The 115,343-nt window shown below is 48.3% G+C and carries 99 protein-coding genes and 1 riboswitch (2 of these 100 running past the window's edge); of the genes, 46 read left to right on the top strand and 53 right to left on the bottom strand.

Annotated elements, in window-relative coordinates:
• Together HR45_RS01395 and pntB are read left to right on the top strand one after the other, a co-directional pair.
• Positions 1-207, top strand: the 3' end of a protein-coding gene (locus HR45_RS01395) for a Re/Si-specific NAD(P)(+) transhydrogenase subunit alpha (RefSeq protein WP_037438953.1). It extends 1,320 nt beyond the left edge of the window; 207 of the gene's 1,527 nt are visible here — the last part of the coding sequence; its start codon lies off the left edge, out of view; it ends in the stop codon at positions 205-207.
• 11 nt (positions 208-218) lie between these two features.
• Entirely contained in the window at positions 219-1,703 is a 1,485-nt protein-coding gene (gene pntB / locus HR45_RS01390; RefSeq protein WP_037438951.1) for a Re/Si-specific NAD(P)(+) transhydrogenase subunit beta, read from the top strand.
• Between the two features lie 65 nt (positions 1,704-1,768).
• On the opposite strand, the gene HR45_RS01385 is transcribed toward pntB, so the two are convergent.
• The 5 genes from HR45_RS01385 to hldE all read right to left on the bottom strand — a co-directional run bounded on the left by HR45_RS01385 (position 1,769) and on the right by hldE (position 5,870).
• The gene (locus tag HR45_RS01385) at positions 1,769-2,359 is read right to left on the bottom strand and encodes a CBS domain-containing protein (RefSeq protein WP_037438949.1); all 591 of its coding nucleotides are present in this window, start codon (positions 2,357-2,359) and stop codon (positions 1,769-1,771) included.
• 55 nt (positions 2,360-2,414) lie between these two features.
• Complete coding sequence (locus HR45_RS01380; protein WP_037438947.1) at positions 2,415-2,762, bottom strand: hypothetical protein; 348 nt, start codon at positions 2,760-2,762, stop codon at positions 2,415-2,417.
• A 243-nt stretch (positions 2,763-3,005) separates the two neighbouring features.
• The gene (locus HR45_RS01375) at positions 3,006-3,479 is read right to left on the bottom strand and encodes a TetR family transcriptional regulator (protein ID WP_037438945.1); all 474 of its coding nucleotides are present in this window, start codon (positions 3,477-3,479) and stop codon (positions 3,006-3,008) included.
• 112 nt (positions 3,480-3,591) lie between these two features.
• Positions 3,592-4,440, bottom strand: a complete 849-nt coding sequence (locus HR45_RS01370) for a hypothetical protein (protein WP_037438943.1) — start codon at positions 4,438-4,440, stop codon at positions 3,592-3,594.
• Positions 4,440-5,870, bottom strand: a complete 1,431-nt coding sequence (gene hldE, locus HR45_RS01365) for a bifunctional D-glycero-beta-D-manno-heptose-7-phosphate kinase/D-glycero-beta-D-manno-heptose 1-phosphate adenylyltransferase HldE (RefSeq protein WP_037438941.1) — start codon at positions 5,868-5,870, stop codon at positions 4,440-4,442. Before hldE ends, HR45_RS01370 begins: the two co-directional genes overlap by 1 nt.
• A 104-nt stretch (positions 5,871-5,974) precedes the next feature.
• Here hldE and lpxL point away from each other — a divergent pair, with 104 nt between their 5' ends.
• Positions 5,975-6,901 carry an LpxL/LpxP family Kdo(2)-lipid IV(A) lauroyl/palmitoleoyl acyltransferase gene (gene lpxL, locus HR45_RS01360; RefSeq protein WP_037438939.1) on the top strand — a complete coding sequence of 309 codons (927 nt, stop codon included), beginning with the start codon at positions 5,975-5,977 and terminating at the stop codon, positions 6,899-6,901.
• Here the strand turns inward: lpxL and HR45_RS01355 are convergent, their stop codons facing one another.
• A complete protein-coding gene (locus HR45_RS01355; RefSeq protein ID WP_037438938.1) occupies positions 6,902-8,632 on the bottom strand; it encodes a potassium/proton antiporter in 1,731 nt (576 codons plus the stop codon). It lies immediately after the preceding gene.
• 475 nt (positions 8,633-9,107) lie between these two features.
• On the opposite strand from HR45_RS01355, the gene HR45_RS01350 reads away from it, so the two are divergent.
• Positions 9,108-9,992: a L,D-transpeptidase family protein gene (locus HR45_RS01350; protein WP_430742013.1), complete on the top strand. Its 885-nt coding sequence runs from the start codon at positions 9,108-9,110 to the stop codon at positions 9,990-9,992.
• 63 nt (positions 9,993-10,055) lie between these two features.
• On the opposite strand, the gene HR45_RS01345 is transcribed toward HR45_RS01350, so the two are convergent.
• Together HR45_RS01345 and glnE are read right to left on the bottom strand one after the other, a co-directional pair.
• On the bottom strand, positions 10,056-10,862 hold the full coding sequence (locus tag HR45_RS01345) for an N-acetyl-ornithine deacetylase (RefSeq protein ID WP_037438934.1): 807 nt from the start codon (positions 10,860-10,862) through the stop codon (positions 10,056-10,058).
• Positions 10,863-10,950: 88 nt separating this feature from the next.
• On the bottom strand, positions 10,951-13,803 hold the full coding sequence (glnE, locus tag HR45_RS01340; RefSeq protein ID WP_037438932.1) for a bifunctional [glutamate--ammonia ligase]-adenylyl-L-tyrosine phosphorylase/[glutamate--ammonia-ligase] adenylyltransferase: 2,853 nt from the start codon (positions 13,801-13,803) through the stop codon (positions 10,951-10,953).
• Positions 13,804-14,031: 228 nt separating this feature from the next.
• On the opposite strand from glnE, the gene HR45_RS01335 reads away from it, so the two are divergent.
• The 8 genes from HR45_RS01335 (at position 14,032) to HR45_RS01300 (ending at position 20,720) form a co-directional block, all read left to right on the top strand.
• A complete protein-coding gene (locus HR45_RS01335; protein WP_037438930.1) occupies positions 14,032-14,982 on the top strand; it encodes a hypothetical protein in 951 nt (316 codons plus the stop codon).
• 24 nt (positions 14,983-15,006) lie between these two features.
• Entirely contained in the window at positions 15,007-15,906 is a 900-nt protein-coding gene (locus HR45_RS01330) for a DUF350 domain-containing protein (protein WP_037438928.1), read from the top strand.
• A gap of 4 nt (positions 15,907-15,910) precedes the next feature.
• Positions 15,911-17,629 (top strand): polyamine aminopropyltransferase, encoded by a 1,719-nt coding sequence (locus HR45_RS01325; RefSeq protein WP_037438926.1) that lies wholly within the window; start codon positions 15,911-15,913, stop codon positions 17,627-17,629.
• 78 nt (positions 17,630-17,707) lie between these two features.
• Positions 17,708-18,121, top strand: coding sequence for a YjfI family protein (locus HR45_RS01320; protein ID WP_037438925.1), 414 nt, complete (start codon positions 17,708-17,710; stop codon positions 18,119-18,121).
• Between the two features lie 11 nt (positions 18,122-18,132).
• Positions 18,133-18,825 (top strand): PspA/IM30 family protein, encoded by a 693-nt coding sequence (locus HR45_RS01315; RefSeq protein WP_037438924.1) that lies wholly within the window; start codon positions 18,133-18,135, stop codon positions 18,823-18,825.
• Positions 18,826-18,827: 2 nt separating this feature from the next.
• Positions 18,828-19,481 carry a hypothetical protein gene (locus HR45_RS01310; protein WP_037438922.1) on the top strand — a complete coding sequence of 218 codons (654 nt, stop codon included), beginning with the start codon at positions 18,828-18,830 and terminating at the stop codon, positions 19,479-19,481.
• Positions 19,482-19,487: 6 nt separating this feature from the next.
• On the top strand, positions 19,488-19,817 hold the full coding sequence (locus HR45_RS01305; RefSeq protein WP_037438920.1) for a hypothetical protein: 330 nt from the start codon (positions 19,488-19,490) through the stop codon (positions 19,815-19,817).
• A gap of 69 nt (positions 19,818-19,886) precedes the next feature.
• Positions 19,887-20,720 (top strand): ion transporter, encoded by an 834-nt coding sequence (locus tag HR45_RS01300; RefSeq protein ID WP_037438918.1) that lies wholly within the window; start codon positions 19,887-19,889, stop codon positions 20,718-20,720.
• A 45-nt stretch (positions 20,721-20,765) separates the two neighbouring features.
• Here the strand turns inward: HR45_RS01300 and HR45_RS01295 are convergent, their stop codons facing one another.
• A complete protein-coding gene (locus HR45_RS01295; protein ID WP_037439387.1) occupies positions 20,766-21,734 on the bottom strand; it encodes a CYTH domain-containing protein in 969 nt (322 codons plus the stop codon).
• 229 nt (positions 21,735-21,963) lie between these two features.
• Between HR45_RS01295 and HR45_RS01290 the strand changes: the two genes are divergently transcribed.
• From HR45_RS01290 to putA, 4 genes are all read left to right on the top strand, one after another.
• A complete protein-coding gene (locus HR45_RS01290; protein WP_037438916.1) occupies positions 21,964-22,644 on the top strand; it encodes a TIGR00153 family protein in 681 nt (226 codons plus the stop codon).
• Between the two features lie 27 nt (positions 22,645-22,671).
• Positions 22,672-23,940: an inorganic phosphate transporter gene (locus tag HR45_RS01285; protein WP_037438914.1), complete on the top strand. Its 1,269-nt coding sequence runs from the start codon at positions 22,672-22,674 to the stop codon at positions 23,938-23,940.
• A 128-nt stretch (positions 23,941-24,068) separates the two neighbouring features.
• Positions 24,069-24,647 (top strand): TIGR04211 family SH3 domain-containing protein, encoded by a 579-nt coding sequence (locus HR45_RS01280; RefSeq protein WP_037438912.1) that lies wholly within the window; start codon positions 24,069-24,071, stop codon positions 24,645-24,647.
• 251 nt (positions 24,648-24,898) lie between these two features.
• A complete protein-coding gene (gene putA / locus HR45_RS01275) occupies positions 24,899-28,072 on the top strand; it encodes a bifunctional proline dehydrogenase/L-glutamate gamma-semialdehyde dehydrogenase PutA (RefSeq protein ID WP_037438910.1) in 3,174 nt (1,057 codons plus the stop codon).
• 65 nt (positions 28,073-28,137) lie between these two features.
• On the opposite strand, the gene HR45_RS01270 is transcribed toward putA, so the two are convergent.
• Positions 28,138-29,364: a dicarboxylate/amino acid:cation symporter gene (locus tag HR45_RS01270; protein WP_037438908.1), complete on the bottom strand. Its 1,227-nt coding sequence runs from the start codon at positions 29,362-29,364 to the stop codon at positions 28,138-28,140.
• Positions 29,365-29,589: 225 nt separating this feature from the next.
• On the opposite strand from HR45_RS01270, the gene HR45_RS01265 reads away from it, so the two are divergent.
• A complete protein-coding gene (locus tag HR45_RS01265) occupies positions 29,590-29,769 on the top strand; it encodes a helix-turn-helix domain-containing protein (RefSeq protein WP_037438906.1) in 180 nt (59 codons plus the stop codon).
• A 67-nt stretch (positions 29,770-29,836) separates the two neighbouring features.
• On the opposite strand, the gene cydC is transcribed toward HR45_RS01265, so the two are convergent.
• The 3 genes from cydC to HR45_RS19690 form a co-directional block, all read right to left on the bottom strand.
• On the bottom strand, positions 29,837-31,555 hold the full coding sequence (gene cydC / locus HR45_RS01260; RefSeq protein ID WP_037438904.1) for a heme ABC transporter ATP-binding protein/permease CydC: 1,719 nt from the start codon (positions 31,553-31,555) through the stop codon (positions 29,837-29,839).
• On the bottom strand, positions 31,552-33,360 hold the full coding sequence (gene cydD / locus HR45_RS01255) for a heme ABC transporter permease/ATP-binding protein CydD (protein WP_037438902.1): 1,809 nt from the start codon (positions 33,358-33,360) through the stop codon (positions 31,552-31,554). Before cydD ends, cydC begins: the two co-directional genes overlap by 4 nt.
• A 188-nt stretch (positions 33,361-33,548) precedes the next feature.
• Positions 33,549-33,674 carry a hypothetical protein gene (locus HR45_RS19690; RefSeq protein WP_277619562.1) on the bottom strand — a complete coding sequence of 42 codons (126 nt, stop codon included), beginning with the start codon at positions 33,672-33,674 and terminating at the stop codon, positions 33,549-33,551.
• On the opposite strand from HR45_RS19690, the gene HR45_RS01250 reads away from it, so the two are divergent.
• Entirely contained in the window at positions 33,673-35,133 is a 1,461-nt protein-coding gene (locus HR45_RS01250) for a DEAD/DEAH box helicase (protein ID WP_037438900.1), read from the top strand. The genes HR45_RS19690 and HR45_RS01250 overlap by 2 nt on opposite strands.
• Positions 35,134-35,201: 68 nt before the next feature.
• Here HR45_RS01250 and HR45_RS01245 read toward each other — a convergent pair whose 3' ends face one another.
• Complete coding sequence (locus tag HR45_RS01245) at positions 35,202-36,248, bottom strand: DUF3626 domain-containing protein (RefSeq protein WP_037438898.1); 1,047 nt, start codon at positions 36,246-36,248, stop codon at positions 35,202-35,204.
• Positions 36,249-36,648: 400 nt separating this feature from the next.
• The gene (locus HR45_RS01240) at positions 36,649-36,831 is read right to left on the bottom strand and encodes a hypothetical protein (RefSeq protein WP_037438896.1); all 183 of its coding nucleotides are present in this window, start codon (positions 36,829-36,831) and stop codon (positions 36,649-36,651) included.
• Here HR45_RS01240 and HR45_RS01235 point away from each other — a divergent pair.
• Positions 36,830-37,111, top strand: coding sequence for a hypothetical protein (locus HR45_RS01235; protein ID WP_037438893.1), 282 nt, complete (start codon positions 36,830-36,832; stop codon positions 37,109-37,111). The two genes, HR45_RS01240 and HR45_RS01235, sit on opposite strands and share 2 nt — an antisense overlap.
• Positions 37,112-37,210: 99 nt before the next feature.
• On the opposite strand, the gene ggt is transcribed toward HR45_RS01235, so the two are convergent.
• The gene (gene ggt / locus HR45_RS01230; protein WP_037438891.1) at positions 37,211-38,995 is read right to left on the bottom strand and encodes a gamma-glutamyltransferase; all 1,785 of its coding nucleotides are present in this window, start codon (positions 38,993-38,995) and stop codon (positions 37,211-37,213) included.
• A 326-nt stretch (positions 38,996-39,321) separates the two neighbouring features.
• Between ggt and HR45_RS01225 the strand changes: the two genes are divergently transcribed.
• Positions 39,322-40,080, top strand: a complete 759-nt coding sequence (locus HR45_RS01225; protein ID WP_037438890.1) for an EAL domain-containing protein — start codon at positions 39,322-39,324, stop codon at positions 40,078-40,080.
• 131 nt (positions 40,081-40,211) lie between these two features.
• Positions 40,212-42,140: a hypothetical protein gene (locus HR45_RS01220; protein WP_037438889.1), complete on the top strand. Its 1,929-nt coding sequence runs from the start codon at positions 40,212-40,214 to the stop codon at positions 42,138-42,140.
• A gap of 78 nt (positions 42,141-42,218) precedes the next feature.
• Here HR45_RS01220 and HR45_RS01215 read toward each other — a convergent pair whose 3' ends face one another.
• The 3 genes from HR45_RS01215 to HR45_RS01205 all read right to left on the bottom strand — a co-directional run bounded on the left by HR45_RS01215 (position 42,219) and on the right by HR45_RS01205 (position 45,492).
• Entirely contained in the window at positions 42,219-42,701 is a 483-nt protein-coding gene (locus HR45_RS01215) for a glutathione peroxidase (protein ID WP_037438888.1), read from the bottom strand.
• A gap of 206 nt (positions 42,702-42,907) precedes the next feature.
• The gene (locus HR45_RS01210; RefSeq protein WP_037438886.1) at positions 42,908-43,612 is read right to left on the bottom strand and encodes a DUF3581 domain-containing protein; all 705 of its coding nucleotides are present in this window, start codon (positions 43,610-43,612) and stop codon (positions 42,908-42,910) included.
• A 95-nt stretch (positions 43,613-43,707) separates the two neighbouring features.
• Entirely contained in the window at positions 43,708-45,492 is a 1,785-nt protein-coding gene (locus tag HR45_RS01205) for an ABC transporter transmembrane domain-containing protein (RefSeq protein ID WP_430742012.1), read from the bottom strand.
• 129 nt (positions 45,493-45,621) lie between these two features.
• On the opposite strand from HR45_RS01205, the gene HR45_RS01200 reads away from it, so the two are divergent.
• Positions 45,622-45,951 (top strand): DUF2956 domain-containing protein, encoded by a 330-nt coding sequence (locus HR45_RS01200; protein ID WP_037438882.1) that lies wholly within the window; start codon positions 45,622-45,624, stop codon positions 45,949-45,951.
• Here HR45_RS01200 and HR45_RS01195 read toward each other — a convergent pair.
• From HR45_RS01195 to HR45_RS01155, 9 genes are all read right to left on the bottom strand, one after another.
• Entirely contained in the window at positions 45,940-46,260 is a 321-nt protein-coding gene (locus HR45_RS01195; RefSeq protein WP_037438880.1) for a winged helix-turn-helix domain-containing protein, read from the bottom strand. The genes HR45_RS01200 and HR45_RS01195 overlap by 12 nt on opposite strands.
• A gap of 213 nt (positions 46,261-46,473) precedes the next feature.
• Complete coding sequence (locus HR45_RS01190; protein WP_037438878.1) at positions 46,474-46,905, bottom strand: universal stress protein; 432 nt, start codon at positions 46,903-46,905, stop codon at positions 46,474-46,476.
• 86 nt (positions 46,906-46,991) lie between these two features.
• Positions 46,992-47,384, bottom strand: coding sequence for a SpoIIAA family protein (locus tag HR45_RS01185; protein ID WP_037438876.1), 393 nt, complete (start codon positions 47,382-47,384; stop codon positions 46,992-46,994).
• Positions 47,385-47,559: 175 nt separating this feature from the next.
• Positions 47,560-48,120 (bottom strand): hypothetical protein, encoded by a 561-nt coding sequence (locus HR45_RS01180; RefSeq protein WP_037438874.1) that lies wholly within the window; start codon positions 48,118-48,120, stop codon positions 47,560-47,562.
• Between the two features lie 19 nt (positions 48,121-48,139).
• Positions 48,140-49,453 (bottom strand): transglycosylase SLT domain-containing protein, encoded by a 1,314-nt coding sequence (locus tag HR45_RS01175; protein ID WP_162180638.1) that lies wholly within the window; start codon positions 49,451-49,453, stop codon positions 48,140-48,142.
• A gap of 8 nt (positions 49,454-49,461) precedes the next feature.
• Positions 49,462-50,244, bottom strand: coding sequence for an ETEC_3214 domain-containing protein (locus HR45_RS01170; protein ID WP_241461032.1), 783 nt, complete (start codon positions 50,242-50,244; stop codon positions 49,462-49,464).
• Between the two features lie 5 nt (positions 50,245-50,249).
• A complete protein-coding gene (locus HR45_RS01165; RefSeq protein ID WP_156103982.1) occupies positions 50,250-50,975 on the bottom strand; it encodes a hypothetical protein in 726 nt (241 codons plus the stop codon).
• Between the two features lie 108 nt (positions 50,976-51,083).
• A complete protein-coding gene (locus HR45_RS01160) occupies positions 51,084-52,145 on the bottom strand; it encodes a CsgG/HfaB family protein (RefSeq protein WP_037438867.1) in 1,062 nt (353 codons plus the stop codon).
• 172 nt (positions 52,146-52,317) lie between these two features.
• A complete protein-coding gene (locus tag HR45_RS01155) occupies positions 52,318-53,169 on the bottom strand; it encodes a cobalamin-binding protein (protein ID WP_037438865.1) in 852 nt (283 codons plus the stop codon).
• A 254-nt stretch (positions 53,170-53,423) separates the two neighbouring features.
• On the opposite strand from HR45_RS01155, the gene HR45_RS01150 reads away from it, so the two are divergent.
• The 5 genes from HR45_RS01150 (at position 53,424) to HR45_RS01130 (ending at position 60,051) form a co-directional block, all read left to right on the top strand.
• Positions 53,424-54,806, top strand: a complete 1,383-nt coding sequence (locus HR45_RS01150; protein ID WP_156103981.1) for a glycerophosphodiester phosphodiesterase — start codon at positions 53,424-53,426, stop codon at positions 54,804-54,806.
• A 12-nt stretch (positions 54,807-54,818) separates the two neighbouring features.
• The gene (locus HR45_RS01145) at positions 54,819-57,143 is read left to right on the top strand and encodes a carboxypeptidase-like regulatory domain-containing protein (RefSeq protein WP_037438861.1); all 2,325 of its coding nucleotides are present in this window, start codon (positions 54,819-54,821) and stop codon (positions 57,141-57,143) included.
• An 8-nt stretch (positions 57,144-57,151) separates the two neighbouring features.
• Positions 57,152-58,825 carry a hypothetical protein gene (locus HR45_RS01140; protein WP_037438859.1) on the top strand — a complete coding sequence of 558 codons (1,674 nt, stop codon included), beginning with the start codon at positions 57,152-57,154 and terminating at the stop codon, positions 58,823-58,825.
• Positions 58,826-59,042: 217 nt separating this feature from the next.
• Complete coding sequence (locus HR45_RS01135) at positions 59,043-59,258, top strand: hypothetical protein (RefSeq protein ID WP_037438857.1); 216 nt, start codon at positions 59,043-59,045, stop codon at positions 59,256-59,258.
• Between the two features lie 226 nt (positions 59,259-59,484).
• Positions 59,485-60,051 carry a hypothetical protein gene (locus HR45_RS01130; protein ID WP_037438854.1) on the top strand — a complete coding sequence of 189 codons (567 nt, stop codon included), beginning with the start codon at positions 59,485-59,487 and terminating at the stop codon, positions 60,049-60,051.
• An 83-nt stretch (positions 60,052-60,134) separates the two neighbouring features.
• Here the strand turns inward: HR45_RS01130 and HR45_RS01125 are convergent, their stop codons facing one another.
• The 4 genes from HR45_RS01125 to HR45_RS01110 form a co-directional block, all read right to left on the bottom strand.
• Positions 60,135-61,763 carry a methyl-accepting chemotaxis protein gene (locus HR45_RS01125; protein WP_037438852.1) on the bottom strand — a complete coding sequence of 543 codons (1,629 nt, stop codon included), beginning with the start codon at positions 61,761-61,763 and terminating at the stop codon, positions 60,135-60,137.
• A 153-nt stretch (positions 61,764-61,916) separates the two neighbouring features.
• Positions 61,917-63,809, bottom strand: a complete 1,893-nt coding sequence (locus HR45_RS01120; RefSeq protein WP_241461031.1) for a methyl-accepting chemotaxis protein — start codon at positions 63,807-63,809, stop codon at positions 61,917-61,919.
• Between the two features lie 251 nt (positions 63,810-64,060).
• Positions 64,061-65,077, bottom strand: coding sequence for an AraC family transcriptional regulator ligand-binding domain-containing protein (locus HR45_RS01115; protein ID WP_037438848.1), 1,017 nt, complete (start codon positions 65,075-65,077; stop codon positions 64,061-64,063).
• Positions 65,078-65,989: a GGDEF domain-containing protein gene (locus HR45_RS01110; protein WP_037438846.1), complete on the bottom strand. Its 912-nt coding sequence runs from the start codon at positions 65,987-65,989 to the stop codon at positions 65,078-65,080.
• Positions 65,990-66,336: 347 nt separating this feature from the next.
• On the opposite strand from HR45_RS01110, the gene HR45_RS01105 reads away from it, so the two are divergent.
• Complete coding sequence (locus HR45_RS01105) at positions 66,337-69,105, top strand: TonB-dependent receptor (RefSeq protein ID WP_037438844.1); 2,769 nt, start codon at positions 66,337-66,339, stop codon at positions 69,103-69,105.
• A 2-nt stretch (positions 69,106-69,107) separates the two neighbouring features.
• Entirely contained in the window at positions 69,108-71,021 is a 1,914-nt protein-coding gene (locus HR45_RS01100; RefSeq protein ID WP_052074403.1) for a phytase, read from the top strand.
• A gap of 37 nt (positions 71,022-71,058) precedes the next feature.
• Here the strand turns inward: HR45_RS01100 and HR45_RS01095 are convergent, their stop codons facing one another.
• The 8 genes from HR45_RS01095 to HR45_RS01060 all read right to left on the bottom strand — a co-directional run bounded on the left by HR45_RS01095 (position 71,059) and on the right by HR45_RS01060 (position 80,005).
• Positions 71,059-72,396: a sensor histidine kinase gene (locus HR45_RS01095; RefSeq protein ID WP_037438842.1), complete on the bottom strand. Its 1,338-nt coding sequence runs from the start codon at positions 72,394-72,396 to the stop codon at positions 71,059-71,061.
• Positions 72,393-73,730 (bottom strand): sigma-54-dependent transcriptional regulator, encoded by a 1,338-nt coding sequence (locus HR45_RS01090; protein ID WP_037438840.1) that lies wholly within the window; start codon positions 73,728-73,730, stop codon positions 72,393-72,395. The genes HR45_RS01095 and HR45_RS01090 overlap by 4 nt, the downstream gene beginning before the upstream one ends.
• Before the next feature lie 19 nt (positions 73,731-73,749).
• Positions 73,750-74,955 carry an ABC transporter permease gene (locus HR45_RS01085; RefSeq protein ID WP_037438838.1) on the bottom strand — a complete coding sequence of 402 codons (1,206 nt, stop codon included), beginning with the start codon at positions 74,953-74,955 and terminating at the stop codon, positions 73,750-73,752.
• A 9-nt stretch (positions 74,956-74,964) separates the two neighbouring features.
• Positions 74,965-76,311: an ABC transporter permease gene (locus tag HR45_RS01080; RefSeq protein WP_037438836.1), complete on the bottom strand. Its 1,347-nt coding sequence runs from the start codon at positions 76,309-76,311 to the stop codon at positions 74,965-74,967.
• A gap of 10 nt (positions 76,312-76,321) precedes the next feature.
• Positions 76,322-77,005 (bottom strand): ABC transporter ATP-binding protein, encoded by a 684-nt coding sequence (locus tag HR45_RS01075; RefSeq protein WP_037438834.1) that lies wholly within the window; start codon positions 77,003-77,005, stop codon positions 76,322-76,324.
• Positions 77,006-77,110: 105 nt separating this feature from the next.
• Complete coding sequence (locus HR45_RS01070; protein ID WP_206537872.1) at positions 77,111-78,391, bottom strand: efflux RND transporter periplasmic adaptor subunit; 1,281 nt, start codon at positions 78,389-78,391, stop codon at positions 77,111-77,113.
• Positions 78,392-78,552: 161 nt separating this feature from the next.
• Complete coding sequence (locus tag HR45_RS01065) at positions 78,553-79,395, bottom strand: EamA family transporter (RefSeq protein ID WP_037438832.1); 843 nt, start codon at positions 79,393-79,395, stop codon at positions 78,553-78,555.
• A gap of 121 nt (positions 79,396-79,516) precedes the next feature.
• Positions 79,517-80,005 (bottom strand): HPP family protein, encoded by a 489-nt coding sequence (locus HR45_RS01060; protein ID WP_052074430.1) that lies wholly within the window; start codon positions 80,003-80,005, stop codon positions 79,517-79,519.
• Positions 80,006-80,153: 148 nt separating this feature from the next.
• Here HR45_RS01060 and HR45_RS01055 point away from each other — a divergent pair, with 148 nt between their 5' ends.
• Complete coding sequence (locus HR45_RS01055; protein WP_037438830.1) at positions 80,154-80,705, top strand: TetR/AcrR family transcriptional regulator; 552 nt, start codon at positions 80,154-80,156, stop codon at positions 80,703-80,705.
• A 169-nt stretch (positions 80,706-80,874) separates the two neighbouring features.
• A complete protein-coding gene (locus HR45_RS01050; protein ID WP_037438827.1) occupies positions 80,875-81,165 on the top strand; it encodes a hypothetical protein in 291 nt (96 codons plus the stop codon).
• A 62-nt stretch (positions 81,166-81,227) separates the two neighbouring features.
• Here the strand turns inward: HR45_RS01050 and HR45_RS19685 are convergent, their stop codons facing one another.
• The 3 genes from HR45_RS19685 to HR45_RS01040 form a co-directional block, all read right to left on the bottom strand.
• Positions 81,228-81,353 (bottom strand): hypothetical protein, encoded by a 126-nt coding sequence (locus tag HR45_RS19685; RefSeq protein WP_277619559.1) that lies wholly within the window; start codon positions 81,351-81,353, stop codon positions 81,228-81,230.
• A gap of 15 nt (positions 81,354-81,368) precedes the next feature.
• Positions 81,369-81,566: a hypothetical protein gene (locus HR45_RS01045; RefSeq protein ID WP_037438824.1), complete on the bottom strand. Its 198-nt coding sequence runs from the start codon at positions 81,564-81,566 to the stop codon at positions 81,369-81,371.
• 139 nt (positions 81,567-81,705) lie between these two features.
• Complete coding sequence (locus HR45_RS01040) at positions 81,706-83,817, bottom strand: winged helix-turn-helix domain-containing protein (RefSeq protein WP_037438822.1); 2,112 nt, start codon at positions 83,815-83,817, stop codon at positions 81,706-81,708.
• 158 nt (positions 83,818-83,975) lie between these two features.
• On the opposite strand from HR45_RS01040, the gene rluA reads away from it, so the two are divergent.
• Both rluA and asnC read left to right on the top strand, forming a co-directional pair.
• A complete protein-coding gene (gene rluA / locus HR45_RS01035) occupies positions 83,976-84,653 on the top strand; it encodes a bifunctional tRNA pseudouridine(32) synthase/23S rRNA pseudouridine(746) synthase RluA (RefSeq protein ID WP_037438820.1) in 678 nt (225 codons plus the stop codon).
• Between the two features lie 112 nt (positions 84,654-84,765).
• On the top strand, positions 84,766-85,227 hold the full coding sequence (gene asnC / locus HR45_RS01030) for a transcriptional regulator AsnC (protein WP_037438818.1): 462 nt from the start codon (positions 84,766-84,768) through the stop codon (positions 85,225-85,227).
• Between the two features lie 73 nt (positions 85,228-85,300).
• Here the strand turns inward: asnC and lysC are convergent, their stop codons facing one another.
• Both lysC and HR45_RS01020 read right to left on the bottom strand, forming a co-directional pair.
• Entirely contained in the window at positions 85,301-86,653 is a 1,353-nt protein-coding gene (lysC, locus tag HR45_RS01025; RefSeq protein WP_037438816.1) for a lysine-sensitive aspartokinase 3, read from the bottom strand.
• A gap of 131 nt (positions 86,654-86,784) precedes the next feature.
• A riboswitch (Lysine riboswitch) is annotated at positions 86,785-86,959 on the bottom strand.
• 103 nt (positions 86,960-87,062) lie between these two features.
• Complete coding sequence (locus HR45_RS01020; RefSeq protein ID WP_037438813.1) at positions 87,063-87,494, bottom strand: DUF3293 domain-containing protein; 432 nt, start codon at positions 87,492-87,494, stop codon at positions 87,063-87,065.
• Positions 87,495-88,029: 535 nt separating this feature from the next.
• Here HR45_RS01020 and arcA point away from each other — a divergent pair.
• Positions 88,030-88,746: a two-component system response regulator ArcA gene (gene arcA, locus HR45_RS01015; protein ID WP_037438811.1), complete on the top strand. Its 717-nt coding sequence runs from the start codon at positions 88,030-88,032 to the stop codon at positions 88,744-88,746.
• A gap of 192 nt (positions 88,747-88,938) precedes the next feature.
• On the opposite strand, the gene fusA is transcribed toward arcA, so the two are convergent.
• On the bottom strand, positions 88,939-91,026 hold the full coding sequence (gene fusA, locus HR45_RS01010; RefSeq protein WP_037438810.1) for an elongation factor G: 2,088 nt from the start codon (positions 91,024-91,026) through the stop codon (positions 88,939-88,941).
• Between the two features lie 432 nt (positions 91,027-91,458).
• Positions 91,459-96,018: an ATP-binding protein gene (locus tag HR45_RS01005; RefSeq protein WP_037438808.1), complete on the bottom strand. Its 4,560-nt coding sequence runs from the start codon at positions 96,016-96,018 to the stop codon at positions 91,459-91,461.
• Positions 96,019-96,143: 125 nt separating this feature from the next.
• Here HR45_RS01005 and HR45_RS01000 point away from each other — a divergent pair, with 125 nt between their 5' ends.
• From HR45_RS01000 to HR45_RS00955, 10 genes are all read left to right on the top strand, one after another.
• The gene (locus HR45_RS01000; RefSeq protein WP_037438806.1) at positions 96,144-97,055 is read left to right on the top strand and encodes a LysR family transcriptional regulator; all 912 of its coding nucleotides are present in this window, start codon (positions 96,144-96,146) and stop codon (positions 97,053-97,055) included.
• Between the two features lie 129 nt (positions 97,056-97,184).
• Complete coding sequence (locus HR45_RS00995; protein ID WP_037438805.1) at positions 97,185-98,333, top strand: pyroglutamyl-peptidase I; 1,149 nt, start codon at positions 97,185-97,187, stop codon at positions 98,331-98,333.
• A gap of 50 nt (positions 98,334-98,383) precedes the next feature.
• Positions 98,384-98,938: a SprT family zinc-dependent metalloprotease gene (locus tag HR45_RS00990; protein WP_081933347.1), complete on the top strand. Its 555-nt coding sequence runs from the start codon at positions 98,384-98,386 to the stop codon at positions 98,936-98,938.
• Positions 98,939-99,110: 172 nt separating this feature from the next.
• The gene (gene rsmE, locus HR45_RS00985; RefSeq protein WP_037438802.1) at positions 99,111-99,842 is read left to right on the top strand and encodes a 16S rRNA (uracil(1498)-N(3))-methyltransferase; all 732 of its coding nucleotides are present in this window, start codon (positions 99,111-99,113) and stop codon (positions 99,840-99,842) included.
• Positions 99,843-99,867: 25 nt separating this feature from the next.
• Positions 99,868-100,827, top strand: a complete 960-nt coding sequence (gene gshB, locus HR45_RS00980; protein WP_037438800.1) for a glutathione synthase — start codon at positions 99,868-99,870, stop codon at positions 100,825-100,827.
• Positions 100,828-100,830: 3 nt separating this feature from the next.
• A complete protein-coding gene (locus HR45_RS00975; protein ID WP_081933346.1) occupies positions 100,831-102,150 on the top strand; it encodes an alkaline phosphatase in 1,320 nt (439 codons plus the stop codon).
• Between the two features lie 81 nt (positions 102,151-102,231).
• Positions 102,232-103,257, top strand: a complete 1,026-nt coding sequence (locus HR45_RS00970) for a methyltransferase (RefSeq protein ID WP_037438797.1) — start codon at positions 102,232-102,234, stop codon at positions 103,255-103,257.
• 146 nt (positions 103,258-103,403) lie between these two features.
• Positions 103,404-105,074 (top strand): flagellar assembly protein A, encoded by a 1,671-nt coding sequence (locus HR45_RS00965; protein ID WP_037438795.1) that lies wholly within the window; start codon positions 103,404-103,406, stop codon positions 105,072-105,074.
• Positions 105,052-105,393, top strand: coding sequence for a DUF4144 family protein (locus HR45_RS00960; protein WP_162180637.1), 342 nt, complete (start codon positions 105,052-105,054; stop codon positions 105,391-105,393). Before HR45_RS00965 ends, HR45_RS00960 begins: the two co-directional genes overlap by 23 nt.
• A gap of 61 nt (positions 105,394-105,454) precedes the next feature.
• The gene (locus HR45_RS00955; protein ID WP_037438792.1) at positions 105,455-106,543 is read left to right on the top strand and encodes a site-2 protease family protein; all 1,089 of its coding nucleotides are present in this window, start codon (positions 105,455-105,457) and stop codon (positions 106,541-106,543) included.
• A 51-nt stretch (positions 106,544-106,594) separates the two neighbouring features.
• Here the strand turns inward: HR45_RS00955 and HR45_RS00950 are convergent, their stop codons facing one another.
• The 5 genes from HR45_RS00950 to HR45_RS00930 all read right to left on the bottom strand — a co-directional run bounded on the left by HR45_RS00950 (position 106,595) and on the right by HR45_RS00930 (position 111,276).
• Positions 106,595-107,440, bottom strand: a complete 846-nt coding sequence (locus HR45_RS00950; protein WP_037438791.1) for a pirin family protein — start codon at positions 107,438-107,440, stop codon at positions 106,595-106,597.
• Positions 107,441-107,543: 103 nt separating this feature from the next.
• A complete protein-coding gene (locus tag HR45_RS00945; protein ID WP_052074402.1) occupies positions 107,544-108,533 on the bottom strand; it encodes an SMP-30/gluconolactonase/LRE family protein in 990 nt (329 codons plus the stop codon).
• Positions 108,534-108,861: 328 nt separating this feature from the next.
• Entirely contained in the window at positions 108,862-109,554 is a 693-nt protein-coding gene (locus HR45_RS00940; RefSeq protein WP_241461042.1) for a sulfite exporter TauE/SafE family protein, read from the bottom strand.
• A gap of 174 nt (positions 109,555-109,728) precedes the next feature.
• Complete coding sequence (locus HR45_RS00935; protein ID WP_037438789.1) at positions 109,729-110,508, bottom strand: SDR family NAD(P)-dependent oxidoreductase; 780 nt, start codon at positions 110,506-110,508, stop codon at positions 109,729-109,731.
• A gap of 48 nt (positions 110,509-110,556) precedes the next feature.
• Positions 110,557-111,276: a FadR/GntR family transcriptional regulator gene (locus tag HR45_RS00930; RefSeq protein WP_037438787.1), complete on the bottom strand. Its 720-nt coding sequence runs from the start codon at positions 111,274-111,276 to the stop codon at positions 110,557-110,559.
• 339 nt (positions 111,277-111,615) lie between these two features.
• On the opposite strand from HR45_RS00930, the gene HR45_RS00925 reads away from it, so the two are divergent.
• Both HR45_RS00925 and HR45_RS00920 read left to right on the top strand, forming a co-directional pair.
• On the top strand, positions 111,616-113,265 hold the full coding sequence (locus HR45_RS00925) for a sodium:solute symporter (protein WP_037438785.1): 1,650 nt from the start codon (positions 111,616-111,618) through the stop codon (positions 113,263-113,265).
• Positions 113,266-113,535: 270 nt separating this feature from the next.
• On the top strand, positions 113,536-114,552 hold the full coding sequence (locus HR45_RS00920; RefSeq protein WP_037438782.1) for an arabinan endo-1,5-alpha-L-arabinosidase: 1,017 nt from the start codon (positions 113,536-113,538) through the stop codon (positions 114,550-114,552).
• A gap of 59 nt (positions 114,553-114,611) precedes the next feature.
• Here HR45_RS00920 and HR45_RS00915 read toward each other — a convergent pair whose 3' ends face one another.
• Positions 114,612-115,343, bottom strand: partial view of a glycoside hydrolase family 127 protein gene (locus HR45_RS00915; RefSeq protein ID WP_052074401.1) — the 3' end only. The gene runs 1,671 nt beyond the window's last position; 732 of the gene's 2,403 nt are visible here — the last part of the coding sequence; its start codon lies off the right edge, out of view — the gene reads right to left on this strand; it ends in the stop codon at positions 114,612-114,614.

Genomic DNA, 115,343 nt, shown 5'->3' with positions numbered 1-115,343 from the left:
AACGTATCGCATTCATTGCATACGCCATTGATGTCAGTGACTAACGCAATTTCCGGCATCATTGTAGTCGGTGCACTGTTACAGATTGGTCAAGGCTCAACATTGGTGACCGCGCTTGCCTTTGTGGCGGTATTGATTGCCAGCATCAACATCTTCGGTGGCTTCACCGTAACTCAGCGTATGCTGAAGATGTTCCGTAAAGGTTAAGGGGGTTTATCGTGTCTCATGGACTGGTTACAGCGGCCTATATTATTTCGGCGCTGTGTTTTATTTTGAGTCTGGCTGGCTTATCTAAGCAAGAAACCGCCAAGCAAGGTAACTACTTAGGTGTTACCGGTATGGCGATTGCGTTGATTGCCACCATTTTAAACCCTGAAACGAGTGGCGTAACTTGGATCATTTTGGCCATGGTGATTGGCGGCGCAATCGGCGTACGTTTAGCACTGAGAGTTGAAATGACCCAAATGCCTGAACTGGTTGCAATTCTGCACAGTTTCGTGGGTCTGGCAGCCGTATTAGTCGGCTTTAACAGCCTGATCGATCTGCATCCAGAAGCCGCAACCAACGTTGTCGTTACTGCTGGCGCCGATCTGGAAACCACGCTTGAAGCGGTGAAGGAAGCCTATTCAGAAGCAGCTGCAGCAGCATCACAACATGCGCTGACAGGGGCAATGCTGAACATCCACTTGGTTGAAATCTTCCTCGGTATCTTCATCGGTGCGGTGACCTTTACTGGCTCTATTGTGGCGTTCGGTAAGTTGCGCGGCGTGATTTCATCAAAACCTTTGATGCTGCCACAACGCCATAAACTGAACCTGTTGGCAGTTGTTGTGTCCTTCATTCTGCTGCTGTACTTCGTGAACACTGCCGGTAGCACCATTGCTGTCATCGTGATGACGCTGATTGCCCTGGCCTTTGGCTGGCATTTGGTAGCATCGATTGGCGGTGCTGATATGCCAGTCGTCGTGTCAATGCTGAACTCCTACTCTGGTTGGGCGGCAGCGGCAGCGGGCTTTATGCTGTCAAACGATCTGCTGATTGTGACTGGTGCGCTGGTGGGCTCATCAGGTGCGATTCTGTCGTACATCATGTGTAAGGCGATGAACCGTTCATTTATCTCTGTGATTGCAGGTGGCTTCGGTACTGATGGTGCCGTATCAACTGGCGATGAAGAGATGGGCGAATATCGCGAAACTACCGCGGAAGAAGTGGCTGACATGCTGAAGAACTCCAGCTCCGTCATCATTACGCCGGGATACGGTATGGCAGTGGCGCAAGCACAATATCCAGTGGCAGAAATCACCTCGAAACTGCGTGCAGCGGGTGTCGAAGTACGCTTTGGGATTCACCCTGTTGCGGGGCGTCTGCCAGGTCATATGAACGTACTGCTGGCTGAAGCCAAAGTTCCATACGACATCGTATTGGAAATGGACGAAATCAATGATGACTTCGAGTCAACCGATACAGTTCTGGTGATTGGTGCCAACGATACCGTAAACCCAGCGGCTTCTGAAGATCCAGGTAGCCCAATTGCAGGTATGCCAGTGTTGGAAGTGTGGAAAGCAAGCAACGTGATTGCCTTCAAACGCTCAATGAACACTGGTTACGCGGGCGTACAGAACCCACTGTTCTTTAAAGAAAATACCCAAATGCTGTTTGGTGATGCGAAAGATTCAGTGACTGCAATTCTTAATGCGCTGTAAGCTGCATTAATTGAAAAGCATAAAAAAGCCGGTGCATGCACCGGCTTTTGTTTTGCTTATCGCGCTTAGCCATTAAGCACTTGCTTTTCCAAGTTATGGCTCTGGCGAATTTGCTGCAGGATATTGAGCACGTTCACTTTTTCCTGCTCGCTTGGGCGTTGTTGCATACGTTGCAGAATATCTTCCGCCGCTAGCAAGCCACAAACGTTACCACGTCGATTGATCACTAACAGAAAGTCGCGTTGCACACTGCGGAAACTGGCCAACACATCCGCCACACTGGCGTTATCTAACTCTTCTTGCGAGACCGCTAACATCTCATAGCGCGGCAACATCATATCAGAGACAGTCCAAGTTGATGGGCCATGCGCCTTATCAACATATTTTGCCAAACTGTCAGCCGACAACCAGCTACGCCCAACAATCCCCAGAAACTCATGACGATCATTTATCACGTAGTTAATCTGGCTATTTTCCGCATCCATAATGTTGAATGCCTCTGGCGCCGGCATAGTCGCAGGTAACGCCATACGGATTTGATGGTCGAAGGACATCATTGCTTCCAGCGCTGGAGAATCAGCGTCTAGAACACTAACGGTTGAAGATTGGGCAAGTGTCTGCGCAGCATTAAGGCAGAAAGTATTTAAGGTTTTCATGAAGCACCTCATAAAACAATTTTAGTTTTGTTTATTTATTGTCACTTAACTCAAGTTAAACCAGTTGAGTAACAGGCGGTGCACGGCTCGGCGCCATAAAGTAGCGCAAGGTTTTGTTGTGAGACAATACCGATTGTAGCGGCATTATCTCTTTCAGCAGGGCATAACGCGCCTGCAGTTTGGCTCGCTTTCGGGGCTCCAGCGGCTCGAATGACTCTGATAAAGTTTCCGGTACCACCACCGCGGCGGCCAGGATGTGGGCCTGACCAACACGACCTTCATCAGAGCTGAGAAATGTAGTCTGTGAGCTGAGACGCAGCATCGATGAGCTGGCAGTAGACAGCACTGCTATCAGCGCGATGCTGCATATCAGTAATGCTGTAGATTTCTGCCAAAATCTCATAACGTGACAAACCTCACAAAAAAATCGATAAGTTGACACTAGCACGAAGGTGCGGTAGGGAGCAACTAATTTAGTTGCTTTTATCAACGTTTTTTTGCACTGAGATAATCGAGAAAAACGTACCCTTTGTCGTTAGCACTGTTCCAGAGTGATCGAATTCCATGGGATAACAATCGGTTATCATCTCACGCTGATCGAGATGGTCACCTTTTAAAACACGCCATATCAACCGCAATGTGGAATTTATGCGGCTAAGTTATTTTCAGCCAACAGCGCAAGCGCGCTTTGGCCTAATAGCTGGCTGACCAGTGCACTCCCTTCTGCTCCCAACGCTTGGACGGCCGATTTTTTCGCCATCGCAACCGCCGAAAATTCACTAATTTCGGTCCCCGGCCGCGCACAAAAATTAAAAAACAAACGCAGAATCGCTCTCAACTTTGGGCTCGCCATGGCTTCCTGCCAGCTCAACTCCAGCGCGCTTGTGCCTGAAAAATCGAGTGCATCGACAAAGATCTGGCCAATGCGCTGGTTTAGCACCAACAGAAAATCAACCTTACGTGGGAAATGGTGAGAAATGCCGGTACGGCTGATACCCGTCGCCTCTGCCAGCGTGCTATAGGACATAGACTCGTAACCAATCGAGAGAATTTGCTGCAAGGCTGCTGTTTCGATCTGGACAATGGTTTTTTCAGTTTCTAACTTAGAACGCTTAGCCATATTGAATTTCCTGTCACTGATTCAGTACTCAACTGGCAGCAAGACTAGCAAAGCCTCGGAAGGATTTCGCGGCTGGCAAACTTTCTTTAGTTACGTATCCGAAGCGATCAAATTACTGGCGCGCCGCACTTTGTTTAGGCAGCAAGTTTTGCTCTGTCATCCATTGATTGGCGGCGCTAATCCCCATCACTCTGCGCAGCGTTGGAGCAAGCACTTGGCCCAATGTTGGGCGACGCCAGCTCATGTAATCAGGCAACGACTGTGAACGGCCCATACCGAACAAGCGTTGTAGCAAGCCGGAAAACTCTTGCAACTCATCTTCGTTATATTGTTGAGTATGTTGATAAAGATTGACCAGCCAGGGGGCAAATGGCTGGTGTTGCACTTGCTGAGCATCAAGTTGCTCAACGGCTTGATTAAGGTATAAGGCGGTCCAATGGGAAAAGTTTTTGATATCAGCAAACACCGCCATGTTACGCCGATCGAGTTGTTGTTGTGCCAACGTCAGCTCACCCGTTTCTTGCACACTGCGCCACACCATATAAGCGTCAGCCAACCATTCATGCTCCAGTGTAGATAGGGTTTGCGGCAGCAGATTTTGGCGCTGCAGGCGCTTAATTTCCAGATGCCCAAGCTCATGCCACAACGTCAGTTGTGCTTGTTGTTGCAGCGGCAATTGATAGACAGTATCGTTCCACAAAGCGCTGATACTTGAGGGTAAGCGTTTCGGCGCCCACAGAATAATGCCAGCGAAGTGATTATCATCGATTGGCATCGCCATCGCGGCACGCAGCCCCAGCGCTTGTCTTACACCTTCGCTTGATTGAGGGAAATCACGCCGTAACGTTTGCGGCACTTCCGCAAGACATTGGTAATACTGCTGTGGCGGACATACCAGCGCTTCTCGCTCACCTACCGTCAGCGAAAACAGCCCTGATGCCAGCACCACAGCACTCAGCATTAAGGTTTATCCATAATGCGTTGAATAATCGCGGTAGTAGAAATGCCATCTTCAAAGCCGAGCACTTTTACGCTGCCACCCGCCGCCATCACTTCGGCGCCACCGGCAATCTCTTCAATGCGATAATCGCCGCCTTTGACCAGTAAGTCAGGTAATAAACGGGCTATCAAACGCTGAGGAGTGTCCTCGCTAAATGGCACTACCCAATCGACCGCGGCAAGTCCTGCCAAAACCGCCATACGACGCTCAACATTGTTGACCGGGCGGCCTTCGCCTTTCAGACGTTTCACTGAATCATCATCGTTGACCGCGACAATCAGGCGGTCGCCCAAGGCGCGTGCATCTTTTAAGTAAGACACATGGCCTGCATGCAAAATATCAAAACAACCGTTGGTCATCACAATGCGTTCGCCACGTAATCGTGACTGTTCCATTGCATAAGCTAATTGCTCTTCGCTGACCACACCAAACCCACTTTCACCTTGATGCGCAGACAAGGCTTCAATCAACTCAATACGACTGACGGTAGAAGTGCCAAGCTTACCGACCACAACCCCAGCAGCCGTGTTGGCAATCGCACAGGCTTGGGCTAAGTCACTACCTGCCGCTAATGCCGTCGCTAAGGTGGAGATGACAGTGTCACCCGCGCCGGTAACGTCATACACTTCGCGGGCAACGGTTGGAATATGCAGTTCATTGCCATCGCGGGTAATTAAGGTCATGCCTTTTTCTGAACGGGTGACCAACATCGCTTCCAATTCATATTGCGCGATTAACCCTTGCGCTTTTTCGACTAAATCGGCTTCAGAAGTCACGGTGCCAACGACCGCTTCAAATTCACTCATATTCGGGGTGATCAGGGTCGCACCGCGATAGCGGCTAAAATCGCTGCCTTTAGGATCCACCAATACTTTCACGCCTGCCACACGTGCTTTTTCAATAAAGGCACGCGGATCACTAATGGCACCTTTGGCGTAATCTGACAGAATCGCCACACTGCAGTCTGCTAGTAACTCTTCGGCTTGAGCAAGCATGTCTGCGCTTTGTGCCTGAGTAAACGGCTCTTCAAAATCGAGGCGGATCAACTGTTGATTGCGGCTCAACACCCGCAGTTTGGTGATCGTAGGTTTATCATTCACTTGCAACCAAGACGGAGTGACCCCTTGTGCTTTCAAACCATTGGTCAGCGCAGTGGCTGTATCATCTTCGCCAACAATACCACTTAAGGCGACCGCGCCACCCAGCGCCGCAATATTGAGTGCGACGTTAGCCGCGCCACCGGGGCGGTCTTCAATCTGATTGATTTTCACCACTGGAACAGGCGCTTCAGGGGAAATACGCCCAGTTGGGCCCACCCAATAGCGGTCTAGCATCACATCACCAACCACTAGTACACGAGCTTTTTCAAACGCAGGCAGGGTAACTTTCATCTCGGACAATTCCGGTCAAGGCAAAATAAGGAAGGATTGTACCCAATTTTCAGCAAAATTTGCGTTAGAATAAGCGCTAATTTTTGTTGTGGGTAAAGTGAAACGTGGTCGAAAGAGCTGAATTTTCAAAACAATTGCTGCATCCAAAGCACTGGTTGCTCTGGTGTGGGGTGGGGTTTGCGCGTTTGCTCACGCTGTTGCCTCTGCGGTGGCAGATGAAGTTAGGCGCAGGCATCGGACGTTTAGCCATGCTATTTGCCAAAGGGCGAGTCCATACTGCCAGACGTAACTTAGCCTTGTGTTTTCCCGATATGGCGACGGCCGATCGCGAGCAGTTACTCAAGCGCAACTTTGCTGAAACTGGCAAAGCGATTTTCGACACTATCAACGCTTGGTGGTGGTCAAACGAGCGTATTCAAGCGCATATGACCATTAAAGGCCAAGAGTATGTGCAGCAAACATTGGATGCTGGTCAAGGCGTGATTCTTTTTGCGGTGCACTGTTTACCGCTAGAGATGGGCGCGCGCATTTTTGGCCAGTTTAATCCCGGCGTTGGCGTCTACCGGCCACACAATCATCCAGTGATGGAATACTTGCAAGTGAAGGGACGTCTGCGCTCTAACAAAGCACTTATCCCTAAGCGCGATCTGCGCCAGATGGTACGCAGCCTGCGTGCACCTAATGTGATTTGGTACACCGCGGATCAGGACTTTGGCCGCTCCAGTGCTATCTTTATTCCCTTTTTTGCCGTACCCGATGCGGCGACGATTACTGGCGGTACAACCCTAGCAAAATTGGGTAAAGCTAAGGTACTGCCGTTCTTCGTCGAACGAAATGCCGATGACAACGGCTATACCATCGAGATTGAAGCACCATTGGATAACTATCCGGGCGAGAATGAAGAGCAAGATGCAATACGTGGTAACGGCATTATTGAGCGCCTAATCTCACGCAATATGTCACAGTACATGTGGTTACACCGCCGCTTCAAAACCCGTCCGGTGAAGGGCTCAGCTTCACTCTACAAATAGCTAACCATTGTCTTGGGTTGGTAAGCGAATACCAACCCGGACAACATCGCCCTGCAACACTTCTGCGACGATCCAGCCAATGCCTTGCCACATGAATTGATCGCCAACGACTGGTGAGCTACCAAGTTGCTCTTTTACCAGCTCACCAACACTCATTAACTGGTGGTCTTCATCCAACATGAAACCGTAAACGACAGCCATGTCGGCCAACAGCACATCCATCGACATAAAGAAGTCACCAAAGAAACGGGGCGAGTCAGTCTTCTCCGGAGCTTCACTAAACATTCGACTCAGCGCATCTAAGTCGCTCTCTTTTGCCAGCACGCACAGGGTATCCCCCGCCTTTAGCTTGGTACTCCCGGATGGGTGCATGAGTTCATCGTCACGAAAAACGGCCGCAATACGAGTATCGTTGGGCATAGTGAGTTGTCGCAACGGCTCACCAATACACCATTTACTTTCACTCAGCTTGTAAACAAATATCTCCCATTCACTGGTGGGATATATCTCTACCCCCGAGCGAGAAACGGGTTCAGGTTTTGGCGGCAACTCAACTTTGGCAAGTCGCGCTGCATAGGTCAGTGTGCTGCCTTGAAACAACAATGACACCAACACCACAAAGAAGGCCAAATTGAAGTACAGTTGTGCCTGTGGCAATCCCGCCATCATTGGAAACACCGCCAGAATAATTGGTACGGCGCCACGTAACCCAACCCAAGAAATAAAGTGAATTTGCCGCGCCTGAAAACGGCGAAACGGCGCCAAACTGACCCACACAGCGGCAGGCCGTGCGATAAAAATCATGCCAAATGCAAGTACCAACCCAGGCAATGCCACGGTTTCTAGATCGCTTGGGGTGATCAGCAACCCGAGCACGAGGAACATGCCAATCTGACTCACCCACGTCATGCCATCAAGCACACTTAAAATGGAGTGTTTGCTGCGGGTCGCTCGGTTTCCTAAAAACAGACCGGTGAGATAAATCGACAGAATACCGCTGCCACCCAATGCATTAGAGATGGCATAGACAATCAGGCCACCACTCAACACCAAAATTGAATACAAACCGTCCGGCAACTGAGTACGATTGACCAAACGCCAAATCAACCACCCACCAATAAATCCGAGTAACGCACCAAAGCCAAATTGCTTCACAAAACTCAGCAGTAAATGGCTGGCGGATACTTCGTGGGATGCTGATGCCAAAATGCTGATTAGGGTGACGGTGAGAAACACCGCCATCGGGTCGTTGCTGCCCGACTCAATTTCCAGTGTTGAGCCGACCCTTTCATTAATGGCACGCCCTTTAAGCAGACTGAATACTGCGGCTGCGTCGGTGGAGCCCACAATGGCACCTACCAGTAATCCTTGCAGCCAGTTTAAGCCGAACAGATAACTGGCAAGCAAGCCTGTTAAACCTGTGGTGATCACCACGCCGACGGTAGCCAGCGACAGCGCCGGCCACAAGGCGACTCGAAAACTCGCCACGCGCGTGCGCATGCCACCATCCAGCAAAATAATTGCTAACGCCAGATTACTCACCAGATAAGCGGTGGAATAGTCATTGAACACAATGCCGCCCGGACCATCCTCTCCCGCCAACATACCAACGGCGAGAAACACCACCAAAATCGGAATACCGAGACGAGAAGAGACAGGACTGAGCAGGACACTGATTGCAGCCAGTAAAGCACCAACAAGAAAAAAGCTGTTAATCGTATATGCGTCCACAAGCCACTCCTTTCAGCCGACACCAGTTATCATAAAGTAGTGATTTATACACTACAGCACTTCTGATAAACCTCATTGTGGCAAGTTAGCACATATTATTTTTAATAGAATGATTTTAAATATTATTTTTATTGCACTAGCACAATCTTCCAACGAAATTTATACATAAGTTTGCCTTGTACCTTTTATTTTTAACACGCTTATTGAATTTAGTCGAATGATCTCCTAAAAACGGCTATTTACTGAGTAAAAGCGCCAACATCAGTAAGCTGCTGAATCTCGAATTCGGCAAATCCATAAAAACGCCACAAAAAGAGATAATTGCAGTTGGGTTTCGCGGGTGATTTCTCTAGAATAGAACCTCTTGCTCAAGGTTCAGCCAATACTCAGCCACTTGGGATTATCCTGAGTTCAATGGCAGGCATTAATCACAACCCTGAAAGGTCGTATGAAGAAGTTGATTTTCCGCTCCCTGATGTTGGGACTCGCCACATTCTCCGCCACACTGATTGCCAAAGAATATCCGTTGCCCGCAGAAGGTAGTCGCCTGATCGGCAGTAATGAATTCTATGTTGTTCCGCAGAAAAAGCTGACATTAGAAGGCATTGCCGCAGAGTTTCAACTCGGGCTGACCAATATGCTGGAAGCTAACCCGAGTGCAGATCCTTTTTTGCCTGCGCCTAAGAGTACCTTGATCGTACCGCACCAATTAATTCTGCCCGATACACCGCACGAAGGTATTGTTATCAACGTCGCGGAAATGCGTCTGTATTACTATCCAAAAGATCGTAACGTCGTTGAAGTGCTGCCGATTGGTATCGGCCAATTGGGCACAGACACCCCGGAAAATTGGGTCACCAAAATTCGCCGCAAAAAGGCGAATCCAACTTGGACACCCACCGCCAAAATGCATAAAGAGTATGCTGCCCGTGGCGAGCCGTTACCTAAAGTGTGGCCAGCCGGGCCTGATAATCCGATGGGGTTATTTGCCATGTATCTCGGCAATCTGTATGCCATTCACGGCACCAATGCCAGCTTTGGTATAGGTCTGCGAGTCAGTCACGGCTGTGTACGTCTGCGCAATGACGATATTGAATATCTGTTTAAATCTGTGCCCGTGGGTACCCGAGTACAGTTTGTTAATCAACCGGTAAAAGCCACACTTGAGCCTAATGGCATACGTTATTTAGAAGTGCATCACCCACTGTCTAAAACACAGGAAGAGTTCAATTCTAATGAACCTACAGTGTTACAGTTAACGCCTAAAGTGGTGCGTTTTATCGCCGCGCAGGATACTAACTCCTATACGCTGAAACGCGTACTTGATGATCGCAGTGGTATTCCAACCCGCATTAACTAATCACACCTTCAAATAAAAAAGCCTGCTATTGCAGGCTTTTTTATTTGTCATCGCACGCATCTGTTACTGTGCCAACGTAAAATCCACAAAGCGCTGCATGACGGCACTATTGGCCAGAATACGGCGATCAAAGTTTTGCGTTGCTGGCGTTTCACTACAAGCACCGACTTTGGCGCCACTGCGTACCAACCAAGCTTCAAACGAGCTGTCAAAATGGTTGAAGATGAAGCCATTATTCACCGGACACCCATCAATATCGGCATCCATCGCCACATCAAACGATTCGGCTAATGCGCCCAACAACTGCTGGCTAAATGCCCCCGGCTGCTGACGAGGTTCGAATGAATAAAGATAAGTATGGGTTTGCAACACATCTTCATGGCAGGTCAAAATGCCATCTTTACTGGCCGCCTGCAGCAGTTGACCATGCTCCAATAAAATTTTGCCTTCAATGGTCGGCTTGGCATCATCAACACCAGCCAGATAACCACGGTTAGGATTTTCGCCAAAGATGTTGAATCGATGTCCTTTAATAAATCCGGTCGGATTGTTCAGCGGCAATAGTGATAGGTTAACGCGTTCAAATATCTCAGGTGACACCCCAGATAAAAAGTGCAACAAGCCCCAAGGTCCGGCAGCCTCTTCACCATGAAATCCAGAGCTGATTAAAATCGAAGGAAGTCCGGCCGAGGCGTTAGGCGATTGCAATAACAGCAGTGGCTGACCTTCCACTTTACCCAATACTCGCTGCTTCAGATTAAGTCGCTGACACTCTTCGTCCAGTAACGCCATAAAACGGTCAATATCGTGACTTGCACACTCAAAAATCTCTGATTGCCAGCTGTAGCGCTGATAGGGCGAGCGACTCATGGGTAAAATCCTTTCAACTAATCTATTGCTATCTTAACAGTAGTTTTTGCCAAATCCTTGCAAATGATGCTGAGTATTATTCACTTTGCTACTTTTCTAATCCGAGAATATCGCCATAGATTTCGACCACCTGCGCCGCTTGTTGTTGCACCTCAACTAATGGCAGATGCGCCGCTTTGCCAGCCAGTGTCAGATGGTGACTTTCGTCGCGCAGATGACAATAAATCTGCGTCAAGGTTTGTGCGCACATGACCGGAATTAACTCTAAATCCGCTGCCACTTCAAAAATCCGCACATTGTCAGACCATACACAAAGTTCATGATATTGCTGCGCATAAGCCAGTACCAAAAACTGCGCGATAAATTCGATATCAGCGATGCCACCGAGGCTCTGCTTGAGGTCAAACATGTCTGGCGGCACTTTCAGCAGATGCTCGCGCATTTTGAGACGCATTTGATGCACGTCATCAGCCAGCGCCTTAGGTTCCCGAGCTTTACTCAACACTGCAGTACGAATATCAGCAAAACGTTCAGCAAGCGCTGAATCACCATGAATAAAGCGCGCACGCACTAATGCTTGGTGCTCCCATGTCCACGCTTCTTGTTCTTGATATTCAGCAAAACTGTCGATAGAACTGACCAATAATCCCGAAGCTCCGCTCGGGCGCAAACGCAGATCTACTTCGTAGAGAATGCCGGAGACAGTGCGCGTAGAAAACAGATGCTGAATCCGCTGCGCTAACTTGGCATAAAACAGCCCCACTTCGATCGGCTTGTCGCCATTGGTCATGCCAGTGGGCGCATTATGCAAAAACACCAGATCCAGATCGGAACCATAGCCAAGCTCAATACCACCGAGCTTGCCATAACCCACAACGGCAAACGACATATCCCCAACATCTATGCCTTCAGGTGTGCCATGGCGCGCCGTCAACTGTAACCACGCATAATGCACCACTTGCTCAATCAGAGCTTCGGCTAAAAAAGTGAGATGGTCACTCACCTGCATCACGGGCAGTACACCGGTCACGTCAGCCGCGGCAATTTTCAGTTGCTGCGACAGCTTAAACTGGCGCATCCCTTCCATCAGCTGCTCCATATCATCTGCGGGAATACGCAGCAGATATTGACGTAATTCGCTGGCGTAATCATCGAGCGAAGTAGTGTTGTACAGCTGTGCCGGATCTATCAGTTCATCGAGCAGCATCGGAAAGCGCGCTAACTCAGCAGCAATCCATGGACTGGCGCTACAAAGGCTAATCAACTGCTGACGAGCCCCAGGATTTTCATAAAGCAGTTCTAAGTAGGTGGTGCGCGTCAGGATTTGATCTAACACGCCACTCACCGGATTAAACGCATCGGCAGGTGCAGTACTCAGCCCAATCTCTTCCAGCAGCTTAGGCATCAGCTTATCGAGGGTTTCACGACCACGCGGGCCAATCGAGCGACGTGCGATACTGTCTTTCCAGTGAAACAAGCTCTCGGCCAACGCGTCATCTTCGATACCGTGATCTTTCAGCATCAGCTTGGCGTCGCTCAGCTGTGGCGTACACCATAATTGCACTGTCCAGCAATCGTAGGTAGCGTCGCAGTTTTCCTCACCGCCGACGGCATCGCGGAAATGACGGTGAATTTTGCTCATGGCCGCTTCAATTTCAGTCCGCAACTCGGCTTCGTTCGCGGTATTCGTGGCGTAACAGAGCCGATGCCAATCTAGGCCATCCGTCGGTAAGGTTTGCGTCTGCTTATCATCAATGGCTTGCAGTAAGTTTTCGACGCGACGCAATAAGCTATAACTCTGCCGCAACTCATCGGCAGCAAAATAATCCAGTTGATGCAGCTGATATAAAGCATCAATCGCTTCATAAATACTCTGGCGACGCAGTTCGGGTTCGCGACCGCCACGGATTAACTGAAAGCTTTGCACCACGAATTCCACTTCGCGAATACCACCGGCACCTAGCTTGATGTTATCGGTCAACTGGCGGCGGCGAACTTCCTGCGCAATCAACTGTTTCATACGGCGCAAGGAATCAATGGCTGAGAAATCGATATAGCGACGGTAGATAAAGGGACGTAACAAGTCGTGCAATTGGTCAGAATGGCTATTCCATGGCCCCAAGGCGCGCGCCTTAACCATGGCATAACGTTCCCACTCTCGCCCTTGTTCCTGATAGTAATCTTCTAACGCGCTGTAGCTAACCACCAACGGACCACTCTCGCCATATGGCCGCAAACGCATATCAACCCGGAATACAAAACCATCGGTGGTGACTTGGCCGAGCAGATTCACTAAGCGCTGCCCCATGCGGATAAAGAACTGCTGATTATCTAACGTGCGGCGGCCGCCAACGGTTTCACCATGTTCAGGAAAGGTAAAAATCAGGTCGATATCGGAGGAAAAATTAAGTTCACGGCCACCCAATTTACCCATGCCGATAATCATCATCGGCTGCGGGTTACCTTGTTTGTCGGTTGGCGTGCCGAGCGACTGACACATATCGTGATACAACCAGTCACGCGCTGCAATAATCAGAGATTCAGCTAATACCGACAGATCAAGTAGGGAGTTTTCTAACGGTGCCAGCCCGATAAAATCGCGCCAAGCGAGGCGCACCATCTGTTGGTTACGAAATTGTCGGAGTACCGCCTTGGCCTGATCTTCACTGCTGACATGCTGCATTAAATCAGCAATCTGTTGGGCGAAATGTTGACGTTCAGGTTTGTTGAAGTCGCTATTAAAAAACTCAATTATCCATTCAGGATGACGTTGTAACTGCTCAGCGACAAAGTCGCTCAAGCCCAGCACTTTATGTAAATTTTCTAACTGCTGCGACGACAGCGTTTGCCACTCAGGCCAAACTTGCTTGAGATCTGCTAAATGCTTATCTGCCGCCTGATGGAGTAGCTCAGACTGATATTCGCCCCGCTCTAACGTCATTACCGAATCGCCCCCGCTAAAATTCGTTCGACATATTATGTCAATTTATGCTATAGATTAGCTCACTCTTGGTTTGTATCATGCACCAGTTTTTATTAGTTTGGTGCTGGTAAGATAACAGCTAAATGCCTATATCAGTCGAACAGAGTACACCAACTCAACGCTCAGTCCTATGGCAGTATGCGAACAGAGTGTTTTAGGCTGATGTTTATGAAAAATGGAGATTACATGGCGAGGATTTTTATCCGGATTGTCGGAGTGCTGATGTTATTGTCACTCACAGGATGTGGTGACGACACCGCCGAACGAATTGCGCAATGGCAGCAACTCGACAATCAACGACTGAGCCGCTTAAGCCAAATGCTGGATAACGGCGAAATCCGCAATGCAATGCTACTCAAACAGTATGTGCAGATATTGAAAAGCGAGCGAAGCGAGCTTACCCCATTGCTGGAGCAACTGGAGTTAGATGCCACCAATAATGGCCCAATGTTTACGTCACTCAAGCAACGTTTAAGCGATGCCAGCAACAGCGCCAACTTTCCCGATAAATCAGCACAATTATTAGAGCTGCAAAACATTTTTGAAGCTGCTGATCCAAGCCAATACAACGACATGTTGTCAGATCCGCTCAACGTCGTGGCGGACATGTCAAACGGCAAATTGGCGCGCGTTAATGCCATTAGCCAAGAGGCATCCAAGCTTGCCAACGATTCAGAAAGCTATGGTGCCGGCAGCCAATTGGTGGGCAATCCCGCTTATGGACAATGGCGTACCGACAGCAGTGGCACATCGTTCTGGGCATGGTATGGCATGTATTCTATGTTCAATAACCTGTTTAACCGCCCTATCTATTACGATAACTGGTCGCGCCATCGTGATTACAGTTATTACAATGATGTCGGCCGCTATCGCTATTCATCCCCCGACCAACGTAAAGCACAGGACAGTGTGTACCAACGTACCAAGAAACGCTTTGATTCGCAGGGAAAGCGGTTTGACAGCCCTTATGCGAAATCGAGAACCGGCTCAAGCGCCCTCTCGCGTCAAAGCAGTAGCTCACCTAAAACCGCGTCTTCTGCCCGGAGCAGTAATACTTTCCGCTCCAATTACGCTAAGGACAGCAGTTTCAGAAATTCAAGTTCCCGCACCTCTCGTGGTATTAGCCGCGGTAAATAACTGACAAAGAATTAAGGAATAACAATGACGCTTTTTCAGGACTTCGGTATTACACAAGAATTGCTGGTTATGCTGGCTATTGACCTCGGTATCGCCGTATTGCTACTGGCGTTGATGCGCTATATGCAAGGTTGGAGCGCGAAAGTAAACAGCAGCGATGAACTTGCGGTACGCGATAACTTTGCTTTTGGTATCAGCACAGCTGGCGCGGTGGCCGCCTTGGGGATTGTGTTGACAGGCGCAATTACCGGTGCGGCAGCTCATACCTATCTACAGGAAGCCATCGGCATGGCGAGCTATGGCATCTGCGGTTTAATTTTAATTAAATTTGGCCGTTTTATTCACGATAAAGTCGCCCTTAATCATGTTGATAAAACCGCAGCGATTTTAAAAGGCAATATTCCGGTAGCGATTGTGGATGCGGCAGCAGCAATGGCCACAGCACTGGTGATCCGTGCGGTATTACTGTGGGCAGAAGACCTTACGCTCAATACCTTTATCGCTATCGTCAGCGCTTTTGTGGTGTCGCAGTTGATGTTAGTGGTGCTGACACGGGTGCTGGAAATCACCTATCGCCGCCGTAATAAAGGCCAGGATCTGCAGCAAGCATTAGAAGAAGGTAACACCGCCTTAGCCATTCGCCATGCTGGTAGCATGATCGCAATGGGCTTCACCTTTAATGCCGCGAGCCATTTTATGGTGTACGAGCCTACCGCTTACATCACCAACCTGTTCGGCTGGTTTATATTTTCGCTAGCGATGTTGCTGGTCCTTAGCATTCTACTGTGGCTGGTGAAAAAATTGGTGCTGGCGCGCATCGATCTTTCCGATGAAATTGAACGCCAGCAAAATATTGGCTTAGCGTCAGTTGAAATGGCAATCAGTATTGCCGTAGCGATCATCATGACTGGATTGATGGCCTAAGCTGATGTCCACCACTACCATGCAGGCGCAGTCGCAGCGTGGTCCCCATTGGTTTGATGATGTCCTGTTACTGGGCATCATGGGGGTGCTTGCGGCTTGCGGCCTTATTTACGAATATCTGTTATCACACTACGCTGGACGCGTGCTGGGTGCGTTAGAAGCTGCCATCTACACCATGATCGGTTTGATGATCGTGTCGATGGGCTTCGGCGCCTTCGCCGCACGCCATATCAAATCAGCCTTCACTGGCTTTGCGTTACTCGAATTAACAGTCGCCTTTATCGGCTCACTCGCTATTCTGGCGACCGCCGCGATTATCGGCTTCGGCCATGAACTGCCTAAAATCATTGCTGAAACCTTGGGGTTACCACCAGATCAACTGCCAAACGGCGGCTTTATCGGCACATTCCAGGAGTTGGCAGTTTACCTGCCATATGTGTGGGGCGTATTGCTGGGCCTAATGATCGGTATGGAAATTCCGCTGATCGCCCGGGTTCGCCAAGCGCTGTCACAAGAGCATCTGCTGCATAACGCAGGCACTATTTACGGAGCTGACTATATTGGCGCGGGTGTCGGTGCCGCAATCTGGGTAGGCTTTATGCTGATGCTGGATACGCAGTTAGCGGCGTCGATTACCGCGGCTTTTAATCTGTTGGCAGGTTTTATCTTTATTCTGCGCTTTCGTCGCCGCATAAAAGCCGCTAAATGGCTGTTGGCAGCGCACACCTTAGTGGCAGGCGTATTAATGCTGCTGGCGATTAAAGGCCCTTTCTGGGAGCAGAGTTTTAATAATCTGCTTTACCAAGATAAGGTGATTTACGCCAAAGCGACCCGTTTTCAGCAGATCAACTTTACCGAAAGACTGATGGGCAACCATCTAGCGCCAGTCTATTCGCTCTATCTCAATGGTCGTCTGCAGTTTTCTTCCATTGATGAACATATCTATCACGCCTATCTGGTACATCCAACGCTCGCCGCCAGCGCACGCCACGACAACATTCTGGTGATTGGCGGCGGCGACGGCTTAGCTTTGAAACAAATATTTAAATGGCAGCCTCAACATATAACCTTAGTCGACTTAGACGCGGAGATGATTAAGCTATTCTCCGAACCACCAACAGATATGCCAAAACGTTTACGGCAGGCGTTGTTGAAGCTAAATGGTGATGCCTTTCATGACCCGCGGGTGAATGTCATGATTGCCGACGCCTTTAATGGGGTTGATAAACTGTTAGCGCAAGGCAAAAAATATGACGCGATTATCGTGGATCTGCCCGACCCTTCGCATCCAGATCTGAATAAACTCTATTCTGATGTGTTTTATCGCAAGCTGGGGCAATTGCTGAGTGGCGATGGCGCCATGACCATACAATCGACCTCGCCGTATCACGCCACTAAAGCATTCTTGTCGGTCGGTAAAACGCTGAGTGCTGCTGGTTTTAACGTCAAACAGTATCACCATAATGTGCCAAGCTTTGGCGAGTGGGGCTGGACCATTGGCACCCTTCGCGGACAAAACGCCCAGCAACGTCTCGCGCCGCTGACACAGTTACCCATTACCGATGAATGGCTAACTGCCGGATTAGTCCACGCAGCGTTTGAGTTTCCAAACCACTTTTATAGCAAGTTAGACCAAGTAAACGTGAATACCCTAGGCTCACTGCAGCTGTACCATTACCACCAGCAGGCCTGGAAAGATAATCAGGGAATAGCCACATTTTAAATATGCGAGATAACGCTTGACATAATATGTCTCGATGTTATCTTAATCCACAGACATAATATGTCAGCGAGGAACGAAATGAATATTCACACTATTGCCAACCATCTGAACGGAATTGGCGACAGCAGCTCTACCGGCTTTCGGTTCGACTGTTACCCCATTGATGGGGACGTGGAAGTATTACAAGTGAACGTGGTTGGCCGTGAAGAGATCCCGATTTTTGTCTCTGTGACGGAAAACCAAGTGCTGTGCATCAGCTATCTGTGGGGTGAAGAGGAAGTCAATCCAGACAGCCGCACCGAAATGTTTGAAACCATGTTAGGACTGAACATTCCGATGCCACTCTCTTCATTTGCCAAGATTGACGACAAGTACGTGCTATTCGGCGCCTTGTCTCTCGATTCCAGTCTGCTGGAGATCGAACAAGAATTGTCAGTACTTTCAGATAACTGTCTGGAAGTGATCGACGAAATGGTCGACTTTTTGAAATAAGGAGCCACATCATGGGTATTTTAAATAAAATTCTGACCGCTTTTCGCGGTGGCGCCACTGAAATCGGCCAAGGAATTGTCGACGCCAATGCCACCCGTATTTTTGAACAAGAAATTCGCGATGCAGAAAAGCATCTGACCAAAGCCAAACGCGACCTAACTGACGTTATGGCGAAAGAGATGCAAGCCGCACGCGAAGTTGAGCGCCTGAAGCGTTCTATTGCCGAACATGAAGGCTATGCCACGCAGGCGCTGGAAAAAGGCAACGAATCTCTTGCCTTAGAAGTGGCGCAAAAAATTGCGGAGCTGGAACAGCAACTGGAAGAACAAACAGCAGCGAACCAAAGCTTTAGTGACCATGCTGTACGCCTGAAAGATTTGGTGAAGAAAACCGAACGTCAATTGGCTGATTATCAACGCCAACTGTCGATGGTAAAAACCACCGAAAGCGTGCAGAAAGCAACCGCTTCCATCACTGACTCATTTGCGTCAAGCAACTCTAAGCTGCTGAATGCAAAAGATTCACTGGAACGTATTAAAGCGCGCCAACAGCAGTTTGACGACCGCTTAAAAGCGGCTGAAACACTGGAAGATGAAAACAGTGATAAGTCGCTCAAAGCCAAATTGGCTGAAGCCGGTATCGGTGAGCAAAAAAACAGTGCCAATGACGTACTGGAACGTTTGAAAGCGAAGAAAGGAGCCTAAGGATGGGCTTCTTTGGCAAGCTGTTTGGCAGCGACGAGACAACGCCAGCACGGAAGCTGAATCATCCGTCACAGCTCAATGTCGGTGATATGATCTCCCTTGACGACAGCTTTGCCCTGCCTCCGCAACTGCGGGGGCAGCAGTTGCGTGTAGAAGCGGTCAATACTTATGAATTTGAACGCGAACACTCTCCTGAATGGGTGCTGAAAGGCAAACTTGGTGATACTCTGTTCATGGGACTCGATGAAGACGACGAAGTCTGGTTGAGTTTTTCGCTTAAACTGCACCGTGCAGATGTTGAAGCGCTGTTCGATATGGATGCTTTTGCCGAGATTTTTGAAGAACCCGGTAAAGCAGAATTGGCACCACTGCCAATCGAAAACGAAACCGCTCAGTTTGAACAATGGCTCGGTAAGCAGTACTACCAAACAGGTTTTGCCCAGTTCGGATATTTCCATAAAAAAGATTACCGCAATGGTAAACCTTCTCAATATATGGAAAATAATCCCGGTGAACCTTTTGAATCCTATGAGTTATTGGATAGCCAGGAATCTCACGCCATCGAGATAGAAGTGTATGAAGGCGGTGACACTGATGTCATGCTGACACTCTATCGACCATTGAGTGATATTCGCGAATACTGGCCCGGAGAGTAAATATCAATGAGTAAAGACCACCCATTACCGGAAAAATGGCTGCAAAACCAAAAAGCCGCCAAAGCCACTCAGGTCGCGTTCGACTTGGATGAAAATTTCCAGTATTCCATTCGCAAAGCAGCGTTGGACCGGGGGGTTAGCCCATCTGATCAAATCCGCATGATTTTGGGGCTTAGCGTGTCACGCCGCCCCAAACGCCCTCGCCTAACGGTTTCCTTGAGCGCTGAAGATTATGTGCAACTCGCCGAGAAATATGGCTTACCTGTTGATGCACAACTCGATATCAAAAAGCGCGTACTTGAAGATTTAGTCTGTTACGTCAACGAACAGGAATAAATTCGCCATTTACAGTCAGGGTTATTCTTTTTAACCTGTCATTATCGTGACAAAAACTGCAATAAAATCATGGCACACAAATACCGTTGGTCCATAGCAAACGAAGTTATCAGCCCGTTTGAGTTAGCAATGATGCTGCTGTCGTTCGTATCGGTCATTTTGATCATACTGATGACCTTTGTCCCCTTGGATAAGGAAACTAAACGGTTACTGTTTCTCATCGACACTGGCATCTGTGTGATCTTTCTATTGCATTTTTTTGTCGGTCTATTTCAGGCCCATGACAAAAAGCATTATCTAAAGCTGCACTGGGTTGATTTTATCGCCAGTATTCCTGCCATCGAACCATTACGGTTTGCCAGATTATTCCAAATTTTGCGGGTGATCCGCCTCATCCGCATGAGTCGTTCACTCTTTGCCATGCTGCTGAAACAACGCAGACAAGCAACGCTGGCCAGTTTAATGGTGGCGATGGTCACTATTATCGCCTTTTCATCGGTACTCATTTTACTGGTGGAAAACGGCATAGATGGCGCCAATATCAAATCTGCTGAGGATGCCATTTGGTGGTCGTTAGTCACCATTTCTACAGTCGGATATGGTGACTTTTATCCGGTCACCACCGTTGGACACGTGATTGGTGGTGTCGTCATTATCTGCGGTGTTAGCTTCTTCGGGGTTATATCCGGCTATATGGCATCTTTGTTTGTGGCGCCAGATGAAGAAGAGAACCGCGAAAGCCAGCGCAAAGAGATGCGTGAAGAGATTGATGTGGTGCTGAGTCGCATGGAGCAAAACCAGCAACAGATGATGAACGAAATAGCTAACTTAAAACTTGAATTGGCAACGGCGCAATCATCTCAGGCGCCAACAGCAACCTCTGAGTCAAAGCCAAACGAATAATAGCGAAGGCTAACGACAATTGGGCACCGCCGTTAGCCGTGTATCTTAGGCAGATTTAAGCAAAAGCAGACGCATTAATTGCAACTGCAGTTGTCCGTAACGTAAATCTTGCTGCAAATGCGCCAGTTGCAGCGTTGGCGCAATCTCCTCGTCTTGTAGCGATGCACCGATCAGCCACAGCGCTAATCCGCTAATCGACTCATCCAATGCACGTTCCCCCAATACGCGAGGCAAAGCGGCTAACAAGTCTGTCAACCACTGCCAATACTGCTGGCAGAGTTCAGCATCATCAGCAAAGCAGCTCATCGCATCCTCTAAGGTTTGCCAACTATTCAGCCATTGCCCTAACGACATACCATCCACTAGCGTAGCATCCGGCTTTTGCGGCTGTTGTTGTCCAGCCAAACGATAGCCCCGCTGCGCTTTACTCGCCTTACCTAAACGTACAGGCACAACTGTGGCAACTTGCTGCGCCAACATTAATAAGGTGGCAGCATTGCCAGAAAACAGCTCAAACTCCAGTTCACAAATCGGCTCTTGCTTGCCGTTTGCCGCCACCCAACCTTGGTCAACGGCCACTTCAACCTGAGCATTGTCGTGCTGGATTAGCCATGTGGTACGAGTAAAATCAGTACTAAAAATACACTTAAGTTGCTGCTGCAGCAGCTCGATATCCGTTGATGCGGGCCAAATATCAGCCGGAAACAAGATTAAATTTGGTTCATCAGTGCTGATATCCACATTGTATTCTGGGCGACTGTGCAAACCACCGACAACCTGACCTGCTGTTTTTATCGTCTGTTCCAAAGCCCCATTACAACCGCGCACCCGCAACCCCATATCTAACTGACGCAGCGCGAGCTCCGACGTATCAAAATAGCGGTTAACTAATACTTTCTCTTCGCCATGTTTAAGATTAGCCAGTTGATTTATCGCGTTTTTTAATGCAGAAATATGATCGGGATGCAGCAGTAATTTGAGTTCTATTTCTTGAGTTTGTTGGTTATTTGACATGCTGTAAATGGCTCACTTCGTCATCAAATCATAATAAAATTGTCATACATACACCTTTATGTCACACAATTGTCATAAAAGTGTCTTACTCTTCGCGGCCTTGATATATAACCCAAATATATCAAAACTATCGTTACCGAGTGAAAATCACAGTTTCAATAACAGAACGCATGGGTTAACATTCGCCCGCGTTTCCAATAGTGGAACTAAGCTGAGTAGGTAAACGGCTATGCCAGTAAACTCTATTTTAGGCGTGTTCGCCAAGTCGCCGATTAAACCGCTGCAAGAGCATATCGACAAAGTATACGATTGTGCTTCTTTGCTGGTACCTTTTTTTGAAGCTACCATTGCCGGAGATTGGGACAGTGCAGTCACCATTCGTAAAACCATCAGTCAGGAAGAAAAAGACGCTGATACATTGAAGCGTGAAATTCGTCTGACATTGCCCGGTGGTTTGTTTATGCCCGTTGAGCGTACCGACTTGTTGGAACTGTTAACCCAACAAGACAAGATCGCCAACAAGGCTAAAGACATCTCTGGTCGTGTTATCGGCCGTCAACTGCTTGTACCACAAGCAATTCAAACTCCTTTCATTGCTTATCTGCAACGCTGTTTAGACGCTGTTGCATTGGCAAAAGAAGCGATTAACGAACTTGACGATCTGCTTGAAGCGGGCTTCCGTGGCCGCGAAGTAGAGTTGGTTGCCAAGATGATCAGCGAGCTCGACCTCATTGAAGAAGACACTGATGATCTGCAAATCCAGATCCGCCGTCAACTTTATGCGCTGGAGCCAGGCTTGAATCCAATCGACGTAATGATCCTTTATAAGGTAATTGAATGGGTCGGAGACCTAGCAGATCTTGCGGAACGGGTTGGTTCACGTCTTGAGCTGATGTTAGCTCGCGTTTAAAAAAGAATAACATTACAAGGTTACAGTATGGTTGAGGTATTAGTAACTAACGGTCCTTGGTTGATCGGAATTGCTGCACTCTTTGGATTTCTTATGGCTTGGGGTATTGGAGCCAACGACGTAGCGAATGCGATGGGTACATCTGTAGGTGCCAACGCAGTAACCATCAAACAAGCGATTATCATCGCAATGATTTTTGAATTTGCCGGTGCATATCTTGCTGGTGGTGAAGTCACCAGTACTATTCGCAAAGGCATTATCGATTCTCAATACTTTGTTAACGCACCAGAGTTACTGGTTTACGGCATGATTGCATCATTGCTGGCAGCGGGTATCTGGTTGGTTGTAGCGTCAGCCTTGGGCTGGCCAGTGTCAACCACTCACTCTATTGTGGGCGCTATCATCGGCTTTGCGGCGGTTGGTGTCGGCAGTGATGCCGTATCTTGGGGCAAAGTGGTTGGTATTGTCGGCTCTTGGATTGTAACGCCAGCAATATCAGGCTTTATCGCGTTCTGTATCTTCCAGAGTGTTCAAAGGTTGATTTTCAACACTGAAGATCCACTGGCCAACGCGAAAAAGTATGTCCCGTTTTACATGGCAATTGCGGCATTTGTCATGTCGCTGGTGACGATCACTAAAGGTTTGAAACACGTTGGTTTAAAACTTGAAACCAGCGAAGCCTATGGTGTTGCACTGATTATCGCTGTCATCGTGGGTTTGTGTGGCAAGTTTGTCATTCAACGTCTAAAGATGAACGAAAAAAATGAACGTCAAGCTAACTACAACAACGTAGAAAAAGTGTTTGGCATTCTGATGATTGTGACCGCTTGTTGTATGGCGTTCGCCCACGGTTCTAACGACGTAGCTAACGCGATTGGTCCGTTGGCAGCAGTGGTATCAGTCGTTAGCAGCGGTGGCGAAATCGCCGGTAAATCACCTTTAGTCTGGTGGATTCTGCCAGTAGGTGCTTTCGGTATTGTCTGTGGTTTGGCTATCTTCGGTAAGCGCGTAATGCAAACCATCGGTAAGAACATTACTCACTTAACGCCAAGCCGTGGTTTTGCGGCGGAACTTGCTGCGGCGAGTACGGTAGTTATCGCTTCAGGTACCGGTTTGCCAATTTCTACTACACAAACCTTGGTAGGTGCGGTATTAGGTGTCGGTATGGCTCGCGGTATCGCCGCTATCAACATCAACGTTGTACGCAACATCGTGGTGTCTTGGGTCGTGACCCTACCGGCTGGTGCCGGTTTATCTATCCTGTTTTTCTTCACCATTAAGGGTGTGTTCAGCTAAGGCATACTTGCTGAGTAAATTCAGGACAAATCAAGCTGATAAGAGGGAAGCCATTGCGCTTCCCTCTTGCATTTTCAAGGCAAGATCCCCTAGCATGGGCTCAACATTTACAGACTGAGACTTCACCCGTGCTAAGAGGGATTTTACTCATTGGAACACTGCTGTTCGCATCAGCCACTATTGCTGAGGAACAAACGGGCTACATTTCCGACGATATCTACATTTACATCCATGGTGGTCCGGGCAATCAATACCGTATACTGGGCAGTATTGAGGCTGGGCAAAAAATTACCCTGACGGGTGAAACTGACGGTGACTACAGTAAAATCATCGATCACAAAGAACGCGAGGGTTGGGTTAAAACCGATTTTCTAACGCAACATACAACCTTCCGTTATCAATTGCCGGATCTGCAAAGTCAGTTGCAACAGGCTCAGCAACAGATGCAGTCAGCCATCAGCGCCAAAGCACAAGAAAGCTCGCAGATTGATGAATTGAAATCTCAGCTGGCTGAAGCCAAGCAAGCGCTGTCGCAAGCGACTAAAGACCGTGATGAAGCGCAGCAGCAACTCACAGCATTGCACGACGATGCGCAATACAAAATGTGGCGTGAAGGTGGCTTAATTGCCGCTATCGGCGCCTTAATTGCGGTGGTGTTAGTGTATCTGCCTCGCCCACGGGCGAAAAAGCGCGACCGTTGGTTTTAAGCGTACATATTTGCTGACAAAGGCAGTGTTTTCAAACACTGCCTTTTTTGTTTTTGTTATATAAATCAATTTGAAAAACTTGGTAACTAAACGCCGATGCGAATAGCATCTCAGTAAGTGCCCTAGATCACATTTTGTAGGTATAATCGCTGCGCGCAAGCGCCTGATGGTCAATAAAAACTATAAGCGCTATTCGCATCTGAGATGTTTAGCAGCCCTTAACTGCCTCTTGGCTTGGATGGATAAAAATTATGTTTAAAGCGAGCGAAATACTTGCTGGCTATTATGACAATGCCACTCTCGACGAACTCTTTACCGCCATCAGCGACAATTACATCGTGGATGAGGAACTGTACCTTAAAGAGTTGATTAAGCTGGTACCGGCGGATGACGCCACCATCACTAAAGTGACCCAAGGTGCCCACGACCTCGTCAGCAAAGTACGTCAATATGATAAAAAAGGCTTAATGGTCGGCATCGACGCCTTTTTGCAGCAATACAGTTTAGAAACTCAGGAAGGCATTATTTTAATGTGCCTAGCCGAAGCCTTGCTGCGTATTCCTGATGCGGCTACCGCTGATGCGCTGATTGACGACAAGCTGTCTGGCGCCAAATGGGATGAACACCTGTCTAAAAGCGATTCAGTGCTGGTGAATGCCTCCACGTGGGGCTTAATGCTCACTGGCAAAATCATTAAGTTAGATAAAAACATCGACGGTACGCCCAGCAACCTGCTGAAACGCTTAGTTAACCGTGTCGGTGAACCCGTGATCCGCCAAGCGATGTACGCGGCGATGAAAATCATGGGCAAGCAGTTTGTGCTGGGTCGCAGCGTTAAAGAAGCGCTGAAAAATAGCGAAGCCAGCCGTAAACTGGGTTATACCCATTCTTACGATATGCTTGGTGAAGCGGCATTAACCGCCAAAGACGCGCAGAAGTACTATAACGACTACGCGCACGCCATCGCTGAACTCGGCGCCAATCAGTACGATGAAAGCCTAGCGCCACGTCCCACCATCTCAATAAAACTGTCGGCGCTGCATCCTCGCTATGAAGTGGCCAACAAAGATCGGGTAATGACCGAACTCTACGACACCGTCATTCGCCTCATTGAGCACGCTCGGCGTCTCAATGTCGGCATTCAGATTGATGCTGAAGAAGTCGACCGTTTAGAGCTATCGTTAGAGTTGTTCCAAAAGCTCTACACTTCCGATGCAGCTAAAGGCTGGGGATTACTTGGACTCGTGGTGCAAGCCTATTCCAAACGCGCGCTGCCCGTCCTTGCCTGGATTAACAAACTGGCTCATACCCAAGGCGATATTATTCCGGTGCGTTTAGTTAAAGGCGCTTATTGGGACAGTGAACTCAAATGGGCACAACAAGCTGGCGAGTCCGGTTATCCGCTGTATACCCGTAAGAGCAATACCGACTTGTCCTATTTGGCATGTGCGCGCTTTTTGCTATCAGAAAAAACCGCGGGTGCCATCTATCCGCAATTTGCGACTCATAACGCCCAAACGGTGTCGGCCATTATCGATATTGCGGGTCAACGTCAGTTTGAGTTTCAACGCTTACACGGCATGGGACAGGAGCTATATGACACGCTACTGGCCGAGTCTAAATCGCTCACTGTACGCATCTATGCGCCAATTGGTGCGCACAAAGACCTGCTACCCTACTTGGTCCGTCGTCTGCTAGAAAACGGCGCTAACAGCTCGTTTGTGCATAAATTAATCGACCCTAAAACCCCTATTGAGTCGTTGATCCAGCATCCTGCTGTAGCTGCGACAAAATACGCAACCCTGGCAAATAACAAAATCGCGCTACCTGCTGATATCTACGGCAGCCAACGTAAAAACTCCAAGGGATTGAATATGAACATTATTTCAGAATCAACGCCGTTCTTTAAAGCATTGGAAACCTTCAAGACTCAACAGTGGCAAGCGGCACCGTTAGTCGATGGCAAAATTCTCGCAGGTAGTGAGCAAGCGGTCGTTAGCCCTTATGACACTACCCAGCAAGTTGGCACCGTGGTACATGCCAATGATGCCGCTATCGAACAAGCTCTCACGAGTGCCAGCGCCGCGTTTTCTGACTGGTGCCGTACGCCAGTCGAGCAGCGCGCTGCCGCTCTGCAAAAACTGGCCGATCTGCTTGAAGAACACCGCGATGAACTGATTGCCCTCTGTACTCGCGAAGCAGGTAAGAGTCTGCAAGATGGTATCGATGAAGTGCGTGAAGCGGTCGATTTCTGTCGTTACTATGCTATCAATGCCAAGAAAATGATGGCCAAGCCTGAATTGCTGCAAGGCCCAACTGGCGAGCTGAACGAGCTGTTCCTGCAAGGCCGCGGCGTATTCGTCTGTATCAGTCCATGGAACTTCCCATTGGCGATTTTCCTTGGCCAAATCACTGCAGCGTTAGCAACGGGTAATACCGTGATTGCCAAACCCGCCGAGCAAACCTGTTTGATTGGCTACCGCGCCGTGCAACTTGCGCATGAAGCCGGTATTCCTAGCAATGTACTGCAATATCTACCTGGTGCTGGCAGCGTAGGCGCCAAGCTCACCAGCGATGAGCGTATCGGCGGTGTATGCTTTACCGGTTCGACTGGAACGGCCAAAGCGATTAACCGTGCACTCGCTAACCGCGAAGGTGCCATCATTCCGTTGATCGCCGAAACCGGTGGGCAGAACGCCATGGTGGTCGACTCCACCTCGCAACCTGAGCAAGTGGTCAATGATGTTGTGGCATCGTCCTTTACCAGTGCGGGTCAACGCTGCTCTGCGCTGCGAGTGTTATACCTGCAAGAAGACATTGCCGAGCGCACACTGGATATTCTCAAAGGCGCGATGAATGAATTGACTATAGGCCATCCGGGCGAACTGAAAACGGATGTTGGCCCTGTGATTGATGCAACCGCTAAAGCGAACCTGACCGGCCATATTGAGCACATCAAGCAAGTGGGCAAACTGCTGAAGCAAGTTGAATTACCAGCCAACTGCGCCAACGGCCATTTTGTGGCACCGACCGCGGTTGAAATCAACTCGATTAAGGTGTTGGAGAAAGAACAGTTTGGGCCAATCTTGCACGTCGTACGTTATCAAGCGGAAGACTTGCCGAAGGTGATTGATGAGATCAATAGCACAGGTTATGGCCTGACCCTCGGCATCCACAGCCGTAACGAAGGGCAAGCGCTCGCAGTTGCAGATAAAGTGAATGTGGGCAACGTCTATATCAACCGTAACCAAATCGGTGCGGTAGTCGGCGTTCAGCCTTTTGGTGGTCAGGGACTGTCTGGCACAGGTCCAAAAGCCGGTGGACCTCACTACCTGCAGCGCTTTGTCACTGAGAAAACCCGCACCAATAACATTACGGCAATTGGCGGCAACGCCACCTTGTTATCACTGGGTGATGCGGAATAAGATTTCAGCCTAACTCGCCACAAAAAAGCCACCGCATGCGGTGGCTTTTCTATTAAATCAGCTGGTTACTCAACATCTTTCGGTGCGTACTTATCCATAATGATGGCACACGCGGCATCACCTGAGATATTCAGCGCCGTGCGGATCATGTCAAAGATACGATCCAACGCAAACAGCAGAGGTAATCCATCAATCGGAATACCCGCCGATAGCAGCACGGCAACCACCAAGAAAGTCGGCCCAGGTACACCGGCCTGACCAACTGCGCCGAGTGTCGACGTCAAAATAATCGCAGCATAGGCGGTCATGCTTAAATCGATGTGGTACATCTGCGCGAAGAAAATCGCCACTAAGCCATAATAAATCGCATTGCCGGTCATATTAATGGTGGCGCCCAGCGGCAGCACAAATGACGCGGTAGCATTGCTGACTTTAAACTCTTCTTCCACCGTTTGCATATTCACTGGCAGCGTGGCCATAGATGATGCAGTTGACAGTGCCATAACTTGCGGCTTTTTCATCAAGCTGATGAACTTCAGTGCCGACACCGGAGACAGCAACTGCACCAGCAATGGGTAGACAATAAAGGCAAACACTAAAATCGCCACAATGTAGACCCAGAACAGATCGAGCACCACTTTCAGACGGTCAAAGCCGTAAGTGCCCACAGCTTCAGCCATCAGACCAAATACGCCCAGCGGCGCAATGATCATCACTTTGGTGATCATCCACACCAAAGCATCTAAAACGGTTTGTAAGCCGCGTTGCAGCGCAGCAGCGCCCTCGCCTTTAACTTTGGTTAACGCAATGCCAAAGAAGATACTGAACACCAAAATCTGCAGAATATTGCCGCTAGTCAGCGATTCAAACACATTGGTTGGGATCATACCGATAATCGTCTCGACCGCACCCGGCAACTCACCTTGTTTGGCGGTGATTTGCATCAAGTCATGGGTTGCTTGGTTACTAAAATCAACCGATACACCCGGCTCAAACCAGTGTCCCATCAACAAGGCCCACACAACCGCAATGGCTGACGTTGCCAAGAAGAACACAAATGTGCCGATACCAATTTTACCCGCCGATGGAGTATTGCCGAGACTGGCCGAGCCAGACACAATCGCCACCAACACTAATGGGATCACTAACATTTTGATTAGCGAAATAAATAGGGTTCCTAGCGGTGCGAAAATTGCGGCATCTGCGCCCATCAGGCGACCGACCGCAGCACCAATCAGCATGGCAATGACGACTTGCACGCCAATGCTGCTAATCCACTTTTTCATTTTCATTATTGTTGTCTTCCAATTGTTATTCGCGGCCGTGTAGGAAGGCGACCACGAGTGCGAAGCAAAGACGTTAACACAGAAAAACGCCAGATTGGATTAAAAAGCAGTATCAAAAGATTAAAATCACATTTTCTGGTGCTGGCCGCTAAGCTATCGCGACAACGACATTAAGCAAACACACGCACGGCTGACTATACTTTCGCGGTGATTTTCCAAAGGAGCCCTGTCATGAACAATTGTATGCTGACCCTAGATGAAGTGTGTGCATTACTAGACAAGACCCCCTCCACCATAAAGCGCTATGCCCGCGAGAACCTACTCTCCAGCGTCAAAGAAAATGAGCAGCTGATGTTTCCGGCTGAAGAGGTTCACCGTTACCTCGCGTTTTCCAAAAAGCTGAATCGCTGACACTCGGTACTGAATCATCAAACAAAAAAGGACGCTGTTACGCGTCCTTTTTTATACGGCGAAATTGCTAATGTAATTTGTTGTACAGCGCGCTGTAGGCGGGTTCACTCGACAATAATTGCAAATGCGTCCCAGAAGCTTTCACCGCGCCGCCGTCCAACAGATGAATGCAATCCATCTCGGCCATACCGGTCAGACGGTGGCTGATCATCAGCATGGTTTTGCCGCTTGCATGAGCAAATAACAATTTCAGGATTTCTTGTTCCGTACGGCGATCTAAACCTTCGGTTGGCTCATCCAACAGCAAGATGGGGGCATCACGTAACAGCGCCCGCGCAACGCCGATACGGCGTTGCTCGCCGCCGGAAAGTTGTCGGCCACCTTCGCCAATCCAAGCTTTGAGCCCTTGTCCTTCGAGCAGATGCGCCAAGCCTACCTGAGTTAACACCTCAGCCAACCGCGTGTCGTCAACCTTGTCTGTCACGGCCAACTGTAAGTTATCGCGCAGGCTACCGGCCAATAACGCGACTCGCTGACTAACAACTGTCATCGCACTACGGAGCGTCGCTTCATCAAATTGCTCAACCGGTGTGCCATCGAGCAAGACTTGTCCCTGCTGCACCTGCCACTGTCGTGTAATTAACGCCAACAGCGTCGACTTACCACAGCCGGTTTTTCCCAGCAGTGCCACTTTGCTTCCAGCGACCACATTCAGATTAAGCTGGTTGAGAACAGGCTGTTCGTTGTAGCCAAAGACGATGTTTTGAAGCTCAATTGCACCTTGATGGGCAGTGGCAGAGCTCGTGATTGGGAAGGTAATATCCGCCTGTTGCGATGTCAGCTCGCTCACACGCTCAGCCGCTAACAAACAGGATGACAGATGCTGAAAAGCACCTGCCAGCGGCATCATCATCTCAAACACGGCAAGCGCACAAAACACTGGTAGCGCCATCATCGGCCCCGGCGGCACAGCACTGCCCACTCCGTCAGCGGCAAACCACAGCATAAGCAGCAATATGCCACCATGAAAGATGATCAGGGCCGCTTGGCTTAATCCGGTAACAACGGCCATCGCACTTTGACTTGCCAGCCAACGGCTTTCTACCACATCCAACTGCTGACGCTGCTTTTCAGTGGCACCAAATAAGGCTAACTCGGCTTGTCCAGCCAACCAGGCTAACAACGCAACTCGATAGCTGCTGCGACCTTCAAGCGTGGCCGTACCGGGAGTTTTACCCAATCTATAAAACAGCAAAGGCAACACTAACCAAGCCGTCAGCAACCCACCACAAAGTAATATGGCTAACTGCCAGTCAAACCAGCCAATAAAGCCAAATAGCGCTAACATCATCAGCACAAATGCCGTCAGTGGCGTCAGCAAACGCAGATACAGATGATCAAGCGTATCAATATCCGCCACCAGACGATTGAGCAAATCTGCACGCCGCATGCAGGTAAGATTACGTTCACTTAAGGGCAATAATGATGTCCATGCCCACTGGCGAAGGTCAGTGAGAATGCGGAAGGTAGCTTCATGGGTCATTAGGCGTTCGCCATAGCGGCTAGCGGTACGCGCAATCGAGAAACCTCGTACGCCACCCGCTGGCGTGAAGTAATTCATACCAACGCCACTCAAGCCTGCCACCGCTGCTGCCGAGAGAAACCATCCCGACAGCGACAACAAGCCAATGCCCGCTGCCAGCGTGAGAATCGTCAGTAGCAAGCCAATACTCATCATCAACCATTGGCGACGGAATAAACTGAGAAACGGGAGTAACACTTTCATTGGACGCCTCCTGTGACAATGTCAGCGTCGGCGATTTCATCCAATGAGACTTGCAGCGGCAACTCAGCCAACATGCGCTGGAACAGCCCTTCGGTTTGCGACAATGAAGCAACACTTCCCTGCTGCACAAGCGTGCCTTGTTCCATCACCCACACACTATCGACTCGATCGAGCTGATCCAGCCGATGGGTGATCATCAAACAGCCCCTATCTTGTAATGCATTCCACAAGGCATCCAACACCCATTGCTCATTTTGGCTGTCGAGGCTCGCGCTCGGTTCATCAAGCAGCATCAGCGGCGCCTGTTTGGCCAAGGTTCGGGCCAGCGATAGACGCTGCGCCTGACCGACCGACAGCCCAGCGCCAAACTCACCTATGGCATGCTGTAAACCATCGGCTTGCGCCTTCACAAAATCGTCAACCCGTGCTTGTTCGAGCCAATGCCATAATTCGGTGTCAGTCAGTTCACTCTGACCAAGTCGAAGGTTGTCAGCGATGCTACCGTGAAACAACTGAGGGTTCTGTCCCAGCCAGCCCAAGTGCTGTCGCCATTGGTGAATATCGAGTGAGTTGAGCTCAATACCATTCACCAGCAAGCTACCTTCATAGGGTAAAAAACCGAGCAACACGTTCAGCAAGCTGGTTTTACCGGCGCCACTTGGGCCGACCAAGGCAATCTTCTGCTGTGGCGCAATGGTGAAAGACAAAGGCCCGGCCAATGTCACCCCATCCATGCTCAGCACTTTAAGCTCGTGCGCACGAATGGTGAGTTCCCCCGCAGGCACCGCTGTATGCCCCACAGCTAACGGCTCAGGAGCATTCAACAGCTCCATTAAGGCTTCTGCTGCGCCAATCGCCTGCGCTTTGGCATGATAGTGACTGCCGAGATCGCGCAGCGGCTGATAAAACTCAGGTGCCATAATCAAAATAAACATGCCGGTAAACAGTGAGATAGGCGTGCCGTAATGGCCAAAGTTCAATTCGCCCAAATAACTAAAACCAAAGTACACCGCCAGCACGGCAATAGACACTGCACCAAAAAATTCCAGCACTGCGGAGCTTAAAAAGGCTAGACGCAGCACCGCCATGGTGCGTTCGCGAAACGCTTCTGATGCCTTGGCAATTGCCTGTTGTTCTGCCGCCGCACGATGAAATAATTTCAGAGTAGGCAGAGCTTTTAAGCGATCCATAAAGTGACCACTGAGTTGCTGCAACGCACTAAAGTTACGACGGTTGGCGTCGGCCGCGCCCATGCCGACCAAAATCATAAACAGTGGGATCAACGGCGCGGTGATCAGCAGAATAAGGCCTGCGGCCCAGTTAAGCGGAAAGGCACAGCACAAAATAATCAACGGAATGAATCCTGCGAGACTCATCTGCGGCAGGTAACGGGCATAAAAGTCCTGCAGATCTTCAATCTGCTCCAGCACGATACTGGCCCAAGCGCCAGCGGGCTTGCCATTAATAAACGCTGGTCCGAGGCGAGTAAGCTTACTTAATACCGCTTCACGTACCTGCACACGTAAACGCCGTCCCGCTTCAAAACTGACTTTTTCGCGACCGAAGGCCACCAGCGCTCGTAGCGCGATCAACAGAGCAAACAGTCCAATATGCACCACAAATGCACTACGAGGTAAATATTCAATAATCACGCCGTGAAGCACCGTCGCTAGCAGCCAAGCCTGCACCACTAACAAAGCACCGTTCAACACACCCAATAGCACTGACAATTTGAGATAAGCACCGCACGCGCCTTTTTGGTTGCGTAACCATTGCGCGAGTTGCTTTTCGAGGGATTTATCCATGAAATGAATTTAAAACAGCGAGTTAATAAATGTATGACGCCAAACACTGTGTAAGGTTCGCAGCGCTTGCCTCATCTACTTGAATTAGATAGGAGCAGTATCGCAGGCCTTAAGGCGATAATAAACTGCCAGTATCCTTTTTGTTGTACATTCGTCGGTCGCCTCACATTTATTAGTAATCGCTAATTTCAATATTTAACGCCCGATTCATCGGTGTTGCGAATAGCGAATAGCCAGCTTTTGCTGTACACTTGCCGCCCGCCCAACGGGGCATTATTAATCTTGGCTACGGCCAGCAACTGAGTATTCTGCATGAGTTTTGCCTCTCTTGGCTTATCTACCCCTATCCTGAACGCAATCACTGATATGGGTTATAGCGACCCGTCCCCCATTCAAGCACAAGCGATCCCTGCTGTATTAGAAGGTAGAGACGTGATGGCAGCCGCGCAAACAGGCACGGGAAAAACCGCCGCTTTTGGCCTTCCAATGCTACAACTACTCAACGGCGGACGCCGTCCTGCTGCTGGTCATATCCGCGCTTTGATCCTGACGCCAACCCGTGAGTTGGCAGCGCAGATTGCCGAAAATATCACCCTGTTCAGCAAAAATTTACGCCTACGCCACGCCGTTGCTTTTGGTGGCGTGTCGATCAATCCGCAGATGCTGGCGCTGCGCCGCGGCGTGGATATTCAAGTAGCCACCCCAGGCCGCTTGCTCGATCTCTATCAGCAGAACGCGATTAAGTTCGATCAACTTGAGATGCTGGTGCTGGATGAAGCCGACCGTATGCTAGATATGGGCTTTATTCATGACATTAAACGGATTTTGGCGTTACTGCCGAGCAAGCGACAAAACTTGCTGTTCAGCGCCACCTTCTCTGACGATATTCGCGCGTTGGCCAAAGGCCTCGTCAATAACCCCGTTGAAGTGTCAGTGACGCCGCCTAACAGCACCGCAGAACGTGTTAGCCAGACCCTGTATGCAGTGAATAAAGAGCAGAAAACTGCGGCACTGATTAAGTTAATTCAGACCAACCAGTGGCAACAAGTATTGGTGTTTTCACGCACCAAACATGGCGCTAACCGCCTCGCCAAGAAATTGGAATCCACTAACATTCAAGCAGCCGCAATTCACGGTAATAAAAGCCAAGGCGCGCGCACTAAAGCACTGGCCGACTTTAAATCTGGCGCAGTAAAAGTGTTAGTTGCCACCGATATCGCCGCCCGCGGGCTGGATATTGACCAACTGCCACAAGTAGTCAACTTTGAACTGCCCAATGTGGCGGAAGATTATGTACATCGCATCGGCCGTACTGGCCGTGCCGGGGCATCTGGTCATGCGGTTTCGTTAGTGAGCGATGAAGAGTTAAAGCAACTGAACGATATCGAAAACCTGCTGCGTCGCCATATTCCACGCGCCCAGCTTGAAGGTTTTGAACCAAGTACTCCATTGCCGGAAACCCGTTTGCGCGCCAATGGTCCGAAAAAACCTAAAAAGCCGAAAAAGCCCAAAGTTGTGAGTGACGAAAACAAGGGGCATGGCGCCAAACCCGCGGCTGCAGCGCACAGCATACCCACTACATCGAACAACAAAGGGCAACAACGTCGCCCTGGCCGAGCTAACGACGCCAACAAAGGGAATGCCAGCCGTGACGGCAATAAGCCTAGTGGTAAAGCTAATAACGGAAATCGTAGACCGAATAACCAGCAGGGACGTCCTTCAAGCCAAGGCCGAAACAGTAGTGGCCAACGCCGCGATAACTCGCAGCGCTAACTGACAATAAAAAAGAGGAACTGAGTTCCTCTTTTTTAATTTCCATGCAACCACACAGATCAACGGTATTAGTTGGACACACCGAAACGCACTAATACATGCCACAGCAATTTAAGCTGCTGCATCACTTCACCCTGGCCACCAAATTCGCGCCAATTCACCGGTTGTTTACTCACTGACGCTGCGGCAACCCCGATATCGGCCGCGGTAAAATACCCATCATTGGCAACACGAGCCGCCAGCGCTGGCATCTGCGCCCCTCTAAAATCATCTGGCACATCAGCTAATGCCATGCGATAGCCCTGATGCCAACAGAGCTGCAGGTTATAGCGCTGACATAACTGCTGCATTAGGGATTCAATTTCACTGCCACGATAACAAGGATCGGCGACCAAATGGGAAATATCGCGCTCTAGCCGTAGTTCGCCGTGATACTGTGCTTCAATGTAATGATCTAAATCGCCACTCATGGGCCGCGCAAAGCGTTCATTAACATTGTCTGGCAGTTGTTCACACAGATACTCAACTAACGCGGCGGGCCGCATTGGATAACGCCCCAGCGCGGTATCGCGTTCAAAGCTTTCATTAAACAGCGCGGCAAACACATCTTCAAAACAGGCCAAAGTGCCGCGCTCTTTCGGTTCCCGGCAGGAGTCGAGGTAACAAAAGGTGCATTGCTCCATTAGCTGCGGCGTAGACAACAGATAGCAGCTACCAAAACGTGCTGACGGGCCGCTTTGGTGTAAACCAATATCGAGCGAGCCATATTTGGGACGATTACGAGCCCCGATGTAGCAGTCACCAAATTGCTGGTTTTCCCAGTGATCGCGATTGCCACCCAGTTGTGGAGAAAGCTTGCCGTTGGACAGACGGGTTTCAAACTGAGTGCGATACACGCCATCGTTAAGTAACCCCATCACCACTGGCCAGCCACGGCTATCAAGCCGGTCAGGATGAAAGTGAAAGGCAATACGACCAAACTCGCCGAGATTAACAAGGCCATGATTGAGCCGTGGCGTAGCAATTGCTGACATCTGCTGCACATTACGAATTAACGCTAACGCCGCCTCCCGCCGCGCTAACGCTTGCTGCCGAATAAACTCAATAGCGCCCATAGCCGCCCTTCCATTTGCCTGATCTTCATCAAGATACTGCAAATATGTGCGTTTTGTTAGCCTGTAGCCAATGTTCTTCAGCGGTCATACAGATATTCAGCCGTTTTCCCCTAATCAGCCGCGGTAGAGTTTAAAATCAATACCCCGATGCACTGCATCACAGACAAAGGGACAAATACTAAATGGCTAAATCCCAACGCAGCCGATTGTTGCCATAGTCATGCTACGCCAAACTTTGACAATTTCCGGCGACTATTGGAGTCTACGCAAGCGGCATTTACCTGAGGGTGCCAAGAACTTCTGGCATGGGCGGATAAATGGGAAATGGCCTATCACTCAGTGTTTGACTTAGCCGCGATGGATTCAGTATTACGCTATCACAGCAGCTTATTGATTTTTTCTATGCGCTCGATGTTAAACAGTTAGGGTTAAACATAGTCAGTTTTAAAACGCTCAGTGTTATCACCTCAATCATCGCGTTGTCTTTATTTTTCATTTTGCTAGTACTGCCGGAATTTCTCTTCAGCATCTTTGGTGTTGCGGCAACGGACGCCTCATTTTTCATCGGCAGACGCTTGGCCATGTTGTTTCTTGGTTTTGCGGTACTCACCTGGACAAGTCGCAATGCTCACTACTCAGAAGCTAGACAAGCAATATGCCTGAGTATCGCATTAGCTATGCTGTGCATGGCGCTGCTCGGCATATTGGAGTATTTAAGAGGCTTTGCCGGATTTGGCATCGCGCTCGCGGTGGTGACTGAAGCCATTATCGCTTATGGCTATTTCAAGCTCTGGCGGGATGGGCAACAGACCGATAACACAATGAGCTCATACGCCAGTTCTCACGCGCAAAAAGAAAACTAAAAAACGCACCGTCAAAGCAACCGCTCTTTTCAGATGTTACTCAAAAAAGAACCCAGCCAAAGGCTGGGTTCTCAAACTGTGCTTAACCGCGCTTAAAACTTAATAACCTACGGCAGCGCCTTGTGGACGACGCGCGTCGTTAGCGCCATAAATAAAGCCTTCACGGATTTTACCGGATACTGACGCATCGCTGATGTTGGATTTTTCGTCTCCGCTCACTACGCTTGGCAAGCCAATCATAATCGCTTCCGCAGCGCCCCACTGGCCTTTTTCGACCATGTTATAGCCACGCTGCTTGAGAATTTTCAGCGTGTCTGGCGAGATTCCGCGTTTTTCGTAAATCACCACATCTGGCAACCACTGTTGGTGAATACGTGGCGCGTTGACGGCTTCTTGCAGCGTCATGCCGTAATCAATCACGTTCATTACTGTGTTCAGCGTAATGGTGATGATCAGCGAACCGCCCGGTGAACCCACGACCATAAAAGTTTTACCATCTTTGGTGATGATGGTAGGCGACATAGACGACAGCGGACGTTTGCCCGGCGCGATGGCATTGGCCTTACCTTGAACTAAACCGAACATGTTTTTGGCACCGATTTTTGACGTGAAATCATCCATCTCATCGTTCATCCAAAATCCATAGCCCGGCGCCATCACGCCCGCACCAAAGCGACCATTGATGGTGTAAGTGGTCGAAACTGCGTTACCCGCTTTATCCAGCACAGAATAGTGCGTTGTCTGCGGCTTCTCATGTGGCGGCACGCCGGCGCCGAGCTCACTTGAAGGAGTTGCCATTACAGGATCGATTTTAGCGCGGATCTGCGCTGCATATTCTTTGCTGAGCAGCTTATCCATTGGCACATTGACGAAATCAGGATCGCCAAGCAGGTTATTTCGATCCACAAATGCATGACGCATCGCTTCTGCAGTGTAGTGAATAGCATCTGCAGAACCATAGCCCATAGACTTCAGATCATAACCTTCCAGAATATTTAGGATCTGACACATAGTCGTGCCGCCTGAGCTTGGCGGTGGTGCCGAAATAAAATCATAACCACGATATGAACAACGCACTGGCGTGCGCTCCTTCGCCACATAGTTTTCAAAATCTTTGGCGGTCAGGTAACCACCGTTGGCTTTAGACGCTTTTTCAATCGCCTTAGGAATATCACCTTTATAGAAGGCATCAGGGCCGTCTTTGGCAATCATATCTAAGGTTTTCGCCAGCGCAGTTTGCGTCAGGCGATCACCCGGCTCTAGCGGGCTGCCATCTGCGTGCAAAAAGATTTTTGCAGCTTGTTTGTCACCACGCATTTTACTCAGGCTTGAGTCGATAACATCGGTATCACCGCGGGTGAGAATAAAACCTTCGCGCGCCAACTTAATCGCAGGCGCCATAATTTGCGCGCGGGTCAGTTTACCTGAACCATACTTTTGTAACGCTAACTCCATACCGCGTACCGTACCCGGTACACCAACTGCGCCCCAGCCAAGGGTGCTGGCATGCGGGATCAGGTTGCCGTCTTTGTCTTGATACATTTTAGCGCTGGCAGCTGCGGGGGCCATTTCACGAAAATCAATGAAATGATCAGAGCCATCGGCCATATGCAGGGTCATAAAACCACCACCACCTATGTTACCGCAGCAAGAGTTCACGACCGCTTGTGCGTAACCCACAGCCACAGCTGCATCGACAGCGTTGCCGCCCATTTTGAGAATTTCCACACCCGCCTCAGAAGCAAAGCGCTGTGATGACACAACCATGCCATTTTTTGCTTCAACCGCTGGCAGTGACGCCGCAAAACTTACCTGTGAAATCCATGGCGTAGCGACCGCTAACGCCAGCAATGACCCCTTAAGGAAATCTTTTTTATAATTCATTTTATGTTCCGTACAACTTAGTGAGATTCAACCCTATGGCAGTGCGTAAAAAATAGCAATATTTCCATATTGTCATCAACGCTTATGCCATTACCACTGCTAAATATTCAATCAAAACTCACAATTGATAACAATGTTTAAATTTTTACGTTTCTTGGCTGCACAATAATCAGCAAACTTCTAACGTATGCCAAGCGAGCGTTCTGCCGTTGATGTTGAGCATAACATCTGCGAAAACAACAGCTTTATGCTAAATTCTGTAGCGAGTGTTTATCGTTAACAACGCGCTATGTTAGCCACCAAAAGCTATTTTGCTTGGAGAAGCAATGGGAACAGAACCTAAGCAAGCCTGCCAATTATGCCGAGAAACAACTGAACTCGATTTTGACATCAGCATGGCGTTTCAACCGATTATCAATGCTAAAGCACTTACCGTGTTTGGCTATGAAGCATTGGTACGCGGCATAAATGGTGAAGGAGCAGGACAGGTGCTTGCCCAAGTACAGCAACATAACCTCTATCGCTTTGATCAAACCTGTCGCGTAAAAGCTATCGAATGGGCCAGTAAGCTAGGGCTCGACTCCATGCTGAGCATCAACTTTATGCCGAATGCGGTGTATCAGGCCGAACGTTGCATTCATACCACGCTGAAAGCTGCTGAGCAGTATCAATTCCCAGCGAAGCAGATCATGTTTGAGTTTACCGAAGGCGAACGCATTGATGACTCTGACCATGTCAAAGAGATTATCAATTGCTATAACAAGTTAGGGTTTCGCACTGCCATTGACGACTTTGGCGCAGGCTATTCTGGCTTAAATCTGTTGGCGGAATTTCAAACCGATATCATAAAACTGGATATGGCGCTGATTAAAAACATTAACCAAGACTCTGCCCGACAAAGCATTGTGCGCCACTGCATATTGATGTTCCAAGAATTAGGGATTTTAGCGCTCGCAGAAGGCATCGAAACCGCCGCCGAAGCTAAATGGCTGCAGGCCGCTGGGGTGGATTTAATGCAAGGTTACCTGTTTGCAAAACCCGGCTTTCAATCACTGCCTATCCCAGATGTAAGTGCGCTAAGCTAACTGCAATTTCGCAACAGAACATAGAGTTACGTTTGTATGCAACATTTGTCGTATTGTGTGATAAATCTGCTCGCTTTTTTCTCACTTTGATTTAAAAATACTCGCTACTGTATTTCAAATGGAGTTTGAAGTTGCGTTATCTTCCCTCATGTTTACTCATTGCCGTATCGCTGCTTACAGCATGTGGTGGTGGCAATGATAGCAGCACAGTCAAAGTAGAACGGCACAATATTAGTGCAGCAGAAACTCAATCCACCGTTGATACATTTTTTATTACCAATCAATTACTCAGCGTGGCTTACGGAGTAAAGCAATCGCTGTTGTTCAATGCGCAAATCAATGACAAGGTGCTTGAATGCAATAATGGCGGCTACGCCAGCTATCACTTCAGTTCGACGAGCAATCAAGTCCTTGCCGTTGGTGAAACGCTACAAATTGATTTTGCTAACTGCGACAGTGCGGCATTTTCACAACTACTGGATGGGCGGCTAATAGTGACGGTTGAGCAACGTGGCGGAACTGACCTTTCAGTCATGGTGGATGCACAGGGGGTTGAGTTTGACGATGGTGAACGTTGGCAAATGAAGGGGGATATTGGTATCAACCTCAGCGAAACCAGTAACCTCAGTTCCTCGATCACCCTGAATACCGACAGCCTTGAAGTGACACGTAATGGTTCGCCGCAGTTTCAGCTAACGAATCTCAATCTTCAACGCAGCAAAGATATGAATACGGCACGTTATCAGCTTAGCGCCCGAGGTAAGCTGGAAAATCTTGAGAATGGCTCGGTGTTGAATATCAGTACAGCGAAAACCCTCCAAGGCTACTTAGGCGAATATCCCTATGAGGGAAGACTTTTATTACAGATGGCGGATGGCACACCAGTAAAGCTATCTGCACATAATGACAAACAGTCCAACGCCTATACCTTAGATAATAGCTTTGAAAAGACGTTACAGTTATGGAGCAACACAGCCACCCAAAGCTATTGGTCATTTGATGATAAAACATCTACCGAAGGTGAAGCATACGATGAAGACAACTTTCGCTATTTAGGTGCTTACTACCAAAACCACGGTGATCATTTTTCAACGTTGGGGCAGTTAGCCTTTATCTTTTCACGCCCAGTAAAAACGATCGCCAGTTCAGAATATGATACCTTTTTCTTTCGAGACATCATGTTATTCGCCAACATTGGTGCTATACCCGCTACCGCCAGAGTGCAGGGTGCAACCGTAACGTTGACAGCTGCACAACCGTTAATTGCCGGGATAGATGTAGTGAATAACTACTTTACCGCCTACGATGACAATGATGCTTCGGTGTTGGTTGGCACTGAGCGATTACAAGTCGAAGATGTGGCACAACTAGAGTTACATGCTTCGAGTCCTTTTTATCGAGCTGGTGATCTTCCTAAATTGACTACAGAACTCCACTTTAACCAAGGGAGTGCACAACAATATCAGTGGCATGAGTTGAGTCAAACCGGGATCAGTTTTACTGCACCAAACAGTCCAGAAACGTCATTTTCGATGCAAAACAATAATGCTGAGCAAGTTACCGTTATGCTTGAAGCGACCAATGAATTTGGTCAGGTTGCCCGTAAGATGGTGTCGTTCTATCCACTGGCTACGAATGCTGTAATGGCATTTGCTGGTGAAGCGGGAGATTACATATCGCAGGGCCGCAAAGTCGTGATTGATCAAACCATGGGCCATTTCCACAGCTATGATAACTATAATCGCCAACGCGTATTCGACTATCAGGGTGAACATTCATGGTGGACGTTAACTATAGAGCCACCAATAGGCCAATTGCTTCATACAGGTAGTTATCCTGAGGTGAGAATCTCATCAACGTCAGCGCTGCCTAGCTTGAGTTTTGACGGTGAAGGCCGTGGCTGTGGAAGCAAAATCGTTGGCTATTTCAATATTCTAGAATGGGAACTGCAAGATAACGTCGTCACTAAAGCAGCGATTAATTTCAGCCAGAAGTGTGATGGCAATTATGCGCCACTTCGAGGCATCGTAAGATACAACTCAAATGTACCGTTAAACTAACGGAATATTGGTAGTCCTAAGGGGAAGCAACTACTTCCCCGTCTACTTTACACCGTACAAACAGCTAAATAACCAGTGTTATAACAGTTGCTCAATGGTCTGCTTCAGCTGCAACGGCTTAGTCGTCGGGGCATAACGCTCGATGACGTGTCCCTGTTTATCAACCAAAAATTTGGTGAAGTTCCATTTAATCCCTTGTGAACCCAACAAGCCTTTGGCTTCACGTTTCAACAGCTGATACAGCGGATGGGTATTGGCACCGTTGACATCAATCTTGGCAAACATCGGAAAGCTCACACCGTAATTCAGTTGGCAAAACTGGCTGATGTCACTGTCGCTACCCGGCTCTTGATGACCAAACTGATTACAAGGAAAGCCAAGGATTTCCAATCCCTTTGGCTGTAATGCTTTATACAAGGCTTCTAGTTCTTGATACTGCGGCGTAAAACCGCACTTGCTGGCGGTGTTGACTATCAGTAGCACCTTGCCTTGATACTGTGCTATGGATTGCTGCTTGCCCTGAATGTCGGTGACTTGCACATCATAGATTGATTGCGCCATGAGCTAACCCTTTGATGATGATTAAAAACACAGCCATTAATACGGCTGATGGAGTAGTGCAAAGTATAGGAAGATGGCGCGGACTCGCCAACCGCTAAATGGGTTGCCTAAGGTAAAGATAGACTTGCTATGCACAGCGGCAGGAGAGACGTGATAGAACAACACATGGGTGCTGGTACAGCGGGCACTGCACCAGCCAAGACAACTTAACCGATATTGGCAGCGCGCTGGCTGTATTCGGCAATCATCTCATCAATGGCTTGAGGATCGATTGGACGCAAGCCACTCATGACCAACGTCTTGCAGCCAGTACCCACTTGGGTATCGCCACTCATCAACTTGAAGGTCAGCGTCACATCACCACGCTTGCCGTCAACCTCCATTACCTTGTCGACCAGTTGCAATTCAACGTCTTCAAAATCCAGGCTGGAAAGCTCGAATCCCATGCTTTCGTATATAACCAATGGGCGCGCCGGGTTGATCATCAATTGATGCTCTTGCATCAAAGGCACAATGGCATGGGTAAAGTTAAGTCCTGAAAAGGCAACATAACTGCGAATAAAAGAGGTGATCTGTTTATCACAATAACGTTTCTCACCACCACGCGTCGCCTGCAGATAGGCTTTGCCCTGCTCATCTTCAACGCGGATCAGCTCATCACTGGCTTCACGGAAATGCAATGGCACGCCATCTGCGACCATACCTTCGAAACGAAATTGCATATGTTGGCTGAGGCCGTATTCGTTCAGTACCAGAGAAAACAGCAGGTCGCCGGGAACACAAAAACGCTTTGCATCTTCGTCATGAATAGGATTAACGTCACCAGCGACATTTTTGGCAAAATCGCTCGCTTGTTTGCGGGTGATAGTAATATTGTTATTTTGTTTATTAAAATAATCAGTTAGAAACATTTATCGCTCAACTTCTACAGCAGTTTCAGTAAAATTTTTTAAACCAGTCGCACAGTCTATACGCAAATTGGCAAATAACTCACCCGATGACTTGGTTAAGCGTCGTCTTCCGGCGGGATTGATTGTTCGTTCAGCAGCTGCAAAGAGGCAAATTTGCGATATAACTCGCTACTTTCGAGCAATGCCGCATGACTGCCGCTGGCCACCAGCCGACCTTTATCGAGCACGAGAATACGATCAGCATTCAGCACCGTTGCTAAGCGGTGTGCAATCACCAACGTAGTGCGCCCCACCATTAATCGGTCAAGCGCCTGTTTGACTTTGATTTCGCTTACCGCATCGAGTGCACTGGTCGCTTCATCAAGCAGCAACACCGGGCGATCCGCTAAAATGGCCCGTGCAATTGAAATGCGTTGCTTTTGACCACCGGATAACCGCACACCGCGCTCGCCCAAATAGGTTTGATAACCATCACTAAGCTCTCCAATAAACTCATCAGCATATGCGGCTTCACATGCGGCAATCACCTCGGCTTCACTGGCGTCAGGTCGGCCATAACGAACGTTATCCAACACTGAACCAGCAAAAATCACCGACTCTTGCGGTACCAACGCAAACTGAGCGCGCAGCTCAGCCAGAGACAGTTGACTGATATCAACATTATCCAACCTAATCATCCCGGCAGTGGGTAGGTAGAAGCGTTGCAACAATTGAAATAAGGTACTCTTACCTGCACCGCTGGGGCCAACCAAGGCCACCCGTTCGCCAGCCTTGATACTGATATTGAGCTGCTGTAGGACGGGTTCCCCCGCATGATAAGCAAAGTCGAGCTCCTCAAGTTGCAGGTTACCCGCAACCTTAGCAGGAAGATGTTGCGCGATCTCGGGATCACAAATATTGACGGGGGTTAACGCCAGTTCCATCAAACGCTCAGTGGCGCCTACCGCGCGCTGAATATCGCCAATCACTTCACTGATGGTGGCCGCAGCACCTGCCACCATCACGGCATAGAACATAAAAGCTGATAACTGCCCTGCCGATACGCGCCCCGCCATTACGTCATGCGCGCCTACCCAGGTTACGCCGATTATCGCCGCGATACTCAGCAACATCACACCGGATATCAGTAACGCCCGATACTTGATGCGATCACTGGCGGCTGCAAGGACCTCGGAAAGCAGACCGTCAAATTGTCGCCGGTCTTCAGCTTCGTGACCATAAGCTTGCACGGTATGGATTTCATGCAAGGTCTCATCCACATAAGCGCCCAATGCACCCACTTTATCTTGACTGGTACGCGCGAGTTTTCGCACTTTGCGGCCCAAGATTCCGACAGGCACCAACACCAAAGGTACAGCCAACAGCACTAACAAGGTCAGTTTCCAACTGGTAATTGCCATCATCAGCAAACCACCAAGAATAGTGACGGCCGAACGCAATGCCATTGATAAGCTAGACCCGACAACAGTTTGGAGTAAGGTCGAATCAGCAGTAAAACGCGAGATCACCTCGCCAGTACGCAGCTTGGCAAAGAAATCGCGACTTTGCGCCAGTAGCTGCTTGTAAACTAACTGGCGAATATCATTACTGACTTTTTCGCCTAACCAGGTCATTAGATAGAAGCGACAAAATACCGCAGTGGCGCTGATTGCCGTGAGGGCTAAGATCAACAGAATGATTTGATTTAAGCGCTCGGCGTTGTCGGCAAGAAAACCTTCGTCGACAATCATCCGCACGCCCTGCCCCAGCGATAACCAAGCAAGAGAACCAATCAACAAAAACACTAATGCGCCCCAAACGCGCCAACGATAAGGTCGTAAAAAGCTCAAAATCCATGGAAGTACTTTGAGAGAAGCAGAGGTATCAGTCGTCAAAATCACAGTCTCGATAACAGCGCGAATGTTTGATTGTGCGGTGATTAGGTAATGAAATCCAGCCGCATTAACCTATTCGCTGAGAAAACTGGCACAATAGCCGTAAGCTGATTTAACCCTAAGACTCTGCCCAATATGTCCAACAAAAGCGCTATTTCACCAGAAACACAGCAAGCCGCTATGGCCGTAGCAAAAGCGACCCAGAAACCAGGCCAAACAAAAGAACAAACCAAACTGATTGCCCAAGGCATTGAAAAAGGCATTGCTGAGTACAAAAAGCAGCAAAAAGCGAAAGCACGCGAGCGCAATAAGCAACAGAAGAAACGTGCTGCCGCCAGCAATGTGGTCGATGATGTGAACGATGAGATGACGCCTACTGATAATTCGAGCAATGTTGGCCGCTGGTTGCCATGGGGATTATTGCTACTAAGTTGGCTAGGATTTGCTTTGTATTTATGGCGTTAATTGCGGGGTTGGAATTTGCAATAACTGTTCGATTTGCTGCAAATGGGTACCGACCCAAGCACTATTAATCGGCCCCCAAGTCTGAATATGGTAGTAACCGCTGTTATTACGCACACCATCTTGGATAAACGAAATCTCTATTCCAATATCGCTGCACGCCGCTAACGCATCTTGCACCGTACGTCGCGGCATACAGGTATGTTTTTGCAACGACAATAGATTATGCTGACCATCATCAATCAGGTGTGCTAAGTACAGCTTGCGTAAAAATGCGATTTGTTGCTTAGTTACTTGCTCTAATTGCCACATAGTCGCCAGCCGCTCCTGTTATTCTTAATATCCGCACAACTGATTAAGTTATCGTCGATACAAAGTACTTGAGTTTGTGTACGCTGACAATGTAAATCGCTCTAAACAAAGAATTAGCTCACAGCTACCCTATGTCACTGATTACAGTAACATTCAGACAAAGCAAGGCGTGAGAAGCGAGCTTATCTCCCCACGCGGTTTGCCGTCGCGATTCTATTTAACTACTAGCACTGGGCATGTCGCACGGTTGGCAATCTCTTCCGATACATTGGTATTCAGGAAATGAGAAATGCCAGAGCGGCCATGGCTCGCGAGCACAATCATGCCAATATCGGCAGTTTCAGCTTCATTGACGATCACTTCCACCGGATCCCCACGACGGATCACAGTTTCTACTCGCAGATCGGTATTGAGCTGTGCCAGTAAACGGTGCATGCTTTCAGCCGCGGCCTTTTCCATGCTCTGCGCTAATTCTTCAGGTGTCACAATCAGTAACTGATAACTTGCATCTGCAATGGGTTGATCCACCACGTGTAAAATACGCAAACCTACCTTGTAGAAGTTTGCCATTTCCACCGCATAGGACAACGCATGAGAAGCAGTATCAGAAAAGTCTGTGGGCCACAGAATGTCTTTAGAACGCATATTGACCTCCTAATCGAACCATAGTGAGTTCGCGAGTATCAAGCGGCACAGAGTGCGTTTTCCTCCTGAAAGCGTATCTGCAATTGCTACGATTCATCTTGTCGCAGCCAAGCAACAGCTTCTTGCCGTTGATAAAAATATTTTAGCTCAGTTGGCGTAAACCAGTCGGCTACCTTAGTCATCCATTCGTGCCAATCACGGTTGCCAACAATCGCGATTTTACGAAATTCACGGCCATGTTTGATGCCTAGTTGCAGATCATCCCACATCGCGCGTGCTTCCCAGCCATTAAACTCGGTAATATCGACTAAGCAATACACCTGTGGCTGCACTACGCTATCCAGCGCAGCTTCCAATACCGGCACCATCACCTCATAATCCTGATGGCTTAACGTGCCAACTGCTTTAATTAACACGAAAAAATCATCACTACCGCTCTGCTCAATGCCGATGGAAATACCATGCCGTACAGTATCCATCATCGCCCCCTCGCATCACTGCCGAATGACTTATAGGTGTAAGTCTAGTGACTAATCGACCAACTTCCGTGATCTACATCACTAAAACCCAGTAACCTGAGATGAGGGGTAAGCAAAATAAAAAACGCCCTGATAAAAAATATCGAGGGCGTTCAGAGCACTATTTTGAGCGAATTTATTTCAGTTGAGCTTCCAGCTCTTCCACTGTTTTTTGTTCTTGGAACTGCTTAAACAACATAGTTTCAGATTGTGGGTTCAGCGGTAGCTTTGCCTCTGCAATCAATTTATCAAAAATCATTTTGCTGTTCTTTAACACGACAAAAGCACAAAGTTGTTTCTGATTGTCAATGCGAGCAAATGCCACTGCCTGCGGAATAGCACCAATCAGGCTTTGTTGTGCAACTTGCTTACTCACCTGAGTAAAACTGGAGCTACTGCTAACATCGAGATTTTGCTGCTGTTGTTGGTTGATAGTTTTGTCCATCACCTTCGCGCGCGTTTCAATCTGCAATGCCAAATCAGCCTTAGCGTTTGCAATTGCGGCAGCGCGAGCAGCAGCCATATTCCCGCCCCAGGCAACGCAACTTGAAGAAGCTAAACCATCTTCTTGTACAGGCGACAACACCCAGCTTGGCACTGCATCATTTTTCTCTAGCGGCGTTGATTGTGGTTCTGTGGTGCTTTGACAACCGGCCAGAATTGAGATGGCGCCAACTAAAACAGCTAATTTCTTCATTTGCTAAATATCCTTTTTGTTAAAGATCCCATGCGTTAATGGTCGTTGCATAACGGTTGTCTAATAACGTGACTTTTTTCAGATAATGTTTGGTTTCGTCGTACGGCAATTTTTGTTGCAGTGTTTGATAAACCTGCTCTGGCGTTAATTGATTGATCTCTTTCACCGCCTTCTTCAAGCTACGTTCACCATGGGGATTAAACGCCCGAGCGACATTTCCAGCGCCAGTGTTATAAGCGGCAATCACGCAGTATTTGCGACTCAGCAGATCACTCACATCATCAAAATAGTCGTACCACAATATCGATAAGTAGCCTGCGCCATATTCAATATTGACATCTGGTTGATACAGCTGCGTAGCCGTAGGAGCTTGTTGCTTTTGATAGATCTTTTGCGCGACATCTAAGCCCGCCGAACGCGGCACAATCTGCATCAAACCAAACGCTGGAATATGTGAAGTAGCAGCGGGATTAAACGAAGACTCCGTTTGGGTAATCGCCAATAGGAGCGACATAGGCAACTGGTAATGGCTAACCTGCTGTTGATAGTCTTCTAAAAAGGGTTTGGCCTTCTTATAGGTATAGTCCTTCGGCAACATCAATTGATGTGTTTGGATCTGCTTATAAGTCGGTTGGTGGGCACTCACCTCTATGACTTGCTGTTGAGCTTGCTGCTCTCGTTTGTCAGTTTCAGCGCGCAGCTGAGCAATTTCCTGTTGCTGCTTCGCCGCGGGCTCGCCGTTATCAATTGCCATAACGGCCTGCTGATATTGGCTTTCTATCTGTTGCTTGATCTGCGCAGACGCTAAAGGTGGCTGTGCTGTCAGTTGTACATTAACTGCTGTTTCAACAGCGGCGGTTGTCGATTGGGCTTTCTTGTCTAAATTCGCTTGCTCACTGTCCTCGCTATTAATGGCTGGCTCACTGCTTATCTGTTCTTTGTCTAAGGCTATTGATATTTCATCAGCCGTATTACTATCGAGCGTAACAGCCGCAATAATCTCAGTCTCATTAAGAGGTTTATCAGTGAGATGCTCAACCAGCATGGTCTGTGCAACATCATCTATGCGAATACGAGTTTGCAGATCTTTGGTGTAAATCACTCGTTCATCGACTGAACTTTGCAGTGGCTGAGACCAGAACTGCAGCAACTGCTGCCTAAAGTCATCATACTGTGCCAAATACTCTTGGCGAAACTTTTGATACTCCAGCCGTTGCTGGTCAGCGAACTGTTGTGATTGTTGGAGATACTGCTGTTTAAAGCTGGCAAAATCATCGCCAGCAACAGCCACTTGGGCGACTAAGAAGCCACAGATAAGAGCATGAATGCGCATCTTCATCCTTAAAAATAAGCATTAAATTCGTATTTAGTGAGTAAAGAGTCAGCGATAAATTTACTATCCAGCTCCGATACCGAATAGAAACTCATAGGCTGTTGCTGCAACTTACTTGCTAAGGCCTTTTGCGCAGCAGTATCGCCTTGCATCTCCGCTTGTTCTAACTGCTCTAGCGGTTTCTGCGCATCTGTCGCAACGTTACCGTATTCGGTAAAGCCAACCAGTAGATGCAGATTCATCCCTTGCAGCCCTAAACTGTCTTCAACCATGAAGTAACGTAGGTTGCGACTGTCGTACCAATAGTGATTACTATCGCTGACCGCCTGTGCCAGGCTATTTTTATGAAGCAACTGCTTTGTAAAAGGTACCGCCGGTGTAAACCCATCTAATAATGGATTATTGAAGGGTAAGCTGTGCACAGTTACCGCAACCACACGCTCCTTATCAACAATCAGCGCTAACAGATATTTCTGCTGCTTGTAATAGCGGTACTCATAACGATTATCAAGCGCAGAGGTTTTCACCACCTGCGGGATCCCTAATCGCTGTTCGACAAACGGTAAGTAGTTGCCTACATCGATGTCGGCCACCACTTTGTCTTCGATCTGATTGGTAAAGTGCGCAACAAAGCCTTCATAAGCTTCAACCGCCAGTGCCTTGGTATCGGCCCAGTTACCAAGCCCCATTAGCATCACTGCAATAAACACAACTGTGTTACGTAGTTTCGCCAAACGAGGCCATTTACTCGAAGAGCCCATCAAATTTTGCCCTAAAGGTAATTGAGACACAGACGTTATTTCACCTCTTGCTGCTTAAGAGTCTCGAGATCGTTCATTAACGAGTCGACAGTATCCGACAGTGCTCTCTGAAATAGTTGTTGCTTAGAGGTCGGCGAAAAACTAATCCCTTTACCGTCATATTGCTTCTTCCACAGCACTTGGTTAGCTGACACTACGGAGATCTGCAGTTCGGTAAGTACTTGGTTAGCGCGAGCGACCGTTTGCTGGTTCTTAGCGTTCAGTTTGATACTGCACTGGTGACCTGCAAGAGCTAACTGATATCCGTGTTGAACCAGACCAGCTTCAAGATGTTGCTGAAGTACCCGCTGACCTTGTCCACTTGCTGACACACAAATGGATTGGTTAATCAGCTTTCGCTGTTGTTTAGCCTGCTGCTCACGTTCGGCGGCAACAATATCTTGCTGAGATACTCGAATCGCCGCGTAAACCACGCAGTTTTCTGCGTCCGCCCAACGGTCATAAACAGTGGCATTTTTAAGCAATTGTTGGCTAAACAACGAGGACTGCGAACGGAATTGGCTATTACTCACACCGTCGTGATCGCTTAGAACAGAAGTTTCTTGGCTCGTCACTTGTGAAGATAAAATTTTGCCTAAAGCAATACGTGCTTGTTCATCAGCACGTTTTTCATCTAAAGATTTAAGCCCAGAACACTGGGTCGAACCAACAGTGCGAATAACGCCAGCCTCAATTGCATCACCACTGACCCAATCAGGCATTGTGCGAACAGAATAATAATCAGCGCAACTGCAAGCCCAAAGGCTTGCAGGAAACAACAGCGCAGTCAGCGCTATTAAACGCGCTGCAATGCTCATTAAATTCACGGTTTAAATACGTCCAACACCACTAAGTTGAGACAAAGTTTCGGCATCTGTTTGACGGCTTTTTAGACGCTCTTCACCGAGAATAATATATTTCAACTCATCAACATCGTCAGTTAATGTTTCTGCGTTATGGTAGAATGCATTCGCTTTTTCAATATCGCCAGCATATTCGGCGCAAACGCCATTATTAAATGCTAATGCTACAGACTTATTAAATTCACTCTGAGCCTTAGCAAACATCATGCAGGCATTATCGACGCGTTTATTTTCAGCTAATTCAATCCCCATATCGAAGTATTTATCAGCTTTTTCTGGCATATCAGAATCATCAGATTCAAATAACTCAACATCAACGGTATAAGTATAAGGAGCAACGTCAGCTTTAAAGTCTTCAGCAATAATTGCGTAGGCTCTGCCTCTTAATTCGCTGTCAGACAATAATGCATCACCTTCACCGTTACAGGCATCGGTATCTACAGAACGGGTATAATTCTTAGAAAACAGGATTCGGCCAGTTTCTACAGACACAGCTTTAGGCTCAAATACGGCAACAGCGGTGTGTTTGGTACATTGAACTGTGGCATCGTAGGTATTTTTACATTTCTTATCAGAGCACTTAGATACTGTTTTGCTGTAGTGAGTCGAATTGATATTCGCTCCTAAAGTGCCTGACACGATTGTATCTGCGCCAGTAAACTTACCCAATTTAACTCGCGTAGCATTGTCTGCTAATAAGCTTTCAGTAAATTTTTGCTCTTTAATTGCTTTTTCTAAAGTTGAGCGATCGACCAAGGTAAAATAAGGAGCAGAATTAACTGTAATGCCGGACAAATTACTTTCAAGGAAGGAAACCGCGCCATCATTACGTTGTTCCATTACTGCAATTCGACGAATTTTTTCAGCACCAGAAATATTGGCAGGTTTTACATATGAGACAGGAACTGTAGGAGACGTAAATGCATTTTTCATATCCTCCAGACTGTTTTGTAAAGTTTTAGCAATATTACAACCGCTCAAAAAAACAACAGCACATGAAAGCGTTAAAAAGGTAAATTCCTTTCTCATTAGCAACATCCTTGAATGTAAAATACTCAGTAGAGTTCGGTTTTTACATCTAGATTTACAGGACGGCAATATTTTTTACTAAAAGTTCATAAATTTTGAGCTATTTTGTGATCAATATAAATAAAGAAATTAACAAATATTAATTTAGTGATTAATGAATTAATATTTGTAATTATTTCCGTACTTTATCTAATGCATCACACATCTGTTGCATTCCTAATAATGCGCGGGGAGTTTGTCGCTGCAAAATATCGGCATCTATTGAGAATATGTGTTGCTGATTTACTGCCGGAATTTCCGGCCAACGCTGCCAGTCAATCGTTTGTGGATTACCCGTTTCTTTAGAGCTGATGATCACTTGTGGCTGAGTGAGTAACACCTTCTCTAAGCTGACTTGCGGATAAGGTGACGACGCATCGTAAAACACATTTTCGCCTTGGCAGACATCAATAATTTGTTGCACCCAACTACCTTTGGCAACAGTCATCATGGGATTTGACCACAGCTGATAGAAAAGTTTGACCTTGGGCTTGTGGGCATTTTGCTCGATTAACTGGTTAAGCCGTTGCCGGTATTGCGCCGCTTGCTGCTGTGCCTGTGGCAAATGATCAGTCAGTTTTCCGAGCGCTTCCATTTCGTCTGCAACTTGTACCAAAGTATCGGGGTGACTCATGTAGAGCTTAAATCCCAACGACTTAATTCTCGCCAGCATTTCTGGGCTATTACCGCCTTGCCACGCCACCACTAAATCGGGCTGCAACTGCATGAGTCTGTCCAACTGAATACCTTGAAAGCCACCAATACGAGGTATGGCCTTTGCAGCCTGCGGATAATCAGCAAATTCAGTCGCTGCCACAATTTCATCGCCGGCACCAATAGCATAAAGCAGTTCAACAGCATGAGGGGCTAGAGCCACGATACGCATAGGTTTCGCAGCCGTTGCTTGCGCCGCACAGAGATGGCTCACAACCAGCAAGCATCCTCCGATAGCGACACTTTGCACTCGATAATTCAGCCTAATCATTCCCAATCCACAGTGACAACGCTCTATTAAGGCGCAGGTTAACGGTAAAGCGCTAACATTACCAGTCGCATATATAGCTATCAAACCGCACAGAATTGCGGCAAAAACTCACAATTAGCAAATAAAAGTACAGATAATGTTTCAAAAAGGTTGATTGTCATAAAGCATCAAAATAACATTGAATTTAATCAATAAGATAACTACACAAAACAGTATCCCACGTGCAATTAAATTTACATAAAAGTGCTGTAACCTTGATAGTTTCAGCCGGATTATTGCTATCTGGCTGCCAATCGACGTCAAAACCGACAGAAGATTTAAAACCAGATCCTGAACAAACAGCACTGCAGCAGGCCTTTGCTGCACGCGGGTTCCATCGTACACCACTCGGTAATATCAACTATATGGGGGACAACGCCTGTGGTGGCATGCAATTGCAAGCGCATCGCGGCTCAATCCGTTATAACGAGAACTCCATTAATGCCGTGATTGATGCACTCGATAATCAATTTCGTGTGGTTGAGATTGACGTACGCCTGACCAACGATGATGTCTGGGTAATTCACCACGATAAAGCCACCGGCCGCGCCGATGGCACAGTGGATAACCAACGTCGAAAAATTGCCAACATCAATTACAAAAAGCAATGGGGCTATCTGCGTGAGCGCAATCTTGATACAGGCCAATTAACCAACACCGTACCGCCAAGTTTTTTGGCACTGGCGAAAGCTTTCCGTCTTAGCGCCAGACACGGGCAACAGTTGAACATTGAGATCAAAGGGCGTGCAGGTAAGAACGCCATAGAAATGTTGGACTACCTCGCGTTCAAAACGCTTGGTGAAGGACAATACTTTTATTCCAGCCTCGAACTCGACACGCTGAGCAAAATGCGGAATATCAACGATACCGTGCCGCTGTATTTCATTCAGCGCCCAGCGTTGGCTTCATTGCAGCAATTATCTCACGATATGCAACGTGGCGCAGGCAATGATCCGCTGTATGAACGCAATAAGTCATTGATTGAGGATTTTGAAGATTTCGGCACGCGCCATTATCGCGAGCGCCGCTACGACAACCCCAAGGGATTTGCACAACTCAAACGCAAACTGCAACGTAACTTCGGTTTAGTGGTGGATATTCGCCAGTACGCCAAGGAATCGGCGCGTTTAACCCGTTTAGCCCGCGCCAATGGTGTGCCATTAGCAAGCTATACGGTTAATGGACAGTCATTTCACGCCAACTTGTTGAGCAAGCTACCTCAGTCGCAGCGCCCCGATTACGCCATCATCGACGACACTCAGTATGGTTTCTGCCGCCGTTATAACTTACCACCAATGCAAGCCTATCAGGGCAGTAGCGAACTGACGAAGCAGATGGCGCAATTGCCACAGGACCTTGATTTGCAAAGGCTATCACTGTTAACGACGTATTTTCCACAACACCTCTACCCTACGATTGATGGCAGCTTGAAATCATTTGGCAGCCAGCAAGCAGGCCCGGTCGATATTCCCGGACAAAATACCTACATTCCGGTGTTTCTCGATACCCATGCAGGACCTAAACAGCAGCAAACTGAGGTTGATTTAACCCCTGCTGATGCCATTCAAATTGAGATCCGCCAAAAACAACAAGACTAATCCCATACGCTGATGAAGATAAAACCCCGTTACTGGCGCATTTTATTTGTGCTGATGAGCGCTGTTTACCTGCTACCGGAAGCCATTTTTAATGCGCAACTGGTATCGCTGATTGGTTTAGGTACTCCGAAACCAGAACAGCTAGAACACTTAGAGATTTATGGCCGCACGATTTCTGGCATTGGCGTCAGTTTGTTACTGGCCGATTTACTGCCTGCACGCTGCTTTCGCACAGCAATGCGCGGTGTGCTCAGCTTAGTGCTGCTGACATTAGTGGTATGGCCCAGCGTATTCTTTGGCCAAAAGTATCTGGTGGAAAAACTGTTGGTGCGGCCTTCTTCCGCAGAACAGCGCCAATTTGCCACGCTCAGTGCTGCCTTGCGCGATGCACTCGCGGCCAACGCAGTGGAAATTTCCGGGCTCAATTACGACCCGCAGGAACTGCACTCTTCTGAAAATCTCACCTTTCTGGCGCTGTTTGGCGGCATGGCATACGGCGATCACAATCTCGCCAGCAATCTCGACCAGTATAAAGAACGCATTATCGCTAACTTTGTGCAAAAGCGTGCCTATGCGCAGTTTGAACAAAGCTACCAAGATTACGGTCAGCTCTATCAGGAGCTATCACGCAGCTATCAGCAATATGCCGAGGGTTCAAACCGCTACAACCAAACGCTGGCGGATATTCCCAAGCGCGAACAGGGCTATTGGCAGCAGGTAGAGCAGCAAATTAACAGTGGTTGGCAACAATACCAACAAGCGCAAAAGGCACAAATTGCCAAAGCAGAAGCTAGAGCGCAGAAATATGGACCGAAGATTTATGACTACTTTGAAGCCAAGGGCAAATGCCAAAAGCGCTACGATAAATATTCTGAACGCGAACGCCGAGCAGAATGCATCACCCGCTTAGATGCGCGCTATAAAACCGAAGTGAGTAAAGCCGGGCTCGGTTATATTGAGCCAGATTACTGGTTGATAGTGGAAGACATCAGCACGACTGAAAACGTTACCAACAGCGCCATCATGGGGGTGCTTACCGGTGGTATTTATACCGCCATGCAAGCCTTAAGCGCAGCAACGGGCGGCGATGGCGGCTTCAAAGATAAACGCTATAAATACACTGACGATCCCGATTTTTATCGTGAAAAATTTTTAGCGCTGCCCAAGTTTCAAGCCTTGTTTGAACAACAAACTGGCTATCCCTACGGCATTAGCCAATTTAGCGATTTTCGTATCCATGACCATACCCAAGTCTTACTGCGCCAACATTTTAACAAGCAGGGTTTGACCTTAGCCGAAAACTGGCAAATAGCAGACCGTCAGAGCTTTTACACAGCGGTTGCCAGCAAGGTGAAACAGGAAGCTGACCAACGTTGGCGTAATGAGATGGCCAAACGCGGACTGTCGCTGCCAATCAACTTAACCTGGCAGCAGTTCCAGTTACACCCGTCGGTACAACGCAAGATTGCCGCGCGCATGGGCGATCTCTACGTCGACAATATTCACGCCGATTGGAACCAAGCCAACTTTAAACAGTATGTGCTGGAGCCCAATATTCAAAAGCGCACCACGCAATATCTGGCGATGTTGAAAGAAGCTGAGCAAGAATTTGCCGATGGCGGCAAGTACGCCGAACATGGCAAGCAAGCGTTGCGCTCGGTCATCATTCCGCCGATTTCAATGTCGCTCAGCCTGTTTTTGATCTGTATGACGCTGCTAAAACTACCGCTGAAAACCGCCGAGCTGTTTATCAAGCCCAGCGATAATGCCAGCGAACGTACTAAAGTGAAGCGTATCACCATGACATCGCTTAAGTTTTTGCCGCTGTTACTACTCATCAGCTTGCCACCGCTGCTGGTACATAATCGCTACACAGCACGAAGCGACAGCCCAGTAAACTACTTCCTTGGCAAGGTGACTGAGTCCAGCAATCCGCTATTTTCCTATGCTCTGCGCTGGACGCTACATGTGCAGCCGCTGCTACACCCGTTGGGATTGACCTTTGAACAGTACAGCCACATCTACCAGCATTTTTCCCCGTTAGCGCATGCGCTCGCCAAGCTGGACATCACCCAGCAATTACTCGACAGCAGTGATGTGCGCCGCAAAGCCGAGCAACTCATCAAGCAGCAAACCACGCTGCAAGTGAACTGTGATGCCAACGATGCAGTAATTCGCATCATGAATATTGGCCCACGTTTCCAACAGGGCATGACACTGAAACCAGGCAATTACGATATTCAGGTGACCGCTCCCGGTTATCAAACTTACCGCAGCTGGCACACCTTAGATGCTGGTGCACAACAACTTTCAATTGAATTAACTCCCTTGGGCTGAGGAATAACATGCAACACTGCAACCAACCCATTTTTAGTAATGATAAGTTTTGCGGCCATTGTGGCGACAGCGTCGCAAATGACAGTCTTAAAGTGAAAGGCATTGAGCAGGTATCACCGGAGGTGATGCAACAACTGCGCAGCGTCTATCCGAATGCACGAGTGGTCAGTGGCAAAGTCGTTTCCACCTACTATTACAAACGTAAGTTTGTAAATAATAACAATAACTTGATCTATGGATACTGGTGGATTGAGCTGCAAGATGAAAACGGTAATATCGAGGCGACCTCGATTGAGGCCGAGGATGAGTTTTTTAATTCAATTCAAAAAGGTGATGTGCTCACCGTGCTCTACCCAACGAGCTTTACCTTGGCTTATCGCATCGCCGACAGTGATGCACGCAAGGTGGTCAAACACAACAATACGGCCCCTTGCGTAATCAACCATTTGCCGACGCAGCAGCGCTCAATCCGCGGGCGGGAGTTAGATCCTCCGGCACGTAAAACCGCATCAATATGGTTTTGGCTGTGGGTTACCATCAGCTCTGTGGCGTATTTTTGGTTGAATCTAGGCCCTGTTGAATATGCCATTGGCGCGGGGGCAATCGCGGCGCTTATTTGCTATCTGATCGAACGTAAACGCAATCAGACCAAGTACGAGGCCGGCCAACATCGCTTTACTGTGCTCAAACAAAGTATGCAACAGCTGCTCAGTATCAGCCGCGAAGATTTGGGTTATCACCTACAACAGCGGCCAAATCAAGCCAGCGATGTTATCTGTTTTAGCTGTAACAGCCGCATTCCGCAGGCGGTTAATTATTGCGTAAGCTGTGGTGTAGATCAGCAAGCGCAGCGCGACAACCTAAGTAGCATCGTTGAACAAGAGACCGAGTTGATGCGTGAATATGGTCTCAAATATAAAGAAGCTTACATCCACAAAAACGTGATGAGTGCCGATCAACATGGCACTGTCGCCATCCGCTGTTTTATGGCCAAAGTGCTCAGCAAAGAGGTCGAATCTGACGTTTCAGATGTGTCGATCACCACCACCTCGACCACCACCACCGATCATTATTACGGCAGTCGTTATAGCCACAGCACCTCAAGCACGAGTACCCGCACCGACCGAAATCGCGATACCGGTATCAGCGGTGAAGTAGAAATGCTGAGTGAAGATGGCAGCAGAATTACCTGGCAATTTAGCGAAGAAGTGTTGGGCGACCTTGATGTCGGCGATTGGGTCTACTTTAGCTACAGTGACGTCAACATTGGCGACACAAAACAATACAACCGTGAATGTGGCATCAATATCACCAAGAACCGTGAATACTCTCCACGTACTTTTGCTGGTTTCGGCGGATTTACTGGCCAAGGATTATGGTGGGTACTGGCGATCTTTTTCGCCGCTTGGACCTACAGCGATTTTCGCGCGCCGCTGTTCCCATTGCTGGATCTGACCTATAACAGTGTGACCGCCCATTTATACCAGCAACGCTGGTTTGTGAAATGCTTACCACTGTTGATATTTGGCGTATTCAACCTCTATTTGATGCTGCACAGTTATATCTACAGCCGCCGCAATCACCAACGCCAGCAGCAAGTCTTAGCCGCGATGCACGACAAAGTTGCGGCGGTGCGCACTAACCTGAAAGCGATCCAAGCCAAAATCAATGCCTGGGGTTAGTCCATCGTCGAGTAAGTGCGCTAAGCGTACTTACTCGAGGTTCGCGTAAAAACAGTAGCGATAAGTACAACTTTTCGGTCAGAATAGCGAATAGCAAAAAATCATTTATTAACAATACTATGATTTTTAAAGAATAATTTATTGGCACTACACTTGCTAGATTGAGTAACAACGATACATTGTCTTCAGTTTTGTTATTTATCAGGGAGAGAGTCTCATGGGTCCGTTTGAAGTGGCAGTTGTCGCCATTGTTTGTGGTATTGTTTATAAGATTGCCAACACCTATCTGGAACACAAGGGTGCATTGGTCGCCGAAGAAGAGATCAATCAACTGCGTCAAGAGCTGAGCGATATGAAGCAGCGTCTGGTGACCTTGGAGCGAATTGTGACGGACGAAGGTTACGACTTAAAAAGCAAGTTCGAGAACTTATAGCCAGCCTTTGTGGCGTCTGTTTGCAATAGCATTCAGTTGTCTGCGCAGACGCCTTAATCACCTTTCTGTCAGCTTTCCTTCAGCTAGCGTGGGTAATATCAATTACATACTGTTAGCATTCAAGCATCTGGCACCAGCATTGACTATGCTAGTTAACACCATGTGCAGCTCGTTTGTTTGGCATTGCGACTGTCGCCACAAACGCACGACGCTTAAGGATAGCCCTATGAACAAATCCATATTTTCTATTGCCTGTACAACTGCCGTATTGTTGTTCGGTAACACGATCATCAATGCCGCCCAAGCGGCGCCGCAAGAGCAACATCAAAACAAAGGTCATGCGGACAAAGGGAAGGCAAACGAACATAAATCCTATGGCGATCAGCAGCAACGCCAGGAATACGATAATCGCGGCAAAGGCAACGACAAAGATAAGCATAAATTCAAGGATAAAGATAAAGGGAACGGCAAACAGCCGATGGCGCTGGAACGTGCCAATCCCCACTCTAATGCTGCCTACGCCCTCAGCACTCACAATAAACATGTGATGCAAAAACACTATCATCGCATTCTCGGCAAGGTCGATCGCCACCGTCGTCCTAAGTTCAACCAAGGTGAAGTGATTCCAGACAGATATCGCCCTTATATCACGCCTGCTCCGCAAACGTTGGTGCATCGCTTAACTGACCTGCCCCGAGGCTGCGATGTGGGCTACTACCAGGGTTATACCGTTGTTTATGACCCAAAGACCTTCGTGATAGTGTCCTTGGTTGACCTGCTGCTGAATAACTAAACTGGCATCAAAAGGGGAACTCAATGAGTTCCCCTTTTTTAACGCGCTAATTCACGTTTCGAGCATGCAAAATAGGCTAATGCTTACAGCTCAAATTTGGCCAAACGGTCTTTTAATCCATGTGCCAACTTACTGATTTCACCACAGGCAATCGCCGTTTGTGATGCGCCCTCAGCCATCTCGTTAGAAGCAGCATTAATCTGTTCCACGCTGCGATTCAGATCTTCAGAAACGGCATTTTGTTCACTACAGGCGGTGGCAATTTGGGTACTCATATTGGCAATATCATTGACCGATTGTTCAATTTCACCAATCTGCGTTGAGGCATGCTGTGCTTGATCAACACAGGCCACAATGCCGTCGCGACACTGTTCACTGGAGCGCCCCATCAGTTTCGATTTTTGCTGCAGTTGCTCAACAATATCGACGATCTGTTTGGTGGATTCCTGAGTACGCTGTGCCAATGACCGTACCTCATCGGCAACCACCGCAAAACCACGCCCCTGCTCGCCAGCGCGCGCTGCTTCAATCGCGGCATTCAGCGCCAGCAAGTTAGTTTGCTCAGCGATGCCGCCAATAACATCCACGACCATATTGATATCATTAGAGCTGTTTTCTAACTCAGTCGCCAGTCGTCCCGATTCATCAATAGTGGCCGAAACATTGGAAATAACATCAATCATTTGGTTCAAGGTACGGCTGCCTTGCTGTGCCATCCCCGAAGACCCGTTAGCCGCATCGGCCGCTTGCTCGGTATTTTGAGCCACTTCCGCAACCGCGGCTTGCATCTCAGTCATAGCTGACGCCACCGAGCTTAATTCCAACTGTTGGCTTTGCATTCCGGCAGCGGTTTGCGAGGAGATAGCACTCACCTCCTCCACCGCAGAGGTCAGTTGAATGGTCGCATCATTCACCTCTGTGACTAAGTCGTTGAGATTAGTCTGCATGCGACCAATCTGCCTTAATAAGCTGCCGAGTTCATCTTGGCTTAGGCTGTTATCGTCCAGCACATTATTGAGCTTACCGTTGGCGATGGCGGATGCCAGTGTCAGCGCATGTTGCACGGGTTGGCGAATAGAGTGAATCAACCCCATTGAGGCAACAATGATGACCACCACCACCAATAGTCCCCCAACACCAGCAACCCAAGAGGTAGTCGTTAGTCGTTGTTTTACGGTTTGCTCAATGTCGGTGATTGCGACTTCATTGACTTTCACCGCATCATTTAGACTCTCAATCGCCGACACATATTGCCCAAAGCTGTTTAACACCACCTCGTTGGCACGCTGCAAGTTTCCATCGGCAAGATATTGATTATATTGCGCTGTTGCGGTGCGGTAACTCTGCCAGTCTTGTTTAAAATTGGCTAATGCCTGCTGCTCGGCAGCCGAGAGCGACAAGGCTTCATAGTCTTGGATTTTCGCGGTTAATAATCCTCGCTTTTGCTCTAAGTCCGTTAACCATTCTCCCAGTCGCGAATCCTTTGCATTGGGGATGAGTGAAAACTCATCTTTACGAATATCAGTTAAGATCACTTGAATCGTTTTCAGTGTGCTGATCGATGGTAAACTCTCAGTACTGATAGTTTCTACGTTTGCTTCAAGCTTGGAGAGACTGACACTCATCACCACGCTGATAGCAACGAAGATAATAAAAACAAGCGCGAAACTGCCCCAGATTTTTTTCCCAACACTCAAATTACGAAGCACCATATTTATTCACCCAATGCATGTCGATATTTCTAAGCATAGGTGGAATTAGGCGCGTTAGCAGAATAAAAAAAGGAAGCTTAACTGCTTCCTTTTTATGAAGTTAATTAGTGACAACGATTATTTAACTCAGGTCATCGTAGTCCCGGTCGGCGGTCACAGCGAAAAGCGACCAATCAACCCTTTTAGTTGCCCACCAAGCCCAGCCAAGTTCTCTGAAGAATGGGCAATATCATTCGAGGCAGCAGCCGACTCTTCGGCAATATCCCGTACGCGGATCACGCTGCGGTTGATCTCTTCTGCTACGGCTGACTGCTCTTCTGACGCTGCAGCAATTTGATGGTTCATATCCTGAATTGTTGACACCGCTTGGGTGATCTCTTTTAGCATGCCGCCAGCACTACGCGACATCGCCACAGCATCACCACATTGCGTCATACTCTGCTGCATACGACTCATTGACTCCTGACTACCGCTCTGTAAGTTGGTAATCAGTTTTTCAATTTCTACGGCAGAGCTTTGAGTGCGACTGGCAAGACTGCGCACCTCATCCGCCACAACCGCAAAGCCGCGGCCAGCTTCACCTGCGCGCGCCGCTTCAATTGCGGCATTAAGCGCCAATAGATTGGTTTGTTCCGATACCGACTTAATCACGTCCAATACTGCATCAATTTGCTCGGTATCTGTGCGCAATTTTTCCATCGCCATCGACGTTTGATCTAAGCCGTTGGCCAACAATTCGATTTGACGAATCGCCTTGTTCACCATCTCGTCGCCCGCCGTGGTTTTCTCATCGGCTATTTGCGCCGCATGTGAGGCTTGCTCGGCGTTGTCGGCCACCTCCTGCACAGATGCCGTCATCTGATTCACCGCCGTCGCCACCTGATCGGTCTGGCTGCGCTGCTCCTGCATACCAACACTGTTTTGCTCGGTAGCCGCAGAGAGCTGTCCAGCAGCACCTGTTACTTGCTCGACTGACGATTCAATCTGCCCTAACACCTGCTTAAGGGTGCGATTCATCTCACCTATTGCGCGCAGTAAATCCCCCAGCTCATCGGAGCGTTTCGAGTCGACTTGCTGCGATAGATCGCCTTGGGCAATTGCTTGTGCAACAGTAACCGTCAGTTGCAATGGCACAGTGATCTTACGGCCGATAAATAGCGCCGCAAATACACCGATAACACAGGCCATCAAAATAATGCCAATCATCAATTGCTGTTTAGCATTCTTGCTGCTTTGTCGTTCCTGCTGCATATGAGACACCAGTGTACGAATGTGTTGCATCAACTGCTGCGCAGCATCGCCTAGCTGCGCGGATGCATCGTTCAGACGCTGATTCACCACCACCAGCGCTTCGAGCTCGTCATCATAACGATTCAGCACATCCATGGCGGCTGCAGTGTCAAATCCCGTAAGTTGAGAGACTTCGCCACGCAATTGGCTGATAGCATTTTTGGCGGTATTGAGATTGGCACTTGAATCATCGTAAACATAACCACGAATGTAATAACGCAGCATGGTCATCTGTTGACTGACCGCCATAGATTGCTGCATCAACTGGTGATTTTGCGTTTGCTGCGCTTGTTCATTGACGCGATCGACCAGCTCCGCATAGGTATCCACCAAGCGCTTACCTATTTTCGGACCGTTTGCCATTAACGCACGTTTTTGCTGATACTGTTGTGAAAACAACATAATAGCCTGCTCGTAACTGTCCAGCAGTTGGATCGCTTCGGCAATTTGTTGCTGATCGGCCGCGTTAGTAAACTCTTTACCTTGCAGCGCTAGCTCAGACTTGGCATCGGTACTGATCTGCTTCAGTTGATTCACCAGCTTTTCATCACCGCTTGCCATAAACTCAATGCGATAGAGCTTGGCCTGCAGCAAGCTTTTATCCAGCCCGGCAATGGCGTTAAGACGTTCACTACTATGATTGAGTGACACATTAGTTTGGTAACCCACAAATGCCACCAGCAGCATTAATAGCAATACGATGCCAAAGCCTGTATGTAATTTGTACGTTACCGAAATATCATCGAACCTGTTCATCAACCACTTCATCAATACGTCTCCACAGCACTTGATACGGCGCGACTATATCAGCTTATACGTAACAAAATTTTGAGTTGGTTAACCAATCCTCACAAAAGTATCATACATATGATTAATTGAGTTTTTTCAACATTAGCAACAACTTAAAAGACAGCTATTCGTCCAAAGATACATCACTGCTAAAAGGCAGGTTTGGTGAACATACTTGCGGACGCCATCAGTCAGCAGCATATACGGCAAGCAATAGCTCAGCGAAAACTACTGGGCACAACCCCCGTCCAGCGTTTAAATGCACGCCGAAAATTATGCATATCGCTGATATTGAGACAGTCTGCGAGTTGGCGATTGCTGTAGCCATAAATGTCTAATCGCAGTAACACTTCTTCGCGCCGCACTGCATCCTGCAACTGTTGAAAGCTGATGCCATCCTGCTTTAAGCGTCGTTTTAGCGTGGCAGGACTACATTGCAGGTAACTTGCTGCCTGCTCTAAGCTCACGCCGCTATTGAGATTACGCCGACACAAACGTCGCAGCTGCGATTGCAAACTTTCACGATAAGGCCATTGCGATAATGTCGCTCGCGCCTGATTAAACAGTTGCTGACGTCTAAGTGGCGCGGCTTCGGCAAACGGCATAAACAAGCATTCTCGTTTGAGATAGATGGCACAGCAAGGAGCATCAAAACGCAGCTGTTCGCCCAGTGCCGCATGAAAGTGAGGTTGCCAGCGAGGTTCGGCCCAAGGCAAATCGATATGCAGTTGCAGACTGGCGCCGAGTTGCTGGCGTAACAAGGTCCGCAGTGCCGACAACATGGCACTAAACACAAAGCGTTGCTGCGCCCCCAAAGCAAATGACGGTTGTAGTTGCAGTATCAACTCGTCGCTACGTTGCCGCACTCGTAACAGCACCAGCGGCTGTAATAATGGCAGCGACTTGTGTGCCAAGCGCAATGCTTGCGCCAGATTAGCCGCACTTGACCAGAGTGACGTCACCAAGGAGTGATGATTAAGCGCTTGCTGTTGACCATAGAGCAAGGCTAAAGCATCGGACTCGGCATGAAGCTTACATAAGCGTTCAATCAATAACAGCCATTGTGCCGGAGAGATGCAGCGCTGCGGCTCGGTCAGATCGTCGTAAAATAGCCGCGACCCGCGCAGCAATTTATCGATATCCAGTTGTTGCTGCTGTGCCAGCTCGACCAAGCCGCTGACAAGACCAATCGGCAACACGGCATCATTGAGACCAAACCCGGTTGCCAGCGCCATTTACGCCACGCCCTTGGCGGCATAACGACAACGCTTTTGCCATTCGAGTCGCATCGATAGCCTTGCCATCAAGGTGCTGGCCGTTTCATCTTGATCACGCGCAATGGCAACCGTAGTGACAGCGACGGGAGCCGGCGCCACCCGTTGGCCTTGCTGCTGCAAGTCACTCAGCACTGTTTGCGCCACATCGGCATTGGTTTCGGGCAATAGAATCACAAAGCGATCATTGGCAAAACGGCAAGCCAGATCTTGTTTGCGCAGTCTTAGTTCAATCGCCCCCGCCAAGGTGCGTAAACAGTTATCCCCGGCGACCATGCCATAGCGACGGTTAAAATCCGCAAAACCGTTGATATCAATAATTGCCACCGACAGCGGTTTAGCTTGCAACTGATGCAACTCAATTTCGCGCGTTAACTGCAGCATAAAGTAACGCGCGTTATACAGCTGGGTCACCGTATCGATTAGGCTATGTTCACGTTGAAAATGCTCGCGCTGCGCCAGTTGACGATTAATGTGCTGTTGCTCTGCCAACCAATGCAGCAAACCGATAGTGATAAGCACCATACCGATGGGCACCGGAATCGACTCCAACCAGGCAAATATACGGGTGTTGGGATAACGCAGAAATTCGTCCAGCAGATCGAGCCAAGTGGTCAACCAATAGAGACTGGTACCAACGAGCAGCAAGTTAGTGACCTTACCGCGCGGGCGGCTGATCAGCAGCAACCATAACCAAAATAACGCCATGATGCTGGCAGCAAACTCACCGACCACATCAAAAGCATCGATCTGTTGCCACGTTTTGAGTTCACCAGAAAAAGCCGCAGCAATGCCTAATCCCGCCGCCATTAGCAGAGTGAGGAGTAGTTTGCCTTGATGCAGTTTCGGCCATGTAAAAATATGCGTTTTCATACAGGCGAGCCTAAGCGCGCTGTGTTAAACGCTGATGACAATCGACCGCATTTACGTAATAACAGTGAGCTAATTTGACCCCGAGTCAAATTAGCTCACTGTTTTCCATCTTTGCCAACAATAAACCTAATCAGCAGTGTCTTCTCACACGGCAACGCCCGAAAAACACGCTGTTACGCGGAGATGAGTGAGGGTCAAATCAGCTCACCATGCATCGTAACTTGCCAATTTAACGCTAATTTTGCGCGCTTCGTCGCCGCCGCAAATGTCACTGAAATGTTACTGACATATTCAGTTTTTAGCTTTGTCAGCGTTTAGGGGGAAATTACTTTGACCGGAGAATCACCATGACCCGCAACACCGTTGGCGCTAACACACTCAATACCGCCAAAACGCCTCTGGCGCTGGCGTGCGCCATGCTGCTCAGCATGCCTGCTGTCGCTGCTGAAATTAAAGGACAAATCATCGATAGCACTGGCGCCGCCATCCAAGGCGTTCCGGTGACACTCACCGGCATGAGCCGCGTTCAACTCAGCGATGCCAGTGGCCAATTCAGCTTCGCGAATCTGCCCGCAGGCGATTACCAACTGCAGGCAGGCCGCGAGCAAGGTGTTACTGAGCAGATCAGCCTAACCGCGGAACAACTGTATCAAACCAGCGTGACCCTCGCCGATGCCAATATTGAGCATCTGTCGGTGATTGGTCAAAGTGGTGCACTCAGCCGCTCACTCAGCGCGCAACGGAATGCCGATAACTTTATTACCGTTTCGTCGGCCGATGCCATTGGCGAGTTTCCCGATTCCAACGCCGCCGAATCGCTACAACGTATGGCCGGTTTATCGATTGAACGCGACCAAGGTGAAGGTCGCTTTGTACGAGTTCGCGGCTTGTCGCCGGATCTTAACGCCGTCACCTACAACGGCAGCACACTGCCAGCACCAGAATCGGGTACCCGCGCCGTAGCGCTGGATGTGATCCCATCCGATCTGTTGGAATCACTGACCGTCACTAAGACATTAACACCCGATATGGATGCTGATTCACTCGGCGGCTCCGTTGATATCAAGAGCCTCTCGGCGTTCGATAAAGAGGGACGTTTTACCAAGTTCACCGCTGAAGGCAGCTTTGACGAACATGAATCCGCCTACGGCAACAAACTCGCGGCAACCTACAGTGACCGCTACGCGCTCAGCGGCAGCGATGATGATTTTGGCATGGCATTAGCCGCCAGTAATGCGCTGCGTAAGTTTGGTTCAGATAACGTAGAAACCGGCGGCAAGTGGGATATTGGCGATAGCGATCTGCTGGAAAAAGTACAGATGCGCGACTATCAAATTGAGCGCGAGCGGCTTGGCCTCGCCGCTAACTTCGACTGGCGCCCCAATGACAACCACAACCTCTATGTGCGTACCCTGTATAGCCGCTTTGCCGATCAGGAAACCCGCAATGCCATCGCGACCAAATTTGACGACGGCTTAGCACTCGGTGACGACAACCAAGCCGCCGAAGTGAGCCGCGAGCTTAAACATCGCAAAGAAACCCAAACCATTAAGTCGATAGTCTTTGGCAGCGATTCGCACATCGATGACTGGAAACTCTCAACCCAGTTTGGCTGGAGCCAAGCGCAAGAGAAAAATCCTAATGGCATCTCTGGCGCCGCCTTTGAAGGCGAGTTTGATCCCGGTCTGAGCTATAACTCAAGCCGCAAACCGGTGCTCAGCGGCATCGATGCTTTTTACAATCCGAGTGAATATGAACTGGATGCGATTGAAGTTGAAAGCACCAAGGCGAAAGATCGTGACTACAATGGCCGCTTTGATATCAGCCGTAACCTTTACCTCAGCGACACTGTGTTAGAACTGAAAGCGGGCGCCAAATTTAGCCGCCGCAAGAAAACCAATGAAGAAACCCACTGGGTGTATGAAGACTTAGATGAGCAAGAAATTGCTGACGACGCGTTGCTGATGAGTGCTTATGCTGGCACAGATGTCGACTATGGCCTCGGCGACTTTGGCCCGAGCATTAAGCCTGACAGCATCCATCAACTGCTAGCGTCGCTCGATAAGGCAGATAACCTTGATGAGTTGGAATCCACCATCAATGATTACCAAATCAATGAGAATGTGAATGCCAGCTACTTGATGGCCACCTCGGACTGGGGCGATCTACGCATGGTGGCGGGGGTACGTTATGAAAAGACTGAACTGTCAGGTGCAGGCTGGGAATACAGCGAAATCACCGACAGCTACAGCGAACGTAACGTCAGCCATGACTACGATAATATTCTGCCATCAGTGCAGTTCCGCTATGGCATCAACAGTAACCTAGTCCTGCGTGCAGCGTGGACGAACTCATTAGTACGCCCAACCTTTGAACAGGTGTCACCCGGTTATCTGCTCGAAGGCTCGTTAGGTGAGCAAGAAGCAACCTTTGGTAATCCGCAGCTGAAACCATTGGAGTCATCCAACTACGATGTCGCCGCTGAGTACTACATGGGTGAGTCTGGCGTACTGTCGGCAGCATTCTTCTACAAAGATATTAAAAACTTTATCTATGAAGCCGACTTAGCCGGCCGTGATGGCTATGAAGACTTTGATGAAGCCAACACCTTTATCAACGGTGACAGCTCAAAACTCTATGGCGCCGAATTTAACTTTGCCCAGAAACTGGAGATGTTGCCCGCCCCTTGGAATGGTCTGCTGCTTAGCGCTAACCTGACACTAAGTCATTCTAAAGCCAGTATTAGTTGGTTGGATGATGGTGAACTGCAAAACCGCGATATTCGCTTTCCAAGTCAATCGGACACCACCGGCAATATTGCGCTTGGCTACGAGAATGAATTCCTGAGTTTACGCATCTCAGCCGCATATAAGTCCAATTACATGACCGAAGTGGGTGAACTGGATGATGCCGATTACGACATCTACCAGCAAGACCACCTGCAATTTGACTTTATCGCCAAAGGCTTTATCAGCAAGGATGTCATGGTCTACTTCAAGGCCCTGAATATCAACGATGAGCCGTACTACACCTATACCGGTGCCGAAGGACGTAACGCGCAATATGAAGATTACGGCCCAACTTATCAAATCGGTATCAATGTCAGCGGGTTTTAAGCATGCATAAATCTCTTTTATATATCAGTTGCGGCCTCGTGCCTTTGTGGCTTAGCGGCTGTCAGCAAGGTGAATCCAAGGCCGACGTCACGCCAAATACCCTCGCACAAGTGAGCGCCGCCAGCGCCAGTTGGCAAAGCCCTGACGCTAAGTTACTGCTGACAGTGAGTGAGCAGCAAGGCATGCAACTGAGCAGTGCTGGCGGCATGCAGCAACTGCCCGGCGCCTTTGATCAACTTAGCGTTAAGCCCCTCGGCGATCAGCAATGGGCCGCGGCAACGTTAGATGAACGCGCCAACACCATTACTGTGGTGAATGTGAGTGAATCCTCACTGAACCTTAAACAGCAGTGGCGTTTGCCAGAACTACAACCCGACAGCTTGTGTCTGTTTAATGATGCGCAAAATCAGACATTGACGCTGTTTGTGCAAGATGGCGCTAGCCGCGCTCAGCAATGGCTGCTGGCACAGCACCAACAGTGGTTGCCAACGCCGAAGTTACTGCGACCATTAAACCAACCGCATGACATCAAGGATTGTGCGGTCGATGATAACAATGGCTGGTTGTACACCTTGGAAGAAGGCGTTGGTATTTGGCGTAGTCCGGCGAGAATTGAAACTGCGCCTGAACGTGAGCCCATCAACTTACTGAAGCCTTGGGGCGATCTCGACCATGAGCCCAGTGCGCTGCGTACCGATAGCATGGGCAACCTGTTTGTGCTTGATGAAGCGGGCAGCCAACTCAGCTATTGGTCAGTCACGGCATTAAATACAGCGTCACGCCAGCAAAAAACGCTGCCACAATTTATTGCACTTACACCACAACCGACCGAAACCTTGTCAGCGACGGTCACGACTGCAGGAAACAGCCGCGTACTGCTCACCCACAGTGATGGCAGCGTTGCCAGCTTGTCACTCAGCACCGCGGTCAGCACAACTGAAGCGCAACTGCCAATGGTCACAGCTTCTGCCGAAACACCAGCAGCCGACCGCAGTGGCGATGTGATGGACGACCCGGCGATTTGGGTTAATAAAACTATCCCTGAGCAATCGCGCATTTTGGGTACCCACAAAAAAGATGGTTTGTACGTTTATGATTTGAATGCCAAGCAAGTCGCGCGCTTTGGCGATGGCAAACTGAATAACGTCGATGTACGAGATGGCTTTCCATTTAACGGCGAAACCATAGGCTTAGCCGCCGCCAGCAAACGCGAAGATAACTCTTTGATGTTTTACGGTATTCATCAAAATGGCGATGTATTCCGTATTGGCAAGCAGCCATCGGATCTCGACCCAATTTACGGTCTGTGCATGGGTAAAATCGATGACAAATTCTATGTGTTTGCCAACGATAAAACTGGCCGTATCGATCAGTACCTGATTAGCGATAATCAGGGGCAGATAAAAGCTGAGCGCGTGCGCCGTCTAAAGGTTGCCACCCAACCCGAAGGTTGTGCCATTGATGACAAGCGAGCGCGCTTGTTTGTCGGCGAAGAAGATGTGGCGGTATGGACTGCCGATGCTCACCAAGATGCCAGCACCACGCTGAGCAAAGTCGCGGACGTTGGCCCCGCGCTAGTCGCCGACATTGAAGGCATGGAGATCGCACAAGGTGAAACACCGCTGCTGCTGGTATCGAGCCAAGGCAATAACAGCTATGCCCTCTTTAATGCAGTTGCGCCTTATCAATATCGTGGCAGTTTTCGAATCGGGCTCGATGCCAACCGCGGCATTGATGGCGCCTCAGAAACTGATGGCCTTGATGTGGTTAGCGGCCCGGTCGGTAGCCAGTATCCGCATGGATTATTAGTGGTACAAGACGGCCACAATCGCATGCCGGATGAAGCGCAAAACTTTAAGTATGTGGATTGGAACACCGTACTGAAGACGCTTGGGATTGATAACCTAAGCAACTAACCATCGACTATTGAGCACGATGGATGCAGCAGCCGGACTATGTTACATGCAATAGTTCCGGCTGTTTTTTTGTCGGCAACCAGAAGCTAACTTCTAAACCACCGCCATCGCGATTACGAATCGCCAGTTGACCACCGTGATTTTCAATAATCTCGCGGCATAGTGCTAAACCTAAGCCTGTCCCCTCGGTTTTAGTGGAGTAAAACGGCAGTAAGGCACTCTTCAAGGTATCGTCACTCATACCGCTGCCACGATCACTCACAGTCAACCATTGTCGATGTGCCGTCTGTCGAATGTCGAGACAGATATCTGCCGCAGCAGAACCCGCTTCAGTGGCATTTTTTATGAGATTAAGCAGCACCTGCGCCAACTGTTTACTATCCCCCCAACTCGCTTGTTCGGGTAATTCACCTGACAAGGTAAACGGTCGAATGCCTTGCAGCGTGTCTAACAGTTCCCGCCAGTGAAAAGTTTCTACTCGCGGCAGAGGCAGGCGTGCAAAGTCGGCATATTCCTGTAAAAAGCTATTGAGATGGGCGCTGCGCTCAGCAATCGTGCTGAAGATCCGCTGCAACACTTCAGGATTATTATCGCGCTCAAGTAACTTTTGCCCAGAATGCGCCATTGAGCTGATAGGCGCCAATGAGTTATTTAGCTCATGGCTGATAACGCGGATCACTTTCTTCCAGGTTTGAATTTCCGCTTGCGTCAGTTCCTGTGTCAGCGGCTTAAATTGATAAAGCTGCGACTGCATGCCATTCATCCGCATACTGGCGTAACTTAAGTGCCAGATTTGTTGCTCGCCATTACGTTCCAGAGAAAACACCCCGTCACGCGGCTCAAGCAGAATGCTGGCAAGCTCCTCATTGGCATTGGCAATCGTCGCCACCGCTTTGCGTTCCAGTTGTTGCCCCTGCCCGAGCAAATGACGCGCTGCCAGGTTAGCAAATAGCACCTGACCTTGTTCGTCGGCCAGTAAAATCGCCAAACTGGTGTTTTGCAGTACAGTATCGAGCAGCAACTCACGTTGAAAAATATGGGCGCGCTGGCGGCGCATACTGTCCGAGGCTTGATTAAAACGTAGCGCCAATTGGCTCAGCTCATCAGCGCCATTCACACTCAGCGACACTGAAAAATCATTATCCTGAAAATTCAGCAACCCGGTTTGCAAGGCTTGCAAACCATGATTAATCCGCGAGGTAACGCTGCGGCCGAGGATTAATCCGACTAAAGCGCCCGCAAGCACGCCTGCCAAAATACTGAGTTGAAGTGGCCATTGCCAATGCAACAGTATCGCCGCAGTTGCGGCACAACTTGCGAGCGCTAACACCAATACTGCGGTGAGTTTTCCTTCAACACTGAGACCAAAATTCACGCGTGGTTGATTCCGTATTTATCCATGCGCCGATAGAGCGCTTGCCGTGAAAGCCCCAATTGCCGCGCCGCTTCTGCGACCGAACTGGTGTTCGCCAAGGTGGTGCGAATCTGTTCAGCATCGGGTTCATAGGCGGGTCTGACGTTGCTGCTGGCTTGCGCTGACACAGGCAATCCGAGATCGGCACATTCGATAGCATTTTTCGGTGCCAATAACGCAGCGCGGGTCAGGGTGTTTTGCAGCTCACGCACATTGCCCGGCCAGTCGTAGTTTTCTAGCGCTCGCACCGCCTCTAAGCTAAGCTCGCGGCCCGCAAGAAAATGGCGTGCCAGCGGTAGAATATCCTCGCGGCGTTGCCTTAATGCGGGCAATTGCAGCTCAATTACATTGAGGCGATAGAAGAGATCTTCGCGAAAACTGCCGTCGCTGATGGCCAGCGGCAAATCGGTATTGGTTGCCGACACTAAACGTACGTTGCAACGACGCGTCTGTGATGAGCCTAAGCGTTCAAATTCGCCAGTTTGTAATACTCGCAGCAATTTCATCTGCCCACTGAGCGACAAGTTACCAATTTCATCCAAAAATAAAGTGCCGCCGTCAGCCGCTTCAAAGCGGCCAATGCGCGTTTTGGTAAGACCGGTGTAGGCCCCAACTTCGGCGCCAAATAGCTCCGCTTCCATCAAATCAGCGGGTAAGGCACCCGCATTTACGCGAATAAAGGGGCCGGACTTTACCGCCGAGTTTTGCTGGATCATTTCAGCAATTTTTTCTTTGCCTGCGCCATTAGGGCCGGTGATCAATATCGGCACATCGGCTCTCGCGACTTGCAGTGCCGTTTCCACCAGCCGCTGCATCGCTTCCGACTGATAAATCAAACCACTGACATCATATTTTTGTGCCGTTTGCTGGCGTCTGGCTGATAGCTCTCGCTGTTGCTGCCGCTGCTGGCTACTGAGTTCGGCCAGTTCCAGCAGGTTATTTACCGTTGCCAGCAGCTTGGCATCATCCCACGGTTTGCCAAGATAATCGGCAGCCCCCGCCTTCACCAACTCAACCGCGGTTTCCAGTTCGGTCCATGCCGTCAGTAAGATCAGCGGCAGATCGGGAAAATCTTGCCGAATGGCATAAAACAGCTGTTTGCCTTCATTACCATCGGTCTGATCACGGCTGAAATTCATGTCCTGAATCACCAGCGCTACATCCCCTTGCGCCAACCGTTTGAGTCCAGCAGTAGGCGTGGCCGCAACATCAGCATTAAAGCCGTTGACGCTCAACAATAGCGACAGCGCATCACGCACTGCGCTGTTATCATCAATGATTAAAATGGTGTCCATAATTGCCTATGTGTTAAACCTAAACGCTGCGGGTGGCTAATGCTGGCGACACTAAGCTACTACGCCAAGCCGGGACTAACGCTGCCAACAAACCAAGCAACAGCACTGCCAGCATACTGAAAAGAATGTAACTCAGCGGCAGTGCACTCATCTGATAATGCTGCACCATCAACTGGTTAAGCGCCAACGACAGAATCACGCCTAATACGACTCCGATAGCAGTTATCAGCAGGTTTTCGGTCAAAAAGTAACGCATTACCGCCAGTCGGCTCGCCCCTAAAGCACGGCGAATACCAATCTGGCGACGCCGTTGATTGCCCCACAGCAATGTTAGTCCCACGATACCCAAACCAGTAACACTTATCACTAAGATCATGGTGACAGTTAACATCTTTACCATCGAGATATGGCGTCTATAGGAACGTTGCTTGAACTCGGTTACCGGACGGACATTGCGCACAATACGGTTAGGATCGAGCTTTTGTAGTAGCTTAGGCACCTTGACCATCAATTGTGATAACTGGCCGGGTTCACAACGGACGATGTACGTGAGCGAATCATTGGCAACAAAGTTGGCGATAAATGCGACCCCAGTGGCGTAATCTTGCGCCACATAGCTGACCATCGCGGGTTCAACTACGCCAATGACGGTGCTCCCCATCAGCTGTTTACCCAAGACATCGACATCTTTACCGAACAAAGCATCGGCCAAAGTGCGGGTCAGTACGATGCCCGACAAATCTGCGCCGTTACCAAACACTGAGCCACTAAAGCCAATATCCGTGTCATTAAAAAAGCGCCCAGAAACCAGCTTAAGTCCCAGCGTGTTCAAGCCGTGGCTGTCGGTTGAAAACAGGTCGGTTAACACCGACACTGGTTTATCAGGGTTTTCCTCGTTGGTCATATCGCTGGAGCTGCCGGAATTCGACAGCGGTGAAGTATTACCAAAGCTAGCATCCACCACGCCTGGGAGCCGACGGATCTCATCAAGATCTCGTATTACATCCTGATAATTGGATTTCGGGTTGGACAACTGCGCAATGCGTAAAGTGAACAGGTTTTGCTCATCAATCCCGGTCGGGCGTTCGATAAGCTGCTGCCGATCATGCACCACGTAAGCCGCGTTTGAGACTATGCCTAAGGTAAGTGCCGCCTGCACAATAATCAGCAGTGCACCGGTTTTATTGCGCCACAAAGTGCGCAGAATGGGGCCAAATTCAAACATTGTGTGCTCCTACTGACTTTTAAGAGATTGGGCGGGAGACGTCTTACTGATCCGCCATGCGGGATAACACCCAGCCAACATACTGGCAAGCAACGCCAGTAGCACCGTAATGGCAATGGTATAAGCGTCGCTATACACCACTTGTGCTTCATCTCGGCTAACCAACATGCGGACAAAGCCCAAACCTAGCTGACTGAATCCAATGCCGAGCACACCACCCAATATGCCAATCAGTCCACTTTCCAACAGGTTTTGGCTGAAAATAGCGCTGCGACTAGCGCCAAGTGCACGCCGCACACCGGCTTCAGAAGACTGGCGTAATAATTTGGCAAGCAGTAAAGCGATCGAGTTAATAATGCAGACTACCAGGAAGGTTAATGCCATCCAGGTCATCACTCGCGTGTCATTGCTGACCACGCCATTGAGTTCTAACCATTCTGATGGTGTCGACAATGCGTATTTAAACTCACGTTCAAAGAAGTCGTTTTTACGCTGTTCTTCATAATAACCTGTCACATAATCGACAAACGCCGTTTTGCTTTGTGCCGTCGGCAACTCAGCCCAGTATTGCAGCCAAAAGCATCGGTTTTGCAAAATGAAGTTGTACTGCTCAACGGGATCTGTCGGGAATTGAATATTGTCCCCGGTAATTGAGCACGACATAGTGCCATAAGGCATCATGCTGAGCGCGCGATGCAAACCAAACGGCAGATAGATACCAGCATTACCACCAAACGCACCTTGAGAGAGATCTTGCACCGATGGCTGCGGCGCAAATTCTTCTACGATGCCGACAATCTGGTATGGCTTGCCGTTTAGCTGAATACTGCGACCAACCGAATTCTCACCGTTAAACAGGCGCTCATTTGTCGGGCGATCTAACACCACCTGATATTGCGCATCATAATCTGCTTGCTTATCCCACACCTTGCCATAGATAAAAGGCACGCCAAACAGCGCAAAGAAGTCCTTCGTCGTCACTCGAATCACTTCCTTGCTGGGCTTCACCCGATTATCTTGCAGCGACACCGCGGCCGCCCAGCGATGCATCGCTATCTGATGTTCAGGAATGTTCGAATCCAGCAATGCCATTGCCGTGCGGTAACTCAGCAGATAAGGCAAACCATTCTTTAAGGTGTTAGTAGAACTCGCTGGACCGGTGGATGCGCTATTGAGCTGCAAGGCATAGATGCGATTATTTTGCTCAGCAAGACCATTATTTGACATCACATGTTGCAAGGTCACCATGGTCATGGATACCGCCACCCCCACCGCCAGCGTCAAAATCATCAAACTAGAAATCACTGGCGTACGCTTCACCGAGCGCCAAGCCAGATGCATATAGTAGGCAAACATCGTGCGCTCCTTACACTGCTTGGCGTAGCGTTAAATCCGCTACTTCACCATCGACTATCTGAATATTGCGTTGTGCGCGGCGTGCCAGTTCAGGATCATGAGTGACCATCACAATGGTGGTGCCCTGGCTGTTGATCTGCTCAAGTAACTCCATGACTTGGCGCGCCATCGTGGTATCTAAGTTACCGGTCGGTTCATCCGCCAGCAAAAACGCAGGTTCGCCCGCCAGAGCTCGGGCGATCGCAGCCCGCTGTTGCTGCCCACCACTGAGTTGTGACGGCAGATGTTTGGCTCGCGCTGATAGCCCTACTTTGGCCAATGCATCTTCAATCCGACGTTTGCGCTCCGCGCGGCCAAACCCGCGATAGCGCAACGGCACATCGACGTTATCGAAAATATTAAGATCCGGAATGAGATTAAATCCCTGAAAAATAAAGCCGATCTTTTCGTTGCGTAGTTTGGAGCGCTGACTATCTGAGAGCCCATGGACACTGATGCCATCGAGCTGATAACTGCCACCATCAAATGGCTCAAGCAAACCGGCAATATTGAGAAAGGTCGTTTTACCAGCGCCAGATGGACCGGTCACCGAGACAAATTCACCGGCTTTCACATGCAAACTAAAATCACGTAAGGCATGGGTCGCCACAGTATCAGTGCGAAACACTTTCGCGATATGTTCCATTTTTAGCATATCGATTTCCTTCTAAAGTTCTGTCTGTTGCCGCCTTGGCAGCATCAATAAATTCAAAAAATGCGGCACACTCCTTGTGCCTTAGCGTCGGGAATTTCCTTGATGTTAATTGGTAAGCAATAGCGAATCGGCGTCTTTAAAACGGCTGGTATCTGAAATAATCACCTGTTGTCCAGCCTGTAAGCCGGTACTGACTTCGACATAACTAAATCCATTAGCCCCTAGTGACAACGGCACTCTTGTGGCGGTATCCCCTTGCACCACAAAGGCGCTGCGACCACTGTCTGAGTCAACAAAGTTGCCACGAGGCAAGCGTAATACGTTGAGACGATTCTCCAGCAGAATGCGACCCGACAGACGTTGGTTTTGACGAATTTGCTCAGGCACAGCGCCAGTAAAGCGTAAACGGGCCACCACTTGGTTATTGGTGATTTCGGGGCTAATCGCGGCAATTTCCCCCGGATAAACAGTGCCATTACTGCTGATTTCCACTGGCATATTGAGTGTTAAGTCATCGGCGTAACTTTCCGGCACCATGACTTCCACCTCGTAGCCCGACAGGTCGACCACCGTCAGCAATGATTGATAAGCAGGCACTGCCGCTTTTTGCGCTTGAGACAAACTGCCAACCATGCCATCCACTGGTGAAGTGACATTTAAGGTATCGGATTGACGTTGCAGCTCTGCCACCAGCAACTCTTGGGCACGGATCTGCTGTTGCAAAATCTGCGCTTCATAGCTAGCTGACTGCTTGGCTAATGCCAATGAGGTTTGACTTTGAGTCGCGACGAGTTCAGCACGTGCCAGTTCGTCCCTACTGCGCTGAAAATCACGGTCACTGATAATTTCGTTGCGACGCGCTTCTTGGTTGCGAGCCAGTTCGCGTTTGGCCGCGATCAGATCCACTTGTGCTAAGTCTAACGCTTGCTGTTTTTGCAATAAGTCGCGTTTAGCAGTGATCTGTTGCTGCGCCTGTTGGCCTTGTAGTTGCGCTAATGACGCCTGCTGTTGCTTGAGTTCAGAGGTGGTTTGTGGACTGTCGACGATGGCCAACAGCTGGCCTTTAGCGACTTTGTCGCCAGCTTTGACTTGGTAGGTCACAATACCTTGGGCAGTGCTATACAAGGTTGGGCTATTAGCGGCTACGACCTTACCTTGCACGCTTAAATCCCGTTGTACATCGCCGCGTTCGACAGTTGCGATGCGAATCGCACTGCGGCTGACCGTCATATCGGTATTGGCGACTTGGCGCCATTGGCTGATCAGAAAAAACACCAATAACAACGCGACAACCGCCGCGGCTAACCAATACCACATTTTACGGTGAGTATTCGGTTGCAGTTGCACATCTTGACCGCTGGTGTCTTGTATCATTGCCATGCTCATAACAAAATTCTCCTGTTGCTTACTCAGAAGTAACCAAGTTATGTGCCAAGTTTTATTTTATTGTTTTATATAGATTTTTATTTTATAGACTGTCCGATACAACTGTCCGTTTTCGTCCGGCGTTGACCGGACAGCGCTAACTGTCCGCTTGGTCCGCTCCGTCACTCACGCGCGGATTTCTTCGATACCCATAATGCCAGTAACATACACAAGCAACCTGCGATAAGGCGGGGCCAATCACTGACCAGACCACCCCAGAACAGCACGTTTACGGCGATACCGGCGGGGATAAGCATGTTATTCATCACCGCTAACTGCTGTGCATTGACCTTGGTTGAGCCATAACTCCAGGCCAGATAGCCCAACCCGGAGGTAACAATCCCCAACCACAACAGCACGGTAATCTCACTGGCGGTATCCGGCAGTAAAGTCCAATCCGCTTTGGCCAACATCATCGCGCCACTGACCAATAACGCCCCGGCAAAAAACCAAAAAAATCGAGCCCGATGCGGTAATGGATTGGATTGCGTTTGATGGCGATACCACACTTGGCCAAAGGCAAAACAGGCGTTGGCAGCTTGAATGTAGGCAAAGCCCAGCCAATATTGTTCGCTGAGTTCTGTCCAGCGGATCACCGCAGCACCGGCAACCGCCAACAAGGCGGGCAACCACAATTGATAAGGTTTGCGTTTGGCAAACAGGTCAGCGAAAAGGCTCACATACAGCGGTGTAAAGATGGTAAATAGCAGTAATTCTGACACTGTCAGGTACTGGTAGCTGTGATACAAAAACAGATAGGTACCAGCGATTTCAATCGCGCCAGTGGCCATCATCACCAGCGCTTGTTTAAATGACACCTTTTGAAAAAATGGCAAGAAAATCAAAAATGCCAGCGCCATTCGTGACGCGACAGCAATATAGTCATCTACCTGTCCATGCAGATAGACACCAATCAAAGAAAATGAAAACGCCCAAATTAGGGTGATGAGCCACAACAACACCATCGGTTTAATCCTGACCACTAGCGCCAACAAGCATGTCTGCGGCGCTCCAATTTTTGTGTCGGCAGTTTAACAAATAATCCTGTTATGGCATGCGCCAAATTCACGCGCTGCACTATCGGCGCTATAGCAAGCGTTGATTCAGTCTCCGCATCAGTTGTGCCACCATCACCATCACGATTGCCCCCAGCAACACAGTAGTAAACAGAAATGACCACTGTTGCCCAGTCAGCATAATCAGCAACGGATTAGCGCCCGCAGGTGGATGCGTCGTATTACTCAGCAACATGGTGGTGACCGCTAAGCCTACTGCCAGAGCCAAAGTTAATGGCGTTACGGCAAAAAATTGCAAAAACACCAAGCCAATTAGGGCAGTCAATAAATGCCCGAGAATCACATTCTTGGGCTGCGCCAGCGGGCTTTGTGGTAGGCCAAAAACAATCACCGCCGTCGCACCAAATGGTGCCATCAGAAATACCCAGTGAGGATTAATTTCGCTACAAAATGCTAGTACGCCAATGGCCAGAGCTGCCCCGACACCCGCGATAAGTGCCACGGCGGTCGTGCGAAGTCTGGTGGCTGCGGTGGTATGAGATGGGCTTTGAGTCGCCATTGTCTGTGCGGCTATTACGGTTTGTTGAACCATTTTCGACTCCTTGAGTAAGGTTGTTGCAATTTAAAAGGAGATAAATCTGTCTACCATACTTTAGAGTAGACAACTCTGTCTCCTTTTGTCAACATAACGATATTAAGGAGAAGTTATGCAAAACAAACGACAGCTACTGGTGGAAACAGCGCTACAACTGTTTTATCAACATGGCGTTAATTCCATCGGCATTAACGAAGTAATCAAACACAGTGGTATTGCCAAAAAAACGCTGTACAACTATTTCGCCAGTAAGGAAGAACTGGTTCTGGCGACGCTTGCCGAGCGACATCAGCGTTTCATCAACTGGCTGACGGCGCAGCTCAGCGACTGCCACAGCAATCGCGAGTTGGCTGAAAAGCTATTTAGTGGCTTAGATCTATGGTTCCACAATAAAGCAGACAGTTTAGGGAACTTCCGTGGCTGCTTTTTCATTAATACCGCCGCTGAATTTGGCGATCCTAGTTCAGCCATTCATCAAGCCTGCCTGCAGCATAAGCGGGCAGTTGAAGCGCTGATTGCAGCGCATATGCCGCAACCGAATACCGCGTTATTGTCATTGCTATGCATATTGAAAGAAGGCGCTATTGTCTGTGCTTATGTGAATCATCAACCGGATGCGGCGCGGCAAAGCTTACAGGCATTATTGCCACTGCTGCATGACTAGATCAGGCGCTAAAGCACCATAACTCTATAGGCAATAATGAGTTAACAGCGATTGCTTAACCAAGCGCTTTCACTGTGCTATTGTCAAAAGAGCGCCTGACGACAACTGCCGCCGAGGTGAACTTTTAAACGCAATGTTATTCTCAATGCCAATATCAGAGGTTCGCTGCATGTTTCCTTATCCCGAGCACTATCGCGTCGCCGCCCCGCCCATCATTACTTTTCTTATGGTGATGTGGAGCGTTATCGGTCATTGGCTGATTGGTGATGGCAACATGCTGGTGATTGCTGTGCTAGGAGTATTATTCCCGGTGATCTTCTTTATGCATCTGCATTTAGTGTTTATTGCTGAGGGGATGAAGCGGCTCGACCAAGCCTTTTACGGCTTAATTCACTGCACACTGTCTTTTGTGGTGTGGACGTTTTGCTTTATGCTAATTTCAGGCAAGTCGTTTATTTAGGCAAAAAAAACACTGCTTAAACGATAAGCAGTGTCACTCAATATTAGAAGGGAGGTCTAACATTAATCCTTTCGGCCGTGCTCAATTAATTTTGATTCTTCTGACGCCAGAATGATGTTGAAAAACAGGTAATACATCACACCTAATGCACTCAGGCCACCTGCCACATAGATGATTAAATTCAACATAGTCACCACCACTCATTACATTTCGTCGGTGCTACGTTGTTGCTGATAGATGACACATTCAGGATATGGTTCACACAGCATAGGTTTCACTACTTCATCGCCCTTATCCTTGGCTGTGGTTAATGCTGAAGCACTCAGCAAAGGCACCGCAATGACGGTTGGTAACACTGCCAGACTTACCACTCTTTTCCAGTTAACAGTCATCTTTTTCATTTCTGTAACTCCATCGGTCATCCTTAGTGTTGTTCAGCAAATGCAACACAGCACATGCTGAACTCTGGACGATTAACGTTACCGAAAGATGAAAATCAGGCCATAACGAAAAGATGATGAAAAGATTATTTTTAGATAATCAATTGGTTAGAGATACAATATCGGTGTTGGATTTGGCGAGTAGCGACAACACTACATCACCAGTTTCTGCCACGGATAACGACAGTTTGGAGACATCTTCCATCGCAATCGGCTGCCGCTTAATACTGCCATCAGCCAGTGAGATAGTGACTAGCTGACTATGATGGCCATCTTGCTCAATCAGCCAAATTTCCCCCTTGGCAATTTGCCATGCGGTAGCAAATCTTGGGGTAAATCTATCAGTGACTAAACGCAGTTTGCCACCCAGAAGTTGCCAGATTCCTGCTTGGTGTAGTTGCGTGACATAAAGAGCACCATCTGCGGCATACTTAGCCGAAAAACCCTCAGCGAGGATAAGCTGACTATCTTGTTTAGGCGTTAATGAAAACTGCCTAATCTGCCAAACACCATCCAAAACTACCGCTGCGATGAGATGTTGGCTGTCACTGCCCCACGCCACATTACGCACATCATCCATGCCTGCTGGATAGGTAATTTGGCCGCTACTTAAATCAAGTACAAACGCGCGCCGGTTAAGCGAACCAGCGATCTGTTTATCATCACGGGAAAAACTCAATTCATCGAGATGGGAAAATGAACTGAGATTGGTTAATTGCGTCTCATGACCGTCTGTATGTCTTAGCCACAATTGAGGTAAACCACTGCGGTTAGACACAAACAGCAATTGCTTACCATCATGACTCAGCGCAGGCTTATAGTCTCTACGGCTGCTATACACCCAGCGTTTGGGGGCTGACGTTTGTGGCGCTGGCCACCACCATAGCTCCTCTTCAAATAACTCGCCCATTACCGCGTTAAGTTGCCCATTAGCATTGCTTACTGGCGAATTTATTTCTGCTGCCACACTAGTGACACGCTGAATAGCATGGGAGGCCAAGGTTAAACGATAGAGTTGCCCTGCTTCACCACGATAAATCATCGCTTCACCGCTTTGTGTCCAAGCAATTGAACGCAGAGGATAACCAACCCGAATGAGGTTTCGCCACTCCCCGTCATCAACATCAAATAGCAGTACCTGCGTATCGAACCAATCAATACTGCGCAACACCGCAATTTGACTGCCATCAGGCGACAACGCCATAGCGTAATCACCTCGCCCGGCGATATGTGGCTGGCTGAGTTGTTCACGACGACCATCAACTAAACTAAGCCGAAACAGTCGCTTATAACCTTCCACTCCGTCGGCATCAACGTAGTACAGGGCTAGTCCTGAAGGCGCCCAAGCGATGCTGGTCGATTGAGTTGAAGGGTGGCAATTAAACTCTTGCTGTGTCGCTTTGGGTTGCAAGATGTCGTACACCATAATGTGGCAGCCAGTGCTAGCACTCCAACTTAAATACGCCAGTTTGTTGCCCGCGTGATTCCAGGCAGGGTAGCGCATATTGCCCCCCTCAGCTTGCGGAATATTACGGATACTTTGATCTGCTATCGATAGCAAACGCAGATGCCAAGCTTCCTCATCCAGACCACGATAAGCGAATGCTAACTTCTGTCCATCAGGCGATAAAGCCGGATCAACTTCTTGTCCTTCATTAAACGTCAGCGGCTTCACCTGCATAATATCGTCAGCTGCAGGGCGTGCAGAACGACCGCCAATTGGCTGCAGCAGCCACCACGCCAATAACAGTAAAAAGAATAAAGAAGAGAACATCAGCAGCCGTCGATTACCCTTAGCTGCTGGCACCAATGCAGATGAGCCGTTGTCATCTAACGGCGCTGGCATCAGTCCCGCGTCATTCGTTTCAATGGCAGGAGTAATTCCCGAAGTGCTCTCGATGACTTCGATATCAGCAATCAGCACATAGCCTTTTTTGGGCACGGTACGAATAAATTGTGGTGATTTGGCATCGTCCCCAAGGGATTGACGGATCAGCCCGATGATACGGTTAATTGCATTATCGGAAACCATGCCGCCGCACCAAACTTCACTGATTAACATGTCTCGTGAGACCAGTTGGTCAGCATGCCGAATAAGACACAGCAGCACTTGCATGACACGGCTTTCGAGACGAATTTGTTCATCGTTACGACAAAGCGTCAGCATCTGCGGATCTAAGACCCAGTCATTGATTCGGTATTTTGGTGACAAATGAGCGCCGTTAACAAACCTGAATGATGGTTAAGATACTAATCGCCATAGCGCAAAATGAGAAGTCGCAATCAAATGAATTGTCGATACCGACACGACTTGCGCCTATTGACGTTCAAGGTTAAAGTTGCGCACCTTAGCGGCCAGTCACCAGAGTTATGAGCGATTTCGTCTACCAGCCCCCGAAGCTCCCTTGGTTAAATATCCTCTATCAGGATAAAGACATCATTGTGCTTGATAAACCTTCGGGCTTGTTATCTGTTCCGGGGCGAGCTGCAGAACATTATGACAGCGCTTATAGCCGCGTCTTGCAACTGCATGAAGGGGCGCAGGTCGTCCATCGCTTAGACATGGCCACTTCTGGTGTTTTGCTGCTGGCACTCAGACGCAATGCCGAACGAGAACTCAAACGGCAATTTCAACAGCGTGAAACCAAGAAAGTCTACTTTGCCCGCGTTGCCGGACATATGCGCCAATCATCCGGAACTGTCGACTTACCGCTGATTTGTGATTGGCCGAACCGCCCCAAACAAAAGATTGACCATCAGTTAGGTAAACCCTCTGTCACCCATTTTGAAGTGATCAGTAAAGGCAAAAACTCCACTTTAGTTAAGCTAATGCCCGTTACCGGACGTTCACATCAGCTACGTCTACATATGATGGCATTAGGCCACCCTATCTTGGGTGATAATTTTTATGCTGACAGTGTTGCCAAAGCCATGTCACAGAGACTTTTGCTGCATGCGACGCATTTAACAATAGATCATCCTTATTCTAAAGAATCCATGACATTTTATGCTGCAGTACCATTTGTAAACCCAATTAACGAACAGTGAGTTTAAGGAATTGTTTACAGTAAATCTTGCATTAGATGATGTGGATCACTGGCAATAAGCTAATAAAACACGTAAATTCATGCCTGTTTATAGGAACATAAGGCAAGTTGTTGTGGATACATCATTCCAAAGAGATCAGCTGGACAATCAGATCCTCGAGGCGTTGATGCAGGACGCGAGAACGCCGTTCGCGGAATTAGCAAAACGCTTTAATGTCAGCGCTGGCACCATCCACGTGCGCGTGGAGAAAATGAAGCAAGCGGGCATTATCACAGGTGCTCAAATTACGGTTAATCCAAAAGCATTGGGCTATGACGTTTGCTGTTTTATCGGTATCAACTTAAAGAGTGCCGGAGATTACCCTTCAGCATTAGCTAAGTTAGATGCGCTCGAAGAAGTCGTAGAAGCGTATTACACCACTGGTAATTACAGTATCTTCGCTAAGGTCATGTGCCCATCAATTGATGCATTGCAGCATGTGTTGATTAATCGCATTCAGTCTATTGATGAAATTCAATCGACAGAAACATTAATCAGTCTGCAAAATCCAATTTCTCGTGCTGTAAAACCTTAAATTGCAACGCAAAAGGTTGTGATTTAAGAATAACGCTTTAATCGAAAAAGCGGGCCTTGCGCCCGCTTTTTTATCACTGTTCAAACAGATTACGGTGCAATGCCGCCACCACATCGGCCGCTTCCGATTCATGTACCAACACACACAAGTTATGCGGACTTGCCCCTTGGCAAATCATGCGTACATTGTGTGGCGCCAATACCGAAAACACTTGCTGACAAATGCCTGCCGTGGTCGCGATGCGGTTACCGATAATCGCTACTAAGGCGAGTTTGTCTTCTACGCGCACGCGGCAATGTTGTGACAACTCTTGCAACAGAGCCTCGGTCAATAAGCCCTGGCCGCTGGAATCCGAACCGGTTTTATCTAAGGTCAGCGACACGTTAACTTCAGAGGTAGTAATCAGATCCACACTGATCTTGTGCTTGGCTAACGTCGCAAACGTTTGTGCTAAAAAGCCTTGGGCATGCAGCATTTGCAAACTATGCAGATTGAGTAGCGTCTGATCACGGCGTAATGCAACAGCACGGTATACTGGAGGATTTTCAACTTGATGACGGATCCAAGTACCGCCCAACTCTGGCGCTTTACTTGAGCCTACAAATACCTGAATCTGTTGTCTTACTGCCGGTAAAATCGTGGCCGGGTGCAGAACTTTAGCGCCAAAAGTCGCCATTTCTGCCGCTTCGTTAAAGCTGATTTCCGGAATAGCCGTTGCATTAGGCGCTAAGCGAGGATCGGTAGTAAAGATACCTGGCACATCGGTCCAAATCTCAACTGCATCAGCATCGAGAGCTTCTGCGAGCAGTGCAGCAGAGTAATCGGATCCACCACGACCTAAAGTTGTAGTACGTCCTTCTGCATCAGCACCGATAAACCCCTGCGTCACAATAAGTTGGCTGGCCAGTAACGGCAGTAACTTTTCTGTCGCTAACGATTTCAACTCACCAATTTGCGGTTCAGCACGACCAAATAAGCTATCGGTGCGCATCACTTGACGCACATCAAAGGCCGAGGACACCACACCACGTTCTCTAATCACCGCTGCAAACAGTTGTGATGAACATTGTTCGCCCAACGACAATAGCTCATCAGCAGTGGCTTTGTTCGGATCTGCTTGAAACTGTTGGCTCAGTACATCAACGCGACTCAGTAAACGGTCAATGGCAGCAGTGACGTCATCTGGTCGCGCTAAGCAATCAACAATACTGTATTGGATCTGGGCAATTTTCTTTAGCAGTGCTAAACGTTGTGTTTCAGTAACGTTGGCTTGGGCTAACTCAACTAACAAGTTAGTTACGCCACTAGAGGCGCTCACCACGACCACGCGTGTGGCAGGATTGTTTAACACGATATCGGCACAGCGATTCATGGCAGCGTAATCCGCTACCGAAGTACCACCAAATTTTGCGACGACTAGAGACATTAGCAATTCCTCCCAAACAGGAAGAATACACAAATAGTAACTGGATTGAATTTCATGTCAGCTCCGAACAAATCTCGTTCGAAGAGCCTGGTGCTGGTACAAGGCACCCTAAAGAAGGGAAAAGCGATTGTCACACCAGAAGCTCTCCACCAAAAATACGGTGACAGTCGTCAGGATTCAGCCTGACCAACCGGTGAACGCCATACCAATCTCGCGTTAACCTCGGCGCCTATCTCCCTCGTGAGTTGTCATTGGATATTGGTATCCTCAAACTCACTACCTAGTAGGCGCTCCTCTTCTGTTTCCTCCCGCAGGAGGGAGTCGGAAAATTACAGTGCTAAGGCGAAATTGTCAACGCCCCGGCAGTGTTTTCGTGCAAAAGAACGTTAAACAGCATAATTGACTAATGTTAGTCGTGAATTTCCGGCAATTCTTCAACAATACGCACAAATTGCTCAAATGGTCCCATTTGCACAGGTTGCGCATCACAATGGCAGGGTAAGAGTTGAATATTGCCCTCTTCAACAAAGTAAAACGCGTTTTGTTGGTACTTATGTGCCAATTGATACGCCGTTTGCTGGTCCATATAGATTGCCCAGCTTTTTTCCATATGCTGCAAATCGAGTGAGGCCCCGACAAGCGCACGATAGGCACAGCCACTCTGATGAATATCTCGCTGTAATTGTTTATCTCGAAGACGATTCTGGCTAGTGGAAAGGATAGTACCGAGAGGATTGCTGGCGGTGATAATTGCAAAGGAGCAAGGCGGGTTCAAACATTGAGTCAGTAAGAAGCAACTATTTTGATAATGTTGCCAGAGCTGATTAAATCCCACATCCATTATTAAGCGGCTCCTGATAAAGGCTCAAAATAGTCTAGCAAAGCCGTTTCAAAATCCAAAGCACTTCTCACATTGTCTCAGAATTACCTATCGACCTGTAAAATTGTCTCACCATTTTCGTTAATCAGCAGTCAAATAGGTCATTCTAGGGAAATTTGTTAACATTTCATTTGTTAACAAATGCCCAATAAGAGTACAATATCGGTTATCGATCACAAGTTTGCTGGATTGCCACCGAACACCGTATCTGATTGAAACAGATTTAAAGACACCAAGCTGTTCGGTTCCTGAACGAGAAAGAATTTTAGCCAGTTATTCAAGGATCAAGCGGAACTTAATACCGCAACGAATATCTGAGTTATTACATTTCGTGCACGTTTGTTGTACACAAAATTCAAAACTAATCATGAAGTACTGACTGTGTAACCTGGTTTTGGCGAATAGCCACTAAATTCAATAATTTGGCATTAACAGAGAACAAGCAGGCATGAGCGCGGCTCATGGTTAGACTCAACTGATTTATTAGGTAAATGATATGCAAAACCCGCACATTCTGATTGTAGAAGACGAAGCAGTTACTCGTAACACTCTGAGAAGCATTTTCGAAGCCGAAGGTTATGTCGTTTCAGAAGCAAACGACGGCGCGGAAATGCACAAGGCGCTTCAGGAAAACAAAATTAACCTGGTGGTGATGGATATCAACCTGCCTGGCAAAAATGGCCTGCTGTTAGCCAGAGAGCTGCGTGAAATCAATAATATTGGTTTGATCTTCCTGACTGGTCGTGACAACGAAGTGGATAAGATTTTGGGCTTGGAAATTGGTGCAGATGATTACATCACTAAACCATTCAACCCTCGTGAGTTGACCATTCGTGCTCGTAACCTGCTGACTCGCGTTACTAGTGTCAGTTCAGAGCCAGAAGAGAAGTCAGCCATTGAAGCATACAAGTTCAACGGTTGGACCTTAGACGTCAACAGCCGCTCTTTGGTGAATCCAGATGGCGAAGCACATAAGCTGCCGCGTTCTGAATTCCGTGCCATGCTGCACTTTGTTGAGAACCCTGGAAAAATCCTGACCCGTGCTGAATTGCTAATGAAGATGACAGGCCGTGAGTTAAAGCCACACGACCGTACTGTGGACGTTACCATCCGCCGCATCCGTAAGCACTTTGAAAACCATCAGGAAACGCCTGAAATCATCGCCACGATTCACGGTGAAGGTTATCGTTTCTGCGGTCACTTGGAAGACTAATAAGCGGTTTTCCTACTAGCGCCAAAAAGCCTGCCAACGAGCAGGCTTTTTTGTATCGACTAGTCACTCATACTGCCAAAACTTCTCCCGCGCAGTCTAAGCGACGATAGTCCTTAAACACACCATATGTCACATAGACACAAAAAAGCCCGCTTAGAGCGGGCTTTTTAATGCGAGAGTAAAAGCTAAGGCTTATTTAGCCGCTTTTTTCTCTTTAGTCTCTGCAATTACTTTTTCAGCAACGTTTGCAGGACATGCAGCGTAGTGTGAGAACTCCATAGAGAACTGACCACGACCTGAAGTCATAGTACGCAGGTTACCGATGTAACCAAACATTTCTGACAACGGTACGTCTGCTTTAACGCGAACACCAGTCAGACCAGCTTCTTGGTCTTTGATCATGCCGCGACGACGGTTCAGGTCACCGATTACGTCACCTACGTGATCGTCTGGAGTGAACACGTCAACCTTCATGATAGGTTCCAACAGCTGTGGACCCGCCTTTGGCATAGATTGACGGAACGCGCCTTTTGCTGCGATTTCGAACGCGATTGCTGATGAGTCAACTGCGTGGAAAGAACCATCGAACAGTTCAACTTCAACGTCCAATACAGGGAAGCCAGCCAATGGACCTTCTTTCATCATTGATTCGAAACCAAACTCAACTGCAGGCCAGAATTCACGAGGTACGTTTCCACCAACAACTGATGATACGAACTTGAAGCCTGAGTTAGCTTCGCCTGGCTTGATGCGGTAATCGATCTTACCGAATTGACCAGAACCACCAGATTGTTTCTTGTGAGTGTAGCTATCTTCAACAGCTTTAGTGATAGTTTCACGATAAGCTACTTGAGGAGCACCTACAGTCAGGTCAACACCGTGAGTACGTTTCAGGATGTCAACTTTAATGTCCAAGTGCAGTTCACCCATACCTTTCAGGATGGTGTCACCAGTTTCTTGGTCAGTTTCAACTTGGAATGATGGATCTTCAGCAACCATTTTACCCAGTGCGATACCCAGTTTTTCAGAAGCACCTTTGTCCTTCGGAGTTACTGCGATAGAGATAACTGGATCAGGGAAGATCATAGGTTCCAGAGTACATTCATGCTTAGGATCACACAGAGTGTGACCAGTTTGAACGTTCTTCATACCTACAACTGCTAGGATGTCACCCGCTTGAGCGCTATCGATTTCAGCACGGTCGTTAGCGTGCATCATTACCATACGGCCGATACGTTCAGTTTTACCAGTTGCACTGTTCAGGATGGTGTCACCCTTCTTCAGTTTGCCTGAGTAGATACGGATAAAGGTCAGCGCACCGAAACGGTCGTCCATGATTTTGAACGCCAGAGCACGGAAAGGCTCGTCAACAGATACGGTAGCTACTTCACCAGTTTCTTCACCAGTTTCTGGGTTAGTCAGAGGTTGTGGTACAACTTCTGTTGGAGAAGGCAGGTAATCAACTACTGCGTCAAGCAGCAACTGCATACCTTTGTTCTTGAACGCAGAACCACAGAACGTAGGGAAGAACGCCAAGTTGATGGTACCTTTACGGATACAACGCTTGATGTCTTCGATAGAAGGTTCTTCACCTTCCATGTACGCTTCCATCAGGTCGTCATCTTGCTCAACCGCAGTTTCAACCATGTGTTCGCGATGTTCTTCAACCAGATCAACCATGTCTTCTGGTACGTCAGTCACGGTGTAGTTTTCTGGCAGACCAGTTTCGTCCCAGATGTACGCTTTACGGTTCAGAACGTCTACTACGCCTTTGAAGTCATCTTCGATGCCGATAGGCAGCGTCATAACCAGTGGGTTTGCACCCAGAACGCGTTTAACTTGAGCAACTACGCGCAAGAAGTCAGCACCCATACGGTCCAGTTTGTTCACGAAGATCAAACGTGCAACTTCTGATTCGTTCGCATAACGCCAGTTGGTTTCTGATTGTGGTTCAACACCACCGCTACCACAGAATACACCAACGCCGCCATCCAGAACTTTCAGAGAACGATAAACTTCAACGGTGAAGTCAACGTGTCCTGGGGTATCGATGATGTTAAAACGGTGATCTTTCCAGAAACAGGTAGTCGCAGCTGACTGAATGGTGATACCACGTTCAGCTTCCTGATCCATGAAGTCCATGGTTGAAGCGCCATCGTGTACTTCACCCAGTTTGTGGATCTTACCAGTGAGTTTCAGGATACGCTCGGTGGTGGTAGTTTTACCCGCGTCAACGTGAGCAAAAATACCAATATTTCTGTATTTCGATAAGTCAGTCATGATTCAACTTCATTATGAGTTAGTGAATAGGAGACGGAGTGTGCCACTTCGTTTGCTGCGACAGACGGTACCCCATTTATTAAGGCGCGTATTATAACACCGAAATCCCACCTTCCTGCAATCCACAGATTCAAATTTCACCAGCGTCTTAACAATAGCGCTGTAAAATTGAGACTTAACAGATTATTACCTTTGTTTTTCAAACAATTACAAAGCTACAAATCCATATGCAATTGCAACGAAGTCGGTTTTCTGGGGCTGGTTTTACAGGATTTTCCGCCAGATTTCAAAAAATCATTAATATCTTCGGTAATTTGTTTACCGAAATTAGCTTTCAACCATCTTTAAAATGGTGCTAGCTCACGCCGCTATTTAGTGTAGCCGACAAAAAAGCCCGCTAAGCGGGCTTTTTTATGACATTTCGTTTACTGCTTATTCGGCATCTACCGGAGAGATAACAAACAGCAGGTCACCTTGCGATACTTGTTGGCCGTTACCGTTCAGAATCCGCTCAATGCGATATTGCTTATCTTCTGGATACAACACGGCATTTTTGCGGTTAAAGCCAGCGAGTGTGATTTGTGAGAACATCTTCATTGCTTCAGTCAAACCTAAGGTTTGATCCACAGTGACGATATCGCCTTCTTTCACAAAGTCTGCTTCACCCGGTGCTGGTGAGCTATAGAAGATACCAGCACCCTGTGCCAATACTTTCAGTTCGCTCGATTCACCCACACGCAGTGACTCAGTATCTACCGCTTCTGCTTCTGCCGCCGCTTCCATCTCAGCGATCAATTCTGGAATATCCAACTCGGCCATCAAACGTGGCAAATAGTTGGTATCGTATACGCCTTCACGGAAGGTACGATCGGCCAGAATACGCTTCAACAATGGAATGTTAGTGGCGATGCCTTTGATAGAGACGCTATCGAGGTAGCTCAACATGCGGTTGATGGCATCTTCACGGTCTTCACCATGCACGATGATTTGCGCAATCAAGCTATCGTAGTATGGCGATACTTCTTTGCCTTCCGCTGCGATAGAAATCACGTCGATATCATCGCGCTCTGGCATCACACATTCACTGATCAAACCTGGATTAGGCAGCAGGTGCAGAATGCCTTGGCTGTCCAGTGCCGCTTTCTCAGCAGTGACACGCACTTCCAGTGCATAGCCCAGCTCTTTTGGTTGCAGCTCTTCGATAGAACGGCCAGATGCGATGTCGAACTGTGCACTGACAATGTCGATACCTGAAGTCAGTTCTGTGACTGGGTGCTCTACCTGCAGACGAGTGTTCATTTCCATGAAGTACACTTCGTTGGCATCCAAGTTGTAGATGAACTCAACCGTACCTGCGCCCATGTAATCGGTAGCGTGACCAAGCGCTTTAGTGTATTCCAACACTTTGGCTTTCAGCTCATCTGGCAGCATAGTTGAGCCAGACTCTTCAATCACTTTCTGGTTGTTACGTTGTACTGAACAGTCACGTAAACCCAGCACCTTGGCATTACCAAATTGGTCACGCAGCAACTGGACTTCGATATGACGCAGTGACGTCACATATTTTTCGAGGTACAGGTCACCGTTACCAAACGCCGCCGCCGCTTCAGTCGAGGTCTTTTGGAACAGACCAATCATTTCTTCTGGACGACGAACGACCTGAATACCTTTACCGCCACCACCTTGTACCGCTTTAAGCAGCACAGGGTAACCAATTTCGTTGGCTACGTTCACCGCTTGCTCTGCGTTAGTCAAAATACCATGTGAACCGGGAACAACCGGTACGTTTTGCGATTGTGAGGTCTTAATTGCGTTCGACTTGTTACCCATGGTGGTCATTGAGTTGACGCTAGGACCAACAAAGTTAACGCCGTTGTTCACGCACAATGCGGCGAACTGTGGACTTTCAGACAAGAAGCCGATACCTGGGTGCAACGCGTCTACTTGCTCGTAATCGGCAACACGCAGTACAGAGTATGCGTTCAAGTAAGATTCATCAGAGGTGTTACCACCGAGACAAACCAACTTGTCGTTCTCTTTCAGCATATCTGCTGGCACTGAGGTCATATCAGGATCAGATGCCACCAACACCACGTTGATGTTGTTATCGTGTGCTTTGCGGATCAGTTTCACCGCAGTACAACCACGAGCGTGGATCAGCACTTTGTCGATAGGCTTCATCAGCTTACGAGGGTCGTCTTGTACGATTTCATCGCTTGAAACTTCATGGGTTTCAGGAACCAATGAAGACAGTGCGGTGCTGATAACACTTTCAATACTATCGGTCGGCATTGGCATCAGAGGATCGATACCTTGTAACTGCTCATCCAAAGTGTCGCTGAATGGGTTTTGTACTAAACCATTCATCGCACCTGGCACTTTAGACAGATAGTTGGACAAGGTTGCGGTCGAAGGCAAATACGCAGGTACCACCATTTGACCCGCAAACGGCATGTTAGTACCAGACAGATAATAAGTTTGCACCAATGGGTGAGTAACAAACGATGCTTGCGCACCACCGGTACAGTCGCCATAACCAAACATCATCACTGGCAATTCATTATCACGGATAAAGCGCGTGATGCGGTCGTTCACAACGGCCATCGAGAAGAGTGCAGCACCACCCTCTTTCGTTTGCATACCACCTGAGCTGATGAAGCAGATCACTGGTAGTCGACGCTTAGCACATTCAATCAACAGCGCAGAGAATTTCTCAGCACTGGCCATATCAAAGGCACCAGCTTGGAAGGCGGTATTAGATACGGCAACACCCACTCGCAATTTTTTGCCATTGTGTTTGAAATCAGCCAGCCCCGTAATCAAACCGCATGGGCGAATACCACGGTCAAGTGCGTCTTCAATCGACAAGCGGAACCCCGGGAAGTTGAGTGAATTGGCCGTCATCTTGTCGCCGTTCAACTCATCAAAATTGTTGAAGAAAGTATCAACAATATTGTTCCAGGTCATCTTGCCGGTTTTCTTCTCTTCACGCAGTACGCGCTGGATCAACAGATCCTGATAACCCATGGTCAGACGGTTCCAGAAGTCTTTACGACGACCGATACGTACCGGGTTAATGGCGCCAGTGTACTGAGTATTGTCTTCTTCACTGTCGAAGTACTCAGGCAGCAAGCGTTCGAAGAAGTAAGTCAGAATAACGAACAAGCTGTTGTTCAGTTGTGGGAAACCGACGCTCTTCCATTGCTCAGTTTTCGTTAGCAATTCTGCGCGGTTTGACTGAGACATAAAGTACTTCAGCCACTTATAGAACTTACTCTTATCGTTGGCCACATCCTGAGTAGAAATGGCGCGGTCGATAGATTTGTGTAACAGACCATCAACAGAACTACGCGACAGGCTCTTGTTCATCATCGCTTCTTTCGCGATAGATGCCAGATTACCGACCACGTTGTCGTACAGGGCGTTGAAGATCAGAATGTTGTAACACTGCCAAATGAAGTCTTCACGTAACTCTTGGTTGACAACTACATCGAGTACGGTCAGTTCGTTCAGTTCAGGCCATGGCGCTTGGGTCACTTCAGCAGGTAAGGTTTCCAGATACTGGATCAGTCCTTTGAAGTTGTTGGCAGCATTGGCTTTCCAACGGTGGTACAGCGACCAACAGATGTTGAACAACAGTGCCTTACGTGCCTTTTTGTAGTTTTCTTTTGGTTCACCCAAAATCAAACGGGTCAGCATATTACGTTCGGTGCTGACGTCTTCACGCTTAGACACAAAGTTGTTCCACAACTTCGCCAGCTCTTCATCGTAAATCAGCTTATCTGGGCTCGATAACCAAGATTGGAAGACTTTTTCCTGCTCTTTTTGAATACGCAGCAGCAAGTCACCTTCTGGCACACTGACTTTTGACAGGCGACCGTATTGATCCATGGTGATGGAATGGATACGACTACGCAGCGTCAAGTAACGCAGATAACGATATGCACTACCAAACAGGTTCAAGTGCATCGTTGGGTTGCTCGACTGCGACATGTGTACCGCACTGTCGAGTGCCTTCAAGTTTTTCGAAGGATAAAGGAAACGGTTCAGACTGCGACGATAGTGTTCTTTCAGATCATCAGATTCTTTAACAAAACCAACCGCAGCACTTTCAATCGCTTCAATACCGCTGATAATCGCGCGGCGCAGGTTGTGCTGGCGCTCATCACGATCACTTGGCGAGAAATCGATAATGCCATCGATACAACCAGCGGTGTATAGCTCTTCTGGCGACACACCCACTGATTTGGCACATTCCTGCCAAGACAGATTGAACTTACGCGCAATGCTTTGTAAGCCCTGAGGCTGAATGGTATTGAAGATACCGTCGCGTAATGACAGCAAGATGTTTGCCGCTGCCAATGGAATAGCACCACCAGAGTAACCAGCGCCAATCACGATACCCAGCGTTGGCACGTCAACGTTAACGCTTTCGGCGATAGCACGTGAAATAGAATGCGCTTGGTTATGGCTATTGGCGACTTCACCAGCATCTGCCCCCGGCGTGTCAATCATAAATACGATTGGCATCGACAGCTCAGCGAAGTGACGTACGGCTTCACAACACAGCAGGTGATGCTCTGGCATCCACGCGCCGTTAGAGGTGGTACGTTCTTGCGCAACAAAACCGATACGGCGGCTACGGCCACCGAAATTCAATTCAATTTCAGCTTGGTAGAAAGGGCCGTGGGTTTCTTCAGCGATCATCTTACCTTTCAATTCGGCGATGATACGCTTAGCACCTGGGCGGTTCTTATCTAAGGTTGGCTGAATAACTTTGTTAACATAGCCATCAACATCTAACTGCGACAGAGATTTAAGGTTGGCCTGGATGGCATCTTCATCTAATAAACCTTTGATCTCGTCGTTTAGACTTTTCTTGCTATGTTCGGGAAAAAGAGAGAAATCTTGTGCCAGATGTTCCGCATGTAAAAACAGCGGATCTGGAGTTTGTGCCTGAGTCATGTTTGCGGGCTGCTTTGTGCTGGTCATCGAATCGATCCTCTGCTAAGCCTCTTTATTTATGATACAGCGATCAAATATAACTTTGATGCACTCAAAATTACTATTAAACTGGCTTAGACACTTTGTTCCATTTTTGAGACAGTAAGAAAAACATGCCAGATTTGAATGGGATGCTGCTATTTGCTGCAGTGGTCAGAGCAGAAGGCTTCTCTCAAGCGGCCAGAGAAATGGGTCTGCCAAAATCCACTATCAGTCGCAAAATTGCGCAGCTTGAGCAAGAACTTGGCGTACGTTTATTGCAACGTAACACGCGCTCAATCAGCCTGACACAGATTGGTGCCTTATTTTATCAGCACTGTGAAAATATAACCAATGAAGTGGAAGCCGCAAAGGCTACCATTGAATATACTCACAATGATGTGGCTGGATTATTGCGAATTGCCATCCCGGTTTCTTTCAATCAGGAAGTCATTGCCAGTCTGTGTAGTGGCTTTATGCATCTTTATCCGGGTATCGAACTCGATGTGCAGTTTACCGATGCCGAAGTAGGTTTAGTCGGTGAAGGCTACGACATCGCCATTAAATACGGGCCGCTACAATCTTCAGACCTCGTGGCCAGATTGCTGTTTGAACGGCAGCCAATTTTGGTCGCCAGCCCCGCCTATCTAAAAGCCAAAGGCACACCTGCAACGCCTAAAGATCTGGCGCAACATGACGGTATTTTACTGGGCACCTTGCGCTCGGCGCCGATTTGGCCGCTGGGGAAAGGCAACCGTAAAACCATGGCCAGCTTTAAGCGCCGTGTACGGGTTAACAGCTCCGTCATGGTGAAGCGCATGGCGATGGATGACTTTGGCATCGCAATTTTGTCTAACTCTGTCTGTAAGAACGAAATTGCCAGCGGCACCTTAGTGCCACTTCTGCAGGAATGGCCGATTGAGCCTTTTAAAGTGTACGGTGTCTATTCCAGTCGTCGCCAGTTGGCTACCAATATCAGTGTCTTCCTCGACTTTTTCACCAAGCGCTTTGGCAGCCAAGAATCGCTTCAGTCAATGATGATGTAGCATTTACCGCTAACGGACACGACAAATCATCTAAGATTAATGGCTTATCTGCTTTAATGTAGCGAAATGCTGGTGCATACTTAACTGATAAGGAATTGTTAAAAAACGTTGCTGCTAAGGAACTGTCCCATGCACAAGCCGCTGTTATTCAGTACATTACTCCTAAGTTGTTGTGTTTCACTTACCGCCAACGCTGGTGTAGAAGAGCAGCGTATTGGCGCAGCCTCAACCGCTATGCCGCAGGTTGTTGACCGCTATCAGGCCTTTGTCGAAGATTTAGGCACCAGCTACGCCAGGCAAAATGATGAATTGAAAGTCACCCAGATGGTAGCGCAATTAGGTAAACGCGTATGGCAGCAAGCGGTGCGTGATGTGCAATCAGGCCACCCTGATGATCGCTCGCTGTACTGGTCACGCCTGAAAATGCGCCAACTGCTGAGCGATGCTAAGCCTGCCTTCAACATTGCTGACTGGCAGAAGCAAATTCTTATAAAAGCGGTCGAGAAATCATCGCGCGGTTTCAGTGATATTGAGTATGCGGATGACACCAATATTAAGATTCTTCTGACCGGCTTTGATCCCTTTTTCCTTGATCGCCACATCGACCAAAGTAACCCCTCGGGTTTAGTCGCGTTAGCGTTAGATGGCTACCGCTTTCAAGCCAATGGTAAAAATGTACAGATTGAAACAGTAATGATTCCGGTGCGTTTCGCCGATTTTGATGAAGGCATTATCGAATCCCTACTGACCCCGGTATATCGTGATAAACAAGTCGACATGGTCATCACCGTCAGTATGGGACGGGATAACTTCGATATTGAACGATTCCCTGGTCGTAATCGTTCAGCTAAGGCACCGGATAACCGTAACGTTTACATTGGGGCAGATAAAACCCACCCGAAAGCACCTATGTTAGATGGCAAAACCCTTAATGGTCCTGAGTTTGTAGAGTTCTCACTGCCGGTTAATGCGATTGCGCAAGTCAGTGGTCGTTGGCCGATTAATGATAATCACCAAGTCACCACCCTATCGCGCGGCACATTTACAGCATCATCGCTGGCCGAGCTACAAAACGCCACCTCAGTTGAAGGCTCTGGCGGTGGTTATCTTTCGAACGAGATATCTTACCGTTCAATCCTGTTGCGAGATCAACTCGGTAGCCCTATTCCCACTGGCCATATCCATACCCCTAGGCTCACCAGTTACGATGCCGAAATGGAACAAGCAATCGTGGAGCAAATGAAGCAGATGATTGCTGCAGCCGCCGCGACACTGTAAGCTGAGGCCCGGTATCTGTCGTCGATGCCGGGCTATTGTTTAGGTGTATTATGTGGTTTTCCGGTCGTACTGTTTCTCGTCAAATCTCCAACGCTGTCGCCAAATCTGCGCATGCTAAAACGGTTAATCAAGCGGCAGTATTAGCGCGGGTAACAGCATGCTATCAGCAAGCCGAACAAGCGCTTAACCGTTCTTTCCCGCGTCCGAGCGTCAATTTTGCCTTGCGTGGCAAAGCCGCGGGGACGGCACATCCGCTTAAGCAACAATTACGTTTTAATGCTGTGCTGTTAGAAGAGAACGCCGATATCTTTCTGACCGAAGTTGTGCCGCACGAAATATGTCACCTGTTAACTTATTTGCTATATGGCAAAGTCAAACCTCATGGCGTTGAATGGAAGACGCTAATGCAACAAGTCTTTCAATTGCCAGGCAACGTGACTCATCAATTTGACGTTAGCTCGGTTACTCCCAAAGGAATTAGTTACCAATGTCAGTGCGGCAGGGTTGAATTAAGTGTCAGACGCCACAATAAAGTACAACGCCAGCAAGCCCAATATCTCTGTCGTCGCTGCGGCCAAACATTAACCCAAGCGGCGCTCGAGTAAATATCAAGCGCAAACGCTTAAATGTGCGTCTAGCTGCAGGTGTCGAAAAGGATTACACCTGACGGCATTAACTGGGTAAAATGTCGCGATTGGGCGATTTATAGCGCGTGACATTTCACAATGCCAAATTGCCACCACCAAATTTTGCCGTTTGCGTTTTTCAGGATCTAAGATGAGAGTTCCCCGTATTTATCAAGCCACCACCTTAGCCGCCAATACTGAAGTCACGCTTGATGCCGATGCGAGTGCGCATATTGGCCGCGTACTGCGTATGGCAGAAGGACAAGCTATTAGCCTGTTTAATGGGGATGGTAACGACTACCTAGCTGTTATCACTGCCGCAGGTAAGAAGGCCGTCACGGTCACCATTGAACAATGCAGTGCTAACGCCTCTGAATCTCCGATCAATCTGCATCTTGGACAAGTCATTTCACGCGGTGACCGCATGGACTTTACCCTGCAAAAGTCAGTGGAATTAGGCGTGAACACCATAACCCCATTGTTTTCAGAGCGTTGTGGCGTCAAACTTGATGGTGAGCGGCTTGAGAAGAAAATTCAGCAATGGCAGAAGATTGTGGTCAGTGCCTGTGAGCAGTCAGGACGCAGCGTAGTGCCAGTGGTGCGCCCCGCAATGAATCTGCTGGAATGGTGCGCCGAAGATACCACCGCAGTAAAACTCAACCTGCATCCGCGTGCGCAGCATGGTATTGGTGGCTTGTCATTAACAACCCCAAGAGTGCGATTGCTGATTGGCCCCGAAGGTGGGCTGTCAGATGACGAAATCGCCATGACCGAACAACAAGGCTTTACCGATGTCCTACTGGGTCCCAGAGTCTTGCGAACTGAAACCGCAGCGTTAACCGCAATCTCCGTTCTGCAATCCAGATTCGGTGATTTGGGCTAAGCCTTTTAGAAGTAAGGAAATACAAATGATTAAACTTGGTATCGTGATGGATCCCATTGCGGACATCAACATCAAGAAAGACACCAGCTTTGCCATGTTACTGGCAGCCCAAAGCCGCGGCTATCAACTTTATTATATGGAAATGGCTGATTTGGCGATGGTGGAAGGTGAAGCGCGTGCTTATATGCGTCCGATCACCGTGCGCCAGCATGCCGACGACTGGTTCACCCTAGGCGAAGCCCAAGAATCACCATTGAGCGACCTTGATGTGATTCTGATGCGTAAAGATCCGCCGTTTGATACAGAGTTTATCTACGCCACCTATATGCTGGAGCGTGCCGAAGAAGCGGGTGTATTGATCGTGAATAAACCGCAAAGCCTGCGCGATGCCAACGAGAAGTTATTTACCGCTTGGTTTAATGAATTCACCCCCATCACGTTGGTGACCCGCGATGCCAAACGCCTGCGCGCATTCCACAAGGAGCACGGCGATGTGATCCTAAAACCGCTCGACGGTATGGGTGGCGCGTCGATTTTCCGCCTGAAGCAAGATGATGCCAACGTGGGTGTCATCATCGAAACGCTGACCGATCATGGCCAACGTTATGCGATGGCGCAGAAATATATTCCAGAAATCGTTGATGGTGATAAGCGCATTTTGGTGGTTGATGGCGAGCCAATGCCTTATTGCTTAGCACGTATTCCGCAAAAAGGTGAAACTCGCGGCAACTTGGCTGCGGGCGGCAGTGGTCGCGCACAACCGTTATCGGAAAGCGACTGGAAGATTGCCAACGCAATTGCGCCTGAGCTGAAAAAACGCGGGCTGATTTTCGTCGGTTTGGACGTTATCGGTGACAAACTGACTGAAATCAACGTCACTAGCCCGACCTGCGTGAAAGAGATTGAAGCTGCTTTTGACGTAGACATTACCGGTAAATTGATGGATGCAATTGAACGCCGTATAAGTGAAAACAACAAAGGATAAACAATGAGACTCAAGCGATTTTGCTTTTTAGCTGTTGCCTGTTGGTTACCATTTGTCGCAATCAGCGCTGAAGCGCCGTTAAATCCTACCGCGGCCCCTTCTCGCCCGAAAAACATCGTGATTATGATCGGCGATGGTATGGGCCCGTCCTATACCAGTGCGTACCGCTATTACAAAGATAATCCCGATACGGAAGAGATTGAACAAACCGTGTTTGATCGTTTGTTAGTGGGTATGGCCTCCACTTATCCGGCTCGCGTCAGTGGCTATGTTACCGACTCGGCTGCGGCAGCAACCGCACTGTCGACTGGTGTAAAAAGCTATAACGGTGCCATTGGTGTCGACGTCAACAAGCGCCCGATACCGACGCTATTAGAGCGCGCTAAAAAGCTAGGCTTGAGTACAGGTGTTGCGGTGACCTGCCAAGTGAACCACGCAACGCCAGCTGCGTTTTTAAGTCATGACGAAAACCGTCGTAACTATGATGCGATTGCCGCTAGCTATATCAATACAGATGCAGACTTAATCCTCGGCGGTGGCGAGAAGTATTTTCCAACGCCACTGCGTGAACAGTTTGCCGCAAAGGGTTATCAAGTACTGACTGATTTCGCCGCCCTCGATAGTGTCACGCAACCTAAAGTGCTCGGCCTTTTCGCTGATGTACAGTTGCCTTGGTCGATGGATGAACCTGATGCCCACAAGCTGAGTAAAATGACCACCAAAGCTTTAGAGCTGCTGTCTAACAATCCACAAGGGTTTGTATTGATGGTCGAAGGCAGTCAAATCGATTGGGCCGGTCACGACAATGACGTCGCTGCAGCCATGGGGGAGTTAGATGAATTTGCCCATAGTATTGAGATTGTCGAGCAGTTTATTCGTAGTCATCCCGATACTTTGGTAGTTGTTACGGCCGATCACAACACGGGTGGTATGTCTGTTGGCGCCAACGGCAAGTATGAATGGCATCCTGAAGTTCTGCGTCAGCTTAAGGCCAGCCCCGATGCTATGGCAGCTAACGCGTTGGGCGAAGAACAATGGCGAGACACATTAGCCACCAGTCTTGGTTTCAGTATTGATGATGAGCTCTACGAAAAACTGTCACGCGCCCGAATGCAGGGTAAAAAAGCGCTTTCAGAAGCCATCAAACATGAAATCGATGCGCGCACAAATACCGGCTGGACAACGGGCGGTCATACTGGTGTAGACGTACAAGTGTTTGCCGCGGGGCCAGGTTCTGAGCTGTTCATCGGCAATCAAGATAATACCGATATTGCTAACAAAATTATCAGCTTGCTTCCTAAACCTAAAAAAGAAGCGAAGTAACACAAAGGGCTCTATTGAGCCCTTTTTCATTTGCCTAAGGCTCAGCTTATAATAAGCAAAATTTTTAGTGAGAACGCCGCTTTGTTGACCGCACCTTCTGAACTGCTTATTCGTAATCAACATCTGTTTCAAGACAAGCACACGCTGATACTTAATCACGAAGCGGATCAGTGTGCGGCCCAGCTGGCGAGCATATGTGCCTCAGTGACGACACTAGCGCTCGACTTTAATCATCACCAAGCGTTAACAGCGGCAAATGCGAACGTCACCGCGGAGTTTGGCCACCAGCTTAGCGACTCAAGTGCTAAGTTTGATACCGTTGTTATCTATTTCCCCAAAGCCAAGCCACTGTTGCAATATCTGCTGACCTTGGCGGCATACCACTTGCGCCCAGACGGTGAACTGATTGTTGTTGGCGAAAATAAAGGCGGTATTCGCTCATTCAACAAACTTAAATCGACGTTTTTCGCGCAACCCATCAAGTTAGATAATGCGCGTCATTGTTTGTTATATAGCGCTACCTGCCATAGCCATCCGACTCACATCGACATTAATACATTTGTCAGTCGCTATCCGTTAGTGCTTGGGGAACGCAGTATCACTATCTGCAACATGGTGGGTGTGTTTAGCGAAAAGCAGCTGGATCAGGGAACTGAGCTGCTGCTGCAACACTTAGCCTCGCTAAACGGTAGGGTGTTGGATTTTGGTTGTGGTGCCGGCGTCATATCCGCAGCACTATTGCTACAGCAACCGGAATTACAGCTTGAGTGTGTCGACATCAACGCCATGGCCTTGCTATCTTGCGAATTAACGCTGGCCGCCAATAACATGCAAGCCAAAGTTTATCCCTCAGATGGTTTGGCCCAGACTGAAGGGCTATTTAACGCCATCATCTCTAACCCCCCCTTTCACGATGGTTTGATGAGCACGACTGATATTGCGACACGCTTCGTGCAAGACAGTAAACGACAGCTGGCACCCCATGGCGTATGGCAGATTGTGGCAAACCGCCATCTGCCCTACAGTGACAGTATTGAATCCGCCTTTGGCAATGTAAATGTCGTGGCGGAAAACAACCGCTACAAGGTTTACCAAAATAAGATATAAAACAAACAGTAACAGCCCTAAATAAGACAAAAATCAGACGGCAGTTACATGTTTGTTAACAAAAGAATGCGCAGCATCAAGCACTCTTGATATACTTCGACGTTAAAGTAGACAGCGGTGATAATAAATCAAGTTTGGATAATAATATGCTCACACCAGATCTGCTCCACTTCAGCAGCGATAACTTATTCGCCGAATTGACCTTGGCGCCCAGTACTCATGGGCCAATTTCTGAAAAAGAGCTAGCTCAGCTTTTAGCCCTACCCGAGTTCAACCAGTTATTTCCCATCGAATTTAATATTAAAAAGGCAGTTAAGGATATCAATGCGTTAGCGGCTCAAGACGAGGGCAAGACAACGCAAACCTTTAAGATTGCCGAACGTCGCGATGCCGAAATTTTACTCGAAACCAGTAGCGATAACATGCAAGCCACCATGACCTTGGTTGCTGCGTGGGGTGGCCGCTCAGTGAAATTGCCCGACATCCTGCACAGCCTCAAAGAAAACGGCATTAGCATGGGGCTCTCACGTCTCAAAATTGAAGCCATATTGAAGAGACTCACGCTACTAAAACCCGGTGAAAGTATCAGCAGTGTCATTGCTAATGGTAAACCTGCCGTAAATGGCACCCACGCAAAAATCGAGCGCAAAGTGCCATTAGCCCGTGAGCGCTTGCTACACCCTCAAGAACGCGATGACGGCACCGTCGATATGCGTAACTTGGGCTCAGTGGTAATGGTGAGTCCAAACGATGTATTAATGGTGAAAACTCCCGCAACAGAAGGAAGCAAAGGCTACAACGTACTCGGCGAAGTATTACCCGCGACGGCAGGTAAAGATGTTCAAATGGTCGCAGGTGAAGGGACGCAGTTCGATGCGGCTGATCCCAATAAGTTGATTGCCACGGTAGCAGGCCAGCCAGTAGAAATTAATAACGGCATGCAAGTGGATGATGTGCTGCAGATAAAAAATGTCGATGTAGGCTACGGCAATGTCGATTTTAAAGGCAGTATCCTAATTAGCGGTGATGTGTGCGAAGGCATGCAAGTTCGCAGCTCTGGCGATATTACCGTAATGGGGTTTGTGGAATCTGCGGTATTGCAAGCGGAAGGTGATATTACGGTCAGTAAGGGTGTACTAGGCCGACAATTAGGCGGCAATGAGTTGTCGACCAAGCTTATTGCGAAAGGACAAATCTCCGCCCAGTTTGTGCAATATTCCGAGCTCAACAGTCAGGCCAATGTACTGGTCACCAAACAACTGCTGCACAGTAAGACTGAGACGCAAGGGACATTAACCGTAAGTGATGCCACTGGCCGCCGTGGCGATCTTATCGGTGGTTCGGCCTATGCGGAAAAAGGGATTGTCGCTGTGACTATTGGTGCGACCGCGGATACTAAAACTGAACTTTACTGCGCGATGAAGTTAGATGAGCTTAAACAGCAGTTTAAAGATTTGGATGAAGGTAGCCGCAGTCTCACGGTCGCCAAGCTAGACACCGAAGCCAGGTTGAGACGTCTGCCTCCCAAGGAAGAGTGGCAAGCCGATGCGGTGATGGTAGAGCAAGTGAAAATGATGCTTGCTGAAAAGCATCGTATTGATGAGGAGCTTACTCGAGAAGAAACGGAAAAAGAGATGTTAGCCAAAGAAACCGATGGCTATTACGATTTCTATTTTATTGAATCTAAAAAGCATATCTTCTCTAACGTTGAAGTGCACATTGGGCCCGCAATGCAACGCACCCAACGCGAACACGGACCTTGCCAAGTCCGCAATTTGCACGGTGAAATCCAGTTTGACTACAGCAACAAAAAATAGCGCGGTAATACATTGGCCTGCATTGCATCTGTCACCGCAGGCCGATGAATTACTGGTCATAGAAAGCCAAGATGAACTCAGTGGCTACTTTGGTAACGACCAGCAGTTACTCTTGAATAACGACCTACTGCTGGATAGTCAGCAACACGTCTTTGTCTGGCGAGAAAGTGGCTGGCATCTCAGCGCCAGCGTCATTGATATGGACTGGCTCCAACGACGCGTGCAGCAGCATGTGGCGGCCGCCGATGTCTGCTGCATCAGCAAATTCAGTCTGCATAACCTTCACGACGCCATTACTGTCGTAAAATCTACCTCCTAGACTTCACCCTTCGGAACTGAACGGGCATAATCGCCGCATTAACGTTTTAATGAGAATGTAAGTGGAACTACTCAATATTGAATGTCTTGGTAAGTCGTTGCGGCTTGAAGGATCGTTGGCAGGCTGGCAACAACTCTATTGGGACGAGCAATTAGTCTCGCAAAAACAGCAAAGTACTGCCGACGGACTACGAGTGCATATCTTTCATCTTAACCGCCAAGGTCAAGAAAAACCGCTCGAAATACGTTTGGAAACCGACGTACGCTGGCAGCCATTTTTGCTGGATTATCGTTTACTGGTTGATGAAGAAGTTGTCGTTTCCGGTCAACGCAATACCCAAGATATTGAGCGACAAACTCCGCCACGACAAGAAGCCAGTAGCAGTAAGCCGAAGCCACTTGGCATTTTGGCACTGGGGTTAAAGCTGTTTAAAAGCGCCAAAGTGATCAAGATTGCGCTTGCCGGCGCCAGTGTTGCCGCTTATAGCTGGTTGTTTTCATTCCAGTTCGCCATCGCACTGATTCTGTGTTTGGTAATCCATGAATATGGCCATATTCGCGCCATGAAACGTTTTGGCCTGCAAACTAAGGGAATCTATTTAATTCCTTTCATGGGGGGCTTAGCGGTAAGCGACGACAAGATTAATACTCGTTGGCAAAACGTGGTGATTTCTATCATGGGGCCCACCTACGGTATGCTATTGTCGATTATTGCGTTGGTCGCTTATGAGATAACGGGACTGGAGCTGTTAGCTGGCTTAGCAGTGTTCAATGCACTACTGAATATCTTTAATCTATTGCCGATTTTACCGCTAGATGGCGGCCATATATTGAAGAGTATTGGTTACTCGCAAAATCACCTCACTGGCTTGGTCGTGTGCATCGCAGGCGCTGCACTTGGCGTGTATATCAGTTACGCTTTAGGACTGACATTGCTGGGCATTTTACTGGCAGTGGGCAGTTTAGAAATTCTGCTGGAGTGGAAATATCGTCATCAAAGCCATCTATTGCCTATGGATCGCTACGGGCAATTTGTCTCGGCCGTCTGGTATCTGCTGACTGTTTGCGTATTAGCTGGCATTATTTGGTTTTTAGCCAGCAATAGTGATAACCCTATTATGCAAATCCCTTTGCATATTCTACGAGGCTAATGTCACGCTGCGTTTTGTGAATATTCGGTGGCGTTCGTTTTAGCTCTATGATTAAACGATGTCACCGAACTTACCACTTTGATAATCACGCACAGCTTGCATGATTTCAGCTTGAGTGTTCATCACAAACGGCCCCATTTGCACTACCGCTTCCCCGATAGGATTACCAGCCAGAACTAACATGCCAGCTCCGGCCTCGCCTGCACGGATATCAGCGACGGTTTGGCTATCAATCACCAGCAAACTTCCTGCATTAATAGCAAGCCCGGTTGGCAGTCGTAAGCTGCCATCATAGATATAAACCGCACTAAAACCGTACTGAGACAGATTGAGCGACGCTGAGGCATTTGCCGCTAAACTCAGATCGGCAAGAGCGCTATTGGCAGCCAACTGTGTCAGTGGGCCAGTTGCAGTTTGCTGATTGAAGTGCCATTGTCCTGCCAGTAAGTAGAGTTCACAGCCCTCACCAGCAAGCGTTGCATGATGCAGTTCGCCTGTGTCTTGGTACTGTGGCGGACGCATCTTGTCCTTGGCAGCCATATTGATCCAAATCTGAAATCCATGCAGGCCATCTTTTGCATCCGCCAATGGCATTTCCGAATGCACAACGCCACGTCCGGTGCTCATCCACTGCACCTTGCCAGCACGAATCGCTTTGACATGCCCCATCTGGTCACGATGTTCAAAGCCACCTTTACGAATGTAGGTGAAGGTTTCCATGCCGCGATGGGGATGAGGAGGAAAGCCCCCCACATAGTCCTTTTCATCATCCGAGCGGATTTCATCGAGCATTAAATAAGGATCTAACGCTAGGCGTTGAAAGTCGGCGACCCGACGAATATTGACGCCATCACCATCTTGAGTCGCTTGAGAATTGATAACTTGCAAGACACGCATAGAAAGCTTCCACTAGATAAAAATTACTAGTGAAAGACTAGTTGCAAAAAATAACGAATAAAAGCGCGATAAACCGCAAGGGTTATTCGATTAAATAGAAGCGTTAGCAGTTGAAAGGCGTTGCGGGTAAACCTTTGACCCCAACATTCAGTTCAAACAAACAACCCGCCTGAGGATACTTGAGACGCTGTTGTAAGCTAAGCCCTTGGTATGCAGTGGTGACAAAAAGTTTATCGAGATTTTCACCACCAAAACAAACGTTCGTTACTTGAGGTACTGGTAGCTCAACACGGCGATCAATGGTGCCATCAGCGTTAAAACGCACAATGCCATGCCCGCCCCATTGCGCAACCCATAAACCACCTTCGGCGTCCATTACCATACCGTCAGGACAGCCCATCGCGTCATCAAATATCGCAAATGGTTCTTTAGTAATTGGCATACCGTGAGAATCGAGCTTAAAACGATAGACAGTACGTTCCGAACTGGAGTTGTGGAACATGGTGCGACCATCTGGCGTTACCACTGGCCCATTGCTCACCACGTAGCCATCGTCCACCACTTGTGGTCGCTGTGACATGCTCGCCATACGGTATAGTTTACCCGTTGGCTGCTGCTCACTATCATCCATAGTGCCAAACCAGAGACATCCGGAAGGGTCAACCGAGGCATCATTGAGTCTATTTGAACTAGGTTCAGGCGGCTTAGCAATCGCTGTGCGGCTACCCGTGACAAAATCGACACAGTAAATACCGCTGGCAAAACCCGCCACCATTTGCCCTTTGGCGCTGTGAACAACCCAGCATACAGACTCTTCAAAAGTACGATACTGATGAGCTTGTGATTGCGGATCAAACTGATGAATGCGGTGGCGACGAATGTCGACCCAGTAGAGGCAGTTGTCGAAACTATTCCAGTGTAATCCCTCACCTAACTGGCAAGGAAATCCCCAACACTTACGACCGTGAAACAGATCTTGATGATAATTCGATAAAAAAGCAGTTCTCCGGGTTACCCCGGAGAACCTGAACGCCTGTTCGCCCCCCATAGGCACAGACTGGATATCGCTATCAAAAAGGTTACTGGTTTTCACTATTCCGACACTGATTATTTATTTTCACTTTAAAGAGTGAAATTAATTTATGTCTTAGTAATAAAATTACAGCCAGACAAATAAAGCTTCGCAAAAATATTCTAATTAATGATTAGATGCTGCTACCGCTCCCCAAATATGTGTCTAATGATGCCTGTAATCTGGAATAAAATGAATCTTTTTTACATCAACAACTATAGACTTTGGTCTAATTAAAAACGCCATTTTACGTTTTAATTAAATAACTTGTTGATTTAGCGAGTGATCAAAAATGGTATTAGCGAAAGGTAGAATTAAATAGTGAGATCGCTTTCACATTTAATTGCTGTTAGGAAAAGAAGGAGGCAATTCCAGAGAGTAATGAGGCCAGCAATGTCAGCTTTCTCACGATGTCATTGTTGATATACCCCTGCATAAATTCTGACATCAACCAGCCAAGCAAAATCGCCGGAATACACTGAATAAACAACACCACATCAGAGTAGCCAGCAGAACCGGCATACCACAGCACAATAAGACCAAATATATTGATATATAAAAAGAAAATACTGAGATTAGCTTTAATTTTATTGTGCTCTGCTGACTGATACAACAGCCCCATTGGAGCGCCACCAGCAGAGGTTGTGGTTCCCATAAATCCTGACAGGGTACTAGCGAGGATATTAGTAAATACATTTATCACTGGTTTATGGCCAATAAATGAGGCAATAACACCAAGAATAATACTAGTACCTAGTAGAAACTTATAATGATGGGGCTCGATATACAGCATTACGATTCCCGCAATACCGACCCCTAATGTGCCGCCGAGCACAGAAACAGATGTTTGTTTGACATCGATCGCACGAATATTTCTGACTGACAATAGTAAGGTGAGAAATAATGCATTGAGAATCATTGGGGCAGGCACTAATTGCGGATATATTAAAAATAGGACGGGGGCACAAAGTAAGCCAAGACCGAAGCCAATGACACTTTGCAAACAGGCACCAACCATTAGCACCAGATAAACCCACACCATATCAGTCAATCTGAATTACCTATTATTATGTATATTATGCAGAGTGTACCGAACACCACTAAAGCCCCAACTTAGGATACTCGGTCGATATAATAAAATTATTATAATATAATTAATTGGGTGCGCAAACGCAGAAGTTAATTAAATGTAATTATTGAGACATAGCACGAGTTGTTATATCCAACCGCCATCCACAATTAAGGTCTGCGCCGTTAACATCGCACTTTCATCAGACGCCAGAAACAATGTAGCGTTGGCAATATCATCAGGCTCGAGTTTTTCTTTAATACACTGATTATCTTGGATCTCCTGCATCATATCAGGGGTTAACCAATGCGATAATTGTCGCTCGGTGATCACCCAACCAGGAATCAGTGTATTGACGCGAATATGATTTTTACCAAACTGCTTTGCGAGCGTACGAGTTAGACCTTCCAGTCCAGCTTTAGCCGTGGTGTAGGCAGGCATACAAGCCTGTTTGATATGCCAACTGATTGAACCGAGATTAATAATGCTGCCACCGCCCAAACGCTCCATTTGAGGTGCGACAGCTTGCGCAGTGAAGAAGCAAGGACGTAGGTTAATCGCCATGCGATCGTCCCAGTATTCCACCGAGACATCTTCCACTTCATGACGCGTATCATCAGCTGCATTATTGATTAATACAGAGATATCACCCTGTTGCTGCTGAACCTGTGCAATCGCCTGTTGCAAGGCAGCGACATCGCGAATATCGCAATGAATAAAGGTAGGATCCCAGTCGAACTTTCCGCTAAGGCTTTGGCACAGGGCAAGACTTTCTTCATCGGCAATGTCGACAAAGCTTACCTTAGCCCCCTGCTCACAGAAGCGCTCGACCATAACGGCGCCAATGCCAGCGCCACCACCTGTGATGAACACGCTTTTGTCTTTCAGACAGGGATAGCGAGTTCGACCCTTAGATTGAATACTCATTTTCAATACGACCTGTAAGGCAATAGCGTCATACTACCGATAAAGCTATTAAGCCTCCAGTTTAGAATTGAGCTCGTTCTCAATAACCGCCATCGCTTCTTCAATCAATGCATTCATCTGCTTACGCGCAACCTCGGGTTGCCGAGCAGCAATTGCATCATAAATCACAGCGTGATCTTCGGCGACGCTAACATCGCTGCCCTTGGCCGGAGTAGTATGTTGAATACTGACGCCCAATGCAGTGTTGATGAAGTCGCGTAAGTGGAAGAAGAAACGGTTACCGCTGGCTTGCAGAATACTGGTGTGGAAAGCTAAATCAGACTCATGCAAGGTTTGATTAGGCGTTTTGGCGGCTTTGCGCATGTCTTCCAACGCCGCGGCAATATTGGCAATGTCTTCATCTTTACCATATTGCGCAGCAAGTGCGGCGGCTTGCGGTTCAATTGCCAAACGTACCTGTAGAAACTCTTTTAACACCTGTAGTGAAGGACCACTCTCTAACATCCAATTTAGCACGCTGGTGTCATACAGGTTCCAGTTGCTTGGCGATTCAACCCGGATACCTTGTCTTGGGCGAGACGAAATCAAGCCTTTTGCCGCCAGCATTTTTACCGCTTCACGAATGGCGGTACGACTGATGCCGTACATATCACACAACTGGGCTTCGGTAGGCAACCCTGTGTTTATATTATATTTTCCGGCGACAATCGCTTTACCCAACTCGTTGGTTACTCGCTGTGACAAATTCAAATTTTCAAGCCTTGCCATGGGATGTCCTTTAACAGAGTGAGCTCAATCATAGTACAATAGTTTTTTTCCACAACAAGTCAATTAGTTACGCCTTTCTTAAGCGCTGGCTCACAGATTATTTGTGTAGAATTTGAACTTTTACTAATTTCCTATTCAATCAAAGAATAAAGAAATCATATTACAAACAACTATGATGCCACAGCTGGTAACAAAATAGCGCATAGTTAACTGCAGGAATTTCTTAATTAACTTTATTTTATATTATAATATGCTCTAAGCTCTGATAAGCAGGAGAACTGTATTGATGATGGGGATCGTCAATACAGATACGATAAAGCACAAACGGAAAACGAAAATATGGTTGAACTTAGTACCTTAGACTGGCTGGTACTCGGTGGCTTTTTTATATTGCTGGCGGGTGTAGTCGTAATGTCGTTAAGACAAAAAGAGGAAGATACTGCTGACTATTTTCTCGCCGGGCGTAACGCCAGCTGGATTGTTATCGGTGCCTCTATTTTCGCTTCAAACATTGGCTCTGAACATCTGGTAGGCCTATCAGGTTCGGGCGCTGAAACTGGGATGGCAATGGCGCACTGGGAGTTGCAGTCATGGATCATTCTGTTGCTGGGCTGGATATTTGTGCCCTTCTATTGGAGCTCCAAGGTTTACACCATGCCGGAGTTTCTCGAACGCCGCTTCAATGCCAAATGCCGCACCTTCCTGTCGGTAATTTCCTTAGTCAGTTATGTACTCACCAAGGTTGCCGTAACCGTTTATGCAGGCGGTGTCGCATTTAAAACCATTCTTGGTATCGAGTCCATCTGGGGCATCGACTTCTTCTGGGTTTCGGCCATCGGCTTGGTGGTTATCACCGGTATCTACACAGTACTGGGTGGCATGAAGGCCATCATGTGGACATCCGTTCTGCAAACGCCAGTCCTGATTATCGGTTCGTTGGTGATTCTGGTAGTTGGTCTGGAAACACTTGGCGCTGGTAACGGCATGATGGCCGGTTGGGATGTTGTGGAAAAAGTGAATGGTGACAATATGCACCTGATCCGCTCCGCAGCCGATGCTAACTTCCCATGGCCAGGCATCATCTTCGGTTCCTTTATTATTGGTTTCTGGTACTTCTGTACCGACCAATACATTGTACAGCGCGTGCTTTCCGCCAAGGGCATCAAAGAAGCGCGTCGCGGGACGATGTTTGCTGGTTACTTGAAACTGTTACCTGTGTTTATCTTTTTGGTTCCTGGCATGATTGCCGTGGCATTGAAGCAAACAGGTGCTATCAGCTATGACACCTCAGACCAAGCCTTCCCAACACTGGTGGCGCAACTGCTGCCTGCAGGCGTAAAAGGCATTGTGATTGGTGGCTTGGTTGCCGCCTTAATGAGTTCACTGGCGTCTTTATTCAACTCTTCGGCAACCCTGTTTACTATCGATTTCTATAAAAAATATCGTCCAGATTGCAGCGAAAAGAAACTGCTGCAAGTTGGCCGTATCGCCACCGTCGTCGTGGTGGTATTAGGGATTGTGTGGATCCCCGTGATGAAAGCGATTGCCGATGTACTCTATGAATACCTGCAGAGCGTGCAGTCACTTATCGCACCGGGCATTGCCGCTGTGTTCGTCATGGGTCTGCTCAGCCGCAGAATCACCCCAGATGCCGGTTTCATCGGTATGGTCGTTGGCTTCATTCTTGGCATGATCCGTCTGGTACTGTTGCCGTTTAAAGAGAGTGTGGCTGGCACTCCGTTGGCTTGGGTAGTTGATATGAACTGGCTCTACTATTGCGTCATGCTGTTCGTGATTGTGTGTGCCGTTATCATTGTGACCAGTATGTTCACTAAGTCTGCCAGCGAGGAGCAAATTCAAGGCTTGACCTTTGGTACCTTAGGCAAAGGCACCATGAAAGAAGTTATCGACGGCTTGGATAAGTGGGACTATATCCACACGATTGGTATTCTGGGTATCACCGCCTTTATCTACTGGCGCTTCTGGTAATTACCAAACACACTGTCAATCCAAAGAGCTGCCAAACGGCAGCTCTTTTTGTATTTATCGCCGTCCATTATGCTAATTCCGCACGGTCGAAGATTAACGAATATTTAGCAAAAGCCGTTATAAAGCGGGCGCTTAAACCGAGTAAGATAGGGTTCTGCGTCAGATCGCGGAATTGCGTTTTATTGTTATTATTGTAATACATATATGCTACCATCCCGAGTTGGGGAATCTCAGGTTTCGGACGAATACTTATTTGATAGGAAACGATTCATGAAGGCGATAGCAAAACTTGCCGCAGCAACACTATTAGCGTTGGGCGCCAGCCATGCTGCACAAGCAACTCAAGTAGAAGTGCATGATCCAGTAATGACCAAAGAAGGCGATACCTATTACGTATTTAGCACAGGTCCCGGCATTACTTATTATCAATCAAAAGACATGAAGCACTGGCAACTCGTGGGACGTGTTTTTCAACATGATCCAACCTGGGCACATAGGGTTGCGCCAACGTTTGATGGCCACATCTGGGCACCCGATGTTTACCACAAAGATGGTAAGTTCTATGTCTACTATTCTGTGTCTGCTTTCGGTAAAAACACGTCCGCGATTGGAGTTACGGTAAATAAAACACTCGACCCTAAATCCCCAGATTACCACTGGGAAGATAAAGGTATTGTGGTGGAATCAGTACCAAATCGCGATGATTGGAATGCTATCGACCCCGCCATTGTTGAAGACGATGACGGTACGCCATGGATGAGTTTTGGCTCATTCTGGGATGGGTTGAAACTGGTCAAACTGGATGCCAATCTGACCAAAGTTGCTGAGCCAGAAGAGTGGTACAGCATTGCCAAACGTCCACGCGATGTGAGCCTGCCGGGCACTGAAGCAGGCAACGGCGCCATTGAAGCACCTTATATCTTCAAGAAAAATGGCTACTACTATCTGTTCGTTTCCTTTGATTTATGCTGCCGTAAAATGGACAGTACCTACCACATCATGGTCGGTCGCAGTAAAGATGTGAAAGGCCCATATCTGGATAAAAACGGCCACGATATGATGCAAGGTGGTGGTTCACTGGTGCTGAAAGGCAACAAAGATTGGGTCGCTTTAGGTCATAACGCGGCGTACACCTTTGATGGTAAAGATTACTTAGTATTCCACGCCTATGAAACCGCAGATAATGCACTGCAGAAACTGCGTATTTTGGAAATGAAATGGGACAATGACTGGCCAGTTGTCGACCCTGCCGATCTCAATAAAAACACCACAGTATTAGAGAAATAGGCCACATTTCTGCCATAAAAAAGCCCTGCATTGCAGGGCTTTTTGTTATTTATAGCGCGTTATTTTGACGCTGCTTTCAACAAACGAATACCATAAATACCCCCAGCAGTAGAGCCAGGCTTCGCCACAAACTTGAGACGATAGCCATTACTACTGACCATATTGGCTGGGATCTGATAATCCACCTGGTACATGTTGTCGCCGTGGCCGGGTTTCATCTCCACCGTTTGCAGTAACTTATCATTCAGCAAAATATCAAAGGTTCGGTTGATATCACCACCAAAGTAAGTAATACGCAAGGTGTTAGCCTCGCCTTGCTTATCTGCTAGATCATACGCAAACCAGTCACTGCTATCACGCCAGTGCACGCCTTTATTGACGCCAGCACGACTGCCTTCACCAGCAAAATTATGCTCAGCTTCAGGTTGTTGCTCACCTGGATTAATCTTATCCAACGTTTGCTTAGCAAGACGCTCAGCGGCCGCCTCTTTAGCTTTTGCTGCCGCCATAAACTCAGGGTACTTAGCAGCCGACATTTGCGGCAGATAGACTTCATAACGGCTTTCATGGATACGGAAGAATGGTACCAAGTCGATCTTCTTCGGCTCATCTTTTTCACGCACCCCTTGCTCGGCTTCAAAGGCAAGCTTATCGCCCGGCAAACGCTTCAAACCTTGCAAGAAAGAGGTCGGCTCACCCACCATAATTGGCAGCGCCTCAGGCGGACAGGTTGGCCCTGCAGCAATATGCCCCATTCGACTGCCATCAGCGATGTACTGCAGCTTTTCGTT

Origin of the sequence: Shewanella mangrovi (assembly GCF_000753795.1) — a bacterium.
Lineage (GTDB): Bacteria > Pseudomonadota > Gammaproteobacteria > Enterobacterales > Shewanellaceae > Shewanella > Shewanella mangrovi.
This window is presented reverse-complemented; position numbering and strand designations above follow the sequence as displayed.

Bases quoted from the DNA above. Each gene is read 5' to 3' on its own strand.
- HR45_RS01020 (WP_037438813.1), bottom strand. From the start codon at position 87,494: ATGGATGTGGGATTTAATCAGCTCTGGCAACATTATCAAAATAGTTGC.
- HR45_RS01060 (WP_052074430.1), bottom strand. From the start codon at position 80,005: ATGGCGACTCAAAGCCCATCTCATACCACCGCAGCCACCAGACTTCGC.
- HR45_RS01180 (WP_037438874.1), bottom strand. From the start codon at position 48,120: ATGAAGAAATTAGCTGTTTTAGTTGGCGCCATCTCAATTCTGGCCGGT.
- HR45_RS01285 (WP_037438914.1), top strand. From the start codon at position 22,672: ATGGTTGAGGTATTAGTAACTAACGGTCCTTGGTTGATCGGAATTGCT.
- ggt (WP_037438891.1), bottom strand. From the start codon at position 38,995: ATGAATTATAAAAAAGATTTCCTTAAGGGGTCATTGCTGGCGTTAGCG.
- putA (WP_037438910.1), top strand. From the start codon at position 24,899: ATGTTTAAAGCGAGCGAAATACTTGCTGGCTATTATGACAATGCCACT.
- arcA (WP_037438811.1), top strand. From the start codon at position 88,030: ATGCAAAACCCGCACATTCTGATTGTAGAAGACGAAGCAGTTACTCGT.
- HR45_RS01345 (WP_037438934.1), bottom strand. From the start codon at position 10,862: ATGAGTCGCTCGCCCTATCAGCGCTACAGCTGGCAATCAGAGATTTTT.
- glnE (WP_037438932.1), bottom strand. From the start codon at position 13,803: ATGACGTTAGAGCGGGGCGAATATCAGTCTGAGCTACTCCATCAGGCG.
- HR45_RS01240 (WP_037438896.1), bottom strand. From the start codon at position 36,831: ATGGCCAAGCGTCTGCCGATGAAAAATGAGGCGTCCGTTGCCGCAACA.
- HR45_RS01250 (WP_037438900.1), top strand. From the start codon at position 33,673: ATGAGTTTTGCCTCTCTTGGCTTATCTACCCCTATCCTGAACGCAATC.
- gshB (WP_037438800.1), top strand. From the start codon at position 99,868: ATGATTAAACTTGGTATCGTGATGGATCCCATTGCGGACATCAACATC.
- HR45_RS01245 (WP_037438898.1), bottom strand. From the start codon at position 36,248: ATGGGCGCTATTGAGTTTATTCGGCAGCAAGCGTTAGCGCGGCGGGAG.
- HR45_RS00920 (WP_037438782.1), top strand. From the start codon at position 113,536: ATGAAGGCGATAGCAAAACTTGCCGCAGCAACACTATTAGCGTTGGGC.
- HR45_RS01185 (WP_037438876.1), bottom strand. From the start codon at position 47,384: ATGGATACTGTACGGCATGGTATTTCCATCGGCATTGAGCAGAGCGGT.
- HR45_RS01100 (WP_052074403.1), top strand. From the start codon at position 69,108: ATGCATAAATCTCTTTTATATATCAGTTGCGGCCTCGTGCCTTTGTGG.
- HR45_RS00925 (WP_037438785.1), top strand. From the start codon at position 111,616: ATGGTTGAACTTAGTACCTTAGACTGGCTGGTACTCGGTGGCTTTTTT.
- HR45_RS01210 (WP_037438886.1), bottom strand. From the start codon at position 43,612: ATGTTTCTAACTGATTATTTTAATAAACAAAATAACAATATTACTATC.
- HR45_RS01130 (WP_037438854.1), top strand. From the start codon at position 59,485: ATGAACAAATCCATATTTTCTATTGCCTGTACAACTGCCGTATTGTTG.
- HR45_RS01265 (WP_037438906.1), top strand. From the start codon at position 29,590: ATGAACAATTGTATGCTGACCCTAGATGAAGTGTGTGCATTACTAGAC.
- HR45_RS01045 (WP_037438824.1), bottom strand. From the start codon at position 81,566: ATGAAAAAGATGACTGTTAACTGGAAAAGAGTGGTAAGTCTGGCAGTG.
- HR45_RS01120 (WP_241461031.1), bottom strand. From the start codon at position 63,809: ATGAACAGGTTCGATGATATTTCGGTAACGTACAAATTACATACAGGC.
- HR45_RS01305 (WP_037438920.1), top strand. From the start codon at position 19,488: ATGAGTAAAGACCACCCATTACCGGAAAAATGGCTGCAAAACCAAAAA.
- HR45_RS01325 (WP_037438926.1), top strand. From the start codon at position 15,911: ATGTCCACCACTACCATGCAGGCGCAGTCGCAGCGTGGTCCCCATTGG.
- HR45_RS01110 (WP_037438846.1), bottom strand. From the start codon at position 65,989: ATGAAAACGCATATTTTTACATGGCCGAAACTGCATCAAGGCAAACTA.
- HR45_RS01050 (WP_037438827.1), top strand. From the start codon at position 80,875: ATGTTTCCTTATCCCGAGCACTATCGCGTCGCCGCCCCGCCCATCATT.
- HR45_RS01300 (WP_037438918.1), top strand. From the start codon at position 19,887: ATGGCACACAAATACCGTTGGTCCATAGCAAACGAAGTTATCAGCCCG.
- HR45_RS01375 (WP_037438945.1), bottom strand. From the start codon at position 3,479: ATGGCTAAGCGTTCTAAGTTAGAAACTGAAAAAACCATTGTCCAGATC.
- HR45_RS00965 (WP_037438795.1), top strand. From the start codon at position 103,404: ATGCTCACACCAGATCTGCTCCACTTCAGCAGCGATAACTTATTCGCC.
- HR45_RS01320 (WP_037438925.1), top strand. From the start codon at position 17,708: ATGAATATTCACACTATTGCCAACCATCTGAACGGAATTGGCGACAGC.
- HR45_RS00975 (WP_081933346.1), top strand. From the start codon at position 100,831: ATGAGACTCAAGCGATTTTGCTTTTTAGCTGTTGCCTGTTGGTTACCA.
- HR45_RS01350 (WP_430742013.1), top strand. From the start codon at position 9,108: ATGTTGGGACTCGCCACATTCTCCGCCACACTGATTGCCAAAGAATAT.
- hldE (WP_037438941.1), bottom strand. From the start codon at position 5,870: ATGAAAGTTACCCTGCCTGCGTTTGAAAAAGCTCGTGTACTAGTGGTT.
- cydD (WP_037438902.1), bottom strand. From the start codon at position 33,360: ATGGATAAATCCCTCGAAAAGCAACTCGCGCAATGGTTACGCAACCAA.
- HR45_RS01310 (WP_037438922.1), top strand. From the start codon at position 18,828: ATGGGCTTCTTTGGCAAGCTGTTTGGCAGCGACGAGACAACGCCAGCA.
- HR45_RS00935 (WP_037438789.1), bottom strand. From the start codon at position 110,508: ATGAGTATTCAATCTAAGGGTCGAACTCGCTATCCCTGTCTGAAAGAC.
- HR45_RS01145 (WP_037438861.1), top strand. From the start codon at position 54,819: ATGAAGATAAAACCCCGTTACTGGCGCATTTTATTTGTGCTGATGAGC.
- HR45_RS01075 (WP_037438834.1), bottom strand. From the start codon at position 77,005: ATGCTAAAAATGGAACATATCGCGAAAGTGTTTCGCACTGATACTGTG.
- HR45_RS01065 (WP_037438832.1), bottom strand. From the start codon at position 79,395: ATGGTGTTGTTGTGGCTCATCACCCTAATTTGGGCGTTTTCATTTTCT.
- cydC (WP_037438904.1), bottom strand. From the start codon at position 31,555: ATGAAAGTGTTACTCCCGTTTCTCAGTTTATTCCGTCGCCAATGGTTG.
- HR45_RS00950 (WP_037438791.1), bottom strand. From the start codon at position 107,440: ATGCGTGTCTTGCAAGTTATCAATTCTCAAGCGACTCAAGATGGTGAT.
- HR45_RS01105 (WP_037438844.1), top strand. From the start codon at position 66,337: ATGACCCGCAACACCGTTGGCGCTAACACACTCAATACCGCCAAAACG.
- HR45_RS01200 (WP_037438882.1), top strand. From the start codon at position 45,622: ATGTCCAACAAAAGCGCTATTTCACCAGAAACACAGCAAGCCGCTATG.
- HR45_RS01165 (WP_156103982.1), bottom strand. From the start codon at position 50,975: ATGCCTGATTGGGTCAGTGGTGATGCAATTGAGGCTGGCGTTATTCGC.
- HR45_RS00990 (WP_081933347.1), top strand. From the start codon at position 98,384: ATGTGGTTTTCCGGTCGTACTGTTTCTCGTCAAATCTCCAACGCTGTC.
- HR45_RS01330 (WP_037438928.1), top strand. From the start codon at position 15,007: ATGACGCTTTTTCAGGACTTCGGTATTACACAAGAATTGCTGGTTATG.
- HR45_RS01270 (WP_037438908.1), bottom strand. From the start codon at position 29,364: ATGAAAATGAAAAAGTGGATTAGCAGCATTGGCGTGCAAGTCGTCATT.
- HR45_RS01335 (WP_037438930.1), top strand. From the start codon at position 14,032: ATGGCGAGGATTTTTATCCGGATTGTCGGAGTGCTGATGTTATTGTCA.
- HR45_RS01055 (WP_037438830.1), top strand. From the start codon at position 80,154: ATGCAAAACAAACGACAGCTACTGGTGGAAACAGCGCTACAACTGTTT.
- HR45_RS01385 (WP_037438949.1), bottom strand. From the start codon at position 2,359: ATGAAAACCTTAAATACTTTCTGCCTTAATGCTGCGCAGACACTTGCC.
- HR45_RS01155 (WP_037438865.1), bottom strand. From the start codon at position 53,169: ATGATTAGGCTGAATTATCGAGTGCAAAGTGTCGCTATCGGAGGATGC.
- HR45_RS01080 (WP_037438836.1), bottom strand. From the start codon at position 76,311: ATGTTTGCCTACTATATGCATCTGGCTTGGCGCTCGGTGAAGCGTACG.
- HR45_RS01000 (WP_037438806.1), top strand. From the start codon at position 96,144: ATGCCAGATTTGAATGGGATGCTGCTATTTGCTGCAGTGGTCAGAGCA.
- rluA (WP_037438820.1), top strand. From the start codon at position 83,976: ATGAGCGATTTCGTCTACCAGCCCCCGAAGCTCCCTTGGTTAAATATC.
- HR45_RS00930 (WP_037438787.1), bottom strand. From the start codon at position 111,276: ATGGCAAGGCTTGAAAATTTGAATTTGTCACAGCGAGTAACCAACGAG.
- HR45_RS01140 (WP_037438859.1), top strand. From the start codon at position 57,152: ATGCAACACTGCAACCAACCCATTTTTAGTAATGATAAGTTTTGCGGC.
- HR45_RS01215 (WP_037438888.1), bottom strand. From the start codon at position 42,701: ATGGCGCAATCAATCTATGATGTGCAAGTCACCGACATTCAGGGCAAG.
- HR45_RS01085 (WP_037438838.1), bottom strand. From the start codon at position 74,955: ATGTTTGAATTTGGCCCCATTCTGCGCACTTTGTGGCGCAATAAAACC.
- HR45_RS19685 (WP_277619559.1), bottom strand. From the start codon at position 81,353: ATGTTGAATTTAATCATCTATGTGGCAGGTGGCCTGAGTGCATTAGGT.
- HR45_RS01005 (WP_037438808.1), bottom strand. From the start codon at position 96,018: ATGACCAGCACAAAGCAGCCCGCAAACATGACTCAGGCACAAACTCCA.
- HR45_RS01370 (WP_037438943.1), bottom strand. From the start codon at position 4,440: ATGCTGAGTGCTGTGGTGCTGGCATCAGGGCTGTTTTCGCTGACGGTA.
- HR45_RS01125 (WP_037438852.1), bottom strand. From the start codon at position 61,763: ATGGTGCTTCGTAATTTGAGTGTTGGGAAAAAAATCTGGGGCAGTTTC.
- HR45_RS01175 (WP_162180638.1), bottom strand. From the start codon at position 49,453: ATGCGCATTCATGCTCTTATCTGTGGCTTCTTAGTCGCCCAAGTGGCT.
- HR45_RS19690 (WP_277619562.1), bottom strand. From the start codon at position 33,674: ATGCAGAATACTCAGTTGCTGGCCGTAGCCAAGATTAATAATGCCCCG.
- HR45_RS01295 (WP_037439387.1), bottom strand. From the start codon at position 21,734: ATGTCAAATAACCAACAAACTCAAGAAATAGAACTCAAATTACTGCTG.
- HR45_RS01160 (WP_037438867.1), bottom strand. From the start codon at position 52,145: ATGAGAAAGGAATTTACCTTTTTAACGCTTTCATGTGCTGTTGTTTTT.
- rsmE (WP_037438802.1), top strand. From the start codon at position 99,111: ATGAGAGTTCCCCGTATTTATCAAGCCACCACCTTAGCCGCCAATACT.
- HR45_RS01090 (WP_037438840.1), bottom strand. From the start codon at position 73,730: ATGGACACCATTTTAATCATTGATGATAACAGCGCAGTGCGTGATGCG.
- HR45_RS01070 (WP_206537872.1), bottom strand. From the start codon at position 78,391: ATGAGCATGGCAATGATACAAGACACCAGCGGTCAAGATGTGCAACTG.
- HR45_RS01225 (WP_037438890.1), top strand. From the start codon at position 39,322: ATGGGAACAGAACCTAAGCAAGCCTGCCAATTATGCCGAGAAACAACT.
- HR45_RS01380 (WP_037438947.1), bottom strand. From the start codon at position 2,762: ATGAGATTTTGGCAGAAATCTACAGCATTACTGATATGCAGCATCGCG.
- HR45_RS01115 (WP_037438848.1), bottom strand. From the start codon at position 65,077: ATGGCGCTGGCAACCGGGTTTGGTCTCAATGATGCCGTGTTGCCGATT.
- HR45_RS01315 (WP_037438924.1), top strand. From the start codon at position 18,133: ATGGGTATTTTAAATAAAATTCTGACCGCTTTTCGCGGTGGCGCCACT.
- HR45_RS01135 (WP_037438857.1), top strand. From the start codon at position 59,043: ATGGGTCCGTTTGAAGTGGCAGTTGTCGCCATTGTTTGTGGTATTGTT.
- HR45_RS00940 (WP_241461042.1), bottom strand. From the start codon at position 109,554: ATGGTGTGGGTTTATCTGGTGCTAATGGTTGGTGCCTGTTTGCAAAGT.
- HR45_RS00995 (WP_037438805.1), top strand. From the start codon at position 97,185: ATGCACAAGCCGCTGTTATTCAGTACATTACTCCTAAGTTGTTGTGTT.
- HR45_RS01290 (WP_037438916.1), top strand. From the start codon at position 21,964: ATGCCAGTAAACTCTATTTTAGGCGTGTTCGCCAAGTCGCCGATTAAA.
- fusA (WP_037438810.1), bottom strand. From the start codon at position 91,026: ATGACTGACTTATCGAAATACAGAAATATTGGTATTTTTGCTCACGTT.
- HR45_RS01195 (WP_037438880.1), bottom strand. From the start codon at position 46,260: ATGTGGCAATTAGAGCAAGTAACTAAGCAACAAATCGCATTTTTACGC.
- HR45_RS01235 (WP_037438893.1), top strand. From the start codon at position 36,830: ATGTTGTTTCTTGGTTTTGCGGTACTCACCTGGACAAGTCGCAATGCT.
- lysC (WP_037438816.1), bottom strand. From the start codon at position 86,653: ATGTCTCTAGTCGTCGCAAAATTTGGTGGTACTTCGGTAGCGGATTAC.
- HR45_RS01190 (WP_037438878.1), bottom strand. From the start codon at position 46,905: ATGCGTTCTAAAGACATTCTGTGGCCCACAGACTTTTCTGATACTGCT.